Raw genomic sequence first — 115,343 nt, 5'->3', positions numbered from 1 at the left:
GCCGTCCTTGAACTGCTTGCGGACGGAGGTGGTCCGGGCGTCGCGGTCGGGGACGTCGATCCAGTCGACGCCGTAGACGGTGCCGGGCCGGGTGGCGCGGGAGAGGTCGTCGACGAACCGGCCGCCGGAGTCGAAGCACTTGAACGCCTGGAGCACACCGGCGTCGCCGGCGAGGGTGCGGAGCCGGCCGCGGCCGTGGTGGAAGCCCTGCGGCGGGGTCCAGCGGTAGAAGAGGCCGTTGGGGCCGGCGGCGTCCTCGGTCAGGTAGAGGTGGCCGCGCCGGGGGTCGACGACGACGGCCTCGTGGGCGTAACGGCCCAGCGCCTTCACGGGCTCGGGGTCGCGGCCGGCCCGCCGGTCGTGGGGATCGACCTCGAAGACGTAGCCGTGGTCCCTGGTCATGCCGTGCTCGCCGGCCTTGTCCTCGGTCTCCTCGCAGGTGAGCCAGGTGCCCCAAGGAGTGGTGCCGCCCGCGCAGTTGGTGGAGGTACCGGCTATGCCGACCCATTCGCCGACCGGGGTGCCGTCCTGGGCGACCTCGACGACGGTGCAGCCGCCGGCCGCGGCCGGGTCGTAGACCAGCCCCTCGGCGAGCGGCACCGGGTGCGGCCAGTTGGCGCGCGGGCCCTTCAGCTCGTGGTTGTTGACGAGGAGGGTGGTGCCGCGGTGCCCGGCGAAGGTGCCGGTGCCGTCGTGGTTGGACGGAGTGGACTCACCGCTGTCCAGCGTGGTGACGCCGGAGTGGGTGACGATCTTGTACGAGAACCCGGCGGGCAGGGCGAGGATGCCGTCCGGGTCCGGCAGGAGCGGGCCGTAGCCGGCCGGGTGGCCGGGGCCGTCCGCCCCGCCGTCCGCGGCCCGTGCCGCGTCCGCGGCGAGCGCGCCGGGCGCGGTGGCCAGTACGCCGGCGCTGCCGGCCAGCGCGACCCCCGCGCCGGCGAGGGCGGAACGCTTGGCGAAGTCTCTCCGGGTGAGCGGCATTGTCATCTCCTGGACGGCCGGTTCTACTCCCCTGTGCCTGCGCCGCACACGGTGTCGTGCGCCGCCGAACTCCAGTTGAACGCGGCGCGACATCCAGGAAGCAGTTGGGGCCGGTCCGGGGGCGGGGATCCCGCCCGCGGACCGGCCCCGCGGAGCTCACTTCAGTGCGACTGCCGGGAGCGCGCCTTGAACGCGGCCTTGCGGGCCTCCTTGGCGGCCTTCTTGTCCGGGTGCAGCCGGCCCATGGCCTCCAGGACGTCGGCGGTGGCCGGGTGGTCCACCCGCCAGACGGCGTCGAAGAAGCCGCTGTGCTGCTCGGTCAGGCCCTGGACCAGGTCCCGCAACTCGGCCTCGGCGCCCTCGTCCGCGCCGGCCAGCTGGGCGGCGATGGTGTCGACCGTCAGCCAGAAGATCATGTCCTGGGACGGCTCGGGGATGCCGGGCAGCCCGCGCTCGGCCAGCCACACCCGGGCCAGACCGCCCAGCTGCCGGTCGTCGAGCACCTCGCGCAGCGCGGCCTCGGCGTCCGGGGCGACCAGCGAGAGGGTCTGCTGGGCGGCGAGCCGGCGGCGCGGAGCGCCCTCGTCGTCGCCGCGGGCGGCGCCGAGCAGCTCGCGGGCGGCGTCCAGCGGGCCGCGGGCGGCGAGCCACTGCTCGGACTCGGCCTGGGCGTGCGCCTCGGGGTAGTCGGGCAGCGCGTCGAGGAGGACGTCGGCGCCCTTGCCGGTGAGGTCGCCGACCGCCGGGGCGTCGGCGCCCGCGTCCAGCAGCCGGGCGCGGACCGCGTAGACGCCGAGCGGGGTGAGGCGGACCAGGCCGTAACGGGAGACGTCCTCGTCGGTGAGCGGTTCGGCCGCCCTGACCGTCTCGCCGTCCTCGTCCAGTTCCTCGATGAGCGCCTCGTCGACCGGCCGGTACGCGACCAGGCCGATCGGCTCCAGCACCCGGAACTGGTCGTCCAGGCGCATCATCGCCTCGGAGACCTCTTCGAGGACGTCGTCGGTGGGCTCGTCCATGTCGTCCGGGACGATCATGGAGGCGGCCAGCGCGGGCAGCGGGACGTCCCGGTCGGGACCCTCGGCCAGGGCGGTGAGCAGGTAGAGGTTGCCGAGGATGCCGTCGAGCAGCTCGGCCTCCTCCTCCGGGTTCCAGTCCAGGGCGTCCAGGTCCAGCTCACCGCCCTCGGCGAGCTGGTCGGCGAGATCGGCGAGGTCGGGGGCGGCCGCGTCGGCGAGCACGGTCTCCATGCCGGACAGCCAGATGTCGAGGACGTCCTGCGGGCTGCCGGAGGTGAGCAGGGCGAGCTCCTCGCCGGGGGTGGCGGTGCCGACCGCGGCGTCGTCGGCCTCCCCGGCCCCGTCCTCGGCCGTCCCGTCGATCTCCTCGATCTCGACCAGGCCGGTGTCCACCGCGAGCTGCCACGCCTCGGCGGTGTAGGCGGGGCCGTCCTCGTCGGCGCTCAGGCCGAGGTGCTCGGTGGCGGCGGCCAGCGCGTCGTCGAGGATCTCCCCGCCCGCGCCGACCGGGACGCCCCGCTCGGCCCAGCGGGCGAGCCGGACGGCCCGGGACATCAGGGGGGCGCTGAGCGCGTCCCGGGCCAGTTCCGCTTCGGAGAGCAGCCGCACCGGCGGCAGGGTGGGGCGGTCTGCGGACATCGGGTGCTCAGCTCCTCGGAACGGACTACGGCTGGGGTACCTCCCAGCGCTGGCTGGGGAAGTGCGCCGCCCAGCGTAGACGGAATTCTCCGTATCTCGGGCGGTTCACCCCCGCGCCGCCCATCGGTCACCGGCAGAACCTTGACAACTCCCTTGCCCGCACAAGAGATTGACGCGCGTAGCGTGACGCCGGTCCGGCTCCGCACACACCCTTCCACCCCCCATCTCCCTCGGAGGCATGCATGCCGTCCCGTCGTCCGCTCCGCAGACCAGCCGCCCTCGGCGCGGTGGCCGCGGCCGCCCTCGCCGGCGGACTGCTGACCGCCACCCAGTCCGCCTCGGCGGCCGGCACCCGGATCCACGACATCCAGGGCAGCACCCGAATATCCCCGCTGGCCGGGAAGCAGGTCAGCGACGTCCCCGGTACGGTCACCGCCGTCCGGGCGTTCGGCTCCTCGCGCGGCTTCTGGGTGCAGGACCCGCACCCGGACGACGACCCGGCCACCAGCGAGGCGGTCTTCGTCTACACCGGCAAGGAGACCCCGCAGGTCTCGGTCGGTGACGCGATCACGTTCTCCGGCACGGTCAGCGAGTACTACCCGGGCGGCAAGGACGCCGGCCTGCAGTCCGTCACCGAGATCACCAAGGCGACCTGGAAGACCGGCTCCTCGGGCAACCCGCTGCCGGCCGCCTTCACGCTCAACGCCGGCTCGGTGCCGGATCGTTACGCCCCGGACGCGGGCGGCAAGAGCATCGAGTCGCTGAAGCTGCGCCCCGGCAGTTACGCGCTGGACCGCTACGAGTCGCTGGAGGGCATGCGGGTCGCGGTCGGCGGCGCCCGGGTCGTCGGCCCGACGAACAAGTACCACGAGCTGTGGGTGACCGCCGAGCCGGGCCACAACCGCACACCGCGCGGCGGCACCCTCTACCGCTCGTACGCGGACCCCAACGGCGGCCGGGTGAAGGTGGGTTCGCTGATCCCCTTCTCGCAGACGCCGTTCCCGGTGGCCGACGTCGGCGACACCCTGGCGGGCACCACGGCCGGGCCGCTGGACTACGACAACTTCGGCGGCTACACCCTCCAGGCCACCGAACTGGGCAAGCTCACCGGCCACGGCCCGGCGCCGGAGAACACCCGCAAGCAGAAGTCCGGCGAGCTGGCGGTGGCCACGTACAACGTCGAGAACCTCGCGCCGGACAACCCGCAGGCGAAGTTCGACCGGCTGGCCAGGGCGCTGGTGCACAACCTGGCGGCCCCGGACGTCGTGGCCCTGGAGGAGGTCCAGGACGACAGCGGCGCCAAGGACGACGGCACGGTCACCGCCGGCAGCACCCTCAAGAAGCTCACCGACGCGATCAAGGCGGCCGGCGGCCCGGCGTACGCGTGGCGGCAGATCGACCCGGTCAACGACCAGGACGGCGGCCAGCCGGGCGGCAACATCCGGACGGCGTTCCTGTTCAACCCGGCGCGGGTGTCCTTCACGGACGTCAAGGGCGGCGACGCCACCACCCCGGTCACGGTGGTCGGTGACCACGGCCGGGCCGCGCTGTCCGCCTCCCCGGGCCGGATCGCGCCGGCCGACCCGGCGTGGAAGACCAGCCGCAAGCCGCTGGCCGGGCAGTTCTCGCTCAAGAGCCGTCCGGGCAGCCGGATCTTCGTGATCGCCAACCACTTCAACTCCAAGGGCGGCGACCAGGGCCTGGACAGCCGTTTCCAGCCCCCGGTCCGCTCCTCGGAGACCCAGCGCACCGCCCAGGCGAAGCTGGTGAACGCCTTCGTCAAGGACCTGCTGGCCAAGGATCCCGAGGCGGACGTGGTGGTGGCCGGTGACCTCAACGACTACCAGTTCTCGCCGGCCCTGAAGAACCTCACCGCCGGTGGCGTCCTGACGGACCTGGTGAAGGGGCTGCCGGCCGCGGAGCGCTACGGCTACGTCTACAGCGGCAATTCGCAGGTGCTCGACCACATGCTCACCAGCCGCCACCTGACCAGGCCGGACTACGACATCGTGCACATCAACGCCGAGTACGCCGACCAGGCCAGCGACCACGATCCGCAGGTGCTGCGGATCAAGCCGTGAGGCCCGGACTCCCGCCCTCCCGTCACCGCGCGTGACCCGTCCGTCACTCCACTGGCCCACGTCCGGGCGCCGTTCGCGGCCAGGGGTGCGGTACTGGCTACGTAAGAAACATTCGGCGAGACATAGGGAGTCATCATGCCGAAGGCGCAGAACCGTAAGTCGGGCAACAAGGACCGTGCCGCGGAGCGGCGCTCCGACCAGCGGAAGCCGAAGTCGTCGGAGGAGTCCGCGTCCGAGCGGACCCAGGACCTGAAGCGTTCGCGGAATGGCCTGACTGACGCGTGATGGGCCTCAGCAGCCCGGCGGCCGTCGCACCGAGAGGTGCGGCGGCCGCCCCGCGTTTCGCGGGTGCGGAACCACCGGCGGACGCGGCGCCCCAGCCGTCACGCGGCAATCCATCAAGCCATCAACTACATGGCATCACTTAAGAATCGTAAAAGAACAACTAAGTGGACGTGAAAGATGATGGGCCTTCACACTTCCGGCATGGAGAACCCCACCCCCTTCGGCCGTACCGCGGTCGCCATGGTCACCCCGTTCACCGCCGACGGGGAACTGGACCCGGACGGCGCCCAGCGGCTCGCCACCCGGCTCGTCGACGAGGGCGGCTGTGACGCCCTGGTCCTCAGCGGCACCACCGGCGAGTCCCCCACCACCTCGGACGCCGAGAAGGAGACCCTGCTGCGGGCCGTCGCCGAGGCGGTCGGCGACCGGGCGTGGATCACCGCCGGGGTCGGCACCAGCGACACCCGGCACACCGTCGAACTGGCCCGCGCCGCCGAACGGGCGGGCGCGCACGGCCTGTTGGTGGTCACCCCGTACTACTCGCGGCCCCCGCAGGAGGCCGTCGCGCACCATCTGCGCACGGTCGCGGACGCCACCGGGCTGCCGGTGATGCTCTACGACATCCCCGGCCGCACCGGCACCGCGCTGGCCGCGGACACCCTGCTGCGGCTGGCCGGCCACCCGCGGATCGCGGCGGTCAAGGACTGCGGCAACGACCTGCTGAAGTCGGCGAAGGTACTGGCCGCGACGGACCTCGCGTACTACGCCGGCTCCGACGAGCAGATCCTGCCGCTGCGCGCGCTGGGTGGCGCCGGCTGCGTCAGCACGGCCGGCAATGTGGCGCCGCGCGCGGTGCGGGCGGTGCTCGACGCCCACGACGCGGGCGACACCGCCGGCGCGGCCCGCCGCCAGCTCGCCCTGATCCCGCTCATCGAGGCGGTGACCGGATCCGGGACGCCCGGCACGGTCGCCGTGAAGGCGCTGCTGGCGCACCTCGGGCTGCCGGCCGGGCCGGTCCGCGGCCCCCTGCTGGACGCGGACGCCGCGCTCACCAGCCGGCTGGTGGACGCCCTGCGGACTGCCCTGGACCGGACTGCGGACGCGGAGGCTCGGGAAAGTGCGGTGCCGGCGGGGGTACCGGGCTAGCCGGGTACGGGCCGACGCCGGCCGGGGCCGCACCCTCGCCCCGGCCCGCGGCCCCGTCCGCGCCCCGGTCCGTGTTCCCGTCCCGGTCCCCGTGCCCGTTCTCGTCCGGCAGCAGGTCCCGCACCAGCAGCGTCGCGCCGGCCACCGCGCCCGGCATGAGGACGACGGCGAGGAACGGGATCAGGAAGAGCAGCACGAGCGGGGTGCCGAAGCCGACCGCGAGCGCCTTCCGCCCGCGCAGGTGCCGCAGTCGGGCGCGCACCGGGACGTCCCGGCGCTGCATCGCCACCGCGGTCAGCTCGACGGTGAGGAAGAACCCGGAGACGCAGAAGCCGATCGCGGGCACCACGGTCTGGCCGAGGAAGGGCACGAAGCCGAGGACGAACAGCAGGACGCCGAAGCCGGCCGCGCGCAGCAGCACATGGACGCTGTCGCGCAGGGCGAGCGCGATCTCCCGCCACAGCGGCCGGTCCGGGCCGGGCGGGCAGTACCCCTCGCTCTCCTCGACCTGCTCCGAGAGCGACTCGTAGAACGGGTCGCCGATCAGCAGGGTGACCGCCGTGAAGGTCAGCACCGACAGCGTCAGCCCGCCGGCCAGCAGCAGCGCCACGAACACCCCGCGCAGCAGCCCCTGCCAGGGCGAGCCCCAGTCGTCGGCGAACGGCGTCGCCCAGGCGGCGACGTCGCCGGACCAGATGGCCAGCGCGGTGAGCACCCCGGCGTAGAGCACCAGCGCGATCAGCGCCGGGATCAGCCCGAACCCCCACCACCGGCCGTGCCGGGCAACCCAGCGCTGGCCCTCGCCCAGATACCGCATCCCCGCTACAAGATCACGCATGGCGCAAGCCTAGAGGGTGCCCGGCGGGGCGGGGACGGGGCGGGTACGAACGGGAGGGCGGCCCCGCGGAAAGGTGTCCGCCGGGCCGCCCTCCGCTCACCGAGGTGCGCCACCGCCCCGTGGGGGGGCCGGGCCGTCAGCCGGAGTCCGGCCGTCAGTTGTGGCTGTGCAGGATCTCGTTCAGGCCGCCCCAGGTCGCCTTGTTCGGGCGGGCCTCGACGGCGCCGGTGGTGGAGTTGCGGCGGAAGAGGATGTTGTCCGCGCCGGACAGCTCCAGGGCCTTGACGATCTGGCCGTCGGGCAGGGTGACCCGGGTGCCCGCGGTGACGTACAGACCGGCCTCGACGACGCACTCGTCGCCCAGGGCGATGCCGATACCGGACTCGGCGCCGAGCAGGCAGCGTTCACCGATCGAGATGATCTGCTTGCCGCCGCCCGAGAGGGTGCCCATCGTGGAGGCGCCGCCGCCGATGTCGGAGCCGTCGCCGATGACCACGCCGGCGCTGATCCGGCCCTCGATCATGGAGGTGCCGAGCGTCCCGGCGTTGAAGTTGACGAAGCCCTCGTGCATGACGGTGGTGCCGGCGGCGAGGTGGGCGCCGAGGCGGACCCGGTCGGCGTCGGCGATCCGCACCCCGGCGGGCGCGACGTAGTCGGTCATCCGCGGGAACTTGTCGACGCTGGTGACCGCGAGGTGGAGCCCCTCGGCGCGGGCGTTCAGCCGCACCGTCTCCAGCCGGTCCACCGGCACCGGGCCCAGCGAGGTCCAGGCGACGTTCGCCAGCGCGCCGAAGATGCCTTCGAGGTTCTGGCCGTGCGGCTTGACCAGGCGGTGGCTGAGCAGGTGCAGACGCAGGTAGGCGTCGTGCGCGTCCAGCGGCTTGTCGTCGAGCGAGGCGATGACCGTGCGGACGGCCACGACCTCGACCTCGCGGACCGGGTCGGGGCCGATCGCCTTGAGGACGGCCGGGCCCAGCAGGTCGGTGGCGCGCTCGTCGTCCAGGCGCTCGGTGCCGGCCGGGCCGGGGCCCTCGGCGGTCACGGTCACCAGCTCGGGGGCCGGGAACCAGGTGTCGAGAACGGTGCCGTCGGAGGCGACGGTGGCGAGCCCGGCGGCGACGGCGCCGGTGGTGCGGGAGGAGGTAGCAGCATCGGTCATGCTGGAAAACCTAACCGGAGGTCGCCCGGCGAGGCGAACCGGTCTCACCTCTCGGGCCCGGCCCGTACGGTCGCACAACCCGCTTCGTAGGGCCGCACCAGTCCGTGGCCGGCCGCGGGGCCGCTTTCGTCAGTGCGCCCCGTCCAGGTTCAGCACCACGACACCGGCGATCACCAGCAGCACCCCGAGGACCTTCAGCGCGCTGGTGCTCTCCCCCAGGAACACCATGCCGATGGCCGCGATCAGCGCGGTCCCGACGCCGGCCCAGATGGCGTACGCGGTGCCGGTCGTCACGCAATCACGGCCGTGCTGTGCGCGCGGACCCGCGACGTGCGGGTCCGGTCAGGTCCCGATCAGACGTTGAAGCCGAGCGCGCGGAGCTGCTCGCGGCCGTCGTCGGTGATCTTGTCCGGGCCCCACGGGGGCATCCAGACCCAGTTGATCTTCAGCTCGCTGACGATCCCGTCCGTGGCGGACTTCGCCTGGTCCTCGATGACGTCGGTCAGCGGGCAGGCCGCGGACGTCAGCGTCATGTCGACGGTGGCGATGTTGGCGTCGTCGATGTGGATGCCGTAGATCAGCCCGAGGTTGACGACGTCGATGCCCAGCTCGGGGTCGACGACGTCGTACAGCGCCTCGCGGACCTCTTCCTCGGAGGCCGGCTTCGTGGTGGTCGGGGTGTCGGTCATGCGGTCTTCGCCTCCTCGGAGAGGGCCTTGGCCGTGGCGTCCTTCCAGGCCATCCAGCTCAGCAGGGCGCACTTCACGCGCGCCGGGTACTTGGAGACGCCGGCGAACGCCACCGCGTCCTCCAGCACCTCCTCCATGGCGTCATCCGGCTCCACCTGGCCCTTGGACTGCATCAGCTCCAGGAACATCTCCTGGATCTTCTGCGCCTCACCGAGCTCCTTGCCGACCAGGAGGTCATTGAGCACCGACGCACTGGCCTGGCTGATCGAGCAGCCCTGCCCCTCGTAGGACACATCCTCAATCGTCGCGCCGTCGAGCCGGACCCGCAGCGTGATCTCGTCGCCGCAGGTCGGGTTGACGTGGTGCACCTCGGCGTCGCCGTCCCGAAGACCGCGCCCATGGGGGTGCTTGTAGTGGTCCAGGATGACGTCCTGGTACATGGAATCCAGCTTCACGGCTCAGTCAGTCCTCGTCCTCATCCGCTGTGCGTGGTCATCCGAAAAAGTTCCGCACGTGCTCCAGGCCGTCGACCAGGGCGTCGACCTCGGCCGGGGTGGAGTACAGATAGAACGACGCTCGCGTGGTCGCGGGAATTCCGTAGCGCAGGCACACGGGGCGGGCGCAGTGGTGGCCCACCCGGACCGCGATCCCCTGCTCGTCCAGGACCTGCCCGACGTCGTGCGGGTGGATGTCGCCGAGCGTGAAGGAGATCGTCGCCCCGCGGTCCTCGGCCGAGCTCGGGCCGATGATCCGCAGGTCGGGGACCTCCAGCAGCCGCTTGACGGCGTACTCCGTGATCACGTGCTCATGGGCGGCGATCTTGTCCATGCCGATCGAGGAGAGGTAGTCCACGGCCGCGCCGAGGCCGACGGCCTGGGCGATCGGGGGCGTACCGGCCTCGAACTTGTGCGGCGCCGGCGCGTAGGTCGAGGAGTGCATGGACACCGTCTCGATCATCTCGCCGCCGCCCAGGAACGGGGGCAGGTCCTCCAGCAGCTCCTGGCGGCCCCAGAGCACGCCGATGCCGGTCGGGCCGCACATCTTGTGGCCGGTGAAGGCCACGAAGTCGGCCTGCAGCGCCTGCACGTCCAGCACCATGTGCGGGGCGGCCTGCGAGGCGTCGATGCAGACCAGCGCGCCGACCTCCTGGGCCCGGCGGATGATCGTCTCGACCGGGTTGAAGGTGCCCAGGAGGTTGGAGACCAGCGTGAACGAAACGATCTTCGTCCGCTCGGTGATGACCTCTTCGATGTTCGTCAGGTCCAGGCGGCCGTCGTCGGTCAGGCCGAACCACTTCAGCTGCGCACCCGTGCGCTGCGAGAGCAGCTGCCACGGAACGATGTTGGAGTGGTGCTCCATCTCCGTGATGACGATCTCGGTCTCGCGGTCCACGCGGTAGGGCTCGTCGGCCCAGCCGAGCATGTTCGCCACGAGGTTGAGCGACTCCGAGGCGTTCTTGGTGAAGATCACCTCGTCGCGGCTGGGCGCGTTGATGAAGGCGGCGACCTTGTCGCGGGCGCCTTCGTACAGCGCCGTGGCCTCCTCGGCGAGCACATGCACGCCGCGGTGGACGTTGGCGTTGTGACGTTCGTAGTAGGCGTTCAGGGCATCGAGGACCTGACGCGGCTTCTGCGAGGTCGCCGCGTTGTCCAGGTACACGATCTTCCGGCCGTCGTGGACCTGGCGGTCCAGGAGGGGGAAGTCCTTACGGATCGCCTCTGTGTCGAGGAGGCCCGGCAGCTGTGTCACGCGGTCGTACCACCCTTCACGTATGCCTCGTAGCCCTCGGCCTCCAGCTTGTCCGCCAGCTCCGGGCCGCCGGACTCGGCGATCCGCCCGTTGGCGAAGACGTGGACGTGGTCGGGCTTGATGTAGCGCAGGATGCGCGTGTAGTGAGTGATCAGCAGGGTGCCGACCTGGCCGGTCTCGCGGATGCGGTTGACACCCTCGGAGACGATGCGCAGCGCGTCGACGTCCAGACCGGAGTCGGTCTCGTCGAGGATCGCGATGGCCGGCTTGAGCAGCTCCAGCTGGAGGATCTCGTGGCGCTTCTTCTCACCGCCGGAGAAGCCCTCGTTGACGTTCCGCTCGGCGAAGGAGGGGTCCATCTGGAGGCGCTCCATGGCCTCCTTGACCTCCTTGACCCACAGCCGCAGCTTGGGGGCCTCACCGCGGATCGCGGTGGCGGAGGTGCGCAGGAAGTTGGAGACGGAGACACCGGGGACCTCGACCGGGTACTGCATGGCGAGGAAGACGCCGGCCCGGGCGCGCTCGTCGACGGACATCTCAAGGACGTCCTCGCCGTCGAGGCTGACGGTGCCGCCGGTGATCGTGTACTTGGGGTGACCCGCGAGCGAGTAGGCGAGGGTCGACTTGCCGGAGCCGTTGGGGCCCATGATGGCGTGCGTCTCGCCCTGCTTCACGGTCAGGTCGACGCCCTTCAGGATCTCGCGCGGACCGTTCTCGGCCTCGACGGAGACGTGCAGGTCGTGGATCTCAAGCGTTGCCATGGGTGACTCAGGACTCCTGGGTGACGGAGACGAGCACGTCGTCCCCTTCGATCTTTACGGGGTATACGGGGACGGGGCGCGTCGCGGGGAGGCCGGACGGCTTGCCGGTGCGCAGGTCGAAGCTCGAACCGTGCAGCCAGCACTCGATCGAGCAGTCCTCGACCTCGCCCTCGGAGAGGGAGACGTTCGCGTGCGAGCAGATGTCGTTGATCGCGAACACCTCGCCCTCGGTGCGGACCAGCGAGATGGGCGTGCCGTCGATCTCCACCCGCTTGGGGGTGTCCTCCTCCAGCTCGCTCAGCGCCGCTGCGCGTACGTAGCTCATACCGCGGACGCTTCCAGCTCGGCCTCGATCTTGCTCATCAGGCGCTCCTCGACGTCCGGCAGGCCGATCTGCTGGACCAGCTCGGCGAAGAAGCCGCGCACGACGAGCCGGCGGGCCTCCTCGGCGGGGATGCCGCGGGCCATCAGGTAGAAGAGCTGCTCGTCGTCGAAGCGGCCGGTCGCCGAGGCGTGGCCGGCGCCGACGATCTCACCGGTCTCGATCTCCAGGTTGGGCACCGAGTCGACCCGCGCGCCGTCGGTGAGGACGAGGTTGCGGTTGAGCTCGTAGGTGTCCGTGCCGGTGGCCGAGGCGCGGATGAGGACGTCGCCGATCCAGACGGCGTGCGCGTCCTCGCCCTGCAGCGCGCCCTTGTAGGTCACGTGCGAGCGGCAGTTGGACGCCTCGTGGTCGACGAACAGGCGGTGCTCGTGGTGCTGGCCCTGCTCGGTGAAGTACAGACCGTAGAACTCGGCCTCGCCGCCGGGGCCGGCGTACGTGACGCGCGGGTGCAGGCGGACGAGGTCGCCGCCGAAGGTGACGACCACGGACTTGAAGGTGGCGTCCCGGCCGACCAGGGCGTTGTGCTGGCCGGTGTGGACGGCCGACTCCTCCCAGTCCTGGACGGAGACGACGGTCAGCTTCGCGCCGTCGCCGAGGAGGTAGTCGACGTTGGCGGCGAGCACCGCGTCACCGGTGTGGTCGATGACCACGACCGCCTCGGCGAACGCGCCGAGCTCGATGACCTGGTGGCCGAAGGCCGTGCCGCCCTCGCCGTGCACGGCGATCCGGATCGGCTCGCTGAGCACGGTCTCCTTGGGGACCGTGACCACCGAGGCCTTCTCGAACGAGCTGTACGCCTGGGCGGCGACCCGGTCGACGGGCTTGCCGGCCTTGCCGACCCGCGGGTCGGCGCGGTCGACCAGCTCGTGGGTGACGCCCTCGGGAGCGGTGATGTCGATCTTCAGGTCCGGACCGCCGGCCTCCGCGGAGCCGTCGTGCAGGCCCTTCAGGCGCGCGAGGGGGGTGAACCGCCACTCCTCCTCGCGGCCGTGCGGCACCGGGAAGTCCGCCACGTCGTAGGACGGCGGGGCGCTCATCCTCGTGGCGACGGTGGACTCCGCGGCCACCGCGATGGAGCCGGTGGTCGTGGAACCCGCCGGGATGTTCTGAGCCTCAGCCATGGCTGTCGTCTAGCTCGCTTTCTGCGTTCTTTGGGAGTCGGTCGCTGCGGGGGGCCGGGTCAGCCGACCGCACCCTCCATCTGCAGCTCGATCAGCCGGTTGAGCTCCAGGGCGTACTCCATCGGCAGCTCACGGGCGATCGGCTCGACGAAGCCGCGCACGATCATCGCCATGGCCTCGTCCTCCGACAGACCGCGGGCCATCAGGTAGAACAGCTGGTCCTCGCTGACCTTGGAGACGGTCGCCTCGTGGCCCATGGAGACGTCGTCCTCGCGGACGTCGACGTACGGGTACGTGTCCGACCGGGAGATGGTGTCCACCAGCAGGGCGTCACACAGCACGTTGGACTTGGAGCCCGCGGCGCCCTCGCCGATCTCGACCAGACCGCGGTAGGAGGTCCGGCCGCCACCGCGCGCCACCGACTTGGAGACGATGTTGGACGAGGTGTTCGGCGCCATGTGGACCATCTTGGAACCGGCGTCCTGGTGCTGGCCCTCGCCGGCGAAGGCGATGGACAGGGTCTCGCCCTTGGCGTGCTCGCCCATGAGGTAGACCGCCGGGTACTTCATCGTCACCTTGGAGCCGAGGTTGCCGTCGACCCACTCCATGGTCGCGCCCTCGTAGGCGACGGCGCGCTTGGTGACCAGGTTGTAGACGTTGTTCGACCAGTTCTGGATGGTCGTGTAGCGGCAGCGGCCGCCCTTCTTGACGATGATCTCGACCACCGCGGAGTGCAGCGAGTCCGACTTGTAGATCGGCGCGGTGCAGCCCTCGACGTAGTGGACGTAGGCGTCCTCGTCGACGATGATCAGCGTCCGCTCGAACTGGCCCATGTTCTCGGTGTTGATCCGGAAGTAGGCCTGCAGCGGGATGTCGACGTGGACACCCTTGGGGACGTAGATGAACGAGCCGCCGGACCACACCGCGGTGTTCAGCGACGCGAACTTGTTGTCACCGACCGGGATGACCGTGCCGAAGTACTCCTGGAAGAGCTCCGGGTGCTCCTTCAGCGCGGTGTCGGTGTCCAGGAAGATGACGCCCTGCGCCTCCAGGTCCTCGCGGATCTGGTGGTAGACGACCTCGGACTCGTACTGCGCGGCGACACCGGCGACCAGGCGCTGCTTCTCCGCCTCGGGGATGCCGAGCTTGTCGTAGGTGTTCTTGATGTCCTCGGGCAGGTCCTCCCAGGAGGCGGCCTGCTGCTCGGTGGAGCGGACGAAGTACTTGATGTTGTCGAAGTCGATGCCCGACAGGTCGGAGCCCCAGTTCGGCATGGGCTTCTTGTCGAACAGCTTCAGCCCCTTGAGGCGGAGCTTGAGCATCCACTCCGGCTCGTTCTTCTTCGCCGAGATGTCACGGACGACGTCCTCGGAGAGACCGCGCTTCGCCGAAGCGCCGGCCACGTCGGAGTCGGCCCAGCCGTATTCGTACTTGCCCAGACCCTCGAGTTCGGGGTGGGCAGTCTCCGTGGGGAGCGTCATGCGGGGTTCCTCCCGGCCGTGCTTGCAGATGGTGTCGTGGTCTTGTGGGGGCGCTCACCGGCGCGGTGAGCTGCCTTGCCGGCTCCGGCCTTCGGGACGAAGGTCGTGCACACCCCGTCGCCGTGGGCGATGGTGGCAAGGCGCTGTACGTGGGTCCCGAGCAATCGGGAGAAGACCTCGGTCTCCGCCTCGCACAGCTGCGGGTACCGCTCGGCGACGTGGGCGACCGGGCAGTGGTGCTGGCAGAGCTGTTCACCGAGCTGGGGGTTGGGGGCGCTGCGCGCCGTAGCAGCGTACCCGTCCGCGGTCAACGCCTTCGCCAGGGCCTGGGTGCGGGCCTCCGGGTCGGCGCTCTCGACCGCCTCGCGGTAGCCCTCGGCCTGGGCGGCCAACCGGGCGCGGGCGAACGCGGCGACCGCCGCCTCACCCTTCTCGCCACCGCCCGCGCTCTGCGCGATCCAGCGCAGCGCGTCGGCGGCGAGCTGGTCGTAGGCCTGGTCGAAGGCGTCCCGCCCGCAGTCGGTGAGGGCGAAGGCCTTGGCCGGGCGGCCGCGGCCGCGGCTGCCGTAGACCCGCTGCTCGCGGGGCTCGACGACGCCCTCGGCGACCAGCGCGTCCAGGTGCCGGCGGACGGCGGCCTGGGTCAGCTCCAGCCGGAGGGCGAGCTCGGCGGCGGTGGACGGACCGTGGTCGAGGATGGAGCGGGCGACCCTGTTGCGGGTGCCCTGCTGTTCGTCGTGTGACGCGGGGGCGGCCTGCGGGGCCGGCATCGCCGAGGCGTCCCGTCCGGGCGCGGAGGCGGCCGGCCCGGCGGTCTCGCCGACCCCGGGCTCTCGCTGATCCTCGCTCGCGTATTTCACAACGCCATTGTTGCGTAATTCGTCAAACCGATTCAAGCGTGGTCCGGATGGCGGGATGGTGGCCTCTATCACTTAGGTTCACCTCATTTCAACCCTGCCCGTTGGCCCACGATCAGGCCGGCGACCTGCCCGGAAGGGCCGCAATTCGGGGCGAGCCCCCACTGACGACGGTGCGGCCGCTCTTCGTAGACTGCGCGGCATGCGCAGCACCTCCCCGGGGAGCACTCCCCGGACCCCCGGACGGGCGCCGGCCGTCGAGGTCACCGGCCTGGTCAAGCGGTACGGGACGAAGACCGCGGTGGACGGCCTCGACCTGACCGTCGCGCACGGCACCGTCACCGCCGTGCTCGGCCCCAACGGCGCCGGCAAGACCACCACCGTCGAAACCTGCGAGGGCTACCGCCGTCCGGATGACGGCACGGTCCGCGTCCTCGGCCTGGACCCGGTCGCCGACGCCGCCGCGCTGCGCCCCCGGATCGGCGTGATGCTGCAGTCCGGCGGCGTCTACGCGGGCGCCCGCGCCGAGGAGATGCTGCGGCACACCGCCACCCTGCACGCCCACCCCCTCGACGTCGGCATGCTCATCGACCGGCTGGGCCTGGGCTCCTGCGGCCGGACGACCTACCGGCGGCTCTCCGGCGGCCAGCAGCAGCGGCTGGCGCTGGCCATGGCCGTGGTCGGCCGCCCGGAGCTGGTCTTCCTCGACGAGCCGACGGCCGGCCTCGACCCGCAGGCCCGCCACGCCACCTGGGACCTCGTACGGGAACTCCGCGCCGACGGCGTGAGCTGCGTGCTCACCACCCACTTCATGGACGAGGCCGAACAGCTCGCCGACGACGTCGCGATCATCGACGGCGGCCGGGTGATCGCCCAGGGCAGCCCCGACGAGCTGTGCCGCGGCGGCGCCGAGAACAGCCTGCGCTTCACCGGCCGGCCCGGCCTCGACCTCGCCTCCCTCCTCAAGGCACTGCCCGCGGACAGCTCCGCCTCGGAGCCCGCCTCCGGCGTCTACCGCGTCCACGGCAAGATCGACCCGCAGCTGCTGGCCACGGTCGCCTCGTGGTGCGCGCAGAACGGCGTGATGCCGGACGCGATAGCCGTCGAACGGCACACCCTGGAGGACGTCTTCCTGGAGCTCACCGGTAAGGAGCTGCGCGCATGACCGCCACCGAGGCCGGTACCACCACCACGGGCACGTTCGCCCCGCGGCCCGGCGCCGCGCCGCTGCCCCGGATGATCCGGGCCCAGGCGGCCCTGGAGACCCGGATGCTGCTGCGCAACGGCGAACAGCTGCTGCTCACGGTGATCATCCCGACGCTGCTGCTGGTGCTGTTCTCCGCCGTCGACATCGTCGACACCGGGGCCGGCAAGGCCGTGGACTTCCTGGCGCCGGGCATCCTCGCGCTGGCCGTGATGTCCACCGCCTTCACCGGCCAGGCCATCGCCACCGGCTTCGAGCGCCGCTACGGCGTCCTCAAGCGGCTCGCGGTCTCACCGCTGCCGCGCTGGGGGCTGATGACCGCGAAGACCTGCGCGGTGCTGGTCACCGAGGTCCTGCAGATCGCACTGCTCACGGCGGTGGCCCTGGCGCTGGGCTGGTCCCCGCACGGCAACCCGCTCACGGTGCTGCTGCTCCTCCTGCTCGGCACGGCCGCGTTCTCGGGGCTGGGACTGCTGATGGCCGGGACGCTGAAGGCCGAGGCGACGCTGGCCGCGGCCAACCTGGTCTTCCTGCTGCTCCTGGTCGGCGGCGGGGTGATCGTCCCGCTCGCCAAGTTCCCGGAGGCCGCCCGGGCCGTGCTGCACCTGCTGCCGATCTCGGCACTCTCGGACGGGCTGCGCGAGGTGCTCGGGCACGGCGCGTCGGTACCGTGGTCCGACCTGGGCGTCCTCGCCGGGTGGGCCGTCCTGGGGCTGGGCGCGGCGGCGAAGTTCTTCCGCTGGGAGTAGTCACCGGGTGGACCGTTCAGGGTCCGCACCGCACCGCACCCCTCGTGCCGCCCACCCCCTCGTGAAAACTTGCACAAGCCGCCGCCTACCATGGCTCCGTGCCGAACTCGCTGAATCCCCTTGAGCTGATCGCCCGCCGCTGGCAGCCGTCCGCGGCCTTCGTGCGGCGGGCCGCGCTGGCGACCGTCGTGATGGCCGTGATCATCGTCGTGACCGGCGGCGCGGTCCGGCTCACGCAGTCCGGACTGGGCTGCTCGACCTGGCCGAAGTGCACGCCGGAGAGCCTCACGCCGACCCACGCCATGGGCATCAACGGCCTCATCGAGTTCGGCAACCGCCTGCTGACGTACGTGCTGTGCGCGTTCGTCGGGCTGTTCATCATCGCCGCCCGCGCCCGGCACCCGCGACGCCGCTCGCTCACCCGCCTCGGCTGGGCCCAGTTCTGGATCGTGATGGGCAACGCGGTCTGGGGCGGCATCGTCGTCCTGACCGGCCTGAACCCGTACCTCGTCGCCGCGCACTTCCTGCTGTCCACGACGCTGCTCACGGTCGCCGTACTGAGCTGGCAGCGGGCCGGCGAGGGCGACGACGCACCGCGTGACGTGACCGCCCGTCCCCTCCGGCAGCTGGCCTGGCTGCTGGTGGCGGCGACCGGCACGCTGACCGTCATCGGCACGGTCGTCACCGGCACCGGCCCGCACGCCGGCGACGCCCACAAGGTCCACCGCATCCCGCTGAACTGGCAGGAGATCACCCAGCTCCACGTCGACTTCGTCTACATCGTCGTCGGCCTGACCGTCGCCCTGTGGTTCGCGCTGCGCGCCGTCAAGGCACCGGCCGCCGCGCGCCGGAGGGTGCTGGAACTGCTCGCCTGCATCGCGCTGCAGGGCGTCATCGGCTACGTCCAGTACTTCCTGGGCCTGCCCGAGATCGTCATCGGGCTGCACATGCTGGGCTCGACGCTGGTGTGGATCGCCGTGCTGCGGGTGGCGCTGTCGCTGCGCGACCGCGGACCGCTCCAGGAGGACGAGCCCGGGGACGGCGACGCGCCGGCCGCCGCGGACGAGGAGCCCGCGGAGCCTCAGGTGGCGTCCGCGTCGAGCCGGTAGACCCGGCGGGCCGTCCCGGACGCGATCATCTCGATGATCCGCCGCCCGTCCTCCGCCCCGCACAGCCCCTCGGTGGTCCACTCCCGTACGAGGCGGTCCATGGCGCGCAGGAAGGACCGGGCGCCGGTCACATAGAGCTCGGGCAGCCCGCGGGCACCGGAGGAGAACAGCAGCTTCCCGAACGGCGCGTGCGGCAGGGTCTCCTCGGGGCGGGGCCCGGTGTCGGCGTACACATGGGCGTGCGCCGCGGCGAGCTGGGCGGCCCGGCGGTGGTGCGGGGCCGCGGGCAGCAGGACCAGGTCCGCGCCGATCCCGGTGGTGGCCCGCAGGAACCCGGCCAGCGGCCGCGGGTCGGGGCAGTGCAGCTGTACGGGCAGTCCGGTGGCGACCGCGCTCCACAGCAGGTGCCGTACGAGGGCCGGTTCGGCGAGCCGGTCGCCGGGCCGGCGGGCACGCAGCCAGCGGTCCGCGGCGCGCCGCACCTCGCCGGCCTCGGGGGCGTGTCCGTCGCAGTAGGTGGCGCCGGAGGCGAAGGCGGTGGCGTGCTGGGCCGCCGCGTAGAGCGCCTCGGCGGTGTAGCCGATGAAGGATTCGACGCTGCCGGAGGTGTCGGCGACCTGCTCGGCGAGCGGTTCGAGCCGTACCACCTCGTGGGCGCGGGCCTCGGCGGCGGTGGCGATCTCGGCGGCCGAGGTCAGTTCGCTGGGGGTGCCGGCCTCCAGCAGGAAGGTGCCGATGCCGGAGCCGCGGAGCAGCATCCGGCCCGCCGTGTAGGCGCCCACCTCGCGTCTGCGGGCCAGATAGCGGGCCGGCGGACAGTGCGGCTCCAGGCCGAGCAGCGGGGGGCACCAGCGGCGTATCGCGAGACCGGTGAAGCTGTCGAAGTAGCTCGTGCCGGCGGGGGCCGGGCCGTGCGCGCCGACCGCGGCGGCCAGATGGGTCTCGAAGGAGCCGAGGCCGAGTTCGCCGTGCACGGCGCCGTGGCTGTACTGATCGATGAGCGGTGGCTGATCCGCCGGGAAGGCAATGCCGTCCATCCGCTCCTCCTCGCCGAGAGCCCGCCGGGCGTGGCAGGACCGCCGCGCCCGGTGGGCCTAACGGACGAGGGGGTGGTGAGGTAGCGGGCTCCGCTTCCTCGCGCGCGCCCCGGCGCGCCGCCGCACCGTGCGTCAGGCGTTGGCCGGGCCGCCCAGCTGGATGCCCGCCATGCGGGACCACTCGTAGCGGCCGGTGCGGACCTTGGCGGCGAGGTCGCCGTCGAAGTCGTCGTGGAGGGTGAGGCCGGCCCGGGCCGCGGCGTCCTTGGCCTCGTCGTACGTACCGGCGACGAGGTTGCCCCACTCGCCGTTGGCCCCGACGAGGGCGATCCGGACGCTGCCGCGGGCGATGTGCGCGAGCTGGCCCTCGGCGCTGCCGCCGTGGGAGTCGGCGAAGGCGCGGATCTGCCGGGCGAGCCGCGCGGCGCGCTTGCCGGCCCGCTTCTCGTCCTTGGTGGCGGCCGCCGCGCCGACCGCCGTCTCCGCCTGCTCGTCCGCCTGCTGGGTGTCTGCCATGGACAGCATGCTACCCACGAGTAATCACCGAAGGAAGGGATCCACGGCGACGGCGACGAACAGCAGGGACACATAGGTGATGGACCAGTGGAACAGCCGCATCTCCTTGAGCTTGGGCCCGGTGATCCCGGCCTTGGCGCGGGACTGCAGGGCGTGCGCCTCCTTCAGCCAGAAGGCGCCGCAGGCGACCGCGACCGCGGTGTAGAACCAGCCGGTGTAGCCCAGCGGCTGCAGCAGCAGCGAGACCAGGACCATCACCCAGCTGTAGGCGACGATCTGCCGGGCCACGGCCTTGTTGCCCGCGATCACCGGCAGCATCGGCACGCCGACCCGCTCGTAGTCGTCCTTGGCCTTCATCGACAGCGGCCAGTAGTGCGGCGGCGTCCAGAAGAAGATGACGAGGAAGAGGACCAGCGCGGCCCAGGAGACCGAATTCGTCACCGCGGACCAGCCGATGAAGACCGGCATGCAGCCCGCGATGCCGCCCCAGACGATGTTCTGCGAGGTGCGGCGCTTGAGGATCATCGTGTAGACGACCACGTAGAAAAGCAGCGCCCCGAGCGACAGCATCGCCGACAGCGGGTTGACGAAGACCCAGAACCAGGCGGTGGAACCCACCGCGAGGGCGGTCGCGAAGACCAGGCACTCGCGCGGCGAGACCATGCCGGTGACCAGGGGGCGCTGGGACGTGCGGTCCATCAGGGCGTCGATGTCCCGGTCGATGTACATGTTGTAGGCGGCCGCGCCGCCGGCGGAGAGGTAACCGCCGACGCAGGTCGCGAACACCAGCCACAGGTCGGGGACACCGCCCGCCGCCAGGAACATCACGGGGATCGTCGTCATCAGCAGGAGCTCGATGACACGCGGCTTGGTCAGCGCCACGAAAGCCTTCACACGGGCCCCGAACGGACGGTGCCCCGGACCCCCCGGGCTCTCGGAGAGCACCCCCGCAGGACGGGATTCGACGGCCGTCACGCACACCCCTGGAAGTAACATCAGCGGCTCCCGCCGCGGATGGAAATAAGGCTCGCAAGCCTTACGACCCCGTGAACCGGGTAAAAGCTTGCGCGTACCACGCCACTTTAGACGTTGGCCATACGGCGATCTTCGCGGGGGTGGGGTCGTGTTGGGGCCCGCGCGGCCCGGTGGCGTCGGCAGCTTTCCCCGGGCGTTCGCCCGTTGTTCAGGAGGCGGGCCAGACCGCCGCCCGGCAGTCTGGTCGTATGGCCGTGGCCGCCGGGCCGGGAATGTCCGATCCGGCGATTCGGTTGCCCGAAGCGACGAACCTCCGTGACGGCCACGCAGCGACTGAGCACCGAAAACACCGAATGAGCGTCGAAAAGACGCCCGCACTTGCGGGGGTAGGCTCGACACCGCCTGGCGGACATACCGTCCGTGGCATTCGACATGTGGAGAGGAGCCCTGACTCAGGGTGAGCACCAAGCCGACCACCACAGAATTCGAGTGGACCGAACAGGACCAGCGGGCGGTGGACACCGTCCGGGTCCTGGCCATGGACTCCGTGCAGAAGGTCGGTAACGGCCATCCGGGTACGGCCATGAGCCTGGCTCCCGCCGCCTATGTTCTGTTCCAGAAGCTCATGCGGCACGACCCCGCGGACTCCGACTGGACCGGCCGTGACCGGTTCGTCCTCTCCGCCGGCCACTCCAGCCTGACGCTCTACATCCAGCTCTTCCTGGCCGGCTACGGCCTGGAGCTGGACGACCTCAAGGCCTTCCGCACCTGGGGCTCCAAGACCCCCGGCCACCCGGAGTACGGCCACACCACCGGCGTGGAGACCACCACCGGCCCGCTGGGCCAGGGCGTCGCCAACGCGGTCGGCATGGCCATGGCGGCCCGCTACGAGCGCGGCCTCTTCGACCCGGACGCGGCCCAGGGCTCCTCGCCGTTCGACCACTTCATCTACGCGATCGCCGGCGACGGCTGCCTCCAGGAAGGCATCTCCGCCGAGGCGTCCTCGATGGCCGGCCACCAGAAGCTCGGCAACCTCATCATGCTGTGGGACGACAACCACATCTCGATCGAGGGCGACACCGAGACCGCCATCTCCGAAGACACCGTGAAGCGGTACGAGGCCTACGGCTGGCACGTGCAGCGCGTGGAGCCCAAGGAGAACGGCGACCTCGACCCCGAGGGGCTGTTCCGCGCCATCGAGGCCGCGAAGGCCGTCACCGACAAGCCGTCGTTCATCGCGATGCGCTCGATCATCGCCTGGCCGGCCCCCAACGCCCAGAACACCGAGGCCGCGCACGGCTCGGCGCTGGGCGAGGAGGAGGTCGCGGCCACCAAGCGCGTGCTGGGCTTCGACCCGGAGAAGCACTTCGAGGTCACCGACGAGGTGCTCGCGCACACCCGCGGCGCCCTCGACCGCGGCCGGGACGCCAAGAAGGAGTGGGAGAAGTCCTTCGCCGCCTGGCGCACCGCCAACCCGGAGCGCGCCGCGGAGTTCGACCGGATCGCCGCCACCGAGCTGCCCGCGGGCTGGGAGGACCACCTCCCCGTCTTCGAGACCGGCAAGCCCGTCGCCACCCGCGCCGCGTCCGGCAAGGTGCTGCACGCGCTCGGCCCGGTCATCCCCGAGCTGTGGGGCGGCTCCGCGGACCTCGCGGGCTCCAACAACACCACGATCGACAAGACGTCGTCGTTCCTGCCCGAGGGCAACCCGCTGCCGGAGGCCGACCCCTACGGCCGCACGATCCACTTCGGCATCCGCGAGCACTCCATGGCCGCGGAGATGAACGGCATCGCGCTGCACGGCAACACCCGCATCTACGGCGGCACCTTCCTGGTGTTCTCCGACTACATGCGCAACGCCGTCCGGCTGTCGGCCCTGATGCACCTGCCGGTGACGTACGTGTGGACGCACGACTCCATCGGCCTGGGCGAGGACGGCCCGACCCACCAGCCGGTCGAGCACCTGGCCTCGCTGCGCGCCATCCCGGGCCTGAACGTCGTGCGCCCGGCCGACGCCAACGAGACCGCCCTCGCCTGGCGCGAGATCCTCAAGCGCTACACGAAGAAGTTCGGCATGGGCGCCCCGCACGGCCTCGCGCTGACCCGCCAGGGCGTCCCGACGTACCCGGCCAACGAGGACACCGCCAAGGGCGGTTACGTGCTCTTCGAGGCCGAGGGCCCGCAGGGAGAGGCCGCCGAACCGCAGGTCGTGCTGATCGGCACCGGCTCCGAGGTGCAGCTCGCCGTCGAGGCGCGCGCGCAGCTGCAGGCCGCAGGCGTCCCGACCCGCGTGGTCTCGATGCCGTGCGTCGAGTGGTTCGAGGAGCAGGACCAGCAGTACCGCGACAGCGTGCTGCCGCCGTCGGTCAAGGCGCGGGTCGCCGTCGAGGCGGGCATCGGCCTGACCTGGCACCGCTTCGTGGGCGACGCCGGACGCATCGTGTCGCTGGAGCACTTCGGCGCCTCGGCCGACGGCAAGGTCCTCTTCCGCGAGTTCGGCTTCACCGCCGACGCGGTCGCCGCCGCCGCCCGGGAATCGCTCGAAGCCGCCGCGCGCTGACGCACGTATACGACGAGTAGGAGATGCAGAACCCATGACAGACGCACTCAAGCGCCTCTCCGACGAAGGCGTCGCGATCTGGCTGGACGACCTGTCGCGCAAGCGCATCACGTCCGGCAACCTCGCCGAGCTGATCGACCAGCAGCACGTCGTCGGCGTCACGACCAACCCCTCGATCTTCCAGAAGGCGATCTCCTCGGGCGACGGCTACCGGCAGCAGGTCGCCGACCTCGCCGCCCGTAAGGTCACCGTCGAGGAAGCCATCCGCATGATCACGACGGCGGACGTCCGGGACGCCGCCGACGTCCTGCGGCCGGTCTTCGACGCCACCGGCGGGCAGGACGGCCGGGTCTCCATCGAGGTCGACCCGCGCCTGGCCCACAACACCGCGGCGACCATCGCCGAGGCCAAGCAGCTGGCGTGGCTGGTGGACCGCCCGAACACGCTGATCAAGATCCCGGCCACCAAGGCGGGCCTGCCGGCGATCACCGAGGTCATCGGCCTGGGCATCAGCGTCAACGTCACGCTGATCTTCTCGCTGGAGCGCTACCGCGAGGTCATGGACGCCTACCTCGCGGGCCTGGAGAAGGCCAAGGCCGCGGGCCTGGACCTGTCCCTGATCCGTTCGGTCGCCTCGTTCTTCGTGTCCCGCGTGGACACCGAGATCGACAAGCGCCTGGACAAGAACGGCACCGACGAGGCCAAGGCCCTCAAGGGCAAGGCCGCGCTGGCCAACGCGCGGCTGGCCTACCAGGCGTACGAGGAGGTCTTCTCCTCCGACCGCTGGGCCGCCCTGGACAAGGCCGGCGCCAACAGGCAGCGTCCGCTGTGGGCCTCGACCGGCGTGAAGGACCCGGACTACAAGGACACGCTGTACGTGGACGAACTGGTCGCCCCGGGCACGGTCAACACCATGCCGGAGGCCACCCTGGAGGCCACCGCGGCGCGCGGCGAGATCACCGGGAACACCATCGCCGGCACCTACGAGGCGGCCCGGGCCGACCTCGACGCGATCGGCGCGCTCGGCATCTCGTACGACGATGTCGTGCAGCTCCTGGAGGACGAGGGCGTGGAGAAGTTCGAGGCCTCCTGGAACGACCTGCTCAAGTCGACCGAGGCGGAGCTCAAGCGCCTCGCTCCCACGGAGGGCTGATCCCCTTGACCGCTGTTCATGGAGCGAACCCGCTTCGTGACGCCGCGGACCGACGGCTCCCGCGCATCGCGGGGCCGTCGGGCCTGGTCATTTTCGGCGTCACGGGCGATTTGTCCCGTAAAAAGCTGATGCCCGCCGTCTACGACCTGGCGAACCGCGGCCTGCTTCCGCCCGGTTTCTCCCTCGTCGGATTCGCCCGCAGGGAGTGGGAGAACGAGGACTTCGCGCAGGAGGTGTACCAGGCGGTCAAGGAGCACGCCCGTACGCCGTTCCGCGAGGAGGTCTGGCAGCAGCTGGTCCAGGGCTGCCGCTTCGTCCAGGGCAACTTCGACGACGACGAGGCGTTCGAGACCCTCAAGGACACCATCAACGAGCTCGACAAGGCCCAGGGCACCGGCGGTAACTTCGCCTTCTACCTGTCCGTGCCGCCGAAGTTCTTCCCCAAGGTCGTCCAGCAGCTCAAGAAGCACGGACTGGCCGACCAGAAGGAGGACTCCTGGCGCCGCGCGGTCATCGAGAAGCCGTTCGGGCACAACCTCGAGAGCGCCCAGGAGCTCAACCGGATCGTCCACGAGGTCTTCCCGCCGAACGAGGTCTTCCGGATCGACCACTACCTCGGCAAGGAGACCGTCCAGAACATCCTGGCGCTGCGCTTCGCCAACACGATGTTCGAGCCGCTGTGGAACCGCAGCTACGTCGACCACGTCCAGATCACGATGGCCGAGGACATCGGCATCGGCGGCCGGGCCGGCTACTACGACGGCATCGGCGCGGCCCGTGACGTCATCCAGAACCACCTCCTCCAGCTGCTCGCGCTGACCGCCATGGAGGAGCCCGCCTCCTTCGAGGCCGACGCCCTGGTCGCGGAGAAGACCAAGGTGCTCGGCGCGGTCCGACTGCCCAAGGACCTGGGCAAGGAGACCGTGCGCGCGCAGTACGCGGCCGGCTGGCAGGGCGGCGAGAAGGCCGTCGGCTACCTCCAGGAAGACGGCATCGACCCGAAGTCGAAGACCGACACCTACGCCGCGATAAAGCTGTCGATCGACAACCGCCGCTGGGCGGGCGTCCCCTTCTACCTGCGCACCGGCAAGCGGCTGGGCCGCCGGGTCACCGAGATCGCGGTCGTCTTCCAGCGCGCCCCGCACTCCCCGTTCGACCACACCGCCACCGAGGAGCTCGGCCAGAACGCCCTGGTCATCCGCGTCCAGCCGGACGAGGGCGTGACCGTGCGGTTCGGCTCCAAGGTGCCCGGCACGTCGATGGAGGTCCGGGACGTCTCGATGGACTTCGCCTACGGCGAGTCCTTCACCGAGTCCAGCCCCGAGGCGTACGAGCGCCTGATCCTCGACGTACTCCTGGGCGACGCCAACCTCTTCCCGCGACTGGAGGAGGTCGAGCAGTCCTGGCGCATCCTCGACCCGATCGAGGAGTACTGGGACAAGCACGGCAAGCCCGCGCAGTACCCGGCGGGCACCTGGGGCCCGGCCGAGGCGGACGAAATGCTCGCACGAGACGGACGGAGCTGGCGTCGGCCATGAAGATCGACCTGACGGAAACCACGGCCAGCAAGATCAACAAGGCGCTGGTGGAGGGCCGTCGCGCCGTCGGCACCCCCGCCATCGGCATGGTGCTCACGCTCGTCATCGTCACCGACGAGGAGAACGCCTACGACGCCCTCAAGGCCGCCAACGAGGCGTCCCGCGAGCACCCGTCGCGCACCCTCGTCGTCATCAAGCGGGTCAGCCGGTCGCCGCGCGACCGCGCCAAGGCCCGCCTGGACGCCGAGGTGCGGGTCGGCACCGAGGCCGGCACCGGCGAGACGGTCGTGCTGCGGCTCTACGGCGAGGCGATCGACCACGCCCAGTCCGTGGTCCTGCCGCTGCTGCTGCCGGACGCCCCGGTGGTCGTCTGGTGGGCGGTCAACGCCCCGCTGGACCCGGCCAAGGACCCGCTGGGCGCGCTCGCCCAGCGCCGGGTGACCGACGCCTACGCCTGCGAGCGCCCGGTGCAGGAGCTCTCCGCGCGCGCAGAAACGTACACTCCGGGCGACACCGACCTGTCCTGGACCCGGATCACGCCCTGGCGCTCCATGCTGGCGGCGGCGCTCGACCAGGGCCCGTGCACGGTCACCTCGGCCGAGGTCGAGGGCGAGGAGTTCAACCCCAGCTGCGAGCTGCTCGCCATGTGGCTCGCCAGCCGGCTGAACGTCCCGGTCTCCCGCAAGGTCTCGGGCGGCCCCGGCCTCACGGCCGTCCGCATGCAGTCCAGCGGCGGCCCCATCGTGCTCGACCGCCCCGAGGCCTCGCTGGCCACGCTCTCCATGCCCGGCCAGCCGGACCGCTCGGTGGCGCTCAAGCGCCGGGACACCGCGGAACTCCTCGCCGAGGAGCTCCGCCGGCTCGACCCGGACGACATCTACGCCGCCGCCCTGAAGTTCGGCGTGGAACGCCTCGGCGACGGCGACGGTCCGGCCGGCGGCGCAAGCGGGGACCCGGCGGGCACGACCAAGGGCGGAACGGCCAAGGGCGGAAACGAGGGCGGAACGGCCGACGGCGAACCGGCGGCGTCCGCCGACGGCACCCCGGCCAAGTCCGCGTCCTCGGGCAAGAAGGCACCCGCCAAGAAGGCGGCCGGCAAGTGAGTGCTCCCGAAGTCGTCGTCCACCGCGACAAGGAGCTGATGGCGAAGGCCGCGGCGGCCCGGCTGATCACGAAGATCGTGGACGCCCAGGCCGCGCGCGGCTCCGCCGCCATCGTGCTGACCGGCGGGCGCAACGGCAACGGGCTGCTCGCGGCCCTCGCCGAGGCGCCCGCCCGGGACGCCGTGGACTGGTCCCGGCTCGACCTGTGGTGGGGTGACGAGCGCTTCCTGCCCGAGGGCGACCCGGAGCGCAACGACACCCAGGCCCGCGCGGCGCTGCTCGACAGCGTCCCGCTCGACCCGGCCCGGGTGCACCCGATGCCCGCCGCGGACGGCTCGTACGGCAACGACCCGGACGCCGCCGCCGAGGCGTACGCCGCCGAACTCGCCGCCGCGGCAGGCCCGGAGGACCACGGCCCGGTCCCGTCCTTCGACGTCCTGCTGCTCGGCGTCGGCCCGGACACCCACGTCGCGTCGCTCTTCCCCGAGCTCCCCGGCGTACGGGAGACCGAGCGCACGGTGGTCGGGGTGCACGGCGCGCCCAAGCCGCCGCCCACCCGGATCTCCCTGACGCTGCCCGCGATCCGCGCGGCGCGGCAGGTCTGGCTGCTGGCGGCCGGCGAGGACAAGGCCAACGCGGCCGCCATCGCGCTCTCCGGCGCGGGCGAGGTCCAGGCCCCGGCGGCGGGCGCCCGCGGCCGCAGCCGCACGCTGTGGCTCCTCGACGAGCCGGCCGCGGCCCAACTGCCGCGCGGCCTCTACCCACCGGCGTCGGCCTGAGCCGGCGGCCTTCGGCCTGAGCGTCGGCCGTCGCGACGACCGCTCTTGCCTTGCTTGCGGCCTTGCGGGCCCCGTCCTCTTCGAGGGCGGGGCCCGCGGCTTGGGTGTGGCTGGGTGTGGCTTGGTTGCGGGTGGGCTTTACAGGTGTGGGGTCAGCGGGCGCGGAGGGCGCGGTACTTGGCGACCAGGGCGGTGGTGGAGGGGTCGAGGCCCGGTACGGCGGCGCCTTCGGTGAGGGCCGGTTCGACGCGCTTGGCGAGGACCTTGCCGAGTTCGACGCCCCACTGGTCGAAGGAGTCGATGTTCCAGATCGCGCCCTGGACGAAGACCTTGTGCTCGTACAGGGCGATCAACTGGCCGAGTACGGACGGGCTGAGTTCCTTGGCGAGGATCGTGGTGGTGGGGCGGTTGCCCTGGAAGGTCTTGTGCGGGACGAGTTCCTCGGCCACGCCCTCGGCACGCACCTCGTCGGGCGTCTTTCCGAAGGCCAGTGCCTGGCCCTGGGCGAAGAGATTGGCCATCAGCAGGTCGTGCTGGGCGACCAGTCCGGGCTGCAGGTCGGCGACCGGTTCGGCGAAGCCGATGAGGTCGGCCGGGATCATCTTCGTGCCCTGGTGGAGCAGCTGGTAGTAGGCGTGCTGGCCGTTGGTGCCGGGCGTGCCCCACACGACCGGGCCGGTCTGCCAGTTGACCCGGTGGCCCTCGCGGTCCACGGACTTGCCGTTGGACTCCATGTCCAGCTGCTGGAGGTAGGCGGTGAACTTGGAGAGGTAGTGGCTGTAGGGCAGTACGGCGTGCGACTGGGCGTCCCAGAAGTTGCCGTACCAGATGCCGAGGAGGCCCAGCAGGAATGCGGCGTTCTCCTGCGGCGGGGTGCAGCGGAAGTGCTCGTCGACGAGGTGGAAGCCGGCGAGCATCTCGCGGAAGTGTTCCTTGCCGATGGCGACCATCAGCGAGAGACCGATCGCGGAGTCGTAGGAGTAGCGGCCGCCGACCCAGTCCCAGAACTCGAACATGTTGTCCGGGTTGATGCCGAACTCGGTCACCTTCTCGGTGTTGGTGGAGAGGGCGACGAAGTGCTTGGCGACGGCTTCCTCGTCGGCCCGGAGGCCGGTCAGCAGCCAGTTGCGGGCCGAGGTGGCGTTGGTGATCGTCTCGATGGTGGTGAAGGTCTTCGAGGCGATGATGAAGAGCGTCTCGGCCGGGTCGAGGTCGCGGACGGCTTCGTGCAGGTCCGCGCCGTCCACGTTGGAGACGAAGCGGAACTGCATGTCCCGGTGGGTGTAGGCGCGCAGCGCCTCGTACGCCATGGCGGGGCCGAGGTCCGAGCCGCCGATGCCGATGTTGACGACGGTCTTGATGCGCTTGCCGGTGTGGCCCTTCCAGTCGCCGGAGCGGACCCGGTCGGAGAAGGTGCCCATCTTCGTCAGGACGTGCTGGACGCCGGGGACGACGTCGGTGCCGTCGCTCTTGATGACCGCGGAGCCGGGTGCGCGCAGCGCGGTGTGGAGCACGGACCGCTGTTCGGTGACGTTGATCTTGTCGCCGCGGAACATCGCGTCGCGGAGTTCGGCCACGCCGGTCGCCGCGGCCAGGTCGCCGAGCAGCCGCAGGGTTTCGTCGGTGACCAGGTGCTTGGAGTAGTCCAGGTGCAGGTCGCCGACCTGGAGGGTGTAGCGGTCGGCGCGCGCGGGGTCGCGCTCGAACAGTTCGCGGAGGTGCACCTCCCCCATCTGTTCGCGGTGCTTGCTCAGCGCGGTCCACTCAGGCATCTGGTCGAGCCTGCTGCGGCCTTGTGGGTTCATCTCGGACATCAGCCTTCTTCATCTCGTACCGGCCCCGCCATCTCCCAACCTAATTGATCAGGGCGCGGTATGAGGTATCTGTCCGCTGCCGGTCGGTGCGCTGTCGGGCTTCTGACGAACCGGTGGACGGGCGGGGAGGAATGCCGGGGTGACGGGGTCCGGCAGGCCAATTGCGAGGAGGGCGGGACCGCTGGGGCGTACACCGTTGGCGGCCGGGGCGCGCTGCCGGCCGTCCGGCAGGCGGGCAGTACGCCCGCAGGACCCGGCCGCGTCACAACTCCCGCAGGCTGTCGGTGAGATCGCGCCGCCGGGTGCGTCCGGTGGCGGTCGGCCGGTGGGTGGGCGGGAGGCGGCGGCCGCGGTCCGCAGCCGGCCGTGGCCCCCGTGCCAGGGGAGCGCGCCGGCAGCCCCCGCCGTCCGGCCCGGCGCCGCCCTGTGTACCGCAGCCCTGTGCACCGCCGTCCGGCCCGTGTCGCTCATGTCGCCCCCTTCTGTCGACACCATCACACCGTCATCGCGCCGGATGCGCCTCGCAGTCGCACGACCACGGAGCGTCCGCATGCGACAACAGTACGGGCGACCACTGACAACGGGCTTCGGGTATGGGGGTAGCGGCCCCATCCGCTGTCTCGGACGCGGTGGAGGGCGCGGGTGCGGCGGCTCGTGCGAACGCGATCGGCCCGGCCGGAAGGGGGGTTCCTTCCGGCCGGGCCGGCCGTGTGTCTGTTCCGTCAGATCTCGCCGCGGAGCTTGGCGAGCGCCTCCGCGAGGATGGCCTCGCCGTCGGCGTCGCTGCGGCGCTCGCGGACGTAGGCGAGGTGGGTCTTGTAGGGCTCGGTGCGCGGCGGGTCCGGCGGGCTGTCCCGGTCCTTGCCGGCCGGGAAACCACAGCGCGGGCAGTCCCAGGTGTCCGGAACCTGCGCATCGCCGGCGAAGCTGGGCTGCGTCTCGTGCCCGTTGGAGCACCAGAAGGAGATGCGGATGCGCGGCGCGGACTCGCCGCGCTCGGCCTCCCCCATCGGCCCCGCCCCGACCCGACTTCCTCGGATCGCGTTGCCACTTGCCACGGTCGTTACTCCCTGCGTAATGGTGCTGCAAAGCCTTCACATCAGCTGCGCTGCGGAACGCCACAGTCTACGTAAGGCCCAACGCGCGTCCAGTGACCGGAGTTACCGTCCCGGGACGCCGCCCTCATGATAGGCCGCGCCCCCGACGGTATGTCAGCTGCCGAGCTTCATCAGGACGCCGAGGACGACAATGCAGGCGAACCAGAGCAGACCGATCACGATGGTGATGCGGTCCAGGTTGCGTTCGGCGACCGAGGAGCCGCCGACCGAGGACTGCATGCCGCCGCCGAACATGTCGGACAGACCGCCGCCCTTCCCCTTGTGCATGAGCACCAGCATCATCAGCAGCAGGCTGAAGACGATGAGGGCGATCGAGAATCCGATGACCACGGCTGGACCAACTCTCTAGGACTGACGGACGGACGTATGGATCACGATACGTGGAACATATGGTGCGGGGCCGGGGCGGCGCTGCTGCACCGGTCCCGGCCCCGACAGGGTACGACGAGGGCTCGTCCTCGTCATAGCTGCTGGTGTTGCGCGGCTGCTACTGGTCGCGGAAGCGGACGATCTTGACGAATTCGTCGGCGTCCAGTGCCGCGCCGCCGACGAGGGCGCCGTCGACGTCCGGCTGGGCCATGATCGCCGCGACGTTGCCGGACTTGACCGAGCCGCCGTACTGGATGCGGACCTTGTCGGCCAGCTCCTGGCTGTAGAGCTCGGCCAGGCGGCCGCGGATGGCCGCGCAGACCTCCTGGGCGTCCTCGGGGGTGGCGACCTCGCCGGTGCCGATGGCCCACACCGGTTCGTAGGCGATCACGATGGTCTCGGCCTGTTCGGCCGGGATGTCCGCGAGGCCGCCGTCGACCTGGGCGAGGGTGTGCGCGACCTGGTTGCCGGCCTTGCGGACGTCCAGGCCCTCGCCGACGCAGAGGATCGGGGTCAGGCCGTGCCGGAAGGCGGCCTTGACCTTGGCGTTGCAGATCTCTTCGTTCTCGCCGTGGTACTGGCGGCGCTCGCTGTGGCCGACGGCGACGTAGGCGCACTTGAGCTTGGCGAGCATCGCGCCGGAGATCTCACCGGTGTACGCGCCGGAGTCGTGCGCGGAGAGGTCCTGCGCGCCGTACTTGATCTTGAGCTTGTCGCCGTCGACCAGGGTCTGCACCGAGCGGAGGTCGGTGAAGGGCGTCAGGACGGCGACCTCTACGGCGTCGAAGTCCTTGTCGGCGAGGGCGAAGGCGAGCTTCTGGACGTGGGCGATGGCCTCGAGGTGGTTGAGGTTCATCTTCCAGTTGCCCGCCATCAGCGGGGTGCGGTCACTCACGGTTGTTCAGTCCTCCAGAGCGGCGAGGCCGGGGAGCGTCTTGCCTTCGAGGTATTCGAGGCTGGCGCCGCCACCGGTCGAGATGTGGCCGAATGCGTTCTCGTCGAAGCCCAGCAGGCGGACCGCGGCGGCGCTGTCGCCACCGCCGACCACGGTGAAGGCATCGCTGTCGACGAGCGCCTGGGCGATGGCGCGGGTGCCACCGGCGTAGTCCGGGTGCTCGAAGACACCGAGCGGACCGTTCCAGAAGACGGTCGCGGCGTCGGCCAGCTTGGAAGCGTACAGCTCGCGGGTCTTCGGGCCGATGTCCAGGCCCTCCTTGTCGGAGGGGATCTTGTCGGCGTCGAGGGTGTCGAAGTCCGCGGGGGCCTTGGTCTTCAGGTCCGGGAAGTCGGTGGAGGCGAGGACGTCGACGGGCAGGACCAGCTCGACGCCGTTCTTCTCGGCGCGTTCCATGTATTCCGTGACGGCCGGGATCTGGTCCTCCTGGAGGAGGGAGATGCCGACCTCGTAGCCCTTGGCCTTGAGGAAGGTGTAGGCCATGCCGCCGCCGATCAGGAGGCGGTCGGCCTTGCCGAGGAGTTCGTCGATGACGGCGAGCTTGTCGGAGACCTTGGCGCCGCCGAGCACGACGACGTAGGGGCGCTTGACGTCCTCGGTGAGCTTCTTCAGGACGCCGACCTCGGTGGCGATGAGGTCGCCGGCGGCGTGCGGCAGGCGCTTGGGAAGGTCGTAGACGGAGGCGTGCTTGCGGTGCACGGCGCCGAAGCCGTCGCCGACGTAGAGGTCGGCGAGGGCGGCGAGCTGGTCGGCGAAGGCGCCGCGCTCGGCGTCGTCCTTGCTGGTCTCGCCGGGGTTGAAGCGGAGGTTCTCCAGCACGGCCACCTGGCCGTCGGCGAGGCCCGCGGTGACGGCGGCGGCGGATGCGCCGACGGTGTCGGTCGCGAACGCCACGTCCTGGCCGAGGATTTCACCGAGCCGCTGGGCGGCGGGGGCCAGGGAGAAGGCCGGGTCCGGGGCGCCCTTGGGGCGGCCCAGGTGGGAGGCGACGATCACCTTGGCGCCGCGCTCGGTGAGCTTGGCGATCGTCGGGGCGACGGCGCGGATGCGGCCGTCGTCGGTGATGGTGGTGCCGTCCAGCGGTACGTTCAGGTCGGCGCGGACAAAGACCCGCTGTCCTGCTACCTGAAGGTCGTCGATCGTCTTCATGGGAAGTGCTCCGTCGCTTGATTCGGTCGCAGGACGGGGCTCGTACGACGCTTCGTCGCGTCGTACGAGCCCCGTCCTTCACACCTCGGTGCCTGGGGTATCAGGCAGAGATATCAGAGCTGGCCGCCGACGAAGGTGGTCAGGTCCACCAGGCGGTTGGAGTAGCCCCACTCGTTGTCGTACCAGCCGACGACCTTGACCTGCTTGCCCTGCGCCATCGTCAGGGAGGAGTCGAAGGTGCAGGAGGCCGGGAAGTTGACGATGTCCGAGGAGACGATCGGGTCCTCGGTGTACTCCAGGATGCCCTTGAGCTGGCCCTCGGCGGCCTTCTGGAACGCGGAGTTGATCTCGTCCTTGCTGACCTCGCGGTCGAGCTCCAGGACGAGGTCGGTGACCGAGCCGGTGGGGACCGGGACGCGCATGGCGATGCCGTCCAGCTTGCCCTTGAGCTGCGGGAGGACCAGCGCGGTGGCCTTGGCGGCACCCGTGGAGGTGGGGATGATGTTCTCCGCGGCGGCACGGGCGCGGCGCAGGTCCTTGTGCGGGAAGTCCAGGATGCGCTGGTCGTTGGTGTACGCGTGGACCGTGGTCATCAGGCCCTTGACGATGCCGAAGTTCTCGTCGAGGACCTTCGCCATCGGCGCCACACAGTTGGTGGTGCAGGAGGCGTTGGAGATGACGTGGTGCTTGGCGGCGTCGTACTTGTCGTTGTTGACGCCCATCACGATCGTGATGTCCTCGTCCTTGGCGGGCGCGGAGATCAGGACCTTCTTGGCACCGGCGGCGAGGTGCTTCGCGGCGTCCTCGCGCTTGGTGAAGATGCCGGTCGACTCGACGACGATGTCGGCGCCGAGCTCGCCCCAGGGGAGGTTCGCCGGGTCGCGCTCCGCCATCGTCTTGAAGGTCTGGTTGCCGACCGTGATGGTGTCGTCGGTGTGGCTGACGTCCTGCTTGAGGCGACCCAGGATGGTGTCGTACTTGAGCAGGTGGACCAGGGTGGCGTTGTCGGTCAGGTCGTTGACACCGACGATCTCGATGTCCGCGCCCTGCTCCAGGAGCGCGCGGAAGTAGTTGCGACCAATGCGGCCGAATCCGTTGATGCCTACGCGGATCGTCACGAACCGATCTCCTCGTTGGTACGCCGGCAAGACACCGGCGAGCTGTATGGGCTGTCCCCGACCGCCTCCGACCCTACCCCCTATACGAGACGTACGTGACATTGACAAAACGCGCTCGATGCTTCTCAGATGAGCACTTTCGGCCGGATCCGCGGGCGCACGAGGACGCCCCCGGTGCGGTTTGTGGCACCGGGGGCGTAATGGGCGGATGAGGAGGGTGGGGTCAGCCGACCATGCCCTCGGCGAGTTCCTCGGTGAGGTTGGATTCGGTGCCGGGGATGCCGAGGTCCTGGGCGCGCTTGTCGGCCATCGCCAGCAGGCGGCGGATCCGGCCGGCGACCGCGTCCTTGGTGAGCGGCGGGTCGGCGAGGGCGCCGAGCTCCTCCAGGGAGGCCTGCTTGTGTTCCATGCGCAGCCGGCCGGCCGCGGCGAGGTGCTCGGGGACCTCCTCGCCGAGGATTTCCAGTGCGCGCTGTACGCGGGCGCCGGCGGCGACCGCGGCGCGCGCCGAGCGGCGGAGGTTGGCGTCGTCGAAGTTGGCGAGGCGGTTGGCGGTGGCCCGGACCTCGCGGCGCATCCGCCGCTCCTCCCAGGCGAGCACCGACTCGTGGGCGCCGAGCCGGGTCAGCAGGGCGCCGATCGCGTCACCGTCGCGGACGACGACGCGGTCCACGCCGCGGACCTCGCGGGCCTTGGCGCCGATGCCGAGGCGGCGGGCCGCGCCGACCAGGGCGAGGGCCGCCTCGGGGCCGGGGCAGGTGACCTCCAGGGAGGAGGAGCGGCCGGGTTCGGTGAGCGAGCCGTGGGCGAGGAAGGCGCCGCGCCAGGCGGCCTCGGCGTCGCAGGTGGCACCGGAGACGACCTGTGGGGGCAGTCCGCGGATGGGGCGGCCGCGGCCGTCGACCAGGCCGGTCTGGCGGGCCAGCTGGTCGCCGCCGGCGACCACCCGTACGACGTAGCGGCTGCCGCGCCGCAGTCCGCCGGGGGCCATCACCACCAGGTCGGAGCTGTGCCCGAAGATCTCCAGGATGTCCTTGCGGAGCCGGCGGGCGGCGATGCCCGTGTCCAGCTCGGCTTCGATCACAATGCGTCCGCTGACCAGGTGCAGACCTCCCGCGAACCGCAGGATCGACGAGACCTCCGACTTCCGGCAGCAGGTCCGGGTGACGGGGAGCCGGGAGATCTCATCCTTCACCGCAGCCGTCATCGCCATGGGCCGATCCTTCCATGCATCCGAAAAATACGGTCGTACGCGGCGGCCAGCAGCTCCGGGTCGTGCCGGTCGGGGGCTCCCCCGGCGGTCGGCCGGGCGTCGTCTCCTTGCGCCGCGACCGCCGCCAGCTCGACCTCGCTGCCGACGAGCTGCTTGGCGGCAACCGTCAGGCCATCGATGTCGGGCACGGCGGCCCTGTCGGCCAGCACCACGTCGAAGGCGAGTTTAGGGGCGTGTCGGGCCAAAACCTCCAAATGACGCTGCGGGGAGAAGCCTTCGGTTTCGCCCGGCTGCGGTGCGAGGTTGAGGGAGAGCACCTTGCGTGCCTTGGTCTCCTCCAGGGCCTCGCGCAGCTGTGGCACCAGCAGATGGGGGATCACGGAGGAGAACCAGGATCCGGGGCCGAGAACCACCCAGTCGGCGTCACGGACCGCGGCGACCGCCTCGGGGACGGCCGGCGGGTCCTCGGGGACGACGTGGACGGACTGCACCTCGCCGCGGGTGAGGGCGACGGTGGCCTGGCCGCGGACCGTGGAGACGTCGTCGGGGTGGTCCGGGTCGTGGCCCCTGACCTGGGCCTGGAGCTCCAGGGGGACGGCCGACATGGGCAGTACCCGGCCCTGTGCGCCGAGCAGCTTGCCGACCAGGTCGAGGGCCTGGACGTGGTCGCCGAGCTGCTCCCACAGGGCGACGATGAGCAGGTTGCCGACGGCGTGGTCGTGCAGTTCGCCCTCGCTCTGGAAGCGGTGCTGGATGACCCGGGCCCAGGTCTGGCCCCAGTCGTCGTCGCCGCACAGCGCGGCCAGTGCCTTGCGCAGGTCGCCGGGCGGCAGCACGCCGAGCTCGTCGCGGAGCCGGCCGCTGGAGCCGCCGTCGTCGGCGACCGTGACGACGGCCGTGAGGTCGCCGGTGATGCGGCGGAGCGCGGCGAGGGAGGCGGACAGGCCCATGCCTCCGCCGAGCGCCACCACCTTGGGGGTGGCGCCCTTCGTCGTACGGCCGCTGGGGACGAATCGGCGGACCCGGCGCAGCCGTGGTGTGCGGCCGCTCACTCGCGCCCCATGTCGCGGTGGACGACGACGGTTTCCACCCCTTCGGAAACCAGCCGGTGGGCGAGCTTCTCGGACATCGCGACGCTGCGGTGCTTGCCGCCGGTGCAGCCCACGGCGATGGTGACGTAGCGCTTGCCCTCGCGGCGGTAGCCCTCGGCGACGATCCGCAGCAGCTCGGCGTAGCCGTCGAGGAACTCCTTGGAGCCGGGCTGGCTGAAGACGTAGTGGGAGACCTCGTCGTTGAGGCCGGTGAAGGGGCGGAGCTCGGGGACCCAGTGCGGGTTGGGGATGAAGCGGCAGTCGATGACCATGTCGGCGTCGACGGGCAGGCCGTACTTGAAGCCGAAGGACATGACGGTGGCGCGGAGCTCGGGGACCTCTTCGCCGGCGAACTGGGCGTCCATCTTGGCGCGGAGTTCGTGGACGTTGAGGCTGGAGGTGTCGATGACCAGGTCGGCGTCGCCGCGCAGCTCGCGCAGCAGGTCGCGTTCGGCGGCGATGCCGTCGACGATGCGGCCGTCGCCCTGGAGGGGGTGCGGGCGGCGGACGGACTCGAAGCGGCGCACCAGGGCCTCGTCGGAGGATTCGAGGAAGACGATGCGGCGCTTGACGTTCTGCGCGTCGAGGGTGGCCAGGGACTCCTTGAGGTTGGCGAAGAAGCGGCGGCCGCGGACGTCGACGACGACGGCGATGCGGGCGACGTTGCCCTGGGAGCGGGCGCCGAGCTCGACCATCGGGGGGATCAGCTCGGGCGGGATGTTGTCGACGACGAACCAGCCGAGGTCCTCCAGGCACTTGGCGGCCGTGCTGCGGCCGGCGCCGGACATCCCGGAGATGATCACCAGCTCGGGGATCGCGGCGCTCTCGCCCTGGTCGGACTCGCGCATCGTGCCCGTACTCACCTGTGCACCGTCTCTCTCGGTTTCCTGCGTCTCGTGCTCTGTGCTCATGGTTCCTGCCCCCGTTCTGCCGACAACGCGGCCGGTGGGGCCCCGTCATCCTCAATGATCTCTCCTGTGGCGGTGTTCACCGCGGGAGCGGTCGGTGCCGCTCCGGCCAGTGCGGCGGCGACCGTTTCCGCGGTCTTGCGGCCGACCCCGGGGACGGCGCAGATCTCGTCGATCGTCGCGGCCCGCAGCTTCTTCAGCGAGCCGAAGTGCTTGAGCAGTGCCTGGCGGCGGGTGTCGCCGAGGCCGGGCACGGCGTCGAGCGGTGAGGCCTTCAGCCGCTTGGTGCGCTTGCTGCGCTGGTAGGTGATCGCGAAGCGGTGTGCCTCGTCGCGGACGCGCTGGAGGAGGTAGAGGCCCTCGCTGCTGCGGGGCAGGACGACCGGGTCGTCCTCGCCGGGCAGCCAGACCTCCTCCAGGCGCTTGGCCAGGCCGCAGACGGCGACGTCGTCGATGCCGAGCTCGTCCATGGCCCGGCGGGCGGCCGCGACCTGGGGGGCGCCGCCGTCGACGACGACGAGCTGGGGAGGGTAGGCGAACCGCTTGGGGCGGCCGTCGTCGTCGAGCGGGCCGTCGGGGGCGGGGGCGGTGTCCTCGGGGGTTTCGCCGTCCGGCGCTCCGGGCTCCTCGGTCCACTCCCCGGACTTCTGCTTCTCCTGGAGGTAGCGCCGGAAGCGGCGGCCGATGACTTCGTGCATGGACCGGACGTCGTCCTGTCCGGCGAATCCCTTGATCTGGAAGCGGCGGTATTCGCTCTTCCGGGCCAGGCCGTCCTCGAAGACCACCATGGAGGCGACCACGTCCTCGCCCTGGAGGTGGGAGATGTCGAAGCACTCGATGCGCAGCGGGACCGAGTCCAGGCCGAGGGCCTCGGCGATCTCCTCCAGGGCGCGGGAGCGGGTGGTCAGGTCGGAGGCGCGCTTGGTCTTGTGCAGGGCGAGGGCCTGCTGGGCGTTGCGGCCGACCGTGGACATCAGGTCCTTCTTGTCGCCGCGCTGCGGGATGCGCAGGGAGACCTGGGAGCCGCGGCGCTGGGTGAGCCACTGGGCGACCGGTTCGACGGGGTCGGGCAGGGCAGGGACCAGTACTTCCTTGGGTACGGCGTCGCCGTGTTCGTCGCCGTAGAGCTGCTGGAGGGCGTGTTCGACGAGGTCGCCGGTGGTGACCGCCTCGACCTTGTCGGTGACCCAGCCGCGCTGGCCGCGGACCCGGCCGCCGCGGACGTGGAAGATCTGGACGGCGGCTTCGAGTTCGTCCTCGGCGACGGCGATCAGGTCGGCGTCGGTGGCGTCGGCGAGGACGACGGCGCTCTTCTCCATGGCCCGCTTGAGGGCGCCTATGTCGTCGCGGAGCCGGGCGGCGCGTTCGTACTCCATCTCCTCGGCGGCGTCCTGCATGCTGCGCTCCAGGCGGCGGATGTAGGCGCCGGTGCGGCCGGCCATGAAGTCGCAGAATTCCTCGGCGAGTTCGCGGTGGTCCGCTTCGGAGATCCGGCCGACGCAGGGGGCGGAGCACTTGCCGATGTAGCCGAGGAGGCAGGGGCGGCCGATCTGGGCGGAGCGCTTGAAGACGCCGGCGGAGCAGGTGCGGACGGGGAAGACCCGCAGCATGAGGTCGACGGTCTCGCGGATGGCCCAGGCGTGGGCGTACGGGCCGAAGTAGCGCACGCCCTTCTTCTTGGCGCCGCGCATGACCTGGGCGCGGGGGAAGTCCTCGTTGAGGGTGACGGCGAGGTACGGATAGCTCTTGTCGTCGCGGTATTTGACGTTGAAGCGGGGGTCGAACTCCTTGATCCAGCTGTATTCGAGCTGGAGGGCCTCGACCTCGGTGGAGACGACGGTCCATTCCACCGAGGCGGCGGTGGTGACCATCGTGCGGGTGCGCGGGTGGAGGCCGGCCAGGTCCTGGAAGTAGTTGGCCAGGCGCTGGCGCAGGCTCTTGGCCTTGCCGACGTAGATGACCCGGCCGTGCTCGTCGCGGAATTTGTAGACCCCCGGCGAGTCGGGGATCTGTCCCGGCTTGGGTCGGTAGCTGCTGGGGTCTGCCATGAACCCCACCCTACTGACCGCCACCGACAATCACGGTGTCCGGACCGCGGCCGGGGTGCCTGCCCGCCGTGGGGGTGGCGGGCAGGCGGCCGGGTGCCCTGGTCAGCGGTGGCGGCGCCGGCGCAGGGCGGTCGCGGTGGACAGGCCGAGGGCGAGGAGGGCGGCGGCGGCGGCCGCGGTGGTGGCGGCGGTCACGGGCAGGCCGCCGTCCGGTACCGCGGAGGCCTGTGCGGGCTGCCGGGCGGCCGGTTCGGCGGCGGGCGCGGCCCGCTCCGCGGCCTTCGGGCCGTAGCCGCCGGCCTCGCCCCGCTTGTCGTACGCGGAGCCGGGGAGCTTGTCGCCGTAGGCCTTCGCCACCCGTTTGCGGTAGGCGGCGACGGTGGTGCCGTGGGCGCCGACGGCCTTCCGGGCATCCGCGTCCAGCGGCTCGATGCGGTCGCCGCGCTGGAGGTACCAGGCGTCGATCTGCGGCTCGTGGAAGACGGTGCCGGCCGCGTCCCGGGCGGCGCCGGCCGCGGTGTAGCGGGTCTCGTCGTCGCCGCTGGCGATGTTCACGACCTTCCAGGTGCGGCCCTGGCGCACGGTCCACACCGAGGCGGTGCGGCCGTCGGCGGCGACGGCCTTGCTGGCGAGGAACTCCAGGCGGGCGACGGGGGCGTGGGCGGTGCCGCGGACGAAGTCCGGGGAGAGGGCGTAGACGGGGACGGTGGCGCCCTCGATGTGCGGCCGTACGGCGCCGGGCGCCACGGCCGCCGCGCCGGAGCGTTTCGCGGCGGCGGCGAAGAAGCGGGCCAGGGTCGTGAGGGTCGCGGGGTCGGTGGCCGCGTCGTGGGCCGCGGTGAGGCTCGCCCGGGCCAGTGCCTGCGGCGCGGGGACGGGGGCGGCGACCGCGGCGTACGGCGCGAGGCCGATCAGGGCGGTGGCGAGCGCTCCGGTGGCGACGGCGCGGACGACGGTGGGGGCGGCGGTGCGCTGCGTCATGCCTCAGGCTCCTATCCGGTAGAGGGAGTGCGTCCAGGAGAAGGAGCTGCCGTTGACGTAGTTGTCGAAATCGCCCCAGTTGTAACGGTAGTTGGAGGGCCAGGGGTCGCCCCAGTAGATCCAGTTGTTGTCGGTGTCGTAGCCGTAGACGACGTGCATGTGGCCGCCGCCGGAGGACCACTGGATGCGGGTCTCGACGGGCCGGTTGGCGTTGATCTCGTTCTGGACGGTGCTGAAGCGGAGCCATCCGGTCACGTAGGTGCCGGAGTTGATGCCCATCCAGTCGAAGGCGTTCTGCACGTTGCCGAGGGTGGCCTGGTTGTTGGGGCAGGTGGTGCCCTGCTGGCGGTTGAACGCGGCGTTGCAGAACTGGTTCTGGCTGTAGTTCCTGCCGTACCAGGAGGCGATGGTGTTGCCGGAGCCGGCCCAGCACCAGTTGGTCTTCTCCTGGGCCTGCATGGAGATGTCGAGTCGGTTGGCGGTCAGGGGGCGCGCGGGGGCGGCCGCGGTGGCGGCCGTGGCAGCGGGGTGCGACGAGCGGGCGGGCGGGGTGGCCGCCGCGGCGGTCGCGGTGGAGGAGGCGGTCAGTACGGCGGTGGTGAGCGCCGCGGCCGACAGCCATCTCCGGCGGGACAGGGGTGCACGTGGCATGGCGTTCCTCCCGATGGGGGGTGAGGGGGAGAGGAGCGCATCCGGATGCTTGCGAAGGAGCATCGGGTGTTGTCGCAGGCAGGTCAACACGCTTCAATGCGGGGTGACATGGGGGTGTGGACGGACGGGCCCGGATGTGAACGACCGGTGCCCGGCGTACCGCAGTGAACAGGCATGGAGAGCACGCGGCGCGCAATCCGGTTGTGAACGTTCACCCGCGCGCCGGAGGAAGAGGACATGGCACAGAACACTCCCCAGTCGGCCGAGCTGGCCCAGCTCCTGCGGACCGGTCCGTTCCATCTCGCCCTGCGCTCCGCGCTCACCGCCCGGGGGCTGGCCCTCACCCGTGTCCAGCACAAGCTCGCCCAGCGCGGCATCACCATCGGGGTGACCAGCCTGAGCTACTGGCAGCAGGGTGCCCGGCGGCCGCAGCGGCCCGAATCGCTGCGGGCGGTCCGCGCGCTGGAGGAGGTCCTGGAGCTGCCCGCGCAGTCCCTGCACCGGCTGCTGGTGCCGCAGGGCGGTGCCCGCCCGGAGGTCGAGCGGCCGGTCGCCCGCACGTACCGCTCGCTGGTGGCGCCCGCCGACGCGCTGCAGCGGCTGTTCGCCGAGCTGGAGGCGCCCGCGGACGGCGGGCTGCACACCGTCGGCCACCACGAACGGGTCCGCATCGGGCCGCAGCGCCAGCTCGTCGAGCGGGAGTCCCACCAGGTGGTCCGGGCCCACCGGGACGGCGTGGACCGCTATGTCGCCATCCACCGCGGTGAGGCGGGCTGCGAGCCGGGCCGGGTGCGGGTGCACGCCGGGGAGAACTGCCGGCTGGGCCGGGTGCGCGGGCACGCCGAGGCCGGTGTGGTGGTCGCCGAGCTGCTCTTCGACACCCGGCTGCGGGCGGGCGACACCCATGTCTTCGGCTACGTCTTCGAGGACGGCAGCGGCGGTCCCAGCAGCGAGTACCTGCGCGGTTTCAGCTTCGCCGGCTGCCAGTACGTGCTGCAGGTGCGGTTCGACGAGGCGGCGCTGCCGGTGCGCTGCCGCCGCTTCGCCCAGGCCTCGGCGGGCGCCCCGCGCAGCGCCCAGCAGGAGCTGACGCTCAGCGGCCGGTACCACGCCGTCCACCTCGTCGAGCAGGGCGTACGGCCCGGAATACTGGGGATCGGGTGGGATTGGGGATAAAGGCAGCATCGGGCGGGATCGGGGATAAGGGCAGCATCGGGTGGGATCGCGGACCAGGGCAGCGTCCGGTGAGGCTGGGGACTGGCCGCGGTCGGCTCGCCCTGTCCGGCCCCCGGTCAGCTCGCCGTGCTCGGGCCCGCGATCAGCTTGCCGTGCTCGGCCCTGACGGGGACCTCGGGCAGCGGCTCGGACGCCGGGCCCTGGACGACCTTGCCGGTGGTGACGTCGAAGCGGCTGCCGTGGCAGGGGCAGCTGCCCTCCTTCTTCTCGACGTCGGACAGGATGCAGCCGGCGTGGGTGCACTTGGCGCTGAAGCACTTGTACGTGCCCTTGACGGGCTGCGAGACGACGAGCCGGTCCTCGCGGTAGAGCTTGGCGCCGCCGACCGGGACGTCGGCGGCGGGCCCCAGCGCCACGGGCTTGTCGGGGATCGCCGAGTCGTCCGTGCCGTCGGGCGTGCAGGCCGTCAGCCCGAAGCCGGCGGCCCCGGCGAGCGCGGCACCCCGCAGCACGGTCCGGCGGGCGGGGGGCTGGCTCATGACGGCTCCAGGGATCACACGGTTCGGAGGCGGACGGATCCCGACGATACCGGCACGGTTTCCTCCTCTTCCGGCCGGGCCGGGCCGCCCCGCAGCAGCCCCTGCTCGATCTCCTCCGGGCTGCGGCCCTTGGTCTCGGGCAGCAGCCGCCGCACGAAGCAGCAGCAGACGCCGCACGAAGAGGAACGCCGGCAGGCGCGTTCTCGAGGCGTGCGGGCGTGCGCTCAGCCCTTCTGCGGGGCGAGGTGGATCTTGCGGCCGGTGCCGGCCCGGAAGCGGGCGACCGCCTCGCCGAACCCGTCCAGGCCGTAGACGTCGCTGACCAGCGGGTCGAGGGCGAGTCCGCCGGCGAGCAGGTCGATGGCCGGCTGGAAGCTGTGGTGCACGGCCATCGAGCCGATGATGTCGATCTCGTGGTGGTAGACGCGGTACGGCGAGAAGGACGCCGACCGGGCCGGGTCGGCGACGCCGAACTGGAGGAACGTACCGCCGCGGCGGACCCGCCCGAGGCCGTCCTCGATGGCGGCGACGGCGCCGGTCGCGTCCACCACGACCTCGAAGCCGGGCGTCCGGCCGAGCTTGCCGGCGTCGGTCACCGCCGCGTCCACCCCGAAGGACTCGGCGAACGCCAGCCGCTCCTCGTTGAGGTCCACCACGGAGACCGAGGCGGCGCCCGCGGTCCGGACGAGCGCGGCCATCATCAGGCCCATGGTGCCCGCGCCGTAGATCAGATAGTGCTCGCCGGGGCGGCGCGGCAGCCGGTTGAGGCCGTGCACCGCGCAGGACAGCGGCTCGACGAGGCCCGCCGCGGCCTCCGACAGGTCCTCGGGCAGGACGTAGCAGCAGCGCTCCGGGACGGCGACCAGCTCGGCGAAACCGCCGGCCCGGGTGACGCCGATCGCGGTGTAGTCCGCACAGAGGTTGCCGCGGCCGATCCGGCAGTAGTGGCAGGCGCCGCACGGCATGTTGGGGTCGACCGCGACCCGCTCGCCGGGGCGGCGGGCGGTGACCGCCTCGCCGACCGCGACGATCTCGCCGGTCAGCTCGTGGCCGGGGACCAACGGGTAGCGCGCGGCCGGGAGTTCACCGCCCAGCAGGTGCATGTCGGTACCGCACAGCCCGCAGGCGGTGACGCGCACGACGACCTCGTCGGGCGCGGGGCGGGGGTCGGGCAGTTCGGTGACGGCGAAGCCGCCGGGACCGCCCGGGGCGGTGACCAAGAGCGCGCGCATCGGCGCCTCCTCACGACGTCGTGCGAGTGCGATGGGGTGGACCCTACAGAAAAATCCAGCCGGGACGTAAACGCTTACGCAAGCGTTTACGTTTGGGGGGCGATACTCGTAATGTGGTGGACTCGCGGGACGAGGCCGTACGGGCGCGGCCGTGGGCGCCGCCCTGGCGCCGCACCCGCGGGGAGGAAGAGCCGGATGACGACGATGATGGATGTGGCGCGGCGGGCGGGGGTCTCCGTCGCCACGGTCTCGCACGTGCTGAACGGGACCCGGCCGGTGCGCCCGGATACCCGGGCGGCGGTGCTCGGCGCCATCGAGGAGCTCGGCTACACCCCCAACACCCTGGCCCGCTCGCTGGTGACCGCCCGCACCCGGTCGATCGGCCTGGCGGTGTCGGCGATCAGCAACCCGTACTTCACCGAGATCCTCCAGGGTGTCGAGGCCGGTGCGCTCCAGGCCGGCTACAGCCTGCTGATCGCCGACCCGCACGACGACCCGCAGCACGAGCGCAAGGTCGTCCAGCTGCTGCACGAACGCCGGGTGGACGGCATGATCGTCGCGCCGTCCGCGGAGCCCGCCGAGATGGCCGCCTATCTGGCCCGACGGAAGGTGCCCACCGTCTTCCTGGACCGGCTGGTCGGCGCGGAACACGACCAGGTGTGCGCGGAGAACACCGGCCCGGTGCGGCAGCTCGTCGAGCACCTCGCCGACGCCGGGCACACCCGGATCGGCCTGGTCGCCGGGCTGCCGGGGCTGAGTACGACCACCGAACGCGTCCAGGGCTACCGCGAGGGGCTGCACTCGCGCGGCCTCCCCTTCGCGCCCGAACTCCTCGCCGGCGGCAACTCCGAGGCGGAGGGCGCCGAGGACGCCACCCGCCAGCTGCTCGCCGCGCCCGAACCGCCCACCGCGCTGATCACCGCCAACAACGCGATGACCATCGGCGCCCTCCGCGCGCTGCGCGACCTGGGCCTCGACGTCCCCCGCGACATCGCGCTGGCCTGCTTCGACGACTTCTCCTGGGCCGACCTCTTCAGCCCCCGGCTGACCGCGATCGCCCAGCCCAGCAAGGAGATCGGGGCGACCGCGGTGCGGCTGCTGCTGGAGCGGCTGGAGGAGCCCGGCCGGCCGCCGCGCACCGTCCGTCTGCCCTGCACTTTCGTGCACCGCACGTCGTGCGGCTGCCCCGGAACCGGACCGGCGAACGGAGCCGGCCCGGCCGCTTCCCCGGCCCGCCGGACCGCTCCCCCGGCCGGACAGGCCGCTCACCAGGCCGCACCGGCCGCTCGCCCGGCCGTTCCGGCCGCCGCCCAGGCCGCCCAGGAAAGGAACCCCACCCCGTGATCGTCGTCGCCGGCGAGGCGCTCATCGACCTCGTGCCCAGCTCCCAAGGCCCTTCCCTGGACGGCCAGTTGCCCGCGCTGCTGCCGCGGCGCGGCGGCGGCCCGTACAACACCGCGGTCGCACTGGGGCGGCTCGGGTCGCCCACCGCGTTCTGCTCCCGGGTCTCGACCGACAGCTTCGGCGAGGCGCTGCTGAACGGGCTGCGCGGCGGCGGGGTGGACACCTCGCTGGTGCAGCGCGGTGCCGAGCCGACCACGCTGGCGGTGGCGGACATCAGCCCGGACGGTTCGGCGGGCTACGGCTTCTACGCCGACGGCACCGCCGACCGGCTCTTCGACCTGCCGCCGGAGCTGCCCGCCGCGGTCCGCGCGCTCTCGCTGGGCACCTGCTCGCTGGTTCTGGAACCGGGGGCGAGCGCCTACGAGTCCCTGCTGCGGCGTGAGGCCGCGCGCGGCGTCTTCACCGCCCTCGACCCGAATGTCCGTCCGGGGCTGATCCCCGACCCGGACGCCTACCGCGCCCGCTTCCGCTCCTGGCTGCCGCATGTCGCCCTGCTGAAGCTGTCGGAGGAGGACGCGCTGTGGCTGGCGGGACGGGACACCACGGCGGACGGCGGGCCGGACTCCGGTACGGGCGGGGGTGCGGCGGGTGCCGGTACGGGCGGGGATCCGGGTGCCGGTGGCGGCGGCCGGGCGGCGGTCCTGGCGGCGGCCCGGGAGTGGCTGGCCGCGGGGCCCGCGGCCATCGTGCTCACCCATGGCGGCGCGGGGCTGACGGTGCTGACGAGGGACGGCCGCGAACTGACCGTGCCCGGTGAGCGCGTCACCGTCGTCGACACCATCGGAGCGGGCGACACCGTCAACGCGGCGCTGCTGCACCGCCTCGACGCCCATGACGCGCTCTCGTACGCGGCGCTCGCCGCCCTCGGCGACAAGGACTGGGAGGACATCCTCCGCTTCGCTGCCCGCGCGGCCGCCATCACCTGTTCCCGAGCGGGCGCGGAACCGCCGTACGCCACGGAACTGGCGGCGTAGCCGTCGCGGCCGGCGGCACAGCCGTCGCGGCCTGCGCCGGTCCGGCCGGGACCCTCGGGGTCCCGGCCGGACCGGCGGGGCGTCAGGACGCGGACCGGCGGGTGCGCGCCGCGGTCTTCTTGGCGGTGGTCTTCTTCGCCGTCGTCGTGGCCGCGGTCTTCTTCGCCGCGGCCTTCTTGGCGGCCGGCTTCCTGGCGGCGGGGGTCTTCGCCGCGCCGGGGCCGGACGAGCGGCCGCCGTTGCCGGCCGCGACCGTCACGGCGTCGCTGACCCGGTCGCCGAGGATCTCCCGCAGGAACTTGCCGGTGTGGCTGGCCGGGACCGAGGCGATCTCCTCGGGCGTGCCCTCGGCGATGACCAGGCCGCCGCCGTTGCCGCCCTCGGGGCCCATGTCGACCACCCAGTCCGCCGTCTTGATCACATCGAGGTTGTGCTCGATGACGATCACGGTGTTGCCCTTGTCGACCAGCCCGGACAGCACGTTGATCAGCTTGCTGATGTCGTCGAAGTGCAGACCGGTGGTGGGCTCGTCGAGGACGTAGACCGTGCTGCCCGTCGAGCGCTTCTGCAGCTCGCTGGCCAGCTTGACGCGCTGCGCCTCACCGCCCGAGAGCGTCGGCGCGGACTGCCCGAGGCGGACGTATCCGAGGCCGACCTCGTGGAGCGTCTTGAGGTGCCGGGCGATCGTGGGGACCGCCTCGAAGAAGCTCAGCGCCTCCTCGATGGGCATGTCCAGCACCTCGGCGATGGACTTGCCCTTGTAGTGGACCTCCAGCGTCTCGCGGTTGTAGCGCGCACCGTGGCAGACCTCGCACGGCACGTACACGTCCGGCAGGAAGTTCATCTCGATCTTGATCGTGCCGTCGCCGGAGCAGTTCTCGCAGCGGCCGCCCTTGACGTTGAACGAGAAGCGTCCCGGCAGATAGCCCCGGACCTTGGCCTCCATCGTCTCCGCGAAGAGCTTGCGGACGTGGTCGAAGACACCGGTGTAGGTGGCCGGGTTGGAGCGCGGGGTGCGGCCGATCGGGGACTGGTCGACATGGACGACCTTGTCGACCAGGTCGTCACCGGCGACCCGGGTGTGCCGGCCCGGTACCGACTTGGCGCCGTTCAGCTCGCGCGCGAGGTGGGTGTAGAGGATGTCGTTGACCAGCGTCGACTTGCCGGAGCCGGAGACGCCGGTGACGGCGGTGAACACCCCGAGCGGGAAGGAGACGTCGATGTCGCGGAGGTTGTTCTCCTTCGCGCCGTGGACGGTCAGCCGGCGGGCGGGGTCGGCGGGCCGGCGGATGTCCGGGGTCGCGATGGCCTTCTTGCCGGACAGGTACTGACCGGTGATCGACTCCTTGTTGGTCAGCAGCTGCTTCATGGGGCCGCTGTGCACGACCCGGCCGCCGTGCTCGCCGGCGCCGGGGCCGATGTCCACGACCCAGTCCGCGACCTTGATGGTGTCCTCGTCGTGCTCCACCACGATCAGGGTGTTGCCCATGTCGCGCAGCCGCACCAGGGTTTCGATCAGCCGGTGGTTGTCGCGCTGGTGCAGGCCGATGGAGGGTTCGTCGAGGACGTAGAGCACGCCGACCAGGCCGGAGCCGATCTGGGTGGCGAGCCGGATGCGCTGGGCCTCACCGCCGGAGAGGGTGCCGGCCGCGCGGTTCAGGGAGAGGTAGTCCAGGCCGACGTCGACCAGGAACTTCAGTCGTTCGTTGACCTCCTTGAGCACCCGCTCGGCGATCTTCTTCTCGCGGGCGTTGAGCGTCATCCCCCGCAGGAAGTCGGCGCAGTCGCTGATCGACATGGCCGCGACCTCGGCGATCGACTTCTCCTGGACCGTGACGGCGAGCACGATCGGCTTCAGCCGGGTGCCCTCACAGGTCGGGCAGGGCACCTCGCGCATATAGCCCTCGAAGCGCTCGCGGCTGCTGTCGCTCTCGGCCTCGGAGTGCCGGCGCTTGACGAACGGCACCGCGCCCTCGAAGGGGGTGGTGTAGGCCCGCTGGCGGCCGTAGCGGTTGCGGTAGCGGACCTCGATCTGGGTCTTGTGGCCGTACAGCAGCGCCTTCTTGGCGCGGGCCGGCAGCCCGGCCCAGGGGATGTCCGTACGGAATCCGAGGGCGTCGGCGAGCGCGCCGACCAGGCGGCCGAAGTACTCCTTGGTGTGTCCGCCGGACCAGGGGTGGAGGGCGCCCTCGTCGAGGGAGCGGTCCTCGTCGGGGACGATCAGCTCGGGGTCGACCTCCATGCGCGTCCCGATGCCGGTGCACTCGGGGCAGGCGCCGAAGGGCGAGTTGAAGGAGAAGGAGCGGGGCTCGAGCTCCTCGAAGGAGAGGTCGTCGTAGGCGCAGTACAGATGCTCGGAGTACATCCGCTCGCGCTGGGGGTCGTCCGGGTCGAGGTCGACGAAGTCGAGGATGACCATGCCGCCGGAGAGGCCGAGGGCGGTCTCGACGGAGTCGGTCAGCCGGCGCTTGGCGCTCTCCTTGACCGTGAGGCGGTCGACGACCACCTCGATGGTGTGCTTCTCCTGCTTCTTGAGCTTCGGGGGCTCGGAGAGCTGGATGGTCTCGCCGTCGACCCGGGCGCGGCTGTAGCCCTTGGTCTGCAGGTCGGCGAAGAGGTCGACGAACTCGCCCTTGCGCTCGCGCACCAGCGGGGAGAGCACCTGGAAGCGGCTGCCCTCGGGCAGTTCCAGCACCTTGTCGACGATGGCCTGCGGCGACTGCCGGGCGATCGGCCGGCCGCACTCGGGGCAGTGCGGCTTGCCGATGCGGGCGAAGAGGAGGCGGAGGTAGTCGTAGACCTCGGTGATCGTGCCGACCGTCGAGCGCGGGTTGCGCGAGGTCGACTTCTGGTCGATCGACACCGCGGGCGACAGGCCCTCGATGAAGTCCACGTCGGGCTTGTCCATCTGCCCGAGGAACTGCCGGGCGTACGAGGACAGCGACTCGACGTATCGCCGCTGCCCCTCGGCGAAGATCGTGTCGAAGGCGAGCGAGGACTTGCCCGAACCGGAGAGGCCCGTGAAGACGATGAGGGAGTCGCGGGGGAGGTCGAGCGAGACGTTGCGGAGGTTGTGCTCGCGAGCGCCACGGACGATGAGACGGTCGGCCACGCCGGTCGGCACCTTTCTTGGAGAGGGGCGGGAGCCGCGGGCTCTGCGTCCGCCGCTCGGTGAGCGAGCAGAGGCGGCGGAACGGAGCGGGGCCCACGCCCCAGGGTATGGGGCCCGCAGCGGCACTGTCTTTGGGATGCCACACACGAGCCTATAGCACGCGCATTCGATTTACGGGGCCCGCAAGCCCTCTTCACCCAAACGTGTGGCGGCCGCACATCCTTCCCGGCCCGCCGCACGCCCGTACGCTGCGGAAACGCCCGCGGCACGGCCCGTCCGACCCGTCAAGCCGGCAGCGCCCGTTCCAGCGCCTCGAACGTGCGCCGCAGCACCCCCGCCTGCCCGGCGGCCACCTCGTCGACCGGCTCACCCGCGAGCTGACGGCCCACGGCCTCGGCGTACGCGGCACGGATCCCGGCGACGATCAGCGCCGCGGCCAGCCGGGCGGGGTGGTCCGGCCGCCCGGCGTCGCCGCCCGCGGCCTCGGCGAGCAGTCCGGCGAGGCCGGCCTCCAGCTCCTCGACCGCCTCGCGGGCCCGGGCCCGCAGCGCCGGGGAGTCCAGCACCGTACGCCAGAAATGCTCGAACCCCTCCCCCACCCCGCACAGCGGATGCCGCTCGGCCAGCAGGTCCAGGACGAGCCGGCGCAACGCGGCCAGCGGCGTCTCGTCCGGGCCACGCTCCCGTACGGCGCGGCCGATCAGCTCCTGCCCCTCGGGGATGCGGTCGAGGAAGAGGTCCTCCTTGCGCGGGAAGTAGTTGAAGACGGTCATCGTGGAGACCTCGGCGGCGCGGGCCACCTCGGCGACGGTGACGTTGTCGAAGCCGCGCTCGATGAAGAGCAGGGTGGCCTCGCCGGAGATCCGCTGGCGGGTGCGGAGCTTCTTGCGCTCGCGCAGCGTCAGCCGCCCGTCCTCCGCCTCGAAGCCGGTCTCCGCCTGCCGCCCGCGGACCGCTCGGCCCCGGCCGCCGGCCGCGTCGGCCCGCCCGCCTTCTCCCGCCGCGTCCCTCGCGTCCTCACCGGTCCGCGCGTCCGCACGCCGCTGCACATCCACCATGCCCGAAATCCTAGGCGCCCCCACCGACAATTTTTAGTCACAAAAAGTTTTTAGTGGCTACACTTCGGCTCATGACCTATGACGCAGACGTAGTCGTGGCAGGGGGCGGCCCGGTGGGGCTGATGCTCGCCTGCGAACTGGCACTGTCCGAGGTGCCGGTCGTCGTCCTGGAGCGGCTGACCGAGGTGGACACGACGATCAAGGCGGGGGCGATCAACACCCCGAGTGCGGAGGCCTTCTACCGGCGCGGGCTGCTCCCGGAGCTGGTCGAGGTGCAGCGCACCGTCCTCGGAAGGTTCAGCTCGTTCCTGAGCCAGCGGCAGGCCGCCGGTGCCTCCGTGGTGCGGCAACCGCCCAAGTTCGCCGGGCACTTCGCGGGCATCATGCTGCGCGGCGATCTGCTGGACGAGGCCGATCCGGACTTCGAGGCCGCCGGCCCGGCCGCCGACGTCGGGCTGGTCCCCCAGGAGCCCCTGGAACGGCTGCTCGCCGCGCGCGCCGCCGAACTGGGCGTCGAGGTGCGCCGCGGGGTGACGCTGACCGGCTTCGACGCCGATGAGGACGGGGTGCGGGTGCACACCTCGCAGGGCACGCTGCGCACCGGCTGGCTGGTGGGGTGCGACGGTGGCCGCAGCACGGTCCGCCGGCTCGCCGGATTCCCGTTCCCCGGTACGGCCCCGGGGATCACCGGCCGCCAGGCCCTCGTGGAGATGACCGGCACCGAGGCGCTGGGGACCGGCTGGAACTGGACGGAGCACGGGACGTACGCGCACGGCCCGGTGCCCGGCCGGTTCCTCACCGTCGAATTCGACGGGCCGCCCGCGGACCGTGAAGCTCCGGTCACCGCACAGGAGTTGGAGGCGTCGCTGCGCCGCGTCTCCGGGGTGGACGAGGTCCGGGTCCACAAGGTGATCTCGGCGACCCGGTTCACGGACAACGCCCGTCAGGTGCCCGACTACCGGGCGGGGCGGGTGCTGCTCGCCGGTGACGCGGCGCACGTCCACTCGCCGTTCGGCGGGCAGGGGCTGAACCTGGGCATCGGCGACGCGATGAACCTCGGTTGGAAGCTGGCCGCGACGGTGCGTGGCCGGGCGCCCGAGGGGCTGCTCGACACCTACACGGCCGAGCGGCACCCGATAGGCGCCTGGGTGCTGGACTGGACCCGTGCCCAGGTGGCGCTGATGCGGCCCGAGTCGCATGCGGGGGCGCTGCGCCGGATCGTCGCCGAACTGACGGGCACGGTCACCGCCACCACCTTCTTCGCCAAGAAGATCTCCGGTGTCTGGCAGCGCTACGACCTGCCCGGCGACCATCCGCTGACCGGCCGCAGCGCGCCCGACCTGGAACTCTCCGACGGCAGCCGGCTCGGGGACCATCTGCGGGACGGACAGGCGCTGTTGCTCGACCTCGCCGACGACGCGGAGCTGCGCAAGTGCGCCGCCGGATATGGCGGCCGGGTGCGGCTGCTGACCACCGGCTGCCCGCAGCGGCCCGAGCTGGCCGGCCTCCTGGTGCGGCCGGACGGTTGCACCGCCTGGGCCGCGGACGTCCCCGGGGCTCCGGCATCCACGGTCGACGCGGGCGGCACGGCGAGCGCGCCGAACGGGCCGGACGGGCCGGACGGGCCGGACGGGTTGGCGGCCGCGCTCCGGCGGTGGTTCGGCTCGCCCGCCGATCCGACGGGCTGACACCGCGTGCCCCGGGAGGGCGGCGCCCGGTGGCCCGTCCGGCCGCCGCGCGCCGCCCGTCCCGCCCCGCGTACGCCCCGATCGGTGCCCGCCGACTCCCGAACTCGCCCGGTCGGCGCTAGCTTCGGAGCATGACCGTCACCCCGCCCCACTTCGCGCACGATGCGACCGCCGTTCGTGAGGCCACCGACCGGCTCCTGATCTCGCTGGGCAAGCTCGACGACGCGGCGATCGGCGAACCCTCGCTGCTGCCCGGATGGACCCGCGGCCACGTCCTCGCCCATCTGTCGCGCAACGCGGACGCCCTGGTCAACCTCCTCACCTGGGCGCGGACGGACGTCCGTACGCCGATGTACGCGAGCGCGGAGGCCCGGGACGCCGACATCGAGCGGGACGCCGACCGCTCCCTGGAGGCGCATCTGACGGACCTCAAGGAGAGCGCCGCGCGGTTCGACGCCGCGGTGGACGCGCTGCCGGAGGCGCGCCGCGCCTTCGAGGTGGAGATGCGCAACGGGGTCGTGGAGCGCGCCGACCGGCTGCCGCTGCGCCGGCTGGCCGAGGTGGAGCTGCACCACCTGGACCTCGGCGTCGGCCACACCCTGGACCAGCTGTCGCCCGCGTTCATCGACGACGAGCTGGCGTTCCTCACCACCGTCAAGTTCGCCGGGCACCCGGGCCTGCCCGCCCTGGAGATCCGCACCGACGACGGCCGCCACTGGCGCACCGGCCGCGCGGCCACCGGCCCGGGGGACGCGCCCATGGTGGTGAGCGGCTCCGCAGCGGCCCTGGTCGGGTGGCTCACCGGGCGCGGCGACGGCACGGAACTCGACGGTCACGGCTCCGCGCTGCCTGTCGTACCCCCGCTCTAGAGTGGGGTTCATGGCCTACAGCGGAGCAGTGAAGGTCGGCGGACCGGCCGACGTGCACGAGCTGACCGACCTGATGATCTCGAAGGTCGCGGTCGGTCCGATGGACAACAACGCCTATGTGCTGCGGTGCCGGGCGACCGACGAGCAGTTGCTGATCGACGCGGCCGCGGACCCGCACACCCTCCTCACGCTGATCGGCGACAGCGGCCTGGCGTCCGTCGTGACCACGCACCGCCACGGCGACCACTGGGGTGCGCTGCGTGAGGTGGTCGGCGCGACGGGCGCGCGGACGTACGCGGGCCGGTACGACGCCGAGGGCATCCCCGTCCCCACGGACGTCCTGGTCGACGACGGCGACACGATCACCGTCGGCCGGGTCCGGCTGACGGCGCGCCATCTGGTCGGCCACACCCCCGGCAGCATCGCGCTGGTCTACGACGACCCGCACGGCCCCCCGCATCTGTTCACCGGCGACTGCCTGTTCCCCGGTGGCGTCGGCAACACCTGGGGCGACGCCGAGAAGTTCAGCAGTCTGATCGACGGCGTGGAAGGCAAGCTCTTCGGCGAACTCCCCGACGAGACCTGGGTCTATCCGGGCCACGGCAACGACACCACCCTGGGCGCGGAACGCCCGCATCTGGCGGAGTGGCGCGAGCGGGGCTGGTAGCGGGGCTGCGGCCACCGGCCGTCGGGACGTGCGGAGACGGGCCGTGTGCCGGCCCGTCTCCGGCTGCTCAGGCCTCGATGCGCTCCTTCGCGTCCGCGTCCGCCGCCTCGGCCGCCGCCTGCTTCTTCGAGGCGCGCAGGCTGGTGAGCGTGGTGACGACCAGCACGGCGCAGATGACGCCCAGGGAGACCGGAATGCTGATCTCCGGTACGGCCACTCCGGACTCGTGCAGCGCGTGCAGTACGAGCTTCACGCCGATGAAGCCGAGGATGACCGACAGGCCGTAGGAGAGGTGGACCAGCTTTTTGAGCAGGCCGCCGATCAGGAAGTACAGCTGCCGCAGGCCCATCAGGGCGAAGGCGTTGGCGGTGAAGACGATGTACGGGTCCTGGGTGAGGCCGAAGATCGCCGGGATGGAGTCCAGGGCGAAGAGGACGTCGGTGGTGCCGATCGCCAGCATGACGATCAGCATCGGGGTCATCAGCCGCTTGCCGTTCTCGACCACGAACAGCTTGGTGCCGTGGTAGCGGTCGGTCGACGGGAAGCGCCGCTCGACCAGCTTCAGGAAGCGGTTCTCCTCGTACTCCTCGTCCTCCTGGTCCGCCCGCGCCTCCTGGATGAGCTTCCAGGCCGTCCAGATGAGGAACGCGCCGAAAAGGTAGAAGATCCAGGAGAAGTTGGCGATGATCGCGGCGCCCGCGCCGATGAAGCCGGCCCGCAGCACCAGCGCGATCAGCACGCCCACCATCAGCACCCGCTGCTGGTAGACCGCCGGGACCGCGAACTTCGCCATGATCAGGACGAAGACGAAGAGGTTGTCGACGCTCAGGGACTTCTCGGTGATGAAGCCGGCGAAGAACTCACCGGCCGGTGCGGTCCCGCCGAAGACCAGCAGCCCGAGGCCGAACAGCGCGGCGAGCGCGATCCAGACGGCGGTCCAGGTGCCGGCCTCCTTGAGGGAGACCTCGTGTGGTTTGCGGCCGCCGATGAAGAAGTCGGCGGCGATCAGGGCGCAGAGACCGAGGATGGTCAGCGCCCACAGGGTCAGGGAAACGTCCACTGCTCCTCCGGCAGAGTCGTACGGCACTCACAGCGTCGTCGCTGCCGGAGGTCTCTTCCGCCCCGCGCCGCCCGAAGGGCACGGGGCCGGCGTCCCGGGATCTCGTCACTTGCACGATCCGTGATGACGGGTGCGCCGCTTCGGGAGTACTCCCCTCCGCACCAAGAAGAGTAAAGGATGGCCAAGACTTAGTAAAGGGATGGGTAAAAGTGCTGGTCAGGGGGTTGGCGGCAGGGGTGGACCGGCGGGTTCGGTGCGGGCGGCGGCGCGGCGGGCCTCCGCGAGCCGGGTCAGCACCTGGCGCACCACCTGGCTGCCCTTCGGGGCGAGCGCCGGCTCGTACGTCCAGGCGTGGCCGACCCAGGGATCGGCGAGGTGGGCGTCCGGCACCGGCGTGATGCGCAGCAGGGAACGCCACAGCGGGTCCAGCACCGGGCCGAACTCCCGGGCCTGGGCGCGGTCGGCGACCATCATCAGATGGACCCCGGCCGCCGGGCCCTCGTCGGCCAGATAGCGGAGCATGGTCACCGCGCGGTCGTCGAAGCCGTGCGGGAAGTCATGGACGATCAGCAGCTGCTCGGCGGTGTCCAGATCCGGCGGGAGCGCGTCCGCGGCCCGGCTGCGCATCGCCATCTGCACCAGGTCCACCCGCCTGATCAGCCCCTCCAGGACCGTGGCCACCCCCTTGGCACCGGGCACCGGGGGCCCCGGCAGGACGCCGGTCTCCACGAGCGGCGCGCATGCCTGCGCCGCCGTACCGCCGGGGTCGATGACCTGCACGGCGAACTCCCCGGCGGGGTGGACGGCGAGCAGCCGGGCGGCGATCGCGACGGCGGCCTCCAGGGCGAGCCGCCGTATCTCCGCCGCGTCCGGCGGGCCGTCCGTCAGCGCGCTGCCCAGCTCGCGCCGGCCGAACTCGCGCTCCGGTCCGGGCTCCGTGGCGCGGGCGACGGAGTCGGGTCCGCTGTCGATCCACAGCCCGCGCTCCAGCGGGAGCCGGACGAGCATGGGGATGCGCAGGTCCAGCACCTCGGGGAGGTGCAGATCGCCCAGCCGCAGCGCCATCGGGCGCTCCAGGGGGACGTGGTGGCCCTGCCAGACGGGGTTGTCCCAGCGGGCGAAGGCGGGCGGCAGGGCGGGCTCGACGACCTCCGACTCGGCGGTCAGCTGCGCCAGGTCGCGGTCGAGGGCGGCGCGGGCCTGGGTCAGGAGGGTGGCGTGCCGGTCGCGGGCGGTGGCCCGGGCGACGTCGGCGGCGGTGCCGAGGCGGTTGCGCGGGTCGGCGAGGACCTCGTCGAGCTCCTGCTCCAGACGGGACGCGGCGAAGTCCGATGCGCTGCGGTAGGCCGCGACCGAGCGGGCCAGGTCCTCGAACATGCCCCAGATCTGGTTGTAGAGCCGCTCCTCCATGCTCCATCCGGCGGCGTCCCCGGCCACGGGCGGCGGCGGGCCGTCCGCCGCGGGGGCGCCGGCGGCGGATGCGCCGGACGGGGCCGGGGCGGGCGGCGTGGGGCCGGGTGCGGGGGTGCTGCGGCGCTTGGGGTGGCGGTAGTCGACGGGGCCGGCGGCGGCCGGGGCGCCGGCCGCGGAGGTGCCGACGGGGGCGGGGGCCGGGATCTCTCGCGCCGGGTCCGGTGCGGCCGCCGCCTCGACCTCGGCGGCCACGTCGGCCGCCCGGGCCAGCCCCTGGTCGTGCAGCAGCGCGGCCAGACCGCCGGAGTATCCCTGGCCCACCGCCCGCACCTTCCAGGCGCCCTGCCGGCGGTACAGCTCGACGGCGACGACGGCCGTCTCGGCGGTGAGTCCGGTGACGGTGTAGCCGGCCAGGCCCGTGCCGTCGATCGCGGTGAGCCGTACGGACGGCGCGGGGGCCGCGCCGAAGGTGGCCGGCGCGCCGCTCCGGGCGGCGAGCGCCAGCAGCACGCTGACCCGGTGGACGGCCGCGGGCAGCGCGTCGAGGTCCACCGTGAGGCGGTGCTCGGCGGCGGCCCGGTCGGCCACCTCGACGCCGGGCCGGCGGGGCGCACCCGGGTGGACGACGGCTTCGGCGCCCGGCAGCGCGCCCCGCTCGTCGCCGAGCGTCATCCCGGCCACGACGGGGACGCCCGCCGCGATCCGGATCTCCACCCGGCTCCGGTCCAGTGGTTGGTTCTGGCCCCGGACCAGCTCGGCCGTCATCGTTCTTCCCCCTGGTTGTCACTCGTCCCGGGCCCGCCCCGAGCGGCTGCCCGGGGCGCACGGCGGCGCGGCCCGGGTGCGCGCTGCCGTGGTGCTGCGGCTGCTTACAGGTGCGGGACGATCGCCGGGACCAGGTCCTGGAAGGTGCGGCCGACGGAGGGCTCGCCGATGGCGGTCATCTGCCAGCCGTTGCCGACGCGGTGCACCTTGGCCATGACCTGTGCGGTGTAATTGCCGCCGCCCGTGAGGGTGTAGCGGGCCAGCTCCTGGCCGGTGGTCTCGTCGACCAGCCGGCAGAAGGCGTCCTCCACCTCGGTGAAGGTCTGCCCGGTGAAGGAGTTGACGGTGAAGACGATCTGGTCGATGTGGACCGGCAGCCGCGCCAGGTCGACCAGGATCGCCTCGTCGTCGCCGCCCTGGCCGGCGCCGCCGACCAGGTTGTCACCGGTGTGCCGGACCGCGCCGTCGTCGCTGACCAGGTGCTGGAAGAAGACGACGTCGATCGGCTGCTTGCCGGCGAACAGCACCGCCGAGGCGTCGAGATCGATCTCCTTGGTCCGCCGGCCGAACAGTCCGCGGCGCGGCGCCGAGCGCCAACCGAGCCCCATCCGGACCGCGGTCAGCGTCCCCCCGTCGGACTTCTGCAGGCTGATGCCCTGTCCCTTGGACAAATTGACCGACACGCGCCGTCCCCTCTCTGTACCGTCCCGCCCACGTTTCCGGCGGCAGCCTCGACCCTACGCACGACGGCGGGCCCGGGGCGTCGCGGGCCCGCGTTTGTGGCGTTTCTGCAACACCAGGGCGGGCGCGCCACCCGTCCTGGTGAGTGCGCCACCCGCCCGGCTCCCACTACTTCACGCCGGCCTCCCTCATCTGCCGCAGCTCCTTCTTGAGCTCGCCGACCTCGTCGCGCAGCCGGGCGGCGATCTCGAACTGCAACTCGGCCGCGGCGGCCCGCATCCGCTCCGTCATCTCCTCGATGAGCTCGGCGAGTTCGGCCGCGGGACGGTCCGTCAGCGGTGCGCCCTCCTTGGCGCCCTTGCCCTTCGCCGGCTTGGCGCCCAGTGCCGGGACCGGCGCCTTGCCCTTGGTGTCCTTGGCGTCGCCCGGCTTGCGGTAGCCGCTGCCCAGCAGCTCCCGGGTGTCGATCTCCTCCCGGGCGATGGTGGCGACGATGTCGCCGATCTTCTTGCGGAGCGGCTGCGGGTCGATGCCGTGCTCCTTGTTGTACGCCAGCTGCTTCTCCCGGCGGCGGTTGGTCTCCTCGATGGCCTTCTCCATCGCCGGGGTGACCTTGTCGGCGTACATGTGCACCTGGCCGGAGACGTTGCGCGCGGCGCGGCCGATGGTCTGGATCAGCGAGGTCCCGGAGCGCAGGAAGCCCTCCTTGTCGGCGTCCAGGATGGCCACCAGGGACACCTCGGGCAGGTCGAGGCCCTCACGCAGCAGGTTGATGCCGACCAGGACGTCGAACTCGCCGGAGCGCAGCTCGCGCAGCAGCTCGACGCGCCGCAGGGTGTCGACGTCGCTGTGCAGATAGCGGACCTGGATGCCGAGTTCCAGGAAGTAGTCGGTGAGGTCCTCGGCCATCTTCTTGGTGAGTGTGGTGACCAGGACGCGTTCGTCCTTCTCGGTGCGGGTGCGGATCTCGTGCACCAGGTCGTCGATCTGCCCGTCGGTGGGCTTGACCACGACCTCCGGGTCGACCAGGCCGGTCGGGCGGATGATCTGCTCCACGAAGCCGTCGCCCCGGGCCAGCTCGTACGGCCCGGGGGTCGCGGACAGGTAGACGGTCTGCCCGATGCGGTCCAGGAACTCCTCCCACTTCAGCGGCCGGTTGTCCAGGGCGGACGGCAGCCGGAAGCCGTGGTCGACGAGGGTGCGCTTGCGGGAGGCGTCACCCTCGTACATCGCGCCGATCTGCGGGACGGTGACGTGCGACTCGTCGATGACCAGGAGGAAGTCCTCCGGGAAGTAGTCGATGAGGGTGTTGGGCGCCGAGCCGGGCTCGCGGCCGTCCATGTGCATGGAGTAGTTCTCGATGCCGGAGCAGGAGCCGATCTGGCGCATCATCTCGATGTCGTACGTCGTGCGCATCCGCAGCCGCTGGGCCTCCAGCAGCTTGCCCTGCTTCTCCAGAGTGGTGAGCCGGTCGGCCAGCTCGGCCTCGATCCCGGCGATGGCGCGCTCCATGCGCTCGGGGCCGGCGATGTAGTGGCTGGCGGGGAAGATGTACAGCTGCTGGTCGTCGCTGATCACCTCGCCGGTGAGCGGGTGGAGGGTGGAGAGCGCCTCGATCTCGTCGCCGAACATCTCGATCCGGACGGCCAGCTCCTCGTACACCGGGAAGATCTCGATGGTGTCGCCGCGGACCCGGAACGTGCCGCGGGTGAAGGCCAGGTCGTTGCGGCTGTACTGGATGTCGACGAAGCGCCGCAGCAGCTGGTCGCGGTCGATCTCGTCGCCGACCTTGAGCGGCACCATCCGGTCGACGTACTCCTGCGGCGTGCCCAGGCCGTAGATACAGGACACCGAGGCGACCACGACGACGTCACGCCGGGTGAGCAGGGAGTTCGTCGCGGAGTGGCGCAGCCGTTCGACCTCCTCGTTGATGGAGGAGTCCTTCTCGATGTACGTATCGGACTGCGGGACGTACGCCTCGGGCTGGTAGTAGTCGTAGTAGGAGACGAAGTACTCGACGGCGTTGTTCGGCAGCAGCTCGCGGAACTCGTTGGCGAGCTGGGCCGCGAGGGTCTTGTTGGGCGCCATGACGAGGGTCGGGCGCTGCAGCTTCTCGATCATCCACGCGGTGGTCGCCGACTTGCCGGTACCGGTCGCGCCCAGCAGGACGACGTCCTTTTCACCCCCGCGGATGCGCTGCTCCAGCTCGGCGATGGCCGCCGGCTGGTCACCACTGGGCTGGTACGGGCTGACGACCTCGAAGGGTGCCACCGTGCGTTCGATCTTTGATACGGGCCGCATGGGATCCACCGTACGACCCGCCACTGACAATCGACGTGGCAATTGCTCCGACCTGCGATGTCGGGGCGGCCTCAGCGGCGGGGCGGCACTGTCCGGCGGGCGCGGGAGGCGGCGCGGCGGCGTCGGCCGGATGCCGCGGGGCCGCCGTCGCGGGGCGCCCCGCTGATCACCGTCCGCCGGCGCCCCGCGGCGCCGGCTTCATGATCGACCGGGCCCCCGCGCCAGGCGGTCCCCGAGTCCAGCTTTTCTGCCCGTATGACCAAAACCGGTCAGAAGCGCGACGGGTGACGCATCATCGGCCAAGATGCGCGGACGCCCCGGCTCCGGCAAGTTGGACGGCGGCGGAAGCGTACGTCTGTTGCATGACAGATCCGGGCATCCTGCAATTGCGCGACGCTCCACACGGCACACCGGCCATGTCTCGTTCAGCGCCCGGCCACCACACGACCGCCTCCCGTCACGGCCCGGCTGCGAGCCTCTTCCGTCCCTCCGGTTCCTGTCCGTTCTCGTCAGCTCACCTCCACGACGTCACGAGGAGTCCGTATGCGTATTCGCCCCGTTGCCACCGTCGTCGCCGGTGCGCTCATGGGTCTGTCCGCGCTCGTCCTCTCCCCGGCCGCCGCCCAGGCCGCACCGCACCGGAACACCCCGGTGACGGTCGCCCACCGCGGCGCCTCGTCGTACGCCCCCGAGAACACCCTCGCCTCCATCGACGAGGCCGCCCGGCTCGGCTTCGAATGGGTCGAGAACGACGTCCAGCGCACCAAGGACGGTGAGCTGGTCATCCTCCACGACAACTCGCTCGCACGGACCACCAACGTCAAGACGGTCTTCCCCGACCGCTCCCCCTGGAACGTCTCGGACTTCACCCTCAAGGAGATCGAGAAGCTGGACGCGGGCAGCTGGTTCGCACCGAAGTTCGAGGGCGAGCGGGTGCCGACCCTCGAGGACTACATGGACGAGGTGGAGGAGAACGACCAGAGCCTGCTGATGGAGCTGAAGTCCCCGGAGCTCTATCCGGGCATCGAGCTGCAGACGCTCAGGGAACTGCGCCGGGTCGGCTGGCTGGACAGGGAGCACGTCCGGCACCGGCTGATCATCCAGAGCTTCAACGCCGACGCCATCAAGACCGTGCACACCGTCCGCCCGGACGTCAGGACCGGCTTCCTCGGGAACCCGTCGGTGGCGGACCTGCCGAAGTACGCGAAGTACTGCGACCAGATCAATCCGGTCCACACGGTGGTCACCCCGGAGTACGTCGCCGCCGTGCACGGGCTGCGGGGGCCGCACCGGCGGCCGCTGGACCTGTACACCTGGACCGTCGACGACGCGGCCACCGCGGTGAAGGTCGCCGGTCTGGGCGTCGACGGCATCATCACGAACAAGCCGGACGTGGTGCGGGACGCCTTGGAGGGCCGCGACCACTCCGGCTGAGCGCCGCCGACCTGCAGGGGTGGCCCGCGGCGGCCGCCGCGGGGCCGTTTCCCCGCCGCGTTGTCAGTGGGGCGTCCTACCCTGATCAGGTGACGAATTCCGAGCAGGTTCCGGGGCCGGCGGCCCGGGCGGACGCGCCGCCGAAGGCCGGGTCCGCCGCCCGGCGCGACTGGGCGTGGACCCGCCTTGCGACCCCCATCGGTCCGCTGCTGCTCGCCGCGACGCGGGACGGTCTGGTGCAGGTCGTCTTCCACGCGGACGAGCGGACGGGCCGCCGCGCGCTGACCCGGCTGGAGCAGTTCTTCGGCGGGCCGCCGCTTCCGGAGACACCCCCGCTGGCGACGGCCGCGGCCGAGCTCACCGCCTATTTCGCCGGGGAGCTGCGGACCTTCACCGTCCCCCTGGACTGGTCGCTGTCGTCCGGTTTCCACGCCCGGGTGCTGCAGACCCTGGCCTCCGGCGTCCGCTACGGCGACGTGGTCGGCTATCAGGACCTCGCCGACCGGGTCGGGGAGCCGGGTGCCGCCCGCGCGGTGGGTGCCGCGATGGGGTCCAATCCGCTGCCGGTCGTCGTGCCCTGCCATCGTGTCGTCGCCAGTGACGGCGGGATCGGCGGCTTCGGCGGCGGCCTGGAGACCAAGCGGCAGCTGCTCGCGCTCGAAGGCGTGCTGCCCGCGCCGCTCTTCTGATCCCGTCCTCCGGTTCCGGCTCCCGGTTCCGGCCGTCGTCCGTCCTCATCGAGGCCGGCTCCCCGAAGGGCAGTGCCATGTCCCGTCAGATCGCCCTGCTCCGCGGTATCAACGTCGGAGGCCACAACTCCTTCCCCAAGGCCCGGCAGCGGGAGCTGGCGGAGGCACTGGGGCTGAAGGACGTCACCGTGGTGCTGCAGACCGGCAACCTCGTCTTCGCCGATCCGGGCACCCCGCCCGGCGAGACGGCCCGGCGGATCGAGGACCGGATCGCCGCCGAGCTCGGCCTCACGGTGCCGGTGGTCGTGCGGACCCGTGACGAGCTGGCCGCCGCGGTCGCCGCGAACCCGTTTCCGCAGGCCGCGGCGGAACCCAAGAGCCTGCACCTCACGTTCCTGTCGGAGGTGCCGGCCGACACCTCGCGGCTGGACGCGATCGACCAGGCGGCGTTCGCGCCCGACCGGTTCCGGCTGGTCGGACGCGAACTGTACCTGTGGTGCCCGGACGGCATCGGCCGCTCCAAGCTCGCCGCGCTGGTGAGCCGCACCCCGCTCGGGGTGACGGCCACCGCCCGCAACTGGAACACCGTCACCAAGCTCCTGGCGCTGGCGGACGCCTGACGCCGCCCGGGCCCGCGGCTGTTCAGCGCCAGCCGTGGAACTCCCGCAGCCGGTTGGCGACGAGGTTGAAGCGGCCCCGGTCCAGGGCGCACGCCTCGCGCCGCATGCCCTCCGGGTGCACCCGCAGGACCCGGTCGAGCGCCACCCAGGAGTCGCGGCCCGCGCGGTCCCAGGGGCCGGCGCCTATGGCCACCCACTCCCGGTCGTTGCTGTGCCGTTTGCTGGACAGCTGGACCGCCAGCAGCGTGCCGCCGGTCTCCCGGGCGACGACCAGCACCGGCCGGTCCTTGCCCCGGCCGTCGTTCTCCTCGTAGGGCACCCAGGTCCAGACGATCTCGCCCGGGTCCGGGTCGCCGTCCGGGTCGGGCGCGTAGGTCATCCTGACGGTGCCGACGGAGCCCGGCCGGGCTTCCACGGTTGCGGTGGGCCCCTGGCTGCCGGGCAGCGCGTCGGCCGCGCCGGAGGGGTCTGATGCGGTGAAGGAAGAGGTCACGCCCCCACGCTAACCGCCGCCCTGAGCAGGGCGTTCAGCGGCCCCGAGCCGCGCTCCACGGCCCGTTGTCAGTGGTCGGCCGTACGGTTTTTCACAGCGGGGGACGGCCGTCGGGGCCGCCCGGGAGGGGAGCATCATGTCCGAGACCACGACGTACCTGGAACTGTCCCAAGAGGGCGGCGGCGCCCACAAGTTCTACGAGGTGACGGTGCGGGACACGGTCGTCTCGGTGCGCTACGGCCGGATCGGCGCGGCCGGCCAGCGGCAGACCTCGACGTTCCCGACGCGGGAGAAGGCCCAGGCCGCGGCGGCGAAGAAGATCGGCGAGAAGGTCCGCAAGGGCTATGCCCCGGCCGTCCAGGGGCAGCGCACCGCCCGCCCGGTGACGCGCCGTCAGGTGTCCTCGGCGCCGTCGACGGCCCGCGCGGTCGCGCCGGTGCTGTGGCGGTTCCGCACCGGCGCCGCGGCGTTCGGCATCCACATCGACGAGGACCGCGCCTGGGTCGGCAACCAGAACGGCGATGTGCACGCCCTCGGCCACGACGGCGAGGTGCTGGCGCACTACCGGCTCCCGGACGGCGTCAAGTGCCTGGTGGCGGACGACTTCTGGATCTACGCCGGCTGTGACGACGGCACGGTCTACGACCTCTCCTCGAAACTCCCGTTCGCCGCCTACGGCATCGCCCCCGACGTCGACATCTTCTGGCTGGACATCCACGAGGGCATCCTCAACGTCGCGGACCGCAGCGGCGGTCTGACGGTCATCGACCACGAGGACGAGTACCAGTGGTCGCGGCGCAGCACCGGCGAGCACGCCTGGATGGTGCGGCGGGACGAGCGCGCGGTCTACCACGGCCACCGCCGCGGTGTGACGGCCTATATGGCCGACGGCAGCGGCGAGTTGTGGCACACGCCGACCCAGGGGGCGGTGCTGTTCGGCTGGCAGGAGGACGACTCGGTGTACGCCGGTACCGACCGGCGGGTGGTCCAGCGGCTGGCGAAGGACTCCGGTGCGCTGGAGGCGACGTACGCCTGCGACACGGTCGTCTACTCCTGCGCGACGGCACCGGGCGGCCGTTACGTCTTCGCCGGCGACTCGGCCTCCTCGGTGTACTGCTTCGCCGCCGACGGCACCCGCCTGTGGAAGCTGGGCACGGGCGGGGGCTCGGCGCTGTCGATGCAGTATCTGGACGAGAAGTTGTACATGGTCACCACCGACGGGTCGCTGGTGTGCGTGGACGCGAGCGAGGCGGCGGTCGCCGCCGCCCGGGCGGGCACGGTGCCGGTGGCCCGGGACGTGAAGTCGGCCGCCGCGCTGCCGACGTACACGCCCTCGGCCACGGTGCGGACGGTGGCGTCCGCGGCCGCCTCGGGGATCGTGGTGGAGTGTGTGCAGGAGGGCGGCCGGCTGCGGGTCCATGTGGTCTCCGAGGGCTATGAGCCGTCCTGGAACGTCCAGTTCCCGCGGCACATACGCCAGCCCGGGGCGCGGTATGTCGTCGACGACCTGTCGGCGGCCGCGGGCGGGTTCTACCGCGTCCGCGGCGAGATCCGGCAGCTGGTCTGAGGCCGCCGGACCGTTCTGCGGCCGCCGGATCAGGCGGGTCCGCTCCAGGCCGGCCGGCGCGGGTCGTCGGCCCGTACGACGATGTCCGCGGCCTCCTCGGGCCGGGTCTCGGCCTCGTAGCGCGCGAAGGCGGGCAGCGTCCAGTGCTCGTGCGGCGGGGTACGGCGGGCGAGTGCGGCCGGCGACAGCGTGAGGTGGACGGTGAGATCGAAGGGGAACCAGTGACCGAGCAGGAGGGGACCGTGCAGCAGCAGGACGCCACCGGGCGGCAGCGTCACGTAGGCGCTGCGGGTGGCCCGGTCGGCCACCGGGTCCCAGAGGTCCGGGAGGACGCGACCGGTGCCGCCCGGGTCGAGGGGCCGGAAGACCTCGCGCCACAGCGCCTGCCGGTCGAACCACTCGTCGTGGTAGGCGTCGGGGTCCTCCCGGCCGTATTCGAGCCGCAGCGAGGCGGGGCGCAGGAAGCCGAAGGCGCCGGCCGTGTGCACCGCCCGCCCACGGAGCCGCAGCGCCTCGACGAGCCGTTCGGCCAGGTCGCCGGGTGCGGCGGCGGGCGCTCCGTCGAGGGCCACTCTCCGCCAGGGGCTGCCGTCCTCGGCCTCCGTGGTGAGGATCCGCTCGGCGAGCGCGTCGGTGAGCCGTTCCCAGGTGATCGCTTCGAGCCGCACCCCGCCATTGTGCCGGGCGGCGGGGCGCGGTGCGCACGGCGTCAGCCGGAGAGCGGTCCGGCGGGCGGGGCGGGGAAGGTGGGGGCGCCGGAGACGAATCCGGCCTGGATGACAGGGGCGTGCTGGGTGCCGCCGCTGATGGTGTTGTGCACCTCCCACACGGTCCCGCGGTCCTGCTCGGGCGCGACCTCGTCGAGCAGGGCGCGGAGTTCGGCCGCGGCGGCCGGGTCCTCGCTCAGCAGCCGTCGCAGCCGCAGCCGCCAGGCCGCGGTCACGCCCGCCACCCCGTCCCGGTCGCCCTCCTCCTGCGCGGCGACGAGATCGGCGCGCGAGTCGTCCAGCTCGCCCTCCAGCGCGGCCGCGTCCCCGGCGCCCCGGCGGCGGGCGAGGAAGGCCGCCATGCGGCGCCGGACCGTGGCCCAGCCCTCCGTCGCCATCTGCTGCACGAGCGTGGTCGCTCCTGTCGTGGCGAGTGCCACCAACTCCGCTTCCATGGGTCCCCCTCGGGTGTCGGGTGTGGTTCCGTCGCGCCGTGGTTCAGGCCTGGCCCGCGTCCGGGCCGGCGGCGCCGTAGCGGCTGAGTTCGGCCGCCGCCTCCTTCGTCGCCTCGATGACGTCCTCGGGGGCCACCGGCATCACGGACTTGAGCTTGAGCAGAAGGACCGCGCCCATGATGGAGCCGTCCCACATGATCGGCGCGGCGCAGGAGTTCCATCCGGCCATGCACTCCTCGTAGCCGAGTGCGTAGCCGAGGTCGCGGACCTCCGCGAGGGAGGCCGCCAGCGCGTCGTTGTCCCGGTAGACGCCCGGTCCGGCCTGGTCCGGCACGGGCTCTGCCAGGACCCGCTGCTGGAGCACCTCCGGCAGGTAGGCCAGGATCGTCCGCCCCGAGGCGCCGGTGCGCAGGGAGCGCGTCACGGACAGCACATCGCGCGGCGTCATGCCGAGTTCGGCCAGGTCGGAGTCGCCGACGGCCATGTCGACGCACTGCCGTTGGGCGCCGGAGAAGGGCGCCACCATGTAGAGGAACGCCAGCCCGCCGTCGGTGGCGGTCCGCAGTTCCTGCAGCACGGTCTGGGTGACCGTGCCGTCGAGGCGGTGGTCGAGCGCGGTGAAGGCGAGCTGGGCGGCGGAGGTGCGCAGCCGGTACAGGCCGCGGTCGACCCGTTCGAAGATGCGCTGGTAGATGCCGGACTGCAGGATGCGGTAGACGACGGAGTCGTCCAGGCCGGTGAACTCGGCTATCTCGCCGGGGCCGTGGGCCGATCCGCCGAGTTCGGCGAAGGCGGTCTGGACGAGGAAGACCCGCTCGGCATGGCTGGATCCCGACGCCCGGGTGCCCGCCGAGGACCCACTCCTGGCGGTCTGGCGTCCGTTCTTGCGCCCCGAGGGACCCGGCGTGGTGACGGCGGTGCCCGAAGCGGAGGCCGACGCGTCGGCCGAGGTCGGCGAACCCGGTGCTGCGGTGCTGTTGCCCATCGTGTGCTCTCTCCCCTGGCAGTGTTCCGCGCCCGAAGGCGCCCTGCGTGTCCGGTGGAAGCCGACGCCTCCGTCACCCGCGGCCGCACCCTCCGGCAGTCGGCGCCCGGGAGTGCTCCCGGAGCCGTTCTGCCCGCCCGTGGCCCCGGGTTACCCGCATTATCGGGCGACGTCGAGGGCGAGCTTCCCGGTCGGTGTGCGGGCGGCGAGGTCGTGGTGCGCCCGGGCGGCCTCGCCGAGCGGGTAGGCGGCGCCGGTGAGCGGCTGGAGGGTGCCGTCGGCGACGGCGTCGAACAGCGCCCGCATGGACGTCGGCAGTGCCGTACGGTCCGCGTAGAGCTGCGGCAGCCAGAAGCCGGAGACGGTCAGGGAGCGCTCCATCAGGTCCCGGGTCGGCACGTTCGCCAGGTCGCCGCCGGCGAAGCCGTAGACGGCGAGCCGGCCGCGCGGTGCGACGGCGGCGAGGGTGCGGGTGAAGGTGGTGCCGCCGGTCATCTCCAGAGCGGCGTCGACGGGGCCGCCGGCGGCGTCCAGGATGCGCTCCGTCAGGTCGTCGGCGTGCGAGTCGATGACGGCGTCGGCGCCCAGTTTCGCGGCCAGTTCGCGCTTCTCGGCCGAGCCGGCGAGGCCGATGACCCTGGCCCCGGCGTGCGCGGCGAGCTGGACGGCCAGCGAGCCGAGGCCGCCGGCCGCGGCCGGCACGACGAGGGTCTCGCCCTTGGCGATCCGCAGTACGGTGAACAGCAGGTGCCAGGCGCTGTTGCCCTGGAGGGCCAGCGCGACGGCCTGCTCGTCGCTGATGGCGTCGGGCACGTCCCAGGTGACGCGGCTGTGCAGCAGGGCCTGTTCCGCGTAGCCCCCGCCGCGGCACAGGCCGACGACCCGGCGGCCGCCGTCCACGGTGCCCACGACCTCGTTGCCGGGTACGTACGGCAGCTTCACGGGGGCGAGGTAGGAGTCCCCCCGGACGTGCACGTCCGCGTAGTTGACACCGGCCAGGGTCACCTGGACCAGCGAGTGGCCGCCGCGGGGTGCGGGCTCGGGCACGTCCTCCAGCCGCAGCACGTCCGGACCGCCGAATTCTCGCATCACAATCGCGCGCACGACTCTCCCTCAGGTTCACAAGTGCGGTGCCCGCACAGGGTAGGCGGGGCGACCGTTGTCGGGCGGATACCCGATCATTTCGCGCCAACCATGAGAGGTTCGGCCTGCCGCTGCCCTTCTCCCGGCGAGATTTTCCCGCCCGCTTTCTCGCGACGCGAGAAACGGCCGGAGCGTTTTCCGCCCATTGCGCCGTTTTGCTGCAGATCTACCCAGCGGTATGGCCGAGATGGCTGCCTCGCATCCCTCGCTCAAACTCGGCTACCGGAAGTGATCGCCGACGCCTACGATCCCGAATTGTGTCCGCCGTTGACCACTTGTGACGGCCGCGTCCCCTGGGGTCGAGCGCGTTCCGCGAGGCAGCGCCGCTCACCCACCGCACCCGGTGATACGGGCGGGTGGCGGAGGGCATGGCCGCGTGCAGGGCAGCGCGGGCACGGCCTGAGGGGGAATCATGATGGGGAAATCGGGGGGCGGCAGGCCGGCGTACGCGCCGGCCTGCCGGGACCCACAACGCGCACTGCCACTTCCACCGGCACCTCTCCGCCTGCTGCGGACCGCATCCGCGTCCTTGCCGCCCTCGCTGACGGCCACCGTCGCGGCTGCCACGGATGCCGTCATCGCCGCCGCGCGCCGCCACTCCCGGCCGTACGCGGCACCGCTCTATCTGGACGCGTCCCGCCCCCGCCGGGGGACCGTGCGCCGCCGACGAGAACGGGACTGCCCATGAACGCCTCGAGCAGTACGCCCGGCACCGGGCTGCAGTTCACCCACCCCTACCTCGCCGTGGTGCTCGGCGGCGGCTTCACGGGCATGCTCGCCGCGGCGGCGCTGTCCGAGTACGCCGAGGTCATCGTCGTCGAGCGGGAGCGGCTGCCGCGGACCCCGGCGCTGCCGACCGACCTGCCGCACGCCCGGCACGCCCATCTGCTCACCTCGGACGGCGCCCGGATGGTCGAGGCCCTGGTGCCCGGCGGTGTCGAGCGCTGGCTGGCGGAGGGCGCGCGCCGGGTCCCGGTGCCGGCGGAACTGGCCGGCCGCGCTTCGCTGGGCCGGCTGGACCGGCGCTGTCCCCCGCATCTGATCGCCTGTTCCCGCGATCTGCTCGACCGGGTCATCCGCCGGCAGGTTCCCACCCGCCCCGGGGTCGCCGTCATCGACGGCACCGAAGCGGAGGAGCTGACCGGCACCGCGGAGCACGTCACCGGGGTGCGGGTCCGTGACACCACGACCGGTGAAACGTATCGGCTCGACGCCGACCTGGTCGTCGACGCCACCGGCCGCCACTCCACCAGCCGGGCGCGGCTCGCCGCCCTGGGACTGCCGCGGGTGGGCGAGGACCGCGCGGACTCCGCGATCGTCTCGGCGACCCGGATCTTCCGCGCTCCCGAGGGCGCCGAGAACCTCCCGGTGCTCACCTCACGTTCGGGCCTCACCGTGCCGCCGCCCGGCCCTTCCGGCGCCGCCCGCGCCGCCGCCGGACGTACCCTCCCGGTGCGGGCCGTCCCGGAGCGGACCGCGACGCTGGTGCCGATCGAGGGCGGCCGCTGGCTGGTCACGCTCACCGGCACCGGCGAGGACCGGCCGACCCAGCACGCCGGCCGGTTCGTGCCGTTCGCCCGGCGCGCGGGAGATCCCCGCATCGGCGACCTCATCGCCGGCGCCGAGCCGCTGAGCGAGGTGCGGCTGTCCCGCGACACGGTCAACCGACGGCGGCGTTTCGAACAACTGCCGTCCTGGCCTTCGGGATTCCTCGCGCTCGGCGGCGCGGTGGCCGCGCTCAGCCCCGATTTCGGCCAGGGCCTGTCGCTCGCCGCCCACGGCGCCACCGCACTGCGCGAGGCGCTGGCCCGGTACGGCATGGACGATCCGGCGCTCGCCCGGAGGGTCCAGCGCACCATCGGGCGCCTCGTCGACGAGCTCTGGTCCGTGGCCATCGGTGTGCCCGGCCACTCCCCCGCCGCCGGCCGGACAACCGTCTGCCGCGCCTACGTCGACGCCGTCACCGGCGGCCCGCGTCCGGCACCGTTCCTGCGCGGCCCGGCCGCTCTCGCGATGCTGCGGGACGCGGCCCGGACCCGTCCGGTCACCGGCACCGCGGACTGGGAGGCGTCCCCGCTGCCCGTCCCGCCCGCGGCCCAGCCGACCGCGTCCGGCGCCCCGCCCGAGGCCTCGCCGACCGCGGCCGCCGCACCGTCCGCCGTCTCGGCCGTCCCCACCGCCCGGCGCCCGCTCGGTTTCCGGCCGACGGCACTGCGCCGCATCGGCGGGGCGGGACGCCGTAAACCGGCCGAGGGCTGATCCCGCGGCCGCCGGCCGGGCGTACCGGCCCGTGGGGGAAATTCGGTCGCCCGGCGTCCTCGGGGTCGCTCAGAGTGGGACGGGGCGGCGCACCGGGCGCCGCCCGACGCAGTGCCGGGAACGGGGGGCGGTATGTCGACGCGTGCGCGTCACCGCCGAGGAACTGACCATCCACGAGCATCCGAACGCCGATGCCCTGGAGCTCGCCCAGGTGGGCCTGTACCGCGCGGTGGTCGCCAAGGGCTCCTATCGCACGGGCGATCTGGCGGTCTACATTCCGGAACAGGCCGTGCTGCCGATGGAGTTGGTGGCCGAGCTCGGGCTGACGGGGAAGCTGGCCGGCTCGGCGGCCAACCGGGTCAAGGCGATCCGGCTGCGGGGTGAGCTGTCGCAGGGCATCGTCTGCCGCCCGACGGCACTGGCCGGGGTGGATCTGGCGAAGGCGCGGGCGGACGGCTCCGACTTCGCGGCGGAGCTGGGGATCGTGAAGTGGGTTCCGCCGGTTCCGGTTTCGATGAGCGGGGACGTCGAGCCGGCGCCCGAACTGCTGCCGTGGATCGACATCGAGAACCTCAAGCGCTATCCGGCGGCGTTCACGGACGGCGAGCCGGTGGCGGTCACGGAGAAGGTGCACGGCACGGCCTGCTGCGTGACGTACCACGCCGAGGGCGGGCGGATCCAGGTGACGTCCAAGGGGCTGGGCGCGCAGCGGCTCGCCCTGGTGGAGGACCCGAAGAACCTGTATTGGCGGGCGGTGCGCGGCCATGACGTCGCGCGGGTGGCGGCGGCGCTCGCCGGTGAGCTGGGGGCGTCGCGGATCGGGGTGTACGGCGAGGTCTACGGCGCCGGTGTCCAGGACCTCGGCTACGGCGCGGACAGCCGGCGTGGGGAGCCGGGTTACGCGGTGTTCGACGTCGCCGTGGAGGCCGGCGGGCACCTGCGGTGGCTGGACCCCGAGGAGCTGACCGGGATGCTGGACGGCCGGCTCCCGTTGGTGCCGACGCTGTACCGCGGCCCCTACGAGGCGCGCGCGGTGATGGAGCTGGCCGAGGGCCGCGAGACGCTGTCCGGGCGTGCGGCGCACATCCGGGAGGGTGTGGTCGTCCGCCCGCTCCGGGACCGCTACAGCGCGGAGCTGGGCGGCCGGGCGGTGGCCAAGGTGGTCGGCGCCGCCTATCTGACGCGCAGGGGCGGCACGGAGTACGAGTAGCCGCCGCCCGGGCCGCGCGACGGGCGCCGTCCGCCGCCGGTCAGGACCGCTTGCTCCGCCGTTCAGTTGCGCCCGGTCAAGGGTTCCTCCTGGGGCTGTTCCCGTCCCAGGAGGCGCCGGGCGAGATGGAGCGGGGCGTGCGGGTCGCGGGCCGGGGCGGGGGCCTGGCTGCGGTGCGAGGGAAGGCGTTCGACGGTGGTCGTGCCGGTGTCGGATTCCAGGGCCGGCGCATAGCCCGCGGCGCGCAGCGCGTCCAGGGTGGCGGTCGGCGGGCGGCCGCTGACCAGGACGGTCGGGGCGATGACGCGCAGGGCGAGGTCGCGCAGTCCGCGGTGACCGGCGAGTTCCCTGACGAGGGTTTCGTCGTCGGAGCGGATGCAGCAGGCGGCGGGCAGCACCCGCATCCGCCCGTGGGCGCGGGCGGCGTCCCGTACGAGGTAGTGGAGCGGCTGCGGCAGGGCGCCGGTAGCCGACGCCCCGGTGAGCTCGGTCAGGAGGGTGTCGGCGGAGTGCCCGGTGTCCAGCGCGCGGCGGACCGACGCGGGGGTGAACCGCCAGGTCACGGCGTGTTCCTCGGACTCCCGGTCGGCGGCGGAGGCGAGCAGTCCGGCGAGTGCGGCGGACGGCCGGCCGGGGACGACGGCGGTCAGGTCGGCCTGGAAGTGGGCCTGTTCGAGCGGTGGCGGCAGCAGGTCGCCGAGCGGCTCGGCGAGGGCGTCCGGGCCGTTGAGCAGGGCCCGCCCGAGGGGGGTGAGGGTGCCGTGCGCGACGAGGCCCAGGTAGGCCGCTTCGTGAAGGGTGTGGGCGGCGCGTTCCTCGGCCATCGGCTGGCGGGTGACGGCGAGCGGGCGGTACCAGTCAGCGGCCCGGAGGAGGTCCGCCAACGGGCCGTCGACAGGCTCCCGTTGCTCCGGTGCGTCCGTGGCCGGCAGGGGCGGCAGGGGCGCTCCGGCGCCGGACGGAACGGTGTCCAGGGCGGCGAGGAGGGCGTGCCGGAGGGCGGGGGCGTGCCGGTCGCCGCCGCGGACGAGGGCGGTCGGGGTCTCCCCGAACGGCGTGTGGGTGGGGACGGCCCACAGGGCTGACCAGGCGGCGAGGACGGGGGCGAGGCGGGCGCCGGGCGGGCGGGCCAACCAGTCGTCGTAGGCGCCGGTGGGGAGCGCGGTGATGCCCGAGGGGGTGCGGGTGAGGGCGATCAGCTCGGCGGCCAGGGCGAGGTCGAGGAGCAGGCGGACGTGCGGTTCGGTGGCGCCGGCGGCCTTGGCCAGCCGTTTGATCTCCCGTACGGCCAGCCCGCCGGACTTGCGGAGGGCGGCGGGCTGCGTGGCCAGGGAAGCCAGCAGGCGCTCCAGAGTGGCGGCGAAGGCGGCCGCGGCGGCCCGGGACTCGTCGTACGGCGAGGTCGCCGGGACCGGTGCGGCGGGCATGCCGGGGTCGGCGCTCGGGTCCGGGGCGAGCCGTGGGGCGTCGGGGCGGAACGGGCCGAGGTCGTCGGTGCCGAGGAGCTGGGGGAGGCGCGGCGGGACGACGACGGCGCCGTCTTCGGTGGGGGCGGCGAGGCCGTCGTCGTAGAGGGCACGCAGGGCCGCCTCGGCGGCGGAACGCGCCGGTCCGGGCCGGTCGGCGCCGAGCGCGGTGAACACGTCCTGGGGCGGGACCGGTTCGCCGGCCAGGTGGGCGAAGGAGAGCCGGTGCGCCATGAGGGACTGGTAGTCGGCGCCGGGCGCGGGGGCGGTCCGTCCGGTGCGTTCCTGGCTGAGCCGGGCGGTGGTGGCGAGTATCCGGAGCCGGGGGTGGTCGAGGTGCAGCACCAGGTGGTGGAGGGTTTCGTAGGACCACAAGGCGGTTGCCAGGCCGCGGAGTTCGGTGGGGGCGGGGCGGCGGGCGAGCGGCTCGGCGTGGCGGGTGAGGAGTGCGGCGAGCTGCTCCGGGGTGCGGCGGGCGAGGGAGCGGGTGAGTGTGTCGAGACCTTCCACGGCGTTGAGGTTAGTCATCGTGCGAGCAGGGTGGTGAGGGCGCCTACGGGGTCGGGGTCGGCGGGGCCGGCGGGCCACCAGTCCTCGGCGTCCGGTTCGGATTCGTACGGGTACCAGCGGTGGTCGTGGCCGAAGCGGAGCTGGAGGCCGCGCGCCGGGTCGGTGAGGTGGTTGTGGCGCGGGCGGAGGGCCGGGAGGTCCGCGGCGCGGAGGGCGCTGCGGGCCCGGTCGAAGTCGCCGGCCGGGGGGTTCCAGGTGGCGTGGAGGAGGGCGAGTCCTTCGGGTCCGCCCTGGCGCCAGGCGGCGACGGAGCGGGCCACGTCCGTCGGCGTCCGTCCGGTCGCCGCGGCGAGATCGCGGTAGAGGGTGCGGGTGGCGGAGGTCAGTCCGGCGGTGGGGTGGGCCGTGGCGGCGAGGCGTACGGCGTCCTCCCAGGGCGGGAGGTCCGGGAACGGGCCGCTGGGGGCCGACCGTCCGCCGGGGGCCGCAGCGGTGGTGAGGCAGGCGTGGGCGCGGGCCGCGGCGTCGGCGGCGAGCAGTTCGAGGGTGGCGGGGTCGAAAGGCAGGCCTTCGCCCTCGGGGAGGGCGTGCGGCCGGCCGGGCTGGGGCGGGGCGGGCAGGGGCGGCGGAAGGGCCGGCCGGTGGCGGTCGGCGAGGGCGGCGCGGGCGAGGACGGGGCGCGGCGCGGGCGACCCCGGCGCGGGTGCGTCCGGGGCTTCGGGAGCGGCTCCGGTGGACCCGGACGGCGCCGGGTCCGCGGCCTCACTCCTCCTGGTGGGCGGTGCCGTACCGTCCGGTGTCCGGGTGCGCGCCTCCCCGGCGGTGAGGGCGGTGTTACGGCGGGCGAGCGCGTCGAGGAGTTCGCGCTCGCCGCGGCCGCGCATCAGCAGCAGCACGAACGGGTCGGCGTCCAGGAGCCTGGCGACCTGGAAGCAGAGGGCGGCGGCGTGTTTGCAGGGCCTGCCGTGGTCGGGGCACGAGCAGCGGGGGACGAGGTCGCCCGGCCCGGGTAGGAGACGCACTTCGCCCTCGGCCAGGGTCCGCGGGAGCTTTTTGGCCAGCAGGGCGGCGAGTTGGTCCGGTTCCGCGGCGACGGCGTCCAGGAGGCCGTCCCATTCGTGGTCGCTGAGGGTGCGCAGGCGGATCTCGGCGCTGTAGGGGCGGGGCCTGCTGCCCCGTACGGTGGCGAGGATGCGGCCCGGGGTGACGTTGATGGTGTCGACGTGGCCGTCGCGGGCGTAGGTCCGGCCGCGGGCGAGCCGGGCGCTGTCGAGCGCGGTGGTCTCCAGGGCGTCCAGCCAGGCGCTGCCCCACCAGGACTCGGCGAACAGGCCCCGGGCGCCGGGCCGGGGCGGCAGGGGCGGGAAGGTGCGCGTACGGTCGGCGCGGGCCAGCCGGTCCGCGGCGGCGGCGCGCCCCGAGGGGCGGCGGGGGATCATGCGGCCCTCCTCAGGGAGACGAGATCGGCCAGCTCGGCGTCGGAGAGTTCGGTGAGCGCGGTCTCCCCTCCCGAGAGCACGGCGTCGGCGAGCGCCCTTTTGGCGGCGAGGAGTTGGGCGATGTTGTCCTCGACGGTGCCTTCGGTGATCAGGCGGTGGACCTGCACCGGCTGGGTCTGGCCGATGCGGTAGGCGCGGTCGGTGGCCTGCTCCTCCACCGCCGGATTCCACCAGCGGTCGTAGTGGATCACATGTCCGGCGCGGGTCAGGTTGAGGCCGGTGCCCGCCGCCTTCAAGGACAGCAGGAAGACCGGGGCGTGCCCTGACTGGAACCGGTCGACCATCTTCTCCCGTTCGGCGACGGGCGTTCCGCCGTGCAGCAGCTGGGCGGGGATGCCGCGGGCGGCCAGATGGCGTTCGAGGAGCCGGGCCATGCTCACGTACTGGGTGAAGACCAGGGTGGAGCCGCCCTCGGCGAGGATCGTCTCCAGGAGCTCGTCGAGGAGTTCGAGCTTCCCGGAGCGGGCGGCCAGGCCCGGGGCGGTCTCCTTGAGGTACTGCGCGGGGTGGTTGCAGATCTGCTTGAGGGCCGTGAGCAGCTTCATGACCAGGCCGCGGCGGGCGATGCCCTCGGCGGTCTCGATCCGGGCGAGGGTCTCGCGGACCACGGCCTGGTACAGGGCGGCCTGTTCGCGTCCGAGGGCGACCGGGTGGTCCGTCTCCGTCTTGGGCGGGAGCTCGGGGGCGATCCCCGGGTCGGACTTCTTGCGGCGCAGGACGAACGGGCGCACCAGCCTGGCCAGTCGCTCGGCGGCCTCCGGGTCCTGACCGCCCTCGACCTCGCGGGCGTGCAGGGCCCGGAACGTCTTCAGCCGTCCGAGCAGGCCGGGCGTGGTCCAGTCGAGGAGCGCCCACAGCTCGGAGAGGTTGTTCTCGACCGGGGTGCCCGTGAGGGCGATCCGGGCCGGCGCCTTGATGTCGCGCAGCGCCTTGGCCGTGGACGAGCGGGGATTCTTCACGTGCTGCGCCTCATCGGCGACGACCCAGGCCCAGCGCCGGGCGGCCAGTTCGGCGGCGCTGCTGCGCATCGTGCCGTACGTCGTCAGCACGAAGCCGCCCGTCAGGCCGTCCAGGCTGCGGCCGGTGCCGTGGAAGCGCCGTACGGGCGTGCCGGGGGCGAAGCGCTCGATCTCGCGCTGCCAGTTGCCGAGGAGGGAGGCCGGGCAGACCACCAGGACCGGGTCGGTGGGGCTCCGGTGCAGATGGAGGGCGATGACGGTGATGGTCTTGCCCAGGCCCATGTCGTCGGCCAGGCAGCCGCCGAGGCCGAGGGAGGTCATGGTGTCGAGCCAGGCCATGCCCCGTAGTTGGTAGTCGCGCAGGGTCGCGCGCAGTCCGGACGGCTGGGGCAGCAGGCGCGCTTCGGAGGTGAGGCGGCCGCGCAGCGCGGCGAGTGCCCCCAGCGGCACCACCTCGACCTGCTCCCCGTCCACCTCGGCGGTGCCGTTGAGCGTCGCGGCGAGGGCGTCGGCCGGCTCCAGATAGCCCAGTTCCCGCTTGCGGGCCTTGCGCACGAGCCCGGGGTCCACCAGGACCCACTGGTCGCGCAGCCGGACGACGGGGCGGTGCGCCTCGGCGAGTTCGTCCATTTCGGCCTCGGTCAGCGGGAGTTCGTCCATCGCCAGCTGCCAGCGGAATTGCAGCAGTTGGCCGGTGTCGAAGAACCCGAAGCCGTCCGCGGCGGAGCCCGGCGCCGGGCGCAGCACCGCGGCCGCGGTCAGCCCGCGGGCCAGTTCCCGGGGCCAGTGGACGGCGACGCCCGCGGCGCCGAGCCGGGGCGCGGCATCCCCCAGCAGCTCGTACAACTCGTCCTCCCCCAGGGGGAGTACGTCGGGGACCGGCCGCTCCAGGAGGCGGGTCAGCGGGGCCCAGACCCGGGCGGCACGGCGCAGCGCGAGCAGGGTGTCGACGCGGGAGCGCGGACCGAAGTGGTCGGGGCCCGCGCCGTCCCACAACTGCCGGGCGTCGGCGATCAGCGTCGGGTCCGTGAGGCTCTGCACCTGCAGCACCACCGCCGCGCTCCCCTCGCCGTCCTCTTCGCCGTCACCCGTGACGTCGAAGAGCCGGTCCGGCGCGAGATCGAGGCGCAGGGACAGCCGCACCCCCGCATCGACGCCGGCCGCGACCTCGGCGGCCCAGTCGCGCGCACCGGGGAGGCGCTGCGGTGTGTACGCGGCGAACGGAGCGCCGGCCACCAGCTCGGCGGCCGGGGTACGGGGCAGCGCGTCCACCACGGCGTCCACATAGCGCCGCACCAGGTCTGCGGGGTCGTGCAGTTGCAGCGGGCGGCTGCCGGGGAGGGGGACGGCGTAGGCCTCGGCGGGCATGGCGGCGGCGATCGCCCGGAGGTGCGCGATGTCGTCCGGGTCGAGCGGGCCGGCCCGCCAGGCGTCGGTGTCCTCGGGCGTCAGCCCGGGCAGCAGCCGCCCGCGCGCGGCGAGATGCAGCGCGTGCAGGGTGGCGGCCCCCCAACAGGCGACGGCGGGGTCGGCGGCCGGATCGTGCCGGGCGCGGACGAGCAGGGGGACGGCCTCGGCCAGCGGCAGCAGCACGGCCGGAACCGTGCGCGCCCGGGCGCCGCTGCCATGACGGCGGGCCACGGTCAGCTGCGTCACCTCCGCGCCCGTCTGCTGCGCGCCGTCGTCGCGTGCACCGGTGCCGGGCTCGGGGAGCGCCCCGCCGTCGGGGCGCCAGAGCGCGATCCGTCCGGCGCGGGGCGGCTGCGCGGGCACGAAGACCGCGGCACAGCAGGCCGCGGCGGCATACCCGCCGTCATCCCACCGCTCGCTCATGCCCTCTCCTGACGTCCGAATCCTCCGGCTCCTGCCGTCTCCCGATGAAAGCAGACGGCACTGACAACGCCGCCGGCCGGCGGCGGGTGGCAGGCGCCGGGCGGCTGAGTTATCCACAGGCAGAAAAAAATTCGTCGCGGATCCGCCGTAATCGGCTACAGTCAGTTACATCGTCACTCTCAGTGATCGAGCGGTGTCGATCGGCGGGCGGGGACCTCCCGTCTCCGCCCCCACCTCACACCGAAAGGCAGCCCGATGCACACCCCGACTCCCGAACAGCGCGCCGCCGCCGAGGTCTTTCCGACCGGCACCCACCTCGTGATCCAGGCCGGTGCCGGCACCGGCAAGACGACGACGCCGGCGATGCTCGCGCACTCCGCGCGACGCCAGGGCCGGCTCGGCCGCTATATCGCGTTCGACAGAGCCGTTGCCCGGCACGCCGCCCGGACCTTCCCGGCCGAGGTCGCCTGCGGGACCGCCCATGCCCTCGCCTACACCGCCGTGGGCAGGCGCTATCGGTCCCGGATGAACGCCCCACGGCAAGCGGGCTGGCGCACCGGCGCAGCCCTGGGCATCGAGGACGGCATGTCCTTACGCATCGGTACGCGCAGGGTCACGCACAAGGCACTCTCCTATACAGCCCTGCGCACCGTCACCCGCTTCTGCCACTCGGCCGACCGCGAGATCCGTGCCCGGCACGTCCCGCCCCTGCGCGGCGCCGAATCCCCGCCGCTGCACGCCCACCTCGCCGAGGCCGTCCTGCCGTACGCCCGCAAGGCCTGGGCCGACCTGCAGCGCCCCGACCACGGCGTGGTCCGCTTCGAGCACGACCACTACCTGAAGATGTGGGCCCTGACCGAGCCCGTCATCCCGGCCGACTTCCTGCTGCTGGACGAGGCCCAGGACACCAACCCCGTGGTCGAGCAGGTCTTCACCGCACAGCGCGACCACGCCCAGCTGGTGCTGGTCGGGGACTCCGCCCAGGCCATCTACGGCTGGCGCGGCGCCCGCGACGTGATGACCGGCTTCGACGGCATTCAGCTCACCCTCTCCCACTCCTTCCGCTTCGGACCGGCGCTGGCGGCCGAGGCCAACCGCTGGCTCGCGATCGTCGACGCGCCGACCCGGCTCCGAGGCTCCCCGGACACGAAGACGGAGCTGTGCCCGGTCCGCTCCCCCGAGGCCATTCTGTGCCGGACCAACGTGGGGGCGATGGTGGAGGTGATACGGCAGCTGGAGGCGGACCGCCGGGTCGCCCTCGCGGGCGGCGGCGAGACCCTGAGCGCCCTGGCGCGTGCCGTGCACGACCTCGAAGCCGGACGCCGGACCGGCCATCCGGAGCTGATGCTCTTCGAGACCTGGGCCGAGCTGCGCGAGTACGCGGAGTTCGATCCGGCCGGACGGGACCTCCTGCCGCTGGTGGAACTCGTCGACGAGCACGGCACGGACGCCGTACTCCAGGCCCTGGACCGGCTCTCCCCCGAGGACTCCGCCGAGGTGACGGTGTCCACGGCCCATCGGGCCAAGGGCCGCGAGTGGCCGAGCGTACGCATCGCGGATGACTTCACGGGCCCCGATGACCTCGACGAGTGCGACGACACCGGGCAGCCGCTCCCCGGACCCATCGAGGTCGACGAGGCGCGCCTGGCGTACGTGGCCGTGACCCGCGCCCGCTCGCAGCTCGACATCGGCGGACTGTCCTGGATCAACGGCCACCCAGCCGGCGATCCCCGCCTCCCGCCTTGCCCCGCGGACAAGACGACGAAGGAAGACGAAGACCTGTCAAGGAGCGGAGGACCAGTGACTGAGTCACGGATCGGGAGGATCCTGGAAGGTGAAGTGGGAGATGAGGCCGATGCGTACGGGAAATGAGCCCCTACAGGCGCGCAGCCCGCTGAAAATACGCTGCGGACTGGCGCTGTGGGGACTGGTGTGGGCCGTCGCCGGGGCCGTGGCCTTCGCCGACTTCGGGCGGCCGGAATGGGCGGCCGCGTGTGCCGCACTCGCCATGGTGGCAGCCGCGGACCTGATCATGGTCATTCGCCACATCCGCCAGGGACCGCACTACCAACCGGGCAAGGACGTACCACCGTACGAGCCCGACCACGGCCGGAACGATGTCTTCGGCATATGCAACGACCGGGACCGCCGCCGCGGCAGAAGGCCGTGACTCGGCGGCGGGCCGTGACTCGGCGGTGCGGGCCGTGACGCGGCGGCCGGCCGTCCTGCCTACGCGGTGGCTATCCCTACCTACTGCGGTCCTGTGTCCTCGCCGTCCGGCCAGTCGGGGGCGTCCTTCGGAGCCCGGTCACCGTTGCCGGTGGCGTCCGGGGCGAAGCGGGCCGCCTGGATGAACTCCGGGCGGGGGTCGAGGGCCGCCGCCAGCCGGAAGTGGCGGAGCGCCTCGTCAGGGCGGGCGGCGCGCTCCAGGGTGCGGGCGAGCGCGAAGTGCGCGAAGGCGTTGTCGGGCTCACGCTCCAGCACGATCTGGAACTCGAGCTCCGCCGGCCGTAGTTGAGCGGCGAGGAAAAAGGCACGGGCGCGCAGCAGGCGAGCCGCGGTGTTCTCCGGATGCGCGCTGATGACCGAGTCCAGCAACCGGATCGCGCCGCGGGGGTCGCGGGCGGCCAGCAGCTGCTCCGCAGCACGGAAGTCGATGACATGTGTCTCGGGGCTGCTCTCGGGCACGACCTACTCCTCTCCACCGGCGTCGCTGTCGGCGCAGGCATGCGTCCGCCAGGGACCGTACGGCGTTACCTGGGGCCACAACAACCCTGTCGGTCATGGCATTCCCCGGATCCGGCGGAGGCCGAGGCAGCCCTCAGGGACGCGCGGCCGGACCACCGTCCTCCCCCATGGTCCATGTCGCCCGAGGGTCGCTAGAGGCTGATGTGGTACGCCTTGCGGAGCGTCTCGTGGACGGTCCAGCGGGTGCGGTCGCCCTCGCGGAGGATGCAGGCGTCGCCGGGGCCCACCTCGAGGACCGAGCCGCCTTCGACCTCGATGGTGGCGCGTCCGCTGACGACGACGAACAGTTCATTGGCCTCGGTGTCGGTCACCACACCCGGCGTGATCTGCCAGATACCGCGGATCTGCCGGCCGTCGGCGGACTCCCACAGCACCTTCCCCGTCACCTCGGGCGCACCGGAGACGATCTGCGCGGGGTCCAGCGGCTCCGGCTCCAGGTCGGCGTCCGCGAAGCCGGGGATGTTCACGACGAAGGAGGGAGGCGCCGATTCGGCAGCGGAAGGAGAGGAGGCGGGATCGGTCACCGGCCCGGCCGCGGGCTCGCCGGCCGGGATCTGGGCGTCAAGATCGGAAGCAGCAGTCATGGCGGCGAGGGTATCGCCCGGCCGTTCGAGCCCGGCAGCCACTCCCCCGCCGGGCCGGAAGCTGCCGCCAGCCGGCCCGGAACCGCTTCCCTCTGCTGGTCCGACGCCATCGCCTCAGCCGGCCCGGGCACACATCCCCCCTGCGGGCTCGAGCCTGCCACTCAGCGGGCCCGGCACCCGTCACCTCGTCCGCCCGGCGGCCGCCCCTCGGCCGCCTCAACCGTTGCGGAGGCGTTCCCACACCTTGCGGACCTGGGGTTCCAGGGCTTCCAGGGGGCCGTCGTTGTCGATGACCAGGTCGGCGATCGCCAGCCGTTGTTCGCGGGTGGCCTGGGCGGCCATCCGGGACTTCGCCTCGTCCTCCGCCATGCCGCGCAGCCGTACCAGCCGGTCCAGCTGGGTTTCGGGGGCGGCGTCGATCACGACCACCAGGTCGTAGAGCGGCGCCAGGCCGTTCTCCGTGAGGAGGGGTACGTCGTGCACGACCACCGCGTCCGGGCCTGCCGATGCCTCGAGTTCCGCCGACCGCGCACCCACCAGGGGGTGCACGATCGCATTGAGCGCCTTGAGTTTCCCGGGGTCGGCGAACACGATGCCGCCCAGCTTGGGGCGGTCCAGCGTGCCGTCCGGCGCGAGGACGTCCTCCCCGAACTCCTCGACCACCGCCGCGAGTCCGGGCGTGCCCGGCTCGACGACCTCGCGTGCGATCTTGTCCGCGTCCACGATGACCGCGCCGTACGACGCCAGCAGTCGTGAAACCTCACTCTTGCCCGCGCCGATACCGCCGGTCAGCCCCACCTTCACCATGGGCCCACGCTATACGGTGCCCGGCGCGCGACGCTGCGGGGGAAGCGACATCCGGGAAAGGGCCCGAAGCCGGCCGCGAGAGGCCCCGGAGACGGGGAGGGAGCGGGGGGCAGCGCCGCGTCAGGCGAGCCCGCCGTCGCCCTCCCGTTCCGCCAGGAAGCGCTCGAATTCCCGCCCGATCTCGTCGGCCGAGGGGAGCTCCACCGGTTCGGCCACCAGGTTGCCCCGGGTCTCGGCACCGGCCACCGCGTCGTACTGGTGCTCCAGCCCGCTGACCAGCGCGACCAGTTCCTCGTCGCCCTCGGAGATCTGCCGCTCGATCTCCTCCTGGGTGCGCAGCGCCTCCGTACGCAGTGCATGCGCCGGGCCCGGCAGCACCAGGCCGGTCGCCGCCGTCACGGCCTCCAGGACCGTCAGCGCGGCGTCCGGATACGCGGAGCGGGCGATGTAGTGCGGCACGTGCGCCGCCACGCCGAGCACGTCGTGCCCCGCCTCCGCCAGGCGGTATTCGATCAGCGCCTCCGCGCTTCCCGGGACCTGGGCCTCGTCGAAGAAGCTGGCGTGCCCGGGCATCAGGTCGGTGCGGTTGCCGTGCGGGGTGATGCCGACCGGGCGGGTGTGCGGGACGCCCATGGGGATGCCGTGGAAGTTGACCGAGAGACGCACCCCGAGCCGCTCGACGATCTCCTTCACGGCGGCCGCGAAGCGCTCCCACTCGACGTCCGGCTCCGGGCCGGACAGCAGCAGGAACGGCGCATCGGTGGTGTCGCGCACCAGCTTCAGCTCGATGCTCGGCGTCTCGTAGGCGGTCCAGCGGTTGCGCTCGAAGGTGAGCAGCGGGCGGCGGGCGCGGTAGTCGATGAGGCGGTCGTGGTCGAAGCGGGCCACGACCCGGTGCGGCAAGCCGTCCAGCAGCCGCCGGACGATCTGGTCGCCCGTCTCACCGGCGTCGATGTACCCGTCGAAGTGGTACAGCAGCACCAGTCCGGCCGAGTCCCGCGAGGCCAGCGCCTCGACCTCCGCGAGCCCGCTCGGCTCCCATTCGTACAAACCCTGGGGATCCAACACAGTGACCGCTCCTCCTCGTTCTCATGAACGGCAACGTGCGGTCGGCCGTCGGCATTCCCGACCGTGGATATGACCCGGTCCCGTACCGGACAGTTCCCGCCACCGCCGGACCCCACCGTTCCGCGGCCGCCCGTGCCCCTGCCGTGCCCTGGTCCGGGTGAGCCCCACCTTCCGCGCTTCCCCTTCATGAATGTGACCACAACCGGCCTCCCCCGAGGGCGAGTTGAGCCACCATCAGGGCGAGTTGAGCCACCATCCTCTTCGTAGCCGATACCCGGTGGGATGCGCTCCAGCCCGCCCCTGAGGAGCCTGCCGCCGCTCCGGAGCCCGAGCGGCGCACGGGTCCGTGTCGCCGGCGGTACCGGCACTGTGCTGCTGCTGAGCACCGCCTCGCTGGTCCCGCTGGCCGCCCCACGGCAACGGGGACACCATCCCGCTGGCCGACGGCACCTACAGCGGCAACTTCACAGCCACCGCTACCGGCACCTCCGTCTCCCGCATCACGCCGACCGGTTCACCCCGGGCCGCGCTCACCGCGGGCGGCGGCTACGGGCTTTAGTGCAAGTACGGCAGCGGGATGGGCGGCGCGTCTACGTCGGCAGTGCGGGCGGCACCGACGACAACGGCGACAACGGCGACAACATGCAGATCCTCGACAACACCTTCGGCCCCCGGTGTCGGCGGCGAGAACGTCGACATCAAGGACGGCACCACCGGCGCGAAGATCAGCGGCAACGGCTTCGACGGCGCCTCCGTTTGTCCGGTGACCATCGCGGGGGACATCACCGTCACCGGCGGCCGCGGCGCCGCCAATCCGGGCGTCCCCGTGGGCTGACCCGCCTGGCTGACCCGACCCGCTGACCCGACCGGAGCGCACCCCGGCCCCCGCACCACACGACCGCGAGGACCACGGCCACGGCGGCACGGCGGCACGGCGACAAACACGACGCCCGCCAATGGCCCGACGGCTCGACGGCCCGACAACTCGACGGCACGGCGAAGGCCCGCCCCCCGAGGGGAGCGGGCCTTCGTCGATCAGCTACTGCCTACCGGCGCGAGCTCAGCTCTGGCCGCCGGCCAGCTTCTCGCGGAGGGCGGCGAGCGCCTCGTCCGACGCCAGGGCGCCGGCGTTGTCCGCCGACTCCGAGGAGTACGAGCCGCCACCGGCGTTGCCGCCGCCGGCCTGGCCGCCACCCTGCGCCGCCGGCGCCGCAGCGCCCTCGGCCGCAGCCTGCTCGTCGGCCTCGCGGGACTTGATGACCTGGGCCTGGTGCTGCTCGAAGCGCTGCTGCGCCTCGGCGTACTGCTGCTCCCACGCCTCGCGCTGGGCCTCGTAGCCCTCCAGCCAGTCGTTGGTCTCCGGGTCGAAGCCCTCGGGGTAGATGTAGTTGCCCTGGTCGTCGTAGGACGCGGCCATGCCGTACAGGGTCGGGTCGAACTCGACCGCCGTCGGGTCGGCACCGAAGGACTCGTTGGCCTGCTTCAGCGAGAGGCTGATGCGACGGCGCTCGAGGTCGATGTCGATGACCTTGACGAAGATCTCGTCGTTGACCTGGACGACCTGCTCCGGGATCTCGACGTGGCGCTCGGCCAGCTCGGAGATGTGGACCAGGCCCTCGATGCCCTCGTCGACGCGCACGAACGCACCGAACGGAACGAGCTTGGTGACCTTACCCGGGACGACCTGACCGATCTGGTGGGTCCGGGCGAACTGCTGCCACGGGTCTTCCTGGGTCGCCTTGAGCGACAGGGAGACGCGCTCGCGGTCCATGTCGACGTCCAGGACCTCGACCGTGACCTCCTGGCCGACCTCGACGACCTCGGAGGGGTGGTCGATGTGCTTCCAGGACAGCTCGGAGACGTGGACGAGACCGTCGACGCCACCCAGGTCCACGAAGGCACCGAAGTTGACGATGGAGGAGACGACGCCGGAGCGCACCTGGCCCTTCTGGAGGGTGGTGAGGAAGGTCTGGCGGACCTCGCTCTGGGTCTGCTCCAGCCAGGCGCGGCGGGACAGGACCACGTTGTTGCGGTTCTTGTCCAGCTCGATGATCTTGGCCTCGAGCTCCTTGCCCACGTAGGGCTGCAGGTCGCGGACGCGGCGCATCTCGACCAGGGAGGCCGGGAGGAAGCCACGGAGGCCGATGTCGAGGATGAGACCACCCTTGACGACCTCGATGACGGTACCGGTGACGATGCCGTCCTCTTCCTTGATCTTCTCGATGGTGCCCCAGGCACGCTCGTACTGGGCGCGCTTCTTCGAGAGGATCAGGCGGCCTTCCTTGTCCTCCTTCTGGAGGACGAGGGCCTCGATCTCGTCACCGACGGCGACGACCTCGTTGGGGTCGACGTCGTGCTTGATCGAGAGCTCGCGGCTCGGGATGACGCCTTCGGTCTTGTAACCAATGTCGAGCAGGACCTCGTCCCGGTCGACCTTCACGATGACGCCGTCGACGATGTCGCCGTCGTTGAAGTACTTGATCGTCTCGTCGATCGCGGCGAGGAAAGCTTCCTCGTTACCGATGTCGTTGACCGCAACCTGCGGGGTGGTGGCGGTGGTCTCGGTGCTGCTCGTCATGTGGGAAAGGGCTCCGGTACGGACATTGAAGTCGTAGGTACTGCTACGCCGAGAGCCCGTATCGCCTCTGCATAAGCCGGACAGTGTCAGAGACGCTTTCTCATGGAGGCTCATGGATGCCGAAGCATCGGAGCCGCCCGAAACGCCTCAAAACCGAGGGGTGCATACAGATGCGAGCGCGGCCTGCTCCGTCTGAGGCGCGCAAGCCCGCAGCGCAACTTGTAGCATACGGGGGCAGCCGGACACGGTCAATGCGCGAACGCGCACACCCGGGGCAGAGCGCCCCAAAACCGGCACACGCGATGTTCCGCGAGGCCGAGCGGCCTCACAGTCCCTGCAGCAACAAGCAGAGCGAAGACTACGACGACGGGCGCGATGAACCAAGACCACGAGCCGGAGGCGACCCGCCGTGACGCCTCGGCCACCGAGAGCAGCCGCGCCAATCGGGGCTGGTGGGACCGTAACGCCGACGAGTACCAGAGTGAGCACGGCGCGTTCCTGGGGGACGACCGGTTCGTGTGGGGACCTGAGGGGCTGGACGAGGCGGAGGCCGCGCTGCTCGGGCCGGCCGCCGAGCTGAAGGGGCGGCGGATCCTGGAGATCGGCGCCGGCGCGGCGCAGTGCTCCCGCTGGCTGGCGGCCCAGGGCGCGCTCCCGGTGGCGCTGGACATCTCGCACCGGCAGCTCCAGCACGCGCTGCGGATCGCCGACGCGACGCCGGGCGCCGCCACGGATCTGGTGGAGGCGGACGCCGGGGCGCTCCCCTTCCGAGACGGCAGTTTCGATCTCGCCTGCTCGGCATACGGGGCGCTGCCGTTCGTCGCCGATCCCGTACGGGTGCTGCGCGAGGTGCGCCGGGTACTGCGGCCGGGCGGCCGGTTCGTCTTCTCCGTCACCCACCCGCTCCGCTGGGCCTTCCCGGACGAGCCGGGGCCCGAGGGGCTGTCGGTGGCGTCCTCCTACTTCGACCGCACCCCGTACGTCGAGCAGGACGGGACCGGGCGGGCGGTGTACGTGGAGCACCACCGGACGCTGGGCGACCGGGTGCGGGACGTGGTCGCGGCCGGGTTCCGGCTGCTGGACCTCGTCGAGCCGGAATGGCCGGAGTGGAACACCCAGGAGTGGGGCGGCTGGTCCCCGCTGCGCGGGCATCTGATCCCGGGCACGGCGATCTTCGTGTGCGAGGCGGAGGCGTAGCGGCCCCTGCCGGCGGCCGAGGCGGTGCGGCGTCGCCGGCGGCCGGCGGCGTTGTCGGTGGCGGGCGGCAGACTGGGGGTTGTGATCGCCCGTGACGCCCTCGCCCAGCTGCCCGTACGGACCGCCCTGCCCGCGCTGCGCGCCGCCCTCGACGGGGCCGGCAGCGCGGTGCTGTGCGCCCCGCCGGGCACCGGCAAGACGACGCTGGTGCCGCTGGACCTGGCCGGGCTGACCGGCGACGGGCCGCGCCGGCGGGTGCTGGTCGCCGAGCCGCGGCGGATCGCGGCCCGGGCCGCGGCGCGCCGGATGGCCTGGCTGCTGGGCGAGCAGGTGGGTGACCGGGTGGGGTTCACGGTGCGCGGCGAGCGGCGGGCCGGGCCGCGTACGGCCGTGGAGGTGGTGACGACCGGCGTGCTGCTGCAGCGGCTGCAGCGCGATCCGGAGCTGGCCGGGGTGGATGTCGTGGTGCTGGACGAGTGCCATGAGCGGCATCTGGACGCCGACACCTCGGCGGCGTTCCTGCTGGACGTGCGGGAGACGCTCCGCCCGGAGCTGCGGCTGGTGGCCGCCTCGGCGACGACGGACGCCGAGGGGTGGGCCGGGCTGCTGGGCGGGGCGGCGGGGCCGGCCCCGGTGGTGGAGGCGGCGGGCGTGTCGCATCCGGTGGAGACGGTGTGGGCGCCCCCGGAGCGGCCGGTGCGGCCGGCGCACGGCCTGCGGGTCGATCCGGCGCTGCTGACGCATGTGGCGGGCGTGGTGCGGCGGGCGCTGCGCGAGCGGACCGGCGATGTGCTGTGCTTCCTGCCCGGTGTCGGGGAGATCGGGCGGGTCGCCGGGGAGCTGGCCGGGGTGGACGCCGAGGTGCTGCAGGTGCACGGCCGGGCGCCGGCCGAGGTACAGGACGCCGTACTGGCGGGCGGCGACGGCGTCCGCAGGGTGGTGCTGGCGACCTCGGTGGCCGAGTCCAGCCTGACCGTGCCGGGGGTGCGGGTGGTGGTCGACAGCGGGCTGGCGCGGGTGCCGCGGATGGATCATGCGCGGGGGCTGAGCGCGCTGACGACCGTACGGGCGTCCCGGGCGGCGGCCCGGCAGCGGGCGGGCCGGGCCGGGCGGGAGGCGCCGGGCGTGGTCTACCGCTGCTGGACGGAGGGTGAGGACGGGCGGCTGCCGGCCTTCCCCGACCCGGAGATCAGGGTGGCCGATCTGACCGCGTTCGCGTTGCAGGCGGCGTGCTGGGGCGATCCGGACGCGAGCGGTCTGGCGCTGCTGGACGCCCCGCCGGCCGGGGCGCTGGGCGCGGCCCGGGAGGTGCTGACGGCGGTCGGCGCGGTGGACGCGGCGGGCCGGGCGACCGGGCGTGGCCTGCGGATGGCGCGGATGGGCGTGCATCCCCGGCTGGCGCGGGCACTGCTGGACGGCTCCGCCGAGGTCGGGGTGCGGCGGGCGGCGGAGGTGGTGGCCCTGCTCAGCGAGGAGCCGCCGCGGGCGTACGGGGACGATCTGGCGGAGGCCTGGCGCACCGCGCGCCGGGGCGGGGACGGCTATGCCGCCAGGTGGCGGCAGGAGGCGCGGCGGCTGGCGGCGGCGGTCGGTGAGCCCGGTGCGGCCGGGGCCGGGGAGGCGCCTCGTGGTGGCGGCACGGGGCGGGGCGCGTCGGACGACGCGGTGGCGGGGCTGGTCGCGGCGCTGGCGTTTCCCGAGCGGGTGGCCCGGGCCCGCGGGGCCGGCAGCTATCTGATGGCGTCGGGCACCGGTGCCGAGCCGGGCGGGGAGGGTTCGCGGCTGCGGGACGCGCAGTGGCTGGCGGTCGCGGTGGCGGACCGGCCGGTGGCCGCGGCGTCGGCGCGGGTGCGGCTGGCGGCGGTGATCGACGAGGACACGGCGTGTGCGGCGGCGCGGGCGCTGTATTCCTCGGGTGAGGAGGTGCGCTGGGCGGACGGGGACGTGGTGGCGCGGCGGGTGGAGCGGCTGGGGGCGATCGAGCTGGCGGTGCGGCCGCTGTCGGCGCCGGATCCGGAGCTGGTGCGGGAGGCCGTGGTGGCCGGGCTGCGCCGGGAGGGGCTCGGGCTGCTGAGGTGGCCGGCGGGTGCGGTGGCGGTGCGGCAGCGGATGGCGTTCCTGCACCGGGAGCTGGGCGCGCCGTGGCCGGACGTGTCGGACGCGGCGTTGCTCGCGCGGGTGGAGGACTGGTTGGGGGTGGAGCTGGGCCGGGCGCGGCGGCGGGCGGATCTGGAGCGGGCCGACACGGCGGCGGCGCTGGCCCGGCTGCTGCCCTGGGCGACCGGCGACGCGGCCCGCTTCGACGAGCTGGCACCGGAGCGCATCGAGGTGCCGAGCGGTTCCCGGGTGCGGGTGGACTACGGCGGGGAGCAGCCGGTGCTGGCGGTGAAGCTGCAGGAGCTGTTCGGCTGGCAGGAGTCGCCCCGGACAGCCGGCGGGCGGGTGCCGGTGCTGGTGCATCTGCTGTCGCCGGCGGGGCGCCCGGCGGCCGTCACGGCAGATCTGGCGTCGTTCTGGCGGGACGGATACCGCGCCGTGCGCGCGGAGTTGCGCGGCCGCTATCCCAAGCACCCCTGGCCGGAGGACCCTTCGGCGGCCGAGCCGACCCGGCACACCACCGCGCGGCTCAGGCGGGGTTGAGGGCGGGTTCCGCTTCCGTCTCCGGGGTGGCCGGGCGGCGGCCGCGGGCTTCGAGGTGGAGGCTCAGCGCGAGCAGTGCGGCGCCGAGGGTCAGGAATCCCCAGGGGAGGTAGCTGGTCAGGAGCAGGACGAGGGTGCGCTGGGAGGTCACCAGGGCGACGGTGGAGTCGACGTAGTCCGCGCGCATCCTGACGTCTCCGGCGAACGCGGTGACCTTGCCGCCGCCGGGCAGGAGGTCGCCGCCGCGCAGCTCTTCCCGGTGGATTTCCTCGCCGTTGACGGGGGCGCCGGTGACCGGCTCGACCCAGAACATCCGCTTGGTGGAGTACCAGCGGGTGGTGCCCATCTTCTCGACGGCCTTCGGAGTGATGCCCTTGACCGGCATCTTCTTGGGCAGCGGGACCCTGGTCCAGGGGATGGTCTGCTCGAAGTAGTAGACCTCCAGGCCGCGGAAGGTGCGGGTGCCCTTGTAGTGGATGGGGGCCGAGGTGCGGGTCTGGGCGTCGAAGTAGGTGTAGTCGCGCTTCTCGGTGAGGAACGGCCACTTGTACTCGATGCCGGTGCGGTGCACGGGGTCGCCGTCGACCATCTCGCCGGTGGCGTGCACGGGGTCCTGCGAGTGGGCGTCGAAGATGTAGCGCTCGGGGATCTCGGAGACCATCTTGCCGTCGGGTCCGGCGACATAGGACAGGGCGTCCCAGACGACGACGTCGCGGCCGGCGGTCCGCTCGATCCGGTCGGAGGCGGCGACGTCGCCCTTGAGGGTCTGGACGATGGTGACCTTGGGGACCGTCCTGGCCTTCATGGTGCCGTAGTCGATCAGGGTGGCGGGCCGGGCCTCCAGGACCATGTCCTGGTACTGGCCGGGCGGGATCTTGGCGAGCCGCGGGAAGGCGTACCACCGCAGCAGCGGGGAGAGCGCGGTGAAGAAGACGGCGAAGGCGAGCAGTACCAGGCTGGCGGTGCGGCGCATGGCGGCGGCGTCCCTCCCTCAGGGGTGTGTGGGGACGGTGGTGAGCAGCGGCTTGGGTGAGGTGGTGCCGCTGGGGGCGCCGACGGCCGTGACGGTGAGGATGAGGGCGAGTGCGGCGGCCAGTCCGGCCGCGGCGGCAATCAGGGCGCGCATGGTCGCCTCCCGGCACATCTGATACGGCGTCAGGGCGGGGGCACCGTAGCAACGGGCGGCGGAGATGAGAACACGTGCCGCCCGGGCAGATGGGGCACCGCCGCCCTGCCCGGGACGGCGGGCAGGGCGGCGGTGCGGGCCGGGCGGGGTTCCGGCCGGCCGGGGTCTGCGGCCGGGGGTCGCCGGCCGCCGGTGTGTCAGGAGGTGGCCGGGGCGGCGACCTTGAGCTTGACGGTGAGGACGGCGCCGTCGTCGGTGGTCAGCCGCAGCAGGAACGTCCCGGTGTGCGAGTCGGTGTAGATCTTCGGGAGTTTCAGCAGGCCGTCGGCGTCCGTGGTCAGCCCGGCGAGGGTGCGGACCGGCTTGTCCTTGTTGTCGCCGGTGGCCTTCGGGTCCTTGAAGTAGGGGCCCCGGTCGTTCTCCACCGGCTTGTCGGGGTCGTCGGTGACCATGGTCGCGGTGACCGGCACGCCGGCCGCGATCCCGCCCTGGAAGGTCGCCTTGATCTCGACGGCGTCCTCGGCGAAGGCCTGGCCGGCGGTGGCGGTCAGTCCCTTGTCCGAGGTGCGGGTGAGGGTGTCGGCCTTCGGCGCCGGCTTGGCCTTGACGGTGGCGTCGAAGGTGACGGCGGACAGGGTGCGGCCGACGGCCGTCGCCCGGACGGTGAAGTCGCCGGCCCGGTCGCCCGCGTGCAGGGTGGGCGCGGTGGCCAGGCCGTCCTTGCCGGTGGTGACGGTGGCGGTGGTGGCGTTGCCGGGGAAGCGGGCGTCGGTGCCGGCGGGGAGGGTGAAGCGGATCCGGGCGCCGGCGACGGGCTTGCCCGCGGCGTCCTTGGCGCGGACCCGGGGCGTGGTGGCGAAGTCGGTGCCGGCGGTGGCGGTCAGGTCCTGGTCGCCGACGCGGGCGAGGGCGGTGACGGGGCCGGGCTTGGCGGGTGCCGGGGTGCCGGGCCCGGGGGTGCCGGGGGTGGGCTTCGGGGTGGGGGTGCCCGGGGTGTGGCCGGAACCGGAACCGCCGGGTCGGGCGGGCCCGTTGGGCTCGGGACGGGGCTTGGCGGGCGTGCCGGAGCCCTTGCCGTGGGCCCGGCCCTGGCCGCTTCCGCCGCCGGAGCGGCCGCCCGGGTGCCCGCTTCGGTGCCCGTTGCCGGTTTCGTGGGTGCCGCGGTGGTGTACCGGGAGGACGCCGTGGCCGTCGGGCACCTCGTAGGTGCCCTTGCGGTAGAACGTGTACCAGGACAGCACGGTGCGCAGGTAGTCGGCGGAGTTGTTGTAGCCGAGGACGGCGCGGTCCAGGTCGCGGGGGTCCGACAGGTCGCGGCCGTCGGCGCAGAGGTAGCGGCCGGCGGCGAGCGCGGCGTCGTAGACGTTGTTGGGGTCCTTCTTGCCGTCGCCGTTGCCGTCGGCGCCCCAACCGCCCTGGTACGGGCCGCCCTGGGACCAGGTGGAGGGGATGAACTGCATCGGGCCGACGGCGCGGTCGTGGGTGGTGTCGCCGTCGTAGCGGCCGCCGTCGGTGTCGAGGATGCGGGCGAAGCCGTGGCCGTTGAGCTGCGGGCCGAGGATCGGCCGGAGGGTGGTGCCCACGGCGTCGACCGCGCCGCCGCCGGCCTGGCCGGATTCGACCTTGCCGATCCCGGCGAGCAGTTGCCAGGGCAGCCGGCAGCCGGGGTCCTCGGCGTCGAGGCGGGACTGGGCGTTCTTGTACGCGGCCAGGACGGTGGCGGGGATGCCGGCCTGGGCGGGCCCGGTGATGACGCGGGTGCCGCCGTCGGGGCGGGAGTGGGAGGAACGGCGGGGCGGCGCCGGGCTGTTGTGCGGCGGCAGGTCCGTGTAGTAGGGCGCGCCGCCGTCGATGGGGGTGTCGACCGGCGGGGAGGGTTCCTGTTCCTTGGCCGCCTTCGCGGTGGCGTCCGGCGACTGGGAGGCGGTCAGGGCGGCGAGGACGAACGCCGCCACGGCTGTCGAGGCCGCTCCCCTGCGAAGCCGCCGCCGGAATGTGGCTGCCATACGTGGTCCCCTCCGCGTTGACGCACCACGTTTCTGACGTGGTGTCGCGCTCCCCGGCGCTCCAACTCAGGCGACACTACGACAACTCGGGCCCGGCATCTACCACCTCATCGGACACATAATGATCTGAATCGATCGAGGGGTGGTTGCCATGCCGTTCACGCTCAGCCATGCCGCGGCCGTGCTGCCGGCCGTCCGGCGGACCGGCACGGCCCGCGGGCGGCTGGTCGCCTCGGCGCTGGTGGCGGGGTCGTTCGCGCCGGACATGACGTACTACGCGGACACGTTGGTGCCCGGCGGTATGGAGTTCGGGGCGGTCACCCATGCGCCGTCCGGGGTGCTGACGGTCGATGTGCTGATCACCGCGGCGCTGGTCGGCGGCTGGCTGCTGGTGCGCGACCCGCTGCTGGCGCTGCTGCCGCCGGCCTGGCGGGGCCGGGTGTCGCTGTGCGTCCGGGGCCGCCCGTGGCAGCCGCGCGGACCCCGTGAACTCGCCGTGCTGACCGGCTGGTTCGTGCTCTCCGCGGTGCTCGGCGCGGCGACCCATGTGGTGTGGGACGCCTTCACCCACCCGGGCCGCTGGGGGACGCGGCTGGTGCCGGGCCTGGACCGGGTCGTGGGCGGGTGGCCGGTGCCGACGTATCTGCAGTACGGCACCTCGGCGCTGGCGATGACCGCGCTGGTGTGGTTCGGGTGGTCGGCGCTACGGGCCGCCGGGGCCGCCGACCCCGCGGTCAGGGCCGCCGCCGCGGCCGCCGTGCCCGCGCTGACCGTACGGATGCGACTGCTGCTCACCCTCCCGCTGCTGGTGTGCGTCCTGGCCGGCGCGGTGGACCGCGTCCTGCGGGCGCACGCCGAATACGGGGACGAGGCGGTGTGGTTCGACTATCTGCCGTCCGCACTCTTCGGCGCGGGTGCCGGGCTCACCGTCGGGCTGCTGCTCCACGGCCTGGCGGTGCGCCTGCTGGACCGGCGGGCGCACCGCGGGCGGCCGGCCGAGGGCCCGCCGCCGGCCGCGCGGGCCGGTGCGGCGGCGGACCCGCGCCAGGCGGTGCACGCCACCGACTGAGGCACGCCCGCGCGGCACCGGGGCCGCCGCCCCCTCGGCCCCGGCCCACCGCGTCCGGCCGGTGGGCCCCGCCGCGCTCCCGTCAGTGCGCCGCCGACTCCCAGTCCTTGCCGGAGCCGACCGAGACGTCCAGCGGGGCGCGCAGCTCGACCGCGTCGGCCATCTCGCGGCGGAGCAGCTCCTCGACCTGCTCGCGTTCGCCGGGGGCCACCTCGACGACGATTTCGTCATGGACCTGGAGCAGCATCCGGGACTGCAGCTCCGCGGCCCGCAGGGCGATGTCGACCCGCAGCATCGCGATCTTGACGATGTCGGCGGCGGTGCCCTGGATCGGGGCGTTCAGCGCCATCCGCTCGGCCATCTCGCGGCGCTGGCGGTTGTCGCTGTTGAGGTCCGGCAGATAGCGGCGGCGGCCGAGCATCGTCTCCGTGTAACCGGTGGCGCGGGCCTCGTCCACGACGCGGTGGAGGTAGTCGCGCACCCCGCCGAACCGCTCGAAGTAGGTGTCCATCAGCTTGCGGGCCTCGTCGGGCTGGATGCCCAGCTGCTGGGAGAGGCCGAACGCCGACAGCCCGTACGCCAGGCCGTAGGACATCGCCTTGATCTTGCGGCGCATCTCCGGGTCGACCTCGGTCTTGGCGACCGAGAAGACCTGGGAGGCGACGGTGGTGTGCAGGTCCTCGCCGGAGGTGAACGCCTCGATCAGGCCCTCGTCCTCGGAGAGGTGGGCCATCACGCGCAGTTCGATCTGGCTGTAGTCGGCGGTCAGCAGCGACTCGAAGCCCTCGCCGACGACGAAGCCGCGGCGGATCGCCCGACCCTCGTCCGTCCGCACCGGGATGTTCTGCAGGTTGGGGTCGGTGGACGACAGCCGGCCGGTGGCGGCGACGGTCTGGTTGAAGGTGGTGTGGATCCGGCCGTCCGCGCCGATGGTCTTGATCAGGCCCTCGACCGTCGTGCGCAGCTTGGCCTGCTCACGGTGGCGGAGCATGATCACCGGGAGTTCGTTGTCGGTCTGCGCGGCCAGCCAGGCCAGGGCGTCGGCGTCGGTGGTGTAGCCGGTCTTGGTCTTCTTGGTCTTCGGCAGGCCCAGCTCGCCGAAGAGGACCTCCTGGAGCTGCTTGGGCGAGCCGAGGTTGAACTCATGGCCCGCGGCGGCGTGCGCCTCCTTGACGGCCTGCGCGACCGCCCCGGCGAACTGCTGCTCCATCCGCTCCAGCCAGCCCCGGTCCGCGGCGATACCGGCCCGCTCCATCCGGGCCAGCAGATCGCTGGTCGGCAGCTCCACATTGCGCAGCAGATCGGCCGCGCCGACCTCGGCGAGCTTCGTCCCGAACGCCGTGCCCAGGTCGAGGACCGTACGGGCCTGCGCCATCAGGGCGTCCGCCTCGGCCTGCTCGTCCGCGCCGAACGCCAGCTGGCCGTCGCCGGCCGCGGCCGGGGCGAGGTCCCGTCCGAGGTACTCGATGGAGAGGGCGTCCAGCGCGAAGGAGCGGCGGCCGGGCTTGACCAGATAGGCGGCGAGGGCGGTGTCCATCGTCACGCCCTCGATGCGCCAGCCGTGCTCGCCGAAGACCCGCATCAGGCCCTTGGCGTTGTGCATCACCTTCGGGCGCTCGGGGTCGGCGCTCCAGGCGGCGAACGCCTGCTCGTCGGCCTCGTCGAGCTGCGCGGGGTCGAACCAGGCGGCCGGCCCCTGCGGGGTGGCCAGCGCGATCTCGGCCACGCTACCGCTGCCCAGTGTCCAGACGTCGACGGTGGCCACGCCCAGCGGGCCGGTGGCGTGTTCGGCCAGCCACGGGGCGAGTTCGCCGGTGGCCAGGACCGTGCCGTCCACCTCGACGCCGGGGGCCGGCGCGGCCTCCTCGGCGGTCTCCACGGCGCCCGGGTCGACGGCGTGCAGCCGGTCGCGCAGGCCCTGGTTGCGGATCTCCAGGGCGTTGAGGAACACCTTGAGGGCCTCGCGGTCGTACGCCTCGCGGGTCAGCTCCTCGGGGCCGCACGGCAGCTTCACATCGCGCACCATCTCCGTCAGCACGCGGTTGCGCTTCACCGACTCCAGGTGGTCGCGGAGGTTCTGACCGGCCTTGCCCTTGACCTCGTCCACGCGCTCCACCAGTTCCGCGAACGAACCGAACTGGTTGATCCACTTCGTGGCGGTCTTCTCGCCGACGCCGGGGATGCCGGGGAGGTTGTCGGACGGGTCGCCGCGCAGCGCGGCGAAGTCCGGGTACTGGGCGGGGGTCAGGCCGTACTTCTCGAAGACCTTCTCGGGGGTGAACCGGGTCAGCTCCGAGACGCCCTTGGTGGGGTAGAGGACCGTGACGTCGTCGGAGACCAGCTGGAAGGAGTCCCGGTCGCCGGTGACGATCGAGACGTGGAAGCCCTGGGCGACGGCCTGCTCGGTGAGCGTGGCGATGACGTCGTCGGCCTCGAAGCCGTCCACCGCGAAGCGCTTGACCCGCATCGCGTCGAGCATCTCGCCGATCAGCTCGACCTGCCCCTTGAACTCGTCGGGGGTCTTGGAGCGGTTGGCCTTGTACTCCGGATACTCCTCGGAGCGCCAGGTCTTGCGCGAGACGTCGAAGGCGACCGCGAAATGCGTGGGCGCCTCGTCACGCAGGGTGTTCGCGAGCATCGACGCGAAGCCGTAGATCGCATTGGTCGGTTGGCCGGTGACGGTGGTGAAATTCTCCACGGGCAGGGCGAAATATGCCCGGTATGCCATGGAATGCCCGTCCATGAGGAGCAGGCGGGGACGACCGCCCGCCGCCGCCTCGGTGCCGGTCGCTTCGCTCTTCTTCGCTGCCTTTGCTGCCACGCCCCCGATCCTGCCACGGCCCACTGACAATCCCCGCCGCGACGGCCCCGCCCCCGCCCCGCACACCCCTGCCACCGCTCGCCACAGCCCCTGCCGCCCCTCCCCCGCACCCCGGCCGCACTCCCCTACACCGCCCGCCCCGGTCCGTGACAGGATCTGATGCGCACCGCAACGATCCGCCGCGCCGGCGGAGCCAGCACCAGCTCACGGCTCAAGGGAGAGCGCCATGGCAGGCAAGCCGCCCGCGTCGGACCCCGTCCAGGACGCGCCCCAGGTCAGCGCACCCCAGCACTCCGCCGTGGGAATGCCGGCGATCACCAACGCCCTCAAGATCGCCCAACGGCAGATGGGCGTCCGCCGCACCGCCCTGACCCTGCTGCGCGTCAACCAGCCCGACGGCTTCGACTGCCCCGGCTGCGCCTGGCCCGAACCCGACAAGCCGCACACCGCCGAGTTCTGCGAGAACGGCGCCAAGGCCGTCGCCGAAGAGGCCACCCTGCGCCGCGTCACCCCGGACTTCTTCGCCGCGCACCCGGTCGCCGACCTCGCCACCCGCAGCGGCTACTGGCTCGGTCAGCAGGGCCGCCTCACCCACCCCATGTACCTGGACGAAGGCGCCGACCACTACGCCCCCGTCACCTGGGAGCGCGCCTTCGACATCATCGGCGAGGAGCTGACCGCCCTCGACTCCCCCGACGAGGCCGTCTTCTACACCTCCGGCCGCACCAGCAACGAGGCCGCCTTCCTCTACCAGCTCTTCGCCCGCGAGTTCGGCACCAACAACCTGCCCGACTGCTCCAACATGTGCCACGAGTCGTCCGGCTCGGCCCTCACCGAGACCATCGGCATCGGCAAGGGCAGCGTCCTGCTGGAGGACCTCTACAAGGCCGACCTGATCATCGTCGCCGGCCAGAACCCCGGCACCAACCACCCCCGCATGCTCACCGCCCTGGAGAAGGCCAAGGCCGGCGGCACCAAGATCATCTCGATCAACCCGCTGCCCGAAGCCGGTCTGGAACGCTTCAAGAACCCCCAGACCCCGCGCGGACTGGCCGGCGGCGGCACCGCCCTGACCGACCTGTTCCTCCAGGTGCGCCTCGGCGGCGACCAGGCACTCTTCCGCGCCCTCAACCGCGGCATCCTCGACGTGGCGTCGAGCGCCTCCGGCGCGGGCTCCGGCGCCCTCGACGAGGAATTCATCCGCGAACACACCCACGGCTTCGAGGAGTTCGCGCGGGCCGCGAAGGCCGACGGCGACTGGGACGAAACGCTCGCCGCCACCGGCCTGACCCGCGACGAGATCGAACGCGCCCTGGAGATGGTCCTCGCCTCCCGGCGCACCATCGTGTGCTGGGCGATGGGCCTGACCCAGCACAAGCACTCCGTCCCCACCATCCAGGAAGTCGTCAACTTCCTCCTCCTGCGCGGCAACATCGGCCGCCCCGGCGCCGGCGTCTGCCCCGTACGCGGCCACAGCAACGTCCAGGGCGACCGCACCATGGGCATCTTCGAACGGCCCGCCCCCGCCTTCCTCGACGCCCTGGAGAAGGAATTCGGCTTCGCGCCGCCGCGCGAACACGGCCTCGACGTCGTCCGCGCCATCCGCGCCCTCCGGGACGGACAGGCCAAGGTGTTCTTCGCCATGGGCGGCAACTTCGTCTCCGCCACTCCCGACACCGACGTCACCGAAGCCGCGATGCGCCGCGCCCGGCTCACCGTCCACGTCTCCACCAAACTCAACCGCTCGCACGTCATCACCGGCGCCCGCGCGCTGATCCTGCCCACCCTGGGGCGCACCGAGCGCGACCGCCAGGACGGCGGCGAGCAGTTCGTGACCGTCGAGGACTCCATGGGCATGGTGCACGCCTCCCGCGGCCGCCTCGAACCGGCAGGCCCCCACCTGCTGTCCGAGCCCGCCATCGTCGCCCGCCTCGCCCGCCGCGTCCTCGGACCCGACAGCCCCACCCCGTGGGAGGAGTTCGAGAAGGACTACGCGACGATCCGCGACCGCATCGCCCGCGTCATCCCCGGCTTCGACGACTTCAACACCAGGGTCGCCCGCCCCGGAGGCTTCGCCCTGCCGCACGCCCCCCGGGACAACCGCCGCTTCCCCACCGCCACCGGCAAGGCCAACTTCACCGCCGCGCCCGTGGAATACCCCACCGTCCCCGAAGGCCGGCTGCTGCTGCAGACCCTGCGCTCGCACGACCAGTACAACACCACCATCTACGGCCTCGACGACCGCTACCGCGGCATCAAGAACGGCCGCCGGGTGGTGCTCCTGCACCCCGACGACGCCCACGCCCACGGCCTCGCCGACGGCGACTACACCGACCTGGTCAGCGAATGGACCGACGGCAGCGAACGCCGCGCCCCCGGCTTCCGCGTCGTGCACTACCCGACGGCCCGCGGCTGCGCCGCCGCCTACTACCCCGAGACCAACGTCCTCATCCCGCTCGACCACACCGCCGACACCAGCAACACCCCCGCGGCCAAGTCCGTGGTCATCCGCCTGGAGAAGACCCCCACCGACTGACCCCCACCACGGCGGCCGGCACCGCGCCGGCCGCCGGGAACACCCGACCCCGCGCTGAGCGCTCGCTCAGCGGCCTGATAGGAACGGGCACGGATCGACGACGATCACGGGCGAGCGAACGGAGCCGTAGGCATCATGGGTGAGCAGACCACCACCACATTCCCGCAGGAGATCCTCGACCAGTGGGCCGGACTCGGCATCGACCTGCCCGCACTCTTCTCCGCCGGACACCTCGGCGAGCGGATGAGCGTCCAGGTGACCGAGGCCGGACCCGACCGCGTCGTGGGCACCATGCCCGTCGAGGGCAACACCCAGCCCTACGGCCTCCTGCACGGCGGCGCCTCGGCCGTACTGGCCGAAACCCTCGGCTCCGTCGGCTCCATGCTGCACGGCGGCCCCACCAAGCTCGCCGTCGGCGTCGACCTCAACTGCACCCACCACCGCGGCGTCCGCTCCGGCCTCGTCACCGGCGTCGCCACCCCCGTACACCGCGGCCGCTCCACCGCCACCTACGAGATCGTCATCACCGACGAACACGGCAAGCGGGTCTGCACCGCCCGTCTGACCTGCATGCTGCGCGACGTCGACACCGACGCCTACCGCAGCTGACCGGATCAGGACGGCCCACGCCGCCCACCACCACGGCCCCGCCCCCGCCCAGGGTGCGGGGCCGCCCGTCTTTCCGTAACGCTGCGTCACACGCACGCAATACCGCCGCAACCCGCACACCCCGGACCCCGTGCCACCACAGGCCCCTGCCCACTCCATCCGATAGCCGGACGCCCTCCGGCGGTCGCACCGCGCAACCACCCACGGAAGTGCGAGTTCACCTTCCGCGCCGCGTTCGCTCCACCTGTAAGCACCATGACGGCAAAACGCTCATCGCTGGTCATAACAAGAGCGTCACATCCTGGCCAGCGCCTCTGCCGACGCGACGAACACCGCTCTAGAGTCACCGCCAGTCACCGCGCCGCCGGGCGCGCTGCGAGCACGGACCCCTGTACCACCCGTACAGCCCGGCGCGCGAATCGGCCATGCGACAGCCGTGGCCGCGCCAGGGAAAGGACTGATCGTGCGTCACCGTTCCTTGCTCCTCATCACCACCGCACTCACCACCGGCGCCCTCACGCTCACCGCGTGCGGCTCCCGCGGCGACGGCAACAAAAACGGCGAAGGAAAAACCACCGTCGTCATCGGCCTCGACGCCCCCACCACCGGCGAACTCTCCGCGCTCGGCCTGGGCATACGCAACTCCGCCCAGCTCGCCGTCGACATCGCCAACAAGAACAACGAAGTCAAGGGCGTCACCTTCAAACTCCAGGCCCTCGATGACAAGGCACTGCCCAACGTCGGCCAGCAGAACGCCACCAAACTCGCCGGCAACAAGGACGTCCTCGGCATCGTCGGCCCGCTCAATTCCGGCGTCGCCCAGTCCATGCAGCAGGTCTCCAAGCAGAACAACCTGACGCTGATCTCCCCGGCCAACACCACGCCCGACCTCACCCAGGGCCCGGACTGGAAGAAGAACAAGCGCGTCCGGCAATTCCCGACCTACTTCCGGACCGCCACCACCGACGAAGTACAAGGCGCCTTCGACGGCCAGTACGCCTGGGAAAAGGTCAAGGCCAAGAAGGCCTACGTCATCGACGACCAGAAGACCTACGGCGTCGGCCTCGCCTCCTCCTTCAAGGACCAGTTCGCCAAACTCGGCGGAAAGATCGTCGGCACCGAACACGTCAGCCCCGACGACCGCGACTTCAAGGCCGTCGTCTCCAAGGTCAAATCCGCCAAACCCGACCTGGTCTTCTACGGCGGCGAATACCCCGCCTCCGGCCCCCTCAGCCAGCAGCTCAAGGACGGCGGCGTCACCGTCCCCCTCATGGGCGGCGACGGCATGTACAGCGCCGACTACATCAAGCTGAACAAGAAGGCCCAGGGCGACTACGCCTCCTCCGTCGGCAAGCCCGTCGAACAACTCCCCTCCGCCAAGAAATACATCGCCGACTACAAGGCAGCCGGATTCAAGGAGCCCTACGAGGCCTACGGCGGCTCCACCTACGACTCCACCTGGGCCCTCATCCAGGCCGTCAAGAACGTCGTCGAAGCCAACAACGGCAAACTCCCCGACGACGCCCGTAAGAAGGTCACCGACGCCATGAACAAGGTCACCTTCGACGGCGTCACCGGAAAGGTCGCCTTCGACAAATACGGCGACACCACCAACACCATGATCACGGCCTACCAGGTCGAAAAGGGCGACTGGGCCGCCCGCTTCAGCGCCCCGTTCAAGGAATTCGACAAGAGCTGACCCCACCAGCACCACGCACACACCCGGGCCGCGCCAGGACGCCACCAACGACCCTGGCGCGGCCCGCGGCACATCGGGACACCCGAAAACCCCCCGAATTCCCACCCGTGCTTGATCACACCACGGAGGCCCTGCGGTGAGCGAACTGCCGCAACAGCTGGCCAACGGACTCATCCTCGGCGCGATGTACGGACTCATCGCGATCGGCTACACGATGGTCTACGGAATAGTCCAGCTCATCAACTTCGCCCACGGCGAGATATTCATGGTCGGTGGCTTCGGAGCGCTCAGCGTCTACCTCGCCCTCCCCACCGGCACCTCCCTCGCCCTCGCCCTGCCGGTCATGCTCCTCGGCGGCATCGCGGTATCCGTCCTCGTCGGCATCGCGGCGGAACGCTTCGCCTACCGCCCGCTGCGCGGCGCGCCCCGCCTCGCCCCCCTCATCACCGCCATCGGCCTGTCCATCGCCCTCCAGCAAGCCATCTGGAAGTGGTACCCCGACGGCAAACAGGCCCGCGTCTTCCCCCAGTTCAAGGGCCGCGCCCTCGACATCCTCGGCGCCACCGTCCAACGCGGCGACCTCTTCGTCCTCATCGCCGCACCGCTCTGCATGATCGCCCTCGGCTTCTTCGTCGCCCGCACCCGCAGCGGCCGCGCCATGCAGGCCACCGCCCAGGACCCCGACACCGCCAAACTCATGGGCATCAACACCGACCGCATCATCGTCCTCGCCTTCGCCATCGGCGCCGCCTTCGCCGGCGTCGCCGCCGTCGCCTACGGACTGCGCACCGGCGAGGTCCAATTCCGCATGGGCTTCATCATGGGCCTCAAGGCCTTCACCGCAGCCGTCCTCGGCGGCATCGGCAACATCTACGGCGCCATGCTCGGCGGCGTCGTCCTCGGCATCGCCGAAGCCCTCGCCACCGCCTACGTCGAAGACATCCCCGGCATGCAGCAATTCGGCGGCGGAGCCTGGAAGGACGTCTGGGCCTTCGTCCTCCTCATCCTCGTACTCCTCCTGCGGCCACAAGGCCTACTGGGCGAACGCGTCGCGGATCGGGCGTGATACCGATGACCACCACCACCGCAACCACCCCCCGGGGCCTCCTCCCCCTCCCCGAACGCACCGCCCGCCTCACCACCGCCGCCGGCGCCCTCGCCACCACCGCCACCACCGGCCTCTCCTGGACCTGGAGCAGCGACTTCCCCGGCGACCTCACCTACTACGGCTCCCCCGCCGGCCTCCAGATCGTCACCCTCACCGGCGGCCTCCTCACCCTCCTCCTGGCCGCCTCCGCACTCGGCCTGCGCGGCCTGACCTGGCTCACCCCCGCCGGACGCCACGCCCCCACCCTCCTCGCCGCCCTCGCCACCTTCGCCGCGACCTGGTTCACCCTCGGCGCCATCGCCGTCCAACTCGGCGGCCTCGTCAACCTCGAACCCGGCGGCTTCGCAGCCGGCGCCGCCGCACTCCTCACCCTCCTCGGCGCCCTCGCCCTGCCCCCCGACCAGCCCCCCACCGACCCGACCGGCAACCCCTGGCAACGCTTCACCGCGCTCCTGACCGCCAGCCCCCTACGGCCCCGCGGCCGCCCGCTCCCCACCTGGGCCGAGATCCTGACCATCGCCGCCGCGTTCGCCGCCGGACTGATCGCCTTCACCTACGGCATCGACACCGACGACGGCGCCCCCTTCGTCGGCTACCTCCTCTTCATCGCCCTCGCCGTCCCCGCGCTGCACCGCGCCGGACTCATCGCGCGCCTCACCGAACTCACCCACCGACACCGCGGCATCGCCCTCACCGCAGCCTTCCTCGCCGCCGCCAGCTTCCCCCTCACCCAGGACACCGACCAGTACACGATCATCGGTGCCAACATCCTGATCTTCGCGACCGTCGCCCTCGGCCTCAACGTCGTCGTCGGCCTCGCCGGCCTCCTCGACCTCGGATACGTCGCCTTCCTCGGCGTCGGCGCCTACGCCGCAGCCCTCGTCTCCGGCTCCCCCGAATCCGCGCTCGGCCTCCACTTCCCCTTCTGGGCCGCCCTCCTCACCGGAGCCGCCGCCTCCCTCGTCTTCGGCGTCCTCATCGGCGCCCCCACCCTCCGGCTACGCGGCGACTACCTCGCCATCGTCACCCTCGGCTTCGGTGAGATCTTCCGCATCGCCATGCTCAACCTCAACGGCACCACCGGCCCCGACGTCACCAACGGCGCCATGGGCATCCCCAACATCCCCAACCTCGAAATCCTCGGCTTCAACTTCGGCGAAACCCACGACATCCTCGGCATCCCCATCGCCACCTACGGCAACTACTACCTGCTGATGATCCTCGTGACCGCCCTCGTCGTCCTCGTCTTCCGCCGCGCCGCAGCCTCCCGCATCGGCCGCGCCTGGATCGCCATCCGCGAGGACGAAACCGCCGCCGTCGCCATGGGCATCAACAGCTTCCGCCTGCGCCTCCTCGCGTTCGCCCTCGGCGCCGCACTCGCCGGACTCGCCGGCACCGTCCACGCCCACGTCGTCACCACCGCCACCCCCGAACAATTCCAATTCGCCGGACCCCAACCCCCCAACTCCGCCTTCCTCCTCGCCGCCGTCATCCTCGGCGGCATGGGCACCCTCAGCGGCCCCCTCGTCGGCGCCGCACTCCTCTTCCTCATCCCCGCCAAACTCGACTTCCTCCAGGACTACCAACTCCTCCTCTTCGGCATCGCCCTCGTCCTCCTCATGCGCTTCCGCCCCGAAGGCCTCATCCCCGACCGCCGCAAGCAACTCGAATTCCACGAAACCGGTCAACTCGACGTGCCCGACCAACGCCTCCCCGACCCAGCCGCCACCACCGGCGTCACCAAGGCAAAGGCGTGACGACCATGACCACACCACCCACCCTCGCACCCGCCACTGACAACGCCCCCACCGACAACGACCCCGTCCTCCGCGCCGACGGCGTCACCATGCGCTTCGGCGGACTCACCGCCGTACGAGGAGTCGACCTCACCGTCCACCCCCGCGAAATCGTCGGCCTCATCGGCCCCAACGGCGCCGGGAAAACAACCTTCTTCAACTGCCTGACCGGCCTCTACATCCCCACCGAAGGCACCGTCTCCTACAAAGGCACCGTCCTCCCACCCAAACCCCACCTCGTCACCAAGGCCGGCATCGCCCGCACCTTCCAGAACATCCGGCTCTTCGCCAACATGACCGTCCTCGAAAACGTCCTCGTCGGCCGCCACACCCGCACCAAAGAAGGACTCTGGTCCGCCCTCCTCCGCAGCCCCGGCTTCAAAAAGGCCGAACGCACCAGCGAAGAACGCGCCACAGAACTCCTCGAATTCATCGGCCTCGCCCACAAACGCGACCACCTCGCGCGCAACCTCCCCTACGGCGAACAACGCAAACTGGAAATCGCCCGCGCCCTCGCCTCCGAACCCGGCCTGCTCCTCCTCGACGAACCCACCGCCGGCATGAACCCCCAGGAGACGCGCGCCACCGAAGAACTCGTCCTCGCCATCCGCGACAAAGGCATCGCCGTCCTCGTCATCGAGCACGACATGCGCTTCATCTTCAACCTCTGCGACCGCGTCGCCGTCCTCGTCCAAGGTGAAAAACTCGTCGAAGGCACCTCCGACACCGTCCAGGCCGACGAACGCGTCGTCGCCGCCTACCTCGGCGAACCCTTCGAGGGCGCCCCCGGAGAAGCCGAGGCGGCCGAGGTCGCCGCCGCCGAAGCGGCGGCGGACACGGCGGCCGACGCGCCGAGCACCCCCGGCACCACCAAGGGAGAAGCCCCGTGACCGCACTGCTAGAGGTCGAAGACCTCCGGGTCGCCTACGGCAAGATCGAAGCCGTCAAAGGCATCTCCTTCACCGTCGAAAGCGGCCAGGTCGTCACCCTCATCGGCACCAACGGCGCCGGAAAGACGACCACCCTCCGCACCCTCTCCGGACTCCTCAAGCCCAGCTCCGGGAAAATCACCTTCGACGGAAAGCCCCTCACCGGAGTCGCGGCCCACAAAATCGTCGCCCTGGGCCTCGCCCACTCCCCCGAAGGCCGCCACCTCTTCCCCCGCCTCACCATCGAGGAAAACCTGCAACTCGGCGCCTTCCTCCGCAAGGACAAGGACGGGATAGAAAAAGACATCCAACGCGTCTACGAGCTCTTCCCCATCCTCGGGGAACGCCGCAAACAAGCCTCCGGCACCCTCTCCGGCGGTGAACAACAAATGCTCGCCATGGGCCGCGCCTTGATGTCCCGCCCCAAGCTCCTCATGCTCGACGAACCGTCCATGGGCCTCTCGCCGATCATGATGAAGAAGATCATGGAAACCATCCGCGAACTCCGCGAACAAGGCACCACCATCCTCCTCGTCGAACAGAACGCCCAGGCCGCCCTCACCCTCGCCGACCACGCCCACGTCATGGAAATCGGCCGCATCGCCCTCTCCGGCACCGGCCAGCACCTCCTCCACGACGAATCCGTCCGCAAGGCCTACCTCGGCGAGGACTGACCCCACACACGCATGCGGCCCCGCACCGGTCATCACCGGTACGGGGCCGCACGCACAGTCCGCGCGGAGCCGCGCTACTGCTCCTTCTTCTGCTTCTTCTCCTCGGCGTCCTCGATGACCGCCTCGGCAACCTGCTGCATCGACAGCCGCCGGTCCATCGACGTCTTCTGGATCCACCGGAAGGCAGCGGGCTCGGTCAGCCCGTACTGCGTCTGCAGAATGCTCTTCGCCCGGTCCACCAGCTTGCGCGTCTCCAGCCGCTGCGTGAGGTCCGCGACCTCCTTCTCCAGCGTCTTCAGCTCGGTGAACCGGCTCACCGCCATCTCGATCGCCGGTACGACGTCGCTCTTCGAGAAGGGCTTCACCAGATACGCCATCGCACCCGCGTCCCGCGCCCGCTCGACGAGCTCCCGCTGCGAGAACGCGGTCAGCATCAACACCGGCGCGATGCTCTCCTCGGCGATCTTCTCGGCCGCCGAGATACCGTCCAGCACCGGCATCTTCACGTCCAGGATCACCAGATCGGGGCGGTGCTCCCGGGCCAGCTCCACGGCGGTCTGCCCGTCCCCGGCCTCGCCGACGACGGTGTAGCCCTCCTCCTCCAGCATCTCTTTGAGATCCAGACGGATGAGGGCCTCGTCCTCCGCGATCACGACGCGCGTGGTCAGCGGCGGAACGTGCGACTGATCGTCATCGGCGGCGGGCTGCTCGGGCTCGGCGGCGCTCACGGGACTCCTCATTCCGGTCAGGTGGTGCCCCATGAGCCTACCTATCTCCTGTATGTTTGATGCACGGCGGGTCTCCGTTGACCTTCACTTCGAAGGACGCCCCGGTAGCCCAGCGGTAGAGGCGATGGTCTCAAACACCATATAGCGTGGGTTCGAATCCCACCCGGGGCACTTGACCTTCAATTCGAAGGCTTCACGCGCGATGGGTGATCTTCACTCAACCCGGTGAACAATTCTTCGATCCGGCCCGGCGCGGCAAAGATCGCATCAAGCTCGCATGCATGTACGACCGCAGCACTCGCGAGCAGACCCTGGCCCTCGTCGCCCAAGGCCGCAGCCTCAACTCCGTAAGCAAGCAGACCGGCATATCCCGGTACGCCATCCGCTCCTGGCGGACCAGGGTCGAGCCGCTCTCCCGCGCGACGGAATGTCCGCGATGCGAGCCCGAGCCACGACCACCGGCGGCCACCGAGGCCTACGCCTATCTGCTCGGCCTCTACCTGGGCGACGGGTGCCTCAGCAAGCAGCCCCGGAACCGCGGGTACGCGCTCCGTATCGCCTGCGCGGACGCCTGGCCCGGGCTCATCGTGGCGTGCCGCGAGGCGGTGAAGGCGGTCCGACCCATGAACAGCGTGTGCATCATCCAGCGCCAAGGATGCGTCATGGTGACGAGCTACAGCCACCACTGGCCGTGCCTCTTCCCCCAGCACGGCCCCGGCAAGAAGCACGAGCGGCGGATCGCTCTCGCACCGTGGCAGCAGGAGATCGTGGACGACCATCCCTGGGAATTCATCCGCGGGCTGATCCATTCCGACGGGTGCCGGATCACCAACCGGACGACGCGGACGGTCGGCGGCGAGCGCAGGCGCTACGAGTACCCGCGGTACTTCTTCACCAACATGTCGGCCGACATCATCCGTCTCTACACCAGCACCCTCGACAGGGTCGGCGTCGAATGGAAGCCGGCGCATCAGGCGCGCAGGGCGGAGAACATCTCCGTGGCCAAGCGCAGTTCCGTGGCCCTCATGGACCAACACATCGGGCCGAAGTACTGACAGGGACGGCAGTCAGGTACCTCGGCCCAGCGGGATCTTGTGCGGGTGGGGCTAGTTGGTGGCGTCGGATTCGCCGATGTGGTGGACGCGGACGAGGTTGGTGGAGCCGGGGACGCCGGGCGGGGAGCCGGCGGTGATGATGACCAGGTCGCCCTTCTGGCAGCGGCCGATCTTGAGGAGCTGCTCGTCGACCTGGGCGACCATCTCGTCCGTGGAGTTGACGGTGGGGCCGAGGAAGGTCTCCACGCCCCAGCTGACGTTGAGCTGGGAGCGGGTGGCCGGGTCGGGGGTGAAGGCGAGCAGCGGGATGGGCGAGCGGTAGCGGGAGAGGCGGCGGACGGTGTCGCCGGACTGGGTGAAGGCGACGAGGAACTTCGCGCCGAGGAAGTCGCCCATGTCGGCGGCGGCGCGGGCGACGGCGCCACCCTGGGTGCGGGGCTTGTTGGCCTCGGTGAGCGGCGGGAGGCCCTTGGCGAGGAGGTCTTCCTCGGCGGCCTCGACGATGCGGCTCATGGTTTTGACGGTTTCGGTGGGGTATTTACCGACGCTGGTTTCGCCGGAGAGCATGACGGCGTCGGTGCCGTCGATGACGGCGTTCGCGACGTCGGAGGCTTCGGCGCGGGTGGGGCGGGAGTTGTCGATCATCGAGTCGAGCATCTGGGTGGCGACGATGACCGGCTTGGCGTTGCGCTTGGCGAGCTTGATGGCGCGCTTCTGGACGATGGGGACGGTTTCCAGCGGCATTTCGACGCCGAGGTCGCCGCGCGCGACCATGATGCCGTCGAAGGCGGCGACGATGTCGTCGATGTTGTCGACGGCCTGGGGCTTCTCGACCTTGGCGATGACGGGGAGGAAGCGGTCTTCCTCGCGCATGATGCGGTGGACGTCCTCGATGTCACGGCCGTTGCGGACGAAGGAGAGGGCGATGATGTCGGCGCCGTAGCGCAGGGCCCAGCGGAGGTCGTCCTGGTCCTTTTCGGAGAGGGCGGGGACGGAGACGGCGACGCCGGGGAGGTTGAGGCCCTTGTGGTCGGAGACCATGCCGCCTTCGATGACGACGGTGCGGACCTGGGGGCCGGCGACGTCGGTGACCTGGAGGGTGACCTTGCCGTCGTCGACGAGGATGCGTTCGCCGGTGGTGACGTCGGCGGCGAGGCCGGGGTAGGTGGTGCCGCAGAGGTGGCGGTCGCCTTCGGTGCCGGGTTCGACGGTGATGGTGAACTCGTCGCCGCGTTCGAGAAGTACGGGTCCTTCGCGGAATCGGCCGAGGCGGATCTTCGGGCCTTGAAGGTCGGCGAGGATGCCGACGCTGCGGCGGGTTTCTTCGGATGCTTTGCGGACCCGGTCGAATCGCGCTTCGTGGTCGGCGTAGGTGCCGTGGCTGAGGTTGAAGCGGGCGATGTCCATTCCGGCTTCGACGAGGGCTTTGATCTGCTCGTACGAGTCGGTGGCGGGTCCCAGTGTGCAGACGATCTTTGCTCGGCGCATGTTTCGACCCTATGACTTACCCGGCGGTAGGGAACTGTAAAGAAGTGACTGCTCAACGAGCGCTTGGTGAAAGGCTGTTGACAAGTAATGGAATGCGCGCGAAGGCGCTCCGATGAGCGGAAATTCGCCCTCGCGCGGTGGCGTCTCAGAGTGCGGGACGGGTCATGGTGAAGCGTGCGTTGACGCTGGCGTAGAGGGTTTGGCGCTGGGGTTCGAGGTCGAGGGCGGGGGCACTTTCCTGGACGGCGGCGCCTCCGTAGCCGGCGAAGGAGCGCATGGCCGGGGCGGCGACGGGTGCGGCGTTCTCGGCGCCGAGGTCGGCGATCTCCAAGAGGGCGTCGAGGCGGGCGCCGAGGGCTTCGGCGTATTCGCGGGCGCGCTGGACGGCCTCGTGCACGGCTTGGGTGCGGGCGGCGCGGTGGGCGGGCGAGTCGGGGCGGAGGTCCCACCAGGGGCCGTCGACGCGGGTGAGGTCGAGGTCGGCGAGGCGGGTGGTGAGTTCGCCGAGGGTGGTGAAGTCGGTGAGGGTGGCGGTGTGGGTGACGCGGCCGCGGTAGGCGCGGACGCGTTCGTGGCGGCCTTTGTCGGTGAGTTCGGGGGTGATGCTGAGGGCGCCGGTTTCGAGCTTTTCGAGGGCTTCGGGGTAGCTCTTGATGAGGGTGAGGGCCTGTTCGTTGCGGCGGGTGAGGTCGGCGAGGGCGGTGGTGCGGTCGGTGCCGCGGGCGGCGACGGTGACGGCGATGCGGGCGATCTCGGGGTCGACTTCGAGAGTGGCTTCGCCGCGTACGGCGAGGCGGGGGGCGTCGGGGGTGCCGTAGGGCAGGGGGCCGGGGTCGGTCATGGGTGGCTCCTCGGGCGGGGTGTGGGTGGGTGGGTGCGGTGGGCGCAGGGTTGCACACCGGGGTGCGGATCGTGGGATTCCGGGCGGCCGGGGGGTGTTGCGGAGGGGGTGACTGGGCCAGAATCTACGCGCGTTGCCACGGGTTGTGGTGGCGCTTGTCCGCGTGGATTCAGGGGAGTTGGGATGTCGCTCGACCGTAGGAAGTTCGTGGGGAGTTCCGTGGTGACGGGGGCCGGGGTGGCGCTCGCGGGAGCGGCCGGGGCGCCGGCGGCCGCGGCGGCGGGGCCGGTGGGGCAGCACGGACGGAGTCATGGTCACCGGCCGGAGCGGTACGCGTTCACGGTGATGGGGACGACGGATCTGCACGGGAACGTCTTCAACTGGGACTACACCACGGACGCGGAGTTCGATGACGCCGATCACAACGACGTGGGGCTGGCGAAGATCTCGACGCTGGTGTCGCAGGTGCGGCGGGAGAAGGGCCGGCGCAATACGCTGCTGATCGATGCGGGTGACACCATTCAGGGGACGCAACTGGCGTATTACTACGCGAAGGTGGACCCGATCACGGATCCGGGCGGTCCGGTGCATCCGATGGCGCGGGCGATGAATGCGATCGGGTATGACGCGGCGGCGTTGGGGAATCACGAGTTCAATTACGGGATTCCGGTGCTGCGGAAGTTCGAGGAGAGTTGTAATTTTCCGCTGCTGGGGGCGAATGCGGTGGATGCCCGGACGTTGCGTCCGGCATTCCGGCCGTATGTGCTGAAGCGGTTGCGGTCGCCGCACGGGCGGGTGGTGACGGTGGCGGTGCTGGGGTTGACGAATCCGGGGATCGCGCTGTGGGACAAGGCGCATGTGCAGGGGAAGCTGGCGTTTCCGGGGTTGGTGGAGCAGGCCGCGCACTGGGTTCCGAAGTTGCGGTCGATGGGCGCGGATGTGGTGTTCGTGGCGGCGCATTCGGGGGCGAGCGGGACGTCGTCGTACGGGGATCAGTTGCCGTATGTGGAGAATGCGGCGGCGTTGGTGGCGGAGCGGGTGCCGGGGATCGACGCGATTCTGGTGGGCCATGCGCATGTGGAGATTCCCGAGCGGCGGGTGGTGAACGAGCAGACCGGCCGGGAGGTGGTGCTGTCGGAGCCGTTGAAGTGGGGGCAGCGGCTGACGCTTTTCGATGTGGTGGTGGAGTGGCGTCGTGGCCGTTGGGAGGTGGGGTCGGTCGGTTCGCGGGTGGTGAATTCGAATGCGGTGGCGGAGGATTCGCGGATCACCGAGCTGCTGCGGGCGGAGCACCGGAAGGTGGTGGCGTATGTGAACCGGGTGATCGGTCGGTCGAAGGCGGAGTTGTCGGCGGCGGATGCTCCGGTGAAGGACGTGCCGGTGCTGGACTTCATTGCCTATGTGCAGGCCGAGGTGGTGCGTAAGGCGTTGGCCGGGTCGGAGTTCGCGGGGTTGCCGGTGGTGTCGCAGGCTTCGTGCTTTTCGCGTGCGGCGCGGGTGCCGGAGGGGGATGTGACGATCCGGTCGATGGCGGCGTTGTACCCGTTCGACAACACGCTGGAGGCGCGGGTGTTGACCGGTGCGCAGGTGCGGGAGTATCTGGAGTTCTCCGCGCGGTATTACGTGCGGACGGCTGCGGGTGGTCCGGTGGATCCGGCGCGGATCACGAATGCGGACGGCATTCCGGATTACAACTATGACGCGGTGCGCGGGCTGTCGTACGAGATCGATATCGCGAAGCCGGCGGGTCAGCGCATCGGGAAGCTGAGCTGGGAGGGGAAGCCGGTGGCGGACGATGCGCAATTCGTGCTGGCGGTGAACAACTACCGGGCGAGTGGGGGTGGCGGTTTTCCGCATGTGGCGGGTGCGCGGCAGGTGTGGTCGACGTCGGACGAGATCCGGAATTTGATCATCAATTGGGTGCAGGAGAAGAAGGAGATCGATCCGTCGGTGTTCGCTTCGGTGGACTGGCGGTTGGTGCGGGACGGGGTGCCGGTGTTTTAGCGGGTCTTTTGGCGGAGGGCCGGCGCTTGGCGGAATTGCCGGTCTGTCGGCGGTGGGGTGCGGCGGTGCCGGTGGCGCCGCCGCGCCCTGTTGTCAGTGGCGGGGGACGAGGGTGCTGCCCTGGTTGGGGATGGTGCGGGTGTGGGGGGCGGGGGGCTGTGGGAGGCCGAACGTGGTGAAGGCGGTGCGGGTGGGGAGGGGGTAGGGGGTGGTGTCGGTGAGGTTGTTGAGGATGGTGGCGCTGCGCCAGGCGGCGAGGCCGAGGTCGGGGGCGCCGACGCCGTGGGTGTGGGTTTCGGCGTTCTGGACGTAGAGGGATCCGGTGACGGCGGGGTCGAGGACCATGCGGTGGTGGGCGTCGATGCGGGGGCGTTCGGCGGCGTCGCGGCGGATGTAGGGGTCGAGGGCGGCGAGCAGGGTGTCCATGCGGCGTTCGCGGTAGCCGGTGGCGAGGACGACGGCGTCGGTGGTGAGGCGGGAGCGGGTGCCTTGCTGGGTGTGGTCGAGGTGGAGTTCGACCTTGGTGGTGCCGACGCGGCCGGCGGTGCGTACGGAGACGCCGGGGGTGAGGGTGGCGTCGGGCCAGCCGCCTTGGAGGGTGCGGCGGTAGAGCTCGTCGTGGATGGCGGCGAGGGTGTCGTGGTCGATGGCCTTGTGGAGTTGCCACTGGGTGGGGACGAGGGTGTCGCGGACGCGTTCGGGGAGGCCGTGGAAGTAGCGGGTGTAGTCGGGGGTGAAGTGTTCGAGGCCGAGTTTGCTGTATTCCATGGGGGCGAAGGCGGGGGTGCGGGCGAGCCAGTGCACGCCTTCGCGGCCGGCGGGGCGGGCGCGGAGCTGGTCGAGGAAGATTTCCGCGCCTGACTGGCCGGCGCCGATGACGGTGAGGTGGTCGGCGGCGAGCAGGCGGTCGCGGTGGTCGAGGTAGTCGGCGGAGTGGATGACGGGGACGGCGGGGGCGTCGGCGAGGGGGCGGAGGGGGACGGGGATGTGGGGGGTGGTGCCGATGCCGAGGACGAGGTTGCGGGCGTGGGTGCGGCCGAGGGCTTCGGCTTCGCCGTCGGCGCCGAGTTGGGTGTAGTCGATTTCGAAGGTTTCGCGTTCGGGGTTCCAGCGGACGGCGTCGATCTGGTGGCCGAAGTGGAGGCTGGGGAGGCTCTCGCTGACCCAGCGGCAGTAGGCGTCGTATTCGGCGCGGTGGATGTGGAAGCGCTCGGCGAAGTAGAAGGGGAAGAGGCGTTCGCGGGTTTTGAGGTAGTTGAGGAAGGTCCAGGGGCTGGCGGGGTCGGCGAGGGTGACGAGGTCGGCGAGGAAGGGGACTTGGAGGGTGGCGCCGTCGATGAGGAGGCCGGGGTGCCAGTGGAAGGCGGGGCGTTGGTCGTAGAAGGCGGTGCGCAGGTGACTGAGGGGGTGGGCGAGGGCGGCGAGGGAGAGGTTGAACGGGCCGATGCCGATGCCGGCGAGGTCGAGGGGCTCGTCGGAGGTGGCGGGGTGGGTGAGGGGGGTTTCGGGGTTGCTGCTCATCGGGGGATGTGGCCTTCCACGAGTTTGAGGAGGGTGGTGAGGTCTCCGGTTTGCGTGTGGGGGTTGAGGAGGGTGGCCTTGAGCCAGAGGCCGGTGGGGGTGGTGGCGCGGCCGAGGACGGCCTGGCCGTCGGTGAGGAGGGTGCGGCGGATGGTGGCGAGGGTGGTGTCGTCGGCGCCGATGGGGCGGAAGAGGACGGTGCTGAGGGTGGGGCGGGAGTGGAGTTCGTAGCGGGGGTGGTCCTCGATGAGGTCGGCGAGGGTCTGGGCGGCGGCGAGGGTGCGGTCGATGAGTTCGCCGAGGCCGCGGCGGCCGAGGGCTTTGAGGGTGACGGCGATTTTGAGGATGTCGGGGCGGCGGGTGGTGCGGAGTGAGCGGTGGAGCAGGTCGGGGAGGCCGGCTTCGGTGTCGTCGTCGGCGTTGAGGTAGTCGGCCTGGTGGGTGAGGGCGGCCAGCGCGCTCGGGTCGGGGACGGCGAGCAGGCCGGCGGCGACCGGTTGCCAGCCGAGTTTGTGCAGGTCGAGGGCGACGGTGTGGGCGCGGGCGAGGCCGGTGAGGGCGGTGTGGTGGGTGTCGCTGAAGAGGAGTGCGCCGCCGTAGGCCGCGTCGATGTGGAAACGGGCGCCGTGGTGGTCGGCGAGGTCGGCGAGGTCGGTGAGGGGGTCGATGGCGCCGGAGTTGGTGGTGCCGGCGGTGGCGGTGAGGAGTACCGGGCCGGTGTGTCCGGTGAGGTTGGCGAGGCAGGTGTGGACGGTGTCGGGGGCGAGGATGCCGTTGGGGGTGGGGAGGGTGAGGGGTTCGGGGAGGCCGAGGAGCCAGGCGGAGCGGTGGATGGAGTGGTGGGCGTTGGCGCCGCAGACGATCTGGAGGGGGCCGGTGTGGGGGCGGCCGGGGGCGGGGATGGCTTCGCGGGCGAGGAGGAGGGCGAGTTGGTTGGACTCGGTGCCGCCGGTGGTGATCAGCGCGTCGGGTTCGGCGGCCTGGGGGTAGACGAGCGCGGCGAGGGCGCGGCTGGTGAGGGTTTCGAGGGTGGAGGCGGCGGGGGCCTGGTCCCAGGAGTCGAGTGAGGGGTTGAGGGCGGCCGCGGCGAGGTCGGCGGCGGTGGCCAGGGCGAGTGGGGGGCAGTGCAGGTGGGCGGCGCAGTGCGGGTCGGCGGGGTCGGCGGCCCCGGCGGCGAGGGTGTGGACGAGGGTGCGCAGGGCGGCGTGCGCGCCGGTGCCGTGGTCGGGGAGGAGAGGGTGGCAGGCGTCGCGCACGGCGCGGGCGACGGTGTCGGGGCCGCCCGGCGGGAGGGGGCCGGCGCGGTCCTCGGCGCCGGTGGTGAGGGCGTCGAGGACGGTGTCGAGGAGCGGGCGGAGTGCGCGGGGGCCGTGGGTGCCGCCTGCGAGGGCGGTGCCGGCAGGGGGCACAGACATGGATGTGCTCTTCTTCAGGGAGAGTTGGGGCGGTGTGCCTGGCCGGTCCGGGTAAGGACGAGCTGTTTAGGCGGCCCTAAGTTACTTTCCCCGTACGGCGCGTATCCACCGGTCGCGGTCATACCACCCGTAAGTGGTACGGGTGTACCGCAGGTGTTCGGGTGCGACCGGGTGCCGTGGCGGGGTGGGGGCACCTGGGGGT

At 71.9% G+C, this 115,343-nt stretch carries 95 protein-coding genes, 1 tRNA gene and 2 pseudogenes (1 of these 98 running past the window's edge); 39 read left to right on the top strand and 59 right to left on the bottom strand.

The genetic code is table 11. The features are described 5' to 3' along the window. Together V2J85_RS16905 and V2J85_RS16900 are read right to left on the bottom strand one after the other, a co-directional pair. Positions 1–981: the 5' portion of a PhoX family protein gene (locus tag V2J85_RS16905; protein ID WP_261952163.1), read on the bottom strand. It extends 474 nt beyond the left edge of the window; only the first 981 of its 1,455 coding nucleotides appear in the window; it begins with the start codon at positions 979–981; the stop codon falls past the left edge of the window. Positions 982–1,142: 161 nt separating this feature from the next. After that, positions 1,143–2,636, bottom strand: a complete 1,494-nt coding sequence (locus V2J85_RS16900; protein WP_261952162.1) for a hypothetical protein — start codon at positions 2,634–2,636, stop codon at positions 1,143–1,145. Positions 2,637–2,878: 242 nt separating this feature from the next. Here V2J85_RS16900 and V2J85_RS16895 point away from each other — a divergent pair, with 242 nt between their 5' ends. The 3 genes from V2J85_RS16895 to dapA all read left to right on the top strand — a co-directional run bounded on the left by V2J85_RS16895 (position 2,879) and on the right by dapA (position 6,148). Beyond that, positions 2,879–4,717, top strand: coding sequence for an endonuclease/exonuclease/phosphatase family protein (locus V2J85_RS16895; protein WP_330822065.1), 1,839 nt, complete (start codon positions 2,879–2,881; stop codon positions 4,715–4,717). 135 nt (positions 4,718–4,852) lie between these two features. Beyond that, on the top strand, positions 4,853–5,002 hold the full coding sequence (locus V2J85_RS16890) for a hypothetical protein (RefSeq protein WP_261952160.1): 150 nt from the start codon (positions 4,853–4,855) through the stop codon (positions 5,000–5,002). 201 nt (positions 5,003–5,203) lie between these two features. After that, entirely contained in the window at positions 5,204–6,148 is a 945-nt protein-coding gene (dapA, locus tag V2J85_RS16885; protein ID WP_261952159.1) for a 4-hydroxy-tetrahydrodipicolinate synthase, read from the top strand. On the opposite strand, the gene V2J85_RS16880 is transcribed toward dapA, so the two are convergent. From V2J85_RS16880 to V2J85_RS16830, 11 genes and pseudogenes are all read right to left on the bottom strand, one after another. Then, the gene (locus V2J85_RS16880; protein WP_261952158.1) at positions 6,051–6,986 is read right to left on the bottom strand and encodes an EI24 domain-containing protein; all 936 of its coding nucleotides are present in this window, start codon (positions 6,984–6,986) and stop codon (positions 6,051–6,053) included. The genes dapA and V2J85_RS16880 overlap by 98 nt on opposite strands. 154 nt (positions 6,987–7,140) lie before the next feature. Next, the gene (gene dapD / locus V2J85_RS16875; RefSeq protein WP_261952157.1) at positions 7,141–8,145 is read right to left on the bottom strand and encodes a 2,3,4,5-tetrahydropyridine-2,6-dicarboxylate N-succinyltransferase; all 1,005 of its coding nucleotides are present in this window, start codon (positions 8,143–8,145) and stop codon (positions 7,141–7,143) included. Positions 8,146–8,274: 129 nt separating this feature from the next. Continuing rightward, positions 8,275–8,439: pseudogene (locus tag V2J85_RS16870) on the bottom strand (DMT family transporter); the annotation flags it as partial. Between the two features lie 59 nt (positions 8,440–8,498). Then, positions 8,499–8,834 carry a metal-sulfur cluster assembly factor gene (locus V2J85_RS16865; protein ID WP_030411906.1) on the bottom strand — a complete coding sequence of 112 codons (336 nt, stop codon included), beginning with the start codon at positions 8,832–8,834 and terminating at the stop codon, positions 8,499–8,501. Beyond that, positions 8,831–9,289 (bottom strand): Fe-S cluster assembly sulfur transfer protein SufU, encoded by a 459-nt coding sequence (gene sufU, locus V2J85_RS16860; protein ID WP_261952156.1) that lies wholly within the window; start codon positions 9,287–9,289, stop codon positions 8,831–8,833. Before sufU ends, V2J85_RS16865 begins: the two co-directional genes overlap by 4 nt. Before the next feature lie 37 nt (positions 9,290–9,326). Next, on the bottom strand, positions 9,327–10,583 hold the full coding sequence (locus tag V2J85_RS16855; RefSeq protein ID WP_261952155.1) for a cysteine desulfurase: 1,257 nt from the start codon (positions 10,581–10,583) through the stop codon (positions 9,327–9,329). Then, complete coding sequence (sufC, locus tag V2J85_RS16850) at positions 10,580–11,344, bottom strand: Fe-S cluster assembly ATPase SufC (RefSeq protein ID WP_261952154.1); 765 nt, start codon at positions 11,342–11,344, stop codon at positions 10,580–10,582. Before sufC ends, V2J85_RS16855 begins: the two co-directional genes overlap by 4 nt. Positions 11,345–11,351: 7 nt before the next feature. Further along, entirely contained in the window at positions 11,352–11,669 is a 318-nt protein-coding gene (locus V2J85_RS16845) for a non-heme iron oxygenase ferredoxin subunit (protein ID WP_030411902.1), read from the bottom strand. Continuing rightward, positions 11,666–12,850 (bottom strand): Fe-S cluster assembly protein SufD, encoded by a 1,185-nt coding sequence (gene sufD, locus V2J85_RS16840; RefSeq protein ID WP_261952153.1) that lies wholly within the window; start codon positions 12,848–12,850, stop codon positions 11,666–11,668. Before sufD ends, V2J85_RS16845 begins: the two co-directional genes overlap by 4 nt. 59 nt (positions 12,851–12,909) lie before the next feature. After that, positions 12,910–14,331: a Fe-S cluster assembly protein SufB gene (sufB, locus tag V2J85_RS16835; RefSeq protein WP_261952152.1), complete on the bottom strand. Its 1,422-nt coding sequence runs from the start codon at positions 14,329–14,331 to the stop codon at positions 12,910–12,912. Then, the gene (locus tag V2J85_RS16830; RefSeq protein ID WP_261952151.1) at positions 14,328–15,191 is read right to left on the bottom strand and encodes a helix-turn-helix transcriptional regulator; all 864 of its coding nucleotides are present in this window, start codon (positions 15,189–15,191) and stop codon (positions 14,328–14,330) included. Before V2J85_RS16830 ends, sufB begins: the two co-directional genes overlap by 4 nt. Positions 15,192–15,390: 199 nt before the next feature. Here V2J85_RS16830 and V2J85_RS16825 point away from each other — a divergent pair, with 199 nt between their 5' ends. From V2J85_RS16825 to V2J85_RS16815, 3 genes are all read left to right on the top strand, one after another. Then, entirely contained in the window at positions 15,391–16,353 is a 963-nt protein-coding gene (locus V2J85_RS16825) for an ABC transporter ATP-binding protein (protein WP_261952150.1), read from the top strand. After that, entirely contained in the window at positions 16,350–17,141 is a 792-nt protein-coding gene (locus V2J85_RS16820; RefSeq protein WP_330822063.1) for an ABC transporter permease, read from the top strand. The genes V2J85_RS16825 and V2J85_RS16820 overlap by 4 nt, the downstream gene beginning before the upstream one ends. A gap of 98 nt (positions 17,142–17,239) precedes the next feature. Next, positions 17,240–18,250, top strand: coding sequence for a COX15/CtaA family protein (locus V2J85_RS16815; protein ID WP_261952148.1), 1,011 nt, complete (start codon positions 17,240–17,242; stop codon positions 18,248–18,250). Here V2J85_RS16815 and V2J85_RS16810 read toward each other — a convergent pair. The 3 genes from V2J85_RS16810 to V2J85_RS16800 all read right to left on the bottom strand — a co-directional run bounded on the left by V2J85_RS16810 (position 18,223) and on the right by V2J85_RS16800 (position 20,778). Beyond that, complete coding sequence (locus V2J85_RS16810) at positions 18,223–19,287, bottom strand: amidohydrolase (protein WP_261952147.1); 1,065 nt, start codon at positions 19,285–19,287, stop codon at positions 18,223–18,225. The genes V2J85_RS16815 and V2J85_RS16810 overlap by 28 nt on opposite strands. 132 nt (positions 19,288–19,419) lie before the next feature. Beyond that, positions 19,420–19,812 carry a hypothetical protein gene (locus V2J85_RS16805; RefSeq protein WP_261952146.1) on the bottom strand — a complete coding sequence of 131 codons (393 nt, stop codon included), beginning with the start codon at positions 19,810–19,812 and terminating at the stop codon, positions 19,420–19,422. Positions 19,813–19,827: 15 nt separating this feature from the next. Then, positions 19,828–20,778 carry a heme o synthase gene (locus V2J85_RS16800; RefSeq protein WP_261952145.1) on the bottom strand — a complete coding sequence of 317 codons (951 nt, stop codon included), beginning with the start codon at positions 20,776–20,778 and terminating at the stop codon, positions 19,828–19,830. A 457-nt stretch (positions 20,779–21,235) separates the two neighbouring features. On the opposite strand from V2J85_RS16800, the gene tkt reads away from it, so the two are divergent. Genes tkt through pgl form a run of 5 tightly spaced genes read left to right on the top strand, consistent with a single transcriptional unit; the run spans position 21,236 to position 27,911 of the window. Beyond that, the gene (tkt, locus tag V2J85_RS16795; protein ID WP_330822060.1) at positions 21,236–23,338 is read left to right on the top strand and encodes a transketolase; all 2,103 of its coding nucleotides are present in this window, start codon (positions 21,236–21,238) and stop codon (positions 23,336–23,338) included. A gap of 34 nt (positions 23,339–23,372) precedes the next feature. Then, the gene (gene tal, locus V2J85_RS16790) at positions 23,373–24,491 is read left to right on the top strand and encodes a transaldolase (protein WP_330822059.1); all 1,119 of its coding nucleotides are present in this window, start codon (positions 23,373–23,375) and stop codon (positions 24,489–24,491) included. A 5-nt stretch (positions 24,492–24,496) separates the two neighbouring features. Then, a complete protein-coding gene (zwf, locus tag V2J85_RS16785) occupies positions 24,497–26,029 on the top strand; it encodes a glucose-6-phosphate dehydrogenase (RefSeq protein WP_261952142.1) in 1,533 nt (510 codons plus the stop codon). Beyond that, complete coding sequence (opcA, locus tag V2J85_RS16780) at positions 26,026–27,132, top strand: glucose-6-phosphate dehydrogenase assembly protein OpcA (protein ID WP_330822057.1); 1,107 nt, start codon at positions 26,026–26,028, stop codon at positions 27,130–27,132. The genes zwf and opcA overlap by 4 nt, the downstream gene beginning before the upstream one ends. Then, positions 27,129–27,911 carry a 6-phosphogluconolactonase gene (pgl, locus tag V2J85_RS16775; RefSeq protein WP_261952140.1) on the top strand — a complete coding sequence of 261 codons (783 nt, stop codon included), beginning with the start codon at positions 27,129–27,131 and terminating at the stop codon, positions 27,909–27,911. Before opcA ends, pgl begins: the two co-directional genes overlap by 4 nt. 152 nt (positions 27,912–28,063) lie before the next feature. On the opposite strand, the gene pgi is transcribed toward pgl, so the two are convergent. From pgi to V2J85_RS16715, 12 genes are all read right to left on the bottom strand, one after another. Continuing rightward, positions 28,064–29,716, bottom strand: coding sequence for a glucose-6-phosphate isomerase (gene pgi, locus V2J85_RS16770; protein WP_330822108.1), 1,653 nt, complete (start codon positions 29,714–29,716; stop codon positions 28,064–28,066). A gap of 731 nt (positions 29,717–30,447) precedes the next feature. Further along, positions 30,448–30,783, bottom strand: coding sequence for an RNA polymerase-binding protein RbpA (locus V2J85_RS16765; RefSeq protein ID WP_016578660.1), 336 nt, complete (start codon positions 30,781–30,783; stop codon positions 30,448–30,450). Positions 30,784–30,936: 153 nt separating this feature from the next. After that, on the bottom strand, positions 30,937–31,173 hold the full coding sequence (gene secG / locus V2J85_RS16760) for a preprotein translocase subunit SecG (protein ID WP_030411885.1): 237 nt from the start codon (positions 31,171–31,173) through the stop codon (positions 30,937–30,939). A 157-nt stretch (positions 31,174–31,330) separates the two neighbouring features. Then, a complete protein-coding gene (gene tpiA, locus V2J85_RS16755) occupies positions 31,331–32,107 on the bottom strand; it encodes a triose-phosphate isomerase (RefSeq protein ID WP_261952139.1) in 777 nt (258 codons plus the stop codon). Between the two features lie 6 nt (positions 32,108–32,113). Beyond that, positions 32,114–33,316 carry a phosphoglycerate kinase gene (locus V2J85_RS16750; RefSeq protein ID WP_261952138.1) on the bottom strand — a complete coding sequence of 401 codons (1,203 nt, stop codon included), beginning with the start codon at positions 33,314–33,316 and terminating at the stop codon, positions 32,114–32,116. Positions 33,317–33,429: 113 nt separating this feature from the next. Next, positions 33,430–34,434, bottom strand: coding sequence for a type I glyceraldehyde-3-phosphate dehydrogenase (gene gap, locus V2J85_RS16745; RefSeq protein ID WP_261952137.1), 1,005 nt, complete (start codon positions 34,432–34,434; stop codon positions 33,430–33,432). Between the two features lie 223 nt (positions 34,435–34,657). Then, positions 34,658–35,647: a DNA-binding protein WhiA gene (gene whiA / locus V2J85_RS16740; RefSeq protein ID WP_018091880.1), complete on the bottom strand. Its 990-nt coding sequence runs from the start codon at positions 35,645–35,647 to the stop codon at positions 34,658–34,660. After that, on the bottom strand, positions 35,638–36,699 hold the full coding sequence (locus tag V2J85_RS16735) for a gluconeogenesis factor YvcK family protein (protein ID WP_261952136.1): 1,062 nt from the start codon (positions 36,697–36,699) through the stop codon (positions 35,638–35,640). Before V2J85_RS16735 ends, whiA begins: the two co-directional genes overlap by 10 nt. Beyond that, complete coding sequence (gene rapZ, locus V2J85_RS16730; RefSeq protein WP_261952135.1) at positions 36,696–37,649, bottom strand: RNase adapter RapZ; 954 nt, start codon at positions 37,647–37,649, stop codon at positions 36,696–36,698. The genes V2J85_RS16735 and rapZ overlap by 4 nt, the downstream gene beginning before the upstream one ends. Further along, positions 37,646–39,694, bottom strand: coding sequence for an excinuclease ABC subunit UvrC (gene uvrC / locus V2J85_RS16725; RefSeq protein ID WP_261952134.1), 2,049 nt, complete (start codon positions 39,692–39,694; stop codon positions 37,646–37,648). The genes rapZ and uvrC overlap by 4 nt, the downstream gene beginning before the upstream one ends. 102 nt (positions 39,695–39,796) lie before the next feature. After that, positions 39,797–40,675 (bottom strand): hypothetical protein, encoded by an 879-nt coding sequence (locus V2J85_RS16720; RefSeq protein ID WP_330822045.1) that lies wholly within the window; start codon positions 40,673–40,675, stop codon positions 39,797–39,799. 3 nt (positions 40,676–40,678) lie between these two features. Then, positions 40,679–41,326, bottom strand: coding sequence for a papain-like cysteine protease family protein (locus V2J85_RS16715; RefSeq protein WP_330822044.1), 648 nt, complete (start codon positions 41,324–41,326; stop codon positions 40,679–40,681). A 237-nt stretch (positions 41,327–41,563) separates the two neighbouring features. Between V2J85_RS16715 and V2J85_RS16710 the strand changes: the two genes are divergently transcribed. Further along, entirely contained in the window at positions 41,564–42,502 is a 939-nt protein-coding gene (locus V2J85_RS16710; RefSeq protein WP_261952131.1) for a hypothetical protein, read from the top strand. Positions 42,503–42,618: 116 nt separating this feature from the next. On the opposite strand, the gene V2J85_RS16705 is transcribed toward V2J85_RS16710, so the two are convergent. The 3 genes from V2J85_RS16705 to V2J85_RS16695 form a co-directional block, all read right to left on the bottom strand. Beyond that, positions 42,619–43,041, bottom strand: coding sequence for a Rieske (2Fe-2S) protein (locus V2J85_RS16705; protein ID WP_330822043.1), 423 nt, complete (start codon positions 43,039–43,041; stop codon positions 42,619–42,621). Between the two features lie 14 nt (positions 43,042–43,055). Next, entirely contained in the window at positions 43,056–43,196 is a 141-nt protein-coding gene (locus V2J85_RS16700) for a hypothetical protein (protein ID WP_330822041.1), read from the bottom strand. Positions 43,197–43,265: 69 nt separating this feature from the next. Beyond that, a complete protein-coding gene (locus V2J85_RS16695; RefSeq protein ID WP_330822040.1) occupies positions 43,266–44,273 on the bottom strand; it encodes a zinc-dependent alcohol dehydrogenase family protein in 1,008 nt (335 codons plus the stop codon). A 195-nt stretch (positions 44,274–44,468) separates the two neighbouring features. Between V2J85_RS16695 and V2J85_RS16690 the strand changes: the two genes are divergently transcribed. Together V2J85_RS16690 and V2J85_RS16685 are read left to right on the top strand one after the other, a co-directional pair. Continuing rightward, positions 44,469–45,617 carry a LacI family DNA-binding transcriptional regulator gene (locus tag V2J85_RS16690; RefSeq protein ID WP_261952127.1) on the top strand — a complete coding sequence of 383 codons (1,149 nt, stop codon included), beginning with the start codon at positions 44,469–44,471 and terminating at the stop codon, positions 45,615–45,617. Continuing rightward, positions 45,614–46,651 (top strand): carbohydrate kinase family protein, encoded by a 1,038-nt coding sequence (locus V2J85_RS16685; protein WP_330822039.1) that lies wholly within the window; start codon positions 45,614–45,616, stop codon positions 46,649–46,651. Before V2J85_RS16690 ends, V2J85_RS16685 begins: the two co-directional genes overlap by 4 nt. An 82-nt stretch (positions 46,652–46,733) precedes the next feature. On the opposite strand, the gene uvrA is transcribed toward V2J85_RS16685, so the two are convergent. Next, a complete protein-coding gene (uvrA, locus tag V2J85_RS16680; RefSeq protein WP_330822038.1) occupies positions 46,734–49,763 on the bottom strand; it encodes an excinuclease ABC subunit UvrA in 3,030 nt (1,009 codons plus the stop codon). 284 nt (positions 49,764–50,047) lie between these two features. Continuing rightward, the gene (locus tag V2J85_RS16675) at positions 50,048–50,821 is read right to left on the bottom strand and encodes a TetR/AcrR family transcriptional regulator (RefSeq protein WP_330822036.1); all 774 of its coding nucleotides are present in this window, start codon (positions 50,819–50,821) and stop codon (positions 50,048–50,050) included. Positions 50,822–50,892: 71 nt separating this feature from the next. Here V2J85_RS16675 and V2J85_RS16670 point away from each other — a divergent pair, with 71 nt between their 5' ends. The 3 genes from V2J85_RS16670 to V2J85_RS16660 all read left to right on the top strand — a co-directional run bounded on the left by V2J85_RS16670 (position 50,893) and on the right by V2J85_RS16660 (position 54,045). Next, complete coding sequence (locus V2J85_RS16670; RefSeq protein ID WP_330822035.1) at positions 50,893–52,509, top strand: FAD-dependent monooxygenase; 1,617 nt, start codon at positions 50,893–50,895, stop codon at positions 52,507–52,509. A gap of 131 nt (positions 52,510–52,640) precedes the next feature. Then, on the top strand, positions 52,641–53,378 hold the full coding sequence (locus V2J85_RS16665; protein ID WP_330822034.1) for a maleylpyruvate isomerase family mycothiol-dependent enzyme: 738 nt from the start codon (positions 52,641–52,643) through the stop codon (positions 53,376–53,378). Positions 53,379–53,388: 10 nt separating this feature from the next. Further along, the gene (locus V2J85_RS16660) at positions 53,389–54,045 is read left to right on the top strand and encodes an MBL fold metallo-hydrolase (protein WP_261952121.1); all 657 of its coding nucleotides are present in this window, start codon (positions 53,389–53,391) and stop codon (positions 54,043–54,045) included. 67 nt (positions 54,046–54,112) lie between these two features. Here the strand turns inward: V2J85_RS16660 and V2J85_RS16655 are convergent, their stop codons facing one another. The 4 genes from V2J85_RS16655 to uvrB form a co-directional block, all read right to left on the bottom strand. Then, the gene (locus V2J85_RS16655; protein ID WP_330822032.1) at positions 54,113–55,105 is read right to left on the bottom strand and encodes a TerC family protein; all 993 of its coding nucleotides are present in this window, start codon (positions 55,103–55,105) and stop codon (positions 54,113–54,115) included. A gap of 216 nt (positions 55,106–55,321) precedes the next feature. Further along, complete coding sequence (locus V2J85_RS16650) at positions 55,322–57,283, bottom strand: TerD family protein (RefSeq protein WP_330822031.1); 1,962 nt, start codon at positions 57,281–57,283, stop codon at positions 55,322–55,324. 104 nt (positions 57,284–57,387) lie between these two features. Then, complete coding sequence (locus V2J85_RS16645) at positions 57,388–57,966, bottom strand: TerD family protein (RefSeq protein WP_261952118.1); 579 nt, start codon at positions 57,964–57,966, stop codon at positions 57,388–57,390. 166 nt (positions 57,967–58,132) lie between these two features. Further along, positions 58,133–60,265 carry an excinuclease ABC subunit UvrB gene (gene uvrB / locus V2J85_RS16640; RefSeq protein ID WP_261952117.1) on the bottom strand — a complete coding sequence of 711 codons (2,133 nt, stop codon included), beginning with the start codon at positions 60,263–60,265 and terminating at the stop codon, positions 58,133–58,135. Between the two features lie 543 nt (positions 60,266–60,808). On the opposite strand from uvrB, the gene V2J85_RS16635 reads away from it, so the two are divergent. The 3 genes from V2J85_RS16635 (at position 60,809) to V2J85_RS16625 (ending at position 63,008) form a co-directional block, all read left to right on the top strand. Next, positions 60,809–61,699 carry a glycerophosphodiester phosphodiesterase gene (locus V2J85_RS16635; protein WP_261952116.1) on the top strand — a complete coding sequence of 297 codons (891 nt, stop codon included), beginning with the start codon at positions 60,809–60,811 and terminating at the stop codon, positions 61,697–61,699. Between the two features lie 89 nt (positions 61,700–61,788). Beyond that, entirely contained in the window at positions 61,789–62,388 is a 600-nt protein-coding gene (locus V2J85_RS16630; protein WP_261952115.1) for a methylated-DNA--[protein]-cysteine S-methyltransferase, read from the top strand. 77 nt (positions 62,389–62,465) lie between these two features. Continuing rightward, on the top strand, positions 62,466–63,008 hold the full coding sequence (locus V2J85_RS16625) for a DUF1697 domain-containing protein (RefSeq protein ID WP_261952114.1): 543 nt from the start codon (positions 62,466–62,468) through the stop codon (positions 63,006–63,008). 22 nt (positions 63,009–63,030) lie between these two features. On the opposite strand, the gene V2J85_RS16620 is transcribed toward V2J85_RS16625, so the two are convergent. Continuing rightward, entirely contained in the window at positions 63,031–63,501 is a 471-nt protein-coding gene (locus V2J85_RS16620; RefSeq protein ID WP_201802071.1) for a type II toxin-antitoxin system PemK/MazF family toxin, read from the bottom strand. A gap of 136 nt (positions 63,502–63,637) precedes the next feature. Here V2J85_RS16620 and V2J85_RS16615 point away from each other — a divergent pair, with 136 nt between their 5' ends. Beyond that, a complete protein-coding gene (locus V2J85_RS16615) occupies positions 63,638–65,068 on the top strand; it encodes a WGR domain-containing protein (RefSeq protein WP_261952113.1) in 1,431 nt (476 codons plus the stop codon). 29 nt (positions 65,069–65,097) lie between these two features. Here V2J85_RS16615 and V2J85_RS16610 read toward each other — a convergent pair whose 3' ends face one another. The 4 genes from V2J85_RS16610 to V2J85_RS16595 all read right to left on the bottom strand — a co-directional run bounded on the left by V2J85_RS16610 (position 65,098) and on the right by V2J85_RS16595 (position 68,319). Next, positions 65,098–65,736 (bottom strand): nucleoside/nucleotide kinase family protein, encoded by a 639-nt coding sequence (locus V2J85_RS16610; RefSeq protein ID WP_261952112.1) that lies wholly within the window; start codon positions 65,734–65,736, stop codon positions 65,098–65,100. A 41-nt stretch (positions 65,737–65,777) separates the two neighbouring features. Beyond that, positions 65,778–66,230: a hypothetical protein gene (locus V2J85_RS16605; protein ID WP_261952111.1), complete on the bottom strand. Its 453-nt coding sequence runs from the start codon at positions 66,228–66,230 to the stop codon at positions 65,778–65,780. A 43-nt stretch (positions 66,231–66,273) separates the two neighbouring features. After that, positions 66,274–67,215 (bottom strand): IclR family transcriptional regulator domain-containing protein, encoded by a 942-nt coding sequence (locus V2J85_RS16600; RefSeq protein ID WP_330822026.1) that lies wholly within the window; start codon positions 67,213–67,215, stop codon positions 66,274–66,276. Positions 67,216–67,374: 159 nt separating this feature from the next. Then, positions 67,375–68,319, bottom strand: a complete 945-nt coding sequence (locus V2J85_RS16595; protein ID WP_261952109.1) for a quinone oxidoreductase family protein — start codon at positions 68,317–68,319, stop codon at positions 67,375–67,377. Between the two features lie 723 nt (positions 68,320–69,042). On the opposite strand from V2J85_RS16595, the gene V2J85_RS16590 reads away from it, so the two are divergent. Together V2J85_RS16590 and V2J85_RS16585 are read left to right on the top strand one after the other, a co-directional pair. Next, a complete protein-coding gene (locus tag V2J85_RS16590; RefSeq protein ID WP_330822025.1) occupies positions 69,043–70,617 on the top strand; it encodes an FAD-dependent monooxygenase in 1,575 nt (524 codons plus the stop codon). A 142-nt stretch (positions 70,618–70,759) separates the two neighbouring features. Beyond that, positions 70,760–71,827, top strand: coding sequence for an RNA ligase (ATP) (locus V2J85_RS16585; protein WP_330822024.1), 1,068 nt, complete (start codon positions 70,760–70,762; stop codon positions 71,825–71,827). A 62-nt stretch (positions 71,828–71,889) separates the two neighbouring features. Here the strand turns inward: V2J85_RS16585 and V2J85_RS16580 are convergent, their stop codons facing one another. The 3 genes from V2J85_RS16580 to V2J85_RS16570 are packed head-to-tail and all read right to left on the bottom strand — an operon-like array spanning position 71,890 to position 78,094. Then, the gene (locus V2J85_RS16580) at positions 71,890–73,803 is read right to left on the bottom strand and encodes a helicase-associated domain-containing protein (protein WP_330822022.1); all 1,914 of its coding nucleotides are present in this window, start codon (positions 73,801–73,803) and stop codon (positions 71,890–71,892) included. A gap of 14 nt (positions 73,804–73,817) precedes the next feature. Beyond that, positions 73,818–75,242: an SWIM zinc finger family protein gene (locus tag V2J85_RS16575; RefSeq protein WP_330822021.1), complete on the bottom strand. Its 1,425-nt coding sequence runs from the start codon at positions 75,240–75,242 to the stop codon at positions 73,818–73,820. Further along, positions 75,239–78,094 (bottom strand): DEAD/DEAH box helicase, encoded by a 2,856-nt coding sequence (locus V2J85_RS16570; RefSeq protein WP_330822020.1) that lies wholly within the window; start codon positions 78,092–78,094, stop codon positions 75,239–75,241. The genes V2J85_RS16575 and V2J85_RS16570 overlap by 4 nt, the downstream gene beginning before the upstream one ends. Before the next feature lie 255 nt (positions 78,095–78,349). Between V2J85_RS16570 and V2J85_RS16565 the strand changes: the two genes are divergently transcribed. Next, positions 78,350–79,966 carry a UvrD-helicase domain-containing protein gene (locus V2J85_RS16565; protein WP_330822019.1) on the top strand — a complete coding sequence of 539 codons (1,617 nt, stop codon included), beginning with the start codon at positions 78,350–78,352 and terminating at the stop codon, positions 79,964–79,966. Continuing rightward, entirely contained in the window at positions 79,950–80,264 is a 315-nt protein-coding gene (locus tag V2J85_RS16560; RefSeq protein ID WP_330822018.1) for a DUF6343 family protein, read from the top strand. The genes V2J85_RS16565 and V2J85_RS16560 overlap by 17 nt, the downstream gene beginning before the upstream one ends. Positions 80,265–80,344: 80 nt before the next feature. Here V2J85_RS16560 and V2J85_RS16555 read toward each other — a convergent pair whose 3' ends face one another. The 4 genes from V2J85_RS16555 to V2J85_RS16540 form a co-directional block, all read right to left on the bottom strand. Next, the gene (locus tag V2J85_RS16555) at positions 80,345–80,782 is read right to left on the bottom strand and encodes a tetratricopeptide repeat protein (RefSeq protein WP_261952101.1); all 438 of its coding nucleotides are present in this window, start codon (positions 80,780–80,782) and stop codon (positions 80,345–80,347) included. 191 nt (positions 80,783–80,973) lie between these two features. Beyond that, entirely contained in the window at positions 80,974–81,426 is a 453-nt protein-coding gene (locus tag V2J85_RS16550) for a cupin domain-containing protein (RefSeq protein WP_330822017.1), read from the bottom strand. A gap of 216 nt (positions 81,427–81,642) precedes the next feature. Beyond that, positions 81,643–82,233: a dephospho-CoA kinase gene (coaE, locus tag V2J85_RS16545; protein ID WP_261952099.1), complete on the bottom strand. Its 591-nt coding sequence runs from the start codon at positions 82,231–82,233 to the stop codon at positions 81,643–81,645. Between the two features lie 120 nt (positions 82,234–82,353). Continuing rightward, a complete protein-coding gene (locus V2J85_RS16540; RefSeq protein ID WP_261952098.1) occupies positions 82,354–83,301 on the bottom strand; it encodes a PAC2 family protein in 948 nt (315 codons plus the stop codon). Positions 83,302–83,722: 421 nt separating this feature from the next. Here V2J85_RS16540 and V2J85_RS41355 point away from each other — a divergent pair. Further along, a pseudogene (locus V2J85_RS41355) lies at positions 83,723–84,136 on the top strand (hypothetical protein); the annotation flags it as partial. A 225-nt stretch (positions 84,137–84,361) separates the two neighbouring features. Here V2J85_RS41355 and rpsA read toward each other — a convergent pair. Continuing rightward, entirely contained in the window at positions 84,362–85,879 is a 1,518-nt protein-coding gene (gene rpsA / locus V2J85_RS16530) for a 30S ribosomal protein S1 (protein ID WP_261952096.1), read from the bottom strand. Between the two features lie 375 nt (positions 85,880–86,254). On the opposite strand from rpsA, the gene V2J85_RS16525 reads away from it, so the two are divergent. Next, positions 86,255–87,076, top strand: coding sequence for a class I SAM-dependent methyltransferase (locus V2J85_RS16525; RefSeq protein WP_261952095.1), 822 nt, complete (start codon positions 86,255–86,257; stop codon positions 87,074–87,076). Positions 87,077–87,157: 81 nt separating this feature from the next. Then, positions 87,158–89,716 carry an ATP-dependent helicase HrpB gene (gene hrpB, locus V2J85_RS16520; RefSeq protein ID WP_330822015.1) on the top strand — a complete coding sequence of 853 codons (2,559 nt, stop codon included), beginning with the start codon at positions 87,158–87,160 and terminating at the stop codon, positions 89,714–89,716. Here hrpB and pgfA read toward each other — a convergent pair. From pgfA to V2J85_RS16505, 3 genes are all read right to left on the bottom strand, one after another. Then, on the bottom strand, positions 89,703–90,689 hold the full coding sequence (gene pgfA / locus V2J85_RS16515) for a cell envelope lipid trafficking protein PgfA (RefSeq protein ID WP_330822014.1): 987 nt from the start codon (positions 90,687–90,689) through the stop codon (positions 89,703–89,705). The genes hrpB and pgfA overlap by 14 nt on opposite strands. Before the next feature lie 18 nt (positions 90,690–90,707). Beyond that, the gene (locus tag V2J85_RS16510) at positions 90,708–90,842 is read right to left on the bottom strand and encodes an SPW_0924 family protein (protein WP_261952092.1); all 135 of its coding nucleotides are present in this window, start codon (positions 90,840–90,842) and stop codon (positions 90,708–90,710) included. Positions 90,843–91,039: 197 nt separating this feature from the next. Next, positions 91,040–92,848, bottom strand: a complete 1,809-nt coding sequence (locus V2J85_RS16505) for a lytic transglycosylase domain-containing protein (RefSeq protein ID WP_330822012.1) — start codon at positions 92,846–92,848, stop codon at positions 91,040–91,042. A gap of 151 nt (positions 92,849–92,999) precedes the next feature. Here V2J85_RS16505 and V2J85_RS16500 point away from each other — a divergent pair, with 151 nt between their 5' ends. Continuing rightward, entirely contained in the window at positions 93,000–93,917 is a 918-nt protein-coding gene (locus V2J85_RS16500; RefSeq protein WP_330822010.1) for a DUF4184 family protein, read from the top strand. An 82-nt stretch (positions 93,918–93,999) separates the two neighbouring features. On the opposite strand, the gene polA is transcribed toward V2J85_RS16500, so the two are convergent. Beyond that, positions 94,000–96,660 (bottom strand): DNA polymerase I, encoded by a 2,661-nt coding sequence (gene polA, locus V2J85_RS16495; protein ID WP_330822107.1) that lies wholly within the window; start codon positions 96,658–96,660, stop codon positions 94,000–94,002. Positions 96,661–96,964: 304 nt separating this feature from the next. Between polA and V2J85_RS16490 the strand changes: the two genes are divergently transcribed. From V2J85_RS16490 to V2J85_RS16460, 7 genes are all read left to right on the top strand, one after another. Continuing rightward, a complete protein-coding gene (locus tag V2J85_RS16490; protein WP_261952089.1) occupies positions 96,965–99,274 on the top strand; it encodes an FdhF/YdeP family oxidoreductase in 2,310 nt (769 codons plus the stop codon). 135 nt (positions 99,275–99,409) lie between these two features. Then, positions 99,410–99,883: a PaaI family thioesterase gene (locus V2J85_RS16485; protein ID WP_261952088.1), complete on the top strand. Its 474-nt coding sequence runs from the start codon at positions 99,410–99,412 to the stop codon at positions 99,881–99,883. 478 nt (positions 99,884–100,361) lie between these two features. Further along, entirely contained in the window at positions 100,362–101,582 is a 1,221-nt protein-coding gene (locus V2J85_RS16480) for a branched-chain amino acid ABC transporter substrate-binding protein (protein WP_330822105.1), read from the top strand. 136 nt (positions 101,583–101,718) lie between these two features. Beyond that, on the top strand, positions 101,719–102,648 hold the full coding sequence (locus V2J85_RS16475) for a branched-chain amino acid ABC transporter permease (RefSeq protein WP_261952087.1): 930 nt from the start codon (positions 101,719–101,721) through the stop codon (positions 102,646–102,648). Between the two features lie 5 nt (positions 102,649–102,653). Then, the gene (locus V2J85_RS16470; protein WP_330822009.1) at positions 102,654–104,447 is read left to right on the top strand and encodes a branched-chain amino acid ABC transporter permease; all 1,794 of its coding nucleotides are present in this window, start codon (positions 102,654–102,656) and stop codon (positions 104,445–104,447) included. Between the two features lie 5 nt (positions 104,448–104,452). Continuing rightward, positions 104,453–105,376, top strand: a complete 924-nt coding sequence (locus V2J85_RS16465; RefSeq protein WP_410011166.1) for an ABC transporter ATP-binding protein — start codon at positions 104,453–104,455, stop codon at positions 105,374–105,376. Continuing rightward, the gene (locus V2J85_RS16460; RefSeq protein ID WP_261952085.1) at positions 105,373–106,089 is read left to right on the top strand and encodes an ABC transporter ATP-binding protein; all 717 of its coding nucleotides are present in this window, start codon (positions 105,373–105,375) and stop codon (positions 106,087–106,089) included. The genes V2J85_RS16465 and V2J85_RS16460 overlap by 4 nt, the downstream gene beginning before the upstream one ends. A 74-nt stretch (positions 106,090–106,163) precedes the next feature. On the opposite strand, the gene V2J85_RS16455 is transcribed toward V2J85_RS16460, so the two are convergent. Further along, complete coding sequence (locus V2J85_RS16455) at positions 106,164–106,829, bottom strand: ANTAR domain-containing response regulator (RefSeq protein WP_410011165.1); 666 nt, start codon at positions 106,827–106,829, stop codon at positions 106,164–106,166. A gap of 86 nt (positions 106,830–106,915) precedes the next feature. Here V2J85_RS16455 and V2J85_RS16450 point away from each other — a divergent pair. Next, positions 106,916–106,988 (top strand) — tRNA-Leu (locus V2J85_RS16450). A gap of 110 nt (positions 106,989–107,098) precedes the next feature. Then, positions 107,099–107,872: a transcriptional regulator gene (locus V2J85_RS16445; RefSeq protein ID WP_330822008.1), complete on the top strand. Its 774-nt coding sequence runs from the start codon at positions 107,099–107,101 to the stop codon at positions 107,870–107,872. A 51-nt stretch (positions 107,873–107,923) separates the two neighbouring features. Here V2J85_RS16445 and pyk read toward each other — a convergent pair whose 3' ends face one another. Together pyk and V2J85_RS16435 are read right to left on the bottom strand one after the other, a co-directional pair. Next, positions 107,924–109,360: a pyruvate kinase gene (gene pyk, locus V2J85_RS16440; protein WP_261952082.1), complete on the bottom strand. Its 1,437-nt coding sequence runs from the start codon at positions 109,358–109,360 to the stop codon at positions 107,924–107,926. A gap of 145 nt (positions 109,361–109,505) precedes the next feature. After that, complete coding sequence (locus V2J85_RS16435; protein WP_330822007.1) at positions 109,506–110,201, bottom strand: SIMPL domain-containing protein; 696 nt, start codon at positions 110,199–110,201, stop codon at positions 109,506–109,508. Between the two features lie 183 nt (positions 110,202–110,384). Between V2J85_RS16435 and V2J85_RS16430 the strand changes: the two genes are divergently transcribed. Then, positions 110,385–112,205 (top strand): bifunctional metallophosphatase/5'-nucleotidase, encoded by a 1,821-nt coding sequence (locus V2J85_RS16430; RefSeq protein ID WP_330822006.1) that lies wholly within the window; start codon positions 110,385–110,387, stop codon positions 112,203–112,205. A gap of 93 nt (positions 112,206–112,298) precedes the next feature. On the opposite strand, the gene V2J85_RS16425 is transcribed toward V2J85_RS16430, so the two are convergent. Both V2J85_RS16425 and V2J85_RS16420 read right to left on the bottom strand, forming a co-directional pair. Beyond that, positions 112,299–113,726 carry a lysine N(6)-hydroxylase/L-ornithine N(5)-oxygenase family protein gene (locus V2J85_RS16425; RefSeq protein WP_330822005.1) on the bottom strand — a complete coding sequence of 476 codons (1,428 nt, stop codon included), beginning with the start codon at positions 113,724–113,726 and terminating at the stop codon, positions 112,299–112,301. Continuing rightward, positions 113,723–115,141, bottom strand: coding sequence for a pyridoxal phosphate-dependent decarboxylase family protein (locus tag V2J85_RS16420; RefSeq protein WP_261952078.1), 1,419 nt, complete (start codon positions 115,139–115,141; stop codon positions 113,723–113,725). Before V2J85_RS16420 ends, V2J85_RS16425 begins: the two co-directional genes overlap by 4 nt. Positions 115,142–115,343 lie beyond the last annotated feature (202 nt).

Origin of the sequence: Streptomyces bugieae, assembly GCF_036352915.1 — a bacterium.
Classification (GTDB): Bacteria; Actinomycetota; Actinomycetes; order Streptomycetales; family Streptomycetaceae; genus Streptomyces; species Streptomyces endophytica.
The sequence above is the reverse complement of the archived record's forward strand: the minus strand, read 5'-3'. Positions and strand labels throughout refer to the sequence as shown.

Bases quoted from the DNA above. Each gene is read 5' to 3' on its own strand.
- V2J85_RS16900 (WP_261952162.1), bottom strand. From the start codon at position 2,636: ATGTCCGCAGACCGCCCCACCCTGCCGCCGGTGCGGCTGCTCTCCGAA.
- V2J85_RS16895 (WP_330822065.1), top strand. From the start codon at position 2,879: ATGCCGTCCCGTCGTCCGCTCCGCAGACCAGCCGCCCTCGGCGCGGTG.
- V2J85_RS16890 (WP_261952160.1), top strand. From the start codon at position 4,853: ATGCCGAAGGCGCAGAACCGTAAGTCGGGCAACAAGGACCGTGCCGCG.
- dapA (WP_261952159.1), top strand. From the start codon at position 5,204: ATGGAGAACCCCACCCCCTTCGGCCGTACCGCGGTCGCCATGGTCACC.
- V2J85_RS16880 (WP_261952158.1), bottom strand. From the start codon at position 6,986: ATGCGTGATCTTGTAGCGGGGATGCGGTATCTGGGCGAGGGCCAGCGC.
- dapD (WP_261952157.1), bottom strand. From the start codon at position 8,145: ATGACCGATGCTGCTACCTCCTCCCGCACCACCGGCGCCGTCGCCGCC.
- V2J85_RS16865 (WP_030411906.1), bottom strand. From the start codon at position 8,834: ATGACCGACACCCCGACCACCACGAAGCCGGCCTCCGAGGAAGAGGTC.
- sufC (WP_261952154.1), bottom strand. From the start codon at position 11,344: ATGGCAACGCTTGAGATCCACGACCTGCACGTCTCCGTCGAGGCCGAG.
- V2J85_RS16845 (WP_030411902.1), bottom strand. From the start codon at position 11,669: ATGAGCTACGTACGCGCAGCGGCGCTGAGCGAGCTGGAGGAGGACACC.
- sufD (WP_261952153.1), bottom strand. From the start codon at position 12,850: ATGGCTGAGGCTCAGAACATCCCGGCGGGTTCCACGACCACCGGCTCC.
- sufB (WP_261952152.1), bottom strand. From the start codon at position 14,331: ATGACGCTCCCCACGGAGACTGCCCACCCCGAACTCGAGGGTCTGGGC.
- V2J85_RS16825 (WP_261952150.1), top strand. From the start codon at position 15,391: ATGCGCAGCACCTCCCCGGGGAGCACTCCCCGGACCCCCGGACGGGCG.
- V2J85_RS16820 (WP_330822063.1), top strand. From the start codon at position 16,350: ATGACCGCCACCGAGGCCGGTACCACCACCACGGGCACGTTCGCCCCG.
- V2J85_RS16810 (WP_261952147.1), bottom strand. From the start codon at position 19,287: ATGGACGGCATTGCCTTCCCGGCGGATCAGCCACCGCTCATCGATCAG.
- V2J85_RS16805 (WP_261952146.1), bottom strand. From the start codon at position 19,812: ATGCTGTCCATGGCAGACACCCAGCAGGCGGACGAGCAGGCGGAGACG.
- tal (WP_330822059.1), top strand. From the start codon at position 23,373: ATGACAGACGCACTCAAGCGCCTCTCCGACGAAGGCGTCGCGATCTGG.
- opcA (WP_330822057.1), top strand. From the start codon at position 26,026: ATGAAGATCGACCTGACGGAAACCACGGCCAGCAAGATCAACAAGGCG.
- pgi (WP_330822108.1), bottom strand. From the start codon at position 29,716: ATGAACCCACAAGGCCGCAGCAGGCTCGACCAGATGCCTGAGTGGACC.
- V2J85_RS16750 (WP_261952138.1), bottom strand. From the start codon at position 33,316: ATGAAGACGATCGACGACCTTCAGGTAGCAGGACAGCGGGTCTTTGTC.
- whiA (WP_018091880.1), bottom strand. From the start codon at position 35,647: ATGGCGATGACGGCTGCGGTGAAGGATGAGATCTCCCGGCTCCCCGTC.
- rapZ (WP_261952135.1), bottom strand. From the start codon at position 37,649: ATGAGCACAGAGCACGAGACGCAGGAAACCGAGAGAGACGGTGCACAG.
- uvrC (WP_261952134.1), bottom strand. From the start codon at position 39,694: ATGGCAGACCCCAGCAGCTACCGACCCAAGCCGGGACAGATCCCCGAC.
- V2J85_RS16720 (WP_330822045.1), bottom strand. From the start codon at position 40,675: ATGACGCAGCGCACCGCCGCCCCCACCGTCGTCCGCGCCGTCGCCACC.
- V2J85_RS16715 (WP_330822044.1), bottom strand. From the start codon at position 41,326: ATGCCACGTGCACCCCTGTCCCGCCGGAGATGGCTGTCGGCCGCGGCG.
- V2J85_RS16710 (WP_261952131.1), top strand. From the start codon at position 41,564: ATGGCACAGAACACTCCCCAGTCGGCCGAGCTGGCCCAGCTCCTGCGG.
- V2J85_RS16705 (WP_330822043.1), bottom strand. From the start codon at position 43,041: ATGAGCCAGCCCCCCGCCCGCCGGACCGTGCTGCGGGGTGCCGCGCTC.
- V2J85_RS16695 (WP_330822040.1), bottom strand. From the start codon at position 44,273: ATGCGCGCGCTCTTGGTCACCGCCCCGGGCGGTCCCGGCGGCTTCGCC.
- V2J85_RS16690 (WP_261952127.1), top strand. From the start codon at position 44,469: ATGACGACGATGATGGATGTGGCGCGGCGGGCGGGGGTCTCCGTCGCC.
- V2J85_RS16675 (WP_330822036.1), bottom strand. From the start codon at position 50,821: ATGGTGGATGTGCAGCGGCGTGCGGACGCGCGGACCGGTGAGGACGCG.
- V2J85_RS16670 (WP_330822035.1), top strand. From the start codon at position 50,893: ATGACCTATGACGCAGACGTAGTCGTGGCAGGGGGCGGCCCGGTGGGG.
- V2J85_RS16665 (WP_330822034.1), top strand. From the start codon at position 52,641: ATGACCGTCACCCCGCCCCACTTCGCGCACGATGCGACCGCCGTTCGT.
- V2J85_RS16660 (WP_261952121.1), top strand. From the start codon at position 53,389: ATGGCCTACAGCGGAGCAGTGAAGGTCGGCGGACCGGCCGACGTGCAC.
- V2J85_RS16650 (WP_330822031.1), bottom strand. From the start codon at position 57,283: ATGACGGCCGAGCTGGTCCGGGGCCAGAACCAACCACTGGACCGGAGC.
- uvrB (WP_261952117.1), bottom strand. From the start codon at position 60,265: ATGCGGCCCGTATCAAAGATCGAACGCACGGTGGCACCCTTCGAGGTC.
- V2J85_RS16635 (WP_261952116.1), top strand. From the start codon at position 60,809: ATGCGTATTCGCCCCGTTGCCACCGTCGTCGCCGGTGCGCTCATGGGT.
- V2J85_RS16625 (WP_261952114.1), top strand. From the start codon at position 62,466: ATGTCCCGTCAGATCGCCCTGCTCCGCGGTATCAACGTCGGAGGCCAC.
- V2J85_RS16615 (WP_261952113.1), top strand. From the start codon at position 63,638: ATGTCCGAGACCACGACGTACCTGGAACTGTCCCAAGAGGGCGGCGGC.
- V2J85_RS16605 (WP_261952111.1), bottom strand. From the start codon at position 66,230: ATGGAAGCGGAGTTGGTGGCACTCGCCACGACAGGAGCGACCACGCTC.
- V2J85_RS16600 (WP_330822026.1), bottom strand. From the start codon at position 67,215: ATGGGCAACAGCACCGCAGCACCGGGTTCGCCGACCTCGGCCGACGCG.
- V2J85_RS16590 (WP_330822025.1), top strand. From the start codon at position 69,043: ATGAACGCCTCGAGCAGTACGCCCGGCACCGGGCTGCAGTTCACCCAC.
- V2J85_RS16575 (WP_330822021.1), bottom strand. From the start codon at position 75,242: ATGATCCCCCGCCGCCCCTCGGGGCGCGCCGCCGCCGCGGACCGGCTG.
- V2J85_RS16570 (WP_330822020.1), bottom strand. From the start codon at position 78,094: ATGAGCGAGCGGTGGGATGACGGCGGGTATGCCGCCGCGGCCTGCTGT.
- V2J85_RS16565 (WP_330822019.1), top strand. From the start codon at position 78,350: ATGCACACCCCGACTCCCGAACAGCGCGCCGCCGCCGAGGTCTTTCCG.
- V2J85_RS16560 (WP_330822018.1), top strand. From the start codon at position 79,950: ATGCGTACGGGAAATGAGCCCCTACAGGCGCGCAGCCCGCTGAAAATA.
- V2J85_RS16550 (WP_330822017.1), bottom strand. From the start codon at position 81,426: ATGACTGCTGCTTCCGATCTTGACGCCCAGATCCCGGCCGGCGAGCCC.
- coaE (WP_261952099.1), bottom strand. From the start codon at position 82,233: ATGGTGAAGGTGGGGCTGACCGGCGGTATCGGCGCGGGCAAGAGTGAG.
- rpsA (WP_261952096.1), bottom strand. From the start codon at position 85,879: ATGACGAGCAGCACCGAGACCACCGCCACCACCCCGCAGGTTGCGGTC.
- V2J85_RS16525 (WP_261952095.1), top strand. From the start codon at position 86,255: ATGAACCAAGACCACGAGCCGGAGGCGACCCGCCGTGACGCCTCGGCC.
- pgfA (WP_330822014.1), bottom strand. From the start codon at position 90,689: ATGCGCCGCACCGCCAGCCTGGTACTGCTCGCCTTCGCCGTCTTCTTC.
- V2J85_RS16510 (WP_261952092.1), bottom strand. From the start codon at position 90,842: ATGCGCGCCCTGATTGCCGCCGCGGCCGGACTGGCCGCCGCACTCGCC.
- V2J85_RS16505 (WP_330822012.1), bottom strand. From the start codon at position 92,848: ATGGCAGCCACATTCCGGCGGCGGCTTCGCAGGGGAGCGGCCTCGACA.
- V2J85_RS16500 (WP_330822010.1), top strand. From the start codon at position 93,000: ATGCCGTTCACGCTCAGCCATGCCGCGGCCGTGCTGCCGGCCGTCCGG.
- polA (WP_330822107.1), bottom strand. From the start codon at position 96,660: ATGGACGGGCATTCCATGGCATACCGGGCATATTTCGCCCTGCCCGTG.
- V2J85_RS16490 (WP_261952089.1), top strand. From the start codon at position 96,965: ATGGCAGGCAAGCCGCCCGCGTCGGACCCCGTCCAGGACGCGCCCCAG.
- V2J85_RS16485 (WP_261952088.1), top strand. From the start codon at position 99,410: ATGGGTGAGCAGACCACCACCACATTCCCGCAGGAGATCCTCGACCAG.
- V2J85_RS16470 (WP_330822009.1), top strand. From the start codon at position 102,654: ATGACCACCACCACCGCAACCACCCCCCGGGGCCTCCTCCCCCTCCCC.
- V2J85_RS16465 (WP_410011166.1), top strand. From the start codon at position 104,453: ATGACCACACCACCCACCCTCGCACCCGCCACTGACAACGCCCCCACC.
- V2J85_RS16455 (WP_410011165.1), bottom strand. From the start codon at position 106,829: ATGAGGAGTCCCGTGAGCGCCGCCGAGCCCGAGCAGCCCGCCGCCGAT.
- V2J85_RS16445 (WP_330822008.1), top strand. From the start codon at position 107,099: ATGTACGACCGCAGCACTCGCGAGCAGACCCTGGCCCTCGTCGCCCAA.
- pyk (WP_261952082.1), bottom strand. From the start codon at position 109,360: ATGCGCCGAGCAAAGATCGTCTGCACACTGGGACCCGCCACCGACTCG.
- V2J85_RS16435 (WP_330822007.1), bottom strand. From the start codon at position 110,201: ATGACCGACCCCGGCCCCCTGCCCTACGGCACCCCCGACGCCCCCCGC.
- V2J85_RS16430 (WP_330822006.1), top strand. From the start codon at position 110,385: ATGTCGCTCGACCGTAGGAAGTTCGTGGGGAGTTCCGTGGTGACGGGG.
- V2J85_RS16425 (WP_330822005.1), bottom strand. From the start codon at position 113,726: ATGAGCAGCAACCCCGAAACCCCCCTCACCCACCCCGCCACCTCCGAC.
- V2J85_RS16420 (WP_261952078.1), bottom strand. From the start codon at position 115,141: ATGTCTGTGCCCCCTGCCGGCACCGCCCTCGCAGGCGGCACCCACGGC.